This is a genomic window from Maribacter sp. 2-571 (genome assembly GCF_050589625.1).
In the GTDB taxonomy this organism is placed as follows: Bacteria; Bacteroidota; Bacteroidia; order Flavobacteriales; family Flavobacteriaceae; genus Pelagihabitans.
In genome coordinates this window covers 1-115,343 of sequence record NZ_JBNGOP010000012.1, presented here as the reverse complement: position 1 = coordinate 115,343, position 115,343 = coordinate 1, and the positions used below count along the sequence as shown (strand labels likewise).

The window sequence follows — 115,343 nt, the reverse complement described above, 5'->3', positions numbered from 1 at the left end:
CCCTATCGGGCTGCTCCATTGGCAACCATTCCTTACAAAATTGTAGGTCGGAAATAATGTTTGCATAAACCTCGTCCTCGGGCGTACGTTCCAATACATCCAAGGTTGTGGCATCCGATACAGCGTCCTCTAGATACGGCACATCACCAAACAATCGGACCAAGTGATAGTAGGCAAAGGCCCTTACGAAATATGCTTCCGCTATTATCGGATTGATCTCGGCTTCATCGACATCCAATCCATTGGCAATTCCTATCGCTTGGTTGGCCGCACCGATAACAATATAAGATCTTGGCCAAAACGCCTCTGTCATGCCATTATTGGCTAACATGTTAAAATTGTTGACATCCTGTCTTCTTCCTGCAGTACTGGGGTTTCCAATATCGCACATATCGCTACGCAATAATATGGAAAGGCTTATTTTCCTTCCCCAATAGTTTTCATGGGCCAAATTGGCATAAGCGCCGTTCACCGCAGCCTGAACATCGGCCACTGTTGAACTGAGCAGTTCCGGGGCCAATATTCCCTCTGGATTTTCTTCTAGGTCGGTGCACCCTATCAATAGGGCACTCAGTATGACTATTACATTAAACTTTTTCATAGTTTTTTAGAATTTTAAGTTTACACCTAATGTATATGACTTTACGTTGGGGTAAACCCCATAATCGAGTCCGAGATTGGTATTGCTTTGCGAACCACTGCCACTACTTCTATAGTTGGTTTCGGGATCGCCACCGGGATAATCGGTAAAGGTGAGCAAGTTCTGACCACTGATAAATACCCTAAGCTTTTGTAGGCCTACGTTCTCCAGCAGCCGCTCCGGGAAGGAATATCCCAAAGAAAGGTTTTTCAAACGCACATAACTTCCATCATAGACAAAGCGATTACTTACTTCCGCGGGTCGAAATGCCGCTGCCGGAATATCGGTATCGGTATTGGTAGGCGTCCAGGCATTCAGTAGATCGGTGGTACCGTTTGCCGATCCGGAAGCCAGTTCCATGAACGTATAATTTAGTATATCGCCGCCTACTGCAGCCTGAAAAAAGAAATTAAGGTCCAGTCCCTTGTACGTTATGCTGTTGTTGAGCCCCATTATGAAATCGGGGTTGGGGTCTCCGATTACGGTACGATCATCGGTATTCAATTGTCCGTCGGGCTGCCCGGTAAGGTCCCCGTTGTCGTCACGGCCATTGGTATCCCGGTACAGGATATCCCCTGCCTGCGGCCCGGCATCGCGATCCCTTGGAATTACGACGGATCCTTCGGGAACCGCACCGCCTTGGTACACCCCGTCGTATATAAAGCCCCAAAAAGAACCCACGGCCTCACCTTCCCTTAGCACCTGCGTTTGATCGATGAGCAGGTGTGCGGGAGCGGAACTATAAAACACGTCCTGTCCCTCGTTCAGGGAAACCACTTCGTTGATGTTCGTAGAGATGTTAAAATCGGTATTCCAGGTAAAATCGTCGGTGGCAATGTTCGTACTGTTCAAACTAAACTCGACCCCGGTGTTGTTCATTTCACCTATGTTCCGTGTTTGTGTACCCCCCTCGATACCTGCCAAGGGATTGATGGGCTGGTCGAAGATAAGGTCTTCCGTATCGATGTTATAATACTCCAGCGAAAGATTAATGCGATTGTCCAAGAGACCGACATCCATCCCCACATTCAGTTGATACGATGATTCCCACTTAAGGTCGTCGTTGGCGAGGTTGGCCGGGGCCACCGCGTTGGAAGTACTTGCCCCTATGGCATAATAGCGACCATCATAACGTGCCAACGTACCATAGGCCGGAGAGGTCGGATTTCCAAGTACCCCATAGCTCACCCGCCATTTCCAATTGGAGATGGTGTTGCTTTCCGATAAAAAATCTTCCTTGCCCATATTCCATGCCAATGCGGCAGATGGAAAAAAGGCCCATTTGTTGTTTCGACTAAAGTTAGAGGACCCGTCGTACCTGGCGGTCGCGGTAAACAAATACTTTTCGGAAAGATTTAATTGCAATCGCCCGTAGACCGACTCCCGTTCTATTTCGGTTATCGAGGACCGAGGTACCAACTGGGTATTTCCGGTTGACAAGTTCCGGAAAGAGACGCTCTCGGACACAAAATCCCTCGCGCCCGTAAAAAGGTTTTCGTTCACCTCATTTTGATAGGAAAAACCTGCTGTAAGCGTTAACGAGCTCAGTTCACCCAACGACGTATCGTAGGTAAAATAATTTTCGTTCAACAAGTTCGTATTTCTGGATGTTTCGATCCTTGCTTCCCCGCCAAAACCACTGGCGCCCACCAAGGTACTGGGGATAAAGATTCCCGTGCGTTGGTTAATCGTACGATAACCCAAGGTCGAACGAAAACGAAGTCCATCGAAAAACTGATATTCCCCAAATAAATTGGCCCGCATCAAATCGTTGATGGTCTCATTTACCCGTTCGGTAGCGATGGCGAAGGGGTTATCGATAGGGTCTCCAACGGTGTTTACCTGAAAACCGCCTTGCTCATTAAAGATGGATCGATCGGGAGCGAACCTGTGGGCAGAGGAAATTGCGTCCGCGCCACCAGCACCACCGGATCCGGTCTGCGTCGAAATACCGTTGGTACTGGAAAACCTTCCAAAAAGGTTCATACCTCCCTTAAACTTGTCGGATGCCTTGAAATTTACGCTGCTCAAAAAAGAAAAACGCTCGAAATCAGAGTTGATAACGGCCCCTTTCTGGTCCAAATACGTTCCTGAAATATAAAAGTCGATATTTTCGGACCCGCCGGAAACCGATGCCTGTTGATTGGAAAAAAATCCTGTTTGAAAAATAAGATCTTGCCAATCGGTATTTGCGGGACCTTGTTCGTACGGGGCATTGGTCAACTGGGATACATATTGCCCGAACTGATCGGCATTCATTAGATCCAATCGGTTGATGACTTCCTGTGCGGATAAGGAGGAGTTCACTTCAACGGTTATCTTGCCTTTTTTACCTTTTTTAGTGGTTACCAATACCACACCACTGGCTGCTCGAGATCCATAAATTGCCGCTGCCGAAGCATCTTTAAGGATGTCTATGGAAGCAATATCCTCCGGTGGCGGTATTACCCCATCGACAAAACCGTCCACTACGATTAAAGGGGAACTATTCGCATTGATCGAGGTAGCCCCACGTACGCGTATTTTTAGCTCCCCGCCCGGTTCTCCCCCGTTGTTGGCGGATATATTTACACCGGCAGCCCTCCCTTGCAGGGCCTGCTCGGCACTTTGAATCGGAAAAGCGGTAAGTTCCTCCGTCCTTACAGAGGCCACGGCACCGGTGACATCACTTTTCTTTTGTGTACCATATCCGATTACCACCACCTCATCGAGTTTTGAAACATCTTCCTGTAAAACGACATTGATTACAGATTGATTTCCTACGCTAACCTCGTTGGTAGTGTATCCGATATAACTGAAGACCAAAACTGCGTCCCCGTCGGGAACCATTATCTCAAAGTTCCCATCGAAATCGGCCACTACCCCTTTATCGGTTCCTTTGATCGAGACCGATACGCCGGGGAGTGCCACACCGTCATCGGCCACAACATTTCCGGTTACCATAGCTTGAACGTTACTGGTAAGGGCTGTGGCGGAAAATGCGTTGGCAACCGACATGCACATCCCAAAAAACAGCACCGTAAACGGCATGATCCATTTCTTACGTTTCATTCTTTCTTTCATGTTCCTGTGTTAAAAATTGGTTAATTATCGCTACAAGGATACGAAAGGATTTTTAAAAATACAATCGATTGTATTATTGTTTTATCAAAAAAATGATCTGAAATTTTCGATTATCATATTCAGGCGCTTTACTATCCGAAAAAATAAGCTATCCGAATACATTGGAAACCACCATACCGACGTTGAAGAACGTTTGCCGGTACGTGCAAGGCCAAGTAAGGCCGTCCGCACTATTGCGCTGCTTCTGAAGCGGAGTACTGGTTTTACCTCTTTGTTGAATCCCGTTCCAACAAGGTAGACTCCAAAATGATAGTCCTGCTGTTTGCGTCGGACGTCTTGTTTCCGATCTGTTCTATCAACAGACTACAGGCTATTTTACCGATTTCATAAGGAGATTGATCGATGGTCGTCAACGCAGGTTCTATTACTTCGGAAATTGGTTCGTTACTAAAACCGACCAAAGCGATGTCGTCGGGAATTTTTTTTCCAATGCTTTTCAAGTACTTCATGGCTCCAATGGCGGCAACGTCATTGGCCGAAAAAATACCATCGATTTCCGAATTCTTCTCCAATATCTTTTTTACGGACATGATTCCATCCTTTTCCGACAATCTAGAGCTGACCACCAAATCAGGGTCATAAGGAAGTTGGTATTTCCGTAGGCCGGACCGATAGCCTTTCAAACGGCTTTTGTAGATTTGAAGGGTACTCGGCCCGGTAAAGTGTGCTATTTTTTTGCAGCCAATTTCTATAAGATGGCCCGTGGCCTTTGCAGCTGCATCTTCGTCGTTGATGAGCACCTTGCCGCTTCCTTCAAGTTCCTTTAAATGTCTGTCAAAAAAGATTAGGGGGATACCACTATCGCGCAGTTGTTTTAAGTGCCTTCCATTCTTGGTTTCCATTGACACCGATATCAACACACCGTCAACTTGGTTCGCCATCAAATTACTGATAATGCCCTGCTCCCTTTCAAGCTCTTCAAGGGATTGGCAGATAATTACATTGTATCCGGCCGCAAAAGCCGCTTCATCTATTCCCGCGATGGTAGAGGAAAAAAAGTATCGTGATATTCTGGGGACTATTACACCAATGGTATTGGATTTTTTCTTTCTCAGGTTAGAGGCCATCAAGTTTCGTCGATAGCCCATTTCTTCGGCTTTTCTAGTTACCCTATCTATTGTCTTTTTTGTTACCCGATCACTATTGTTAAGTGCCCTGGAGACCGTAGAACTATCCAAGTTCAATTCTCTGGCTATTTCGTGAATGGTAGGTTTTCCGTTCTTCATTTTAGCGACTGGTATGGTAGCGTTTGGTTGTGCTCTAAGGTACTCATTACATTAAGAGAAAGGCTTTTGAAGCCCGACCGTTAGGGACCAAGTTATTTAAACTTTTTTGTTTAACCGTCATTTTTCATACAATCGTTACTTCATTGTCTTAAAAATGTCCTTGTTTTATCGTTTAACTTTTTCAAGTAATGTTAATTTCCTTCTTACCCTAGGCTGGGAGCCAAAACGGAACATGAAGGCGGCTGATGGAAAAAAGAGGCATTCCATTCGTTTTAAATTGTTCTTTTTCCTTAAAAAAAGCAACCGTGAAACGAGCCAAGAACAAACTAGACCAACCTGTCCTTTTTGAAGCATACGGCACATCAATTTTCAACATTAATACAATCGATTGTAATAAATCGTTATTTTTGCGTCCGTCAGTCCGTTCAATTAGAAGACGTCTTAATGTTTTGAAGCATACCAAATAAAATGTACCGTACCCTAGTATAGCGCCCTGGATTATGTATTTGAAAACATAATGGTAAACGATACTGGAAAAATGATCATACGCCATAACACTATGCCTTCCCTATCGGTGACCATCCTTTTTCTGAGCGGTCTTTTGTTCACCACGGCCTGTAAGGAGGTACCTCCGCCCCTTTTTGAGCGCATAGCCCCATCCGTATCTCAACTTACATTTGAAAACACCCTTTCGCCCAGTACCGAACTGAACGTATTGGAGTACCTGTATTTTTATAACGGTGCCGGTGTCGCCGCGGCCGATTTCAATATGGACGGATTGATCGATCTTTACTTTACCGCCAATCAAAAAGCCGATGCGCTCTACCTAAACAAAGGGAATTTCCGATTTGAAGAAGTGACCGAAATATCCGGTATTGCCAACGACAGTGGATGGACCACCGGTGTAACGCATGTCGACATTAATGCGGATGGACTTTTGGATCTTTACGTTTGTAAAGTGTCGCTTCCCGAATTGGGCCTTTCAGGAACCAATCTTCTCTATATAAATCAGGGTATCTCACCTTCGGGCATTCCAATATTCAAGGAAATGGCCGCCGCTTATGGCCTCGATTTTTCGGGTTTGGCAACACAGGCTTCGTTTTTTGATTATGATCGCGATGGCGATTTGGATGTTTACCTGCTCAACCATTCCACGCAACCCAATGATAGTTATGGCAACGGTGACCGAAGAAAGTTATATAACGCGTATTCGGGAGATCGCTTGTACGAAAACCAAAACGGCATTTTTGTAGATGTCAGCCTAAACGCCGGTATTTTTCAGGGAAAGATCGGTTATGGTCTGGGACTAGCGGTAAGCGATCTGAACGATGACGGATATCCGGACATTTATGTAGGCAATGATTTTTACGAAAACGACTACCTGTACGTCAATCAAAAGAACGGTACATTCTCCGATTTGATCACCCGAAACGAATTAAAACTGGGCCATACCTCGCATCTTTCCATGGGCAATGACATTGCCGACATTAACAATGATGGACGTATGGATATCGTTTCCTTGGATATGCTTCCCCAAAAACTCGAAACATACAAACGCTCCGGAGTGGAGTCGCCCTTCCCCGTATACCAAAACTACCTGAACAACTCCTATGCACCGCAATACATGCAAAATACCCTTCACCTAAATTTAGGCGGGCTCAACTTTAGCGAAATTGCCCATCTATCCGGTATCGAAGCGACCGATTGGTCGTGGAGCGCCCTAGTGGCCGATTATGATAATGATGGATATAAGGATATTTTTGTTTCCAACGGCATCATAAGGGCTACCAATGATCTTGACTTTATCAACTATTTATCCAACACGCTTCTCCAAAATTCGGACGCCACCGATTCCGGGGAAAGGAACCTCAAACTCATCGAGAACATTCCCCAAAACAAGCGTGCCAATGTTTTTTTCAAGAACAATGGCGACCTCACCTTTTCGGATACTTCTTCCGAATGGGACAACGGTGCCGAAACATTTAGCAACGGTTCGGTTTACGCCGACCTGGACAATGATGGCGATCTGGACCTGGTCGTCAACAACGCCAATGATACCGCCCATCTTTTACAGAATACGCTCTCCGATAGGTCGAACTACCTAAAACTATCTTTTGAAGGGAATACGAAAAATACCTTTGGCATCGGTACCAAGGTTACGGCGACTACCGATAACCATACCATTGTACAGGAACATTATGTATCGCGAGGGTATCTTTCGGCGGTTCCTCAGCAAATGCACCTCGGAATCGGGAAGGACAGCATCATACGAACGTTGGAAGTCGTCTGGCCCGATGGAAAACAACAAAGACTCCAAAACATCGCGGCACGCCAAACCCTTCGTCTGTATCAACATAAAGCTGTTACCCCTTCCAAAACCGAGATAAAAACAAAAGACTCCCTACTTATCGTCAATGACTCCATCGGATTGGCATACAAGCATACGGAAAAGCCGACCAACGCCTTTGATCGAAACCCCTTGCTCCCCTTTGCAAATACCAATAACGGGCCCGCGGTGGCCGTCGCGGATATTGACGGCAATGGTTCCGACGACCTTTTTTTATCGGGTGCACGGACCCAGCCTTCCCAATTGTTTTTACAGGATTCATCCGGCACCTTTACCATGGCCCAAAACGAAAGGTTCATCCAGGATGCCCCGAGCGAGGACGTTGCGCAGACTTTTTTTGATGCGGACGGGGATGGGGATCTGGATTTGGCGGTGGTTTCCGGAAGTAGCGAAACCCGTTTGGCCAAACGGCTGAAACCGCGTTTTTACAGAAATCATAAAGGGATTTTCACGAAGGATACGACCCAATTCGAGACCCTTGCCATTAATGCCACAAAAGTGATTGCTGCGGACATCGATTCGGATGGCGACCTTGACCTTACCGTTTGCTCCGATGAAGTGCCGTTGTCTTTTGGGGAAACGTCAAGGCAATATGTTTTTGAAAACGATGGCAGCGCAGGGTTTACCGATATTACGGACAGTTTCGCTCCCGATTTTAAGGATGTGGGTATCGTTAAGGATGCCCTTTGGGCGGACATGGACAACAATGGCTACCTGGATCTTATTACCGTAGGACATTGGATGCCCGTAACGATCTTTTTGAACGATGGCAAATTAGTTTCCATTCAAAAAGAAACCGGTCTGGGGAACACCCATGGCTGGTGGAACAGTGTGAAGGCATGTGATTTTGATAAAGATGGCGATTTGGACCTCATTGCCGGCAACTGGGGTAGCAACAGCAGAATAAGGGCCTCCATGAAAACACCCGTACATCTTTACCGGAGCGACTTTGACGGTAACGGTCACATGGAAACTGTGATTACCCATGTCCACGACGGTACGGAAACCCCTTTCTCCTCTAGGGATGCCCTAGTACAACAGATGCCGGTGCTAAAGAAAGGCTACTTAAGCTATAAAGCTTTTGCCGGGGCGCGCTTTGCAGAACTGTTTCCGAAACGGAATTTGGAAAGCGTTGTAAAAAAGTCGGTATTCGAACTACGGACGTTATATTTTGAAAATACGGGTAACGGACGTTTTCGTATCAAGACCTTACCGCTTTTGGTGAACGCTTCGGTCATAAAGGATATGTTGGTCGACGATGTGAACGGCGACGGTTGGGAAGATGTACTTTTGGTGGGTAACGACTATCAAATAAACACTCAATTGGGCCGTATGGACGCCTCACATGGCCAGTTGTTGCTCAATGATAAAAAAGGCGGGTTTTTCCTTTCCGATACCGCTTCCTTTGATGTTGCCGGACCGGCCCGTGATATTGGGAAAATAATCGTAAAGGGGCAAACCTACTATTTGATTACGATCAATGATTCGGCTCCCGTCATATTGAAGGCAGTACACCAGGTTTTGGCGAACGATCAAAACAAAACGAATTAAACCGTTCCCGTTATTTCAAAAGCTTATGTGGAAGATGGTGTTACACCTCCTTTCGGGCGACGGACGATACAAAGGTAAACCGTACGCTTGATCAATTAGTGGGTATATGATACCATTTCAAATGGTAAAATGCTAAAAGTAAAAGACCCGGCCAGGAGCCGGGTCTTTTACTTTTAGCATATATGAAGGATTACATTGCCCCCCACTCCTTTAAGGAGTCCTTGTTCATTTTAACATAATCACCGTTACCGGCAACTTCCGCAGCGGCCAACGATTTTTTTGCGGTTTCAATGGCCGCTTTTTTGTCTCCCGCCTTCGCATAGATCAACGATTGCTGTCGCATTTGCCAAAATGCCGGTTTTTCGGTCATTGCCATGGCCTTATCCATCCATTCTTTGGCTTTATTGATGTCCTTGTCCGCTTTCAAATAGTACACGGCAGCGGCATAATAATCCCCTGCATCGGGGCCTCCCATTACCTTATCGATATTAGCGGTAACCGCACTGTCGGTCGGTACTTCAAAAGGAATGGCCACTTTGGTATCGGCCCAAGAAATCACAAGATGTGCGCCGGTTTCGGATACGTGGTCTACGCTGATCGTGAACGATTCGGCCATGTCCGTGGTTTTGGTAGCATTCGCCCTAACTACGGCCGCTACTTTGGTAGCGTCCCAGTTACGTGGTGTTCCCCAGTTTTCGGTATCGGTATAAAAATTGACCTCCCAAACGGTTTCACCGGGTTTTGTAAAAATCGCGTACGAACCGGCTTTTAAAGCTTTGCCTGAAATTTTGACGTCTTCACTGAAGGTGATGATGCTATTTTTGTTGGCACCTGTTCTCCAAAGTTGATCAAAGGGAACCAAATCGCCAAAAATTGTTCTGCCGCGCATTGCCGGACGTGAATATTCCAAAGTAACATCGGTCAAACCTACTACCTGCGTTACCTTCGCCATGGGACTCGGCTGTGGTGTTTTTATCTGTGCTTCGGTCGCCAAGGAAACCATAGCGGCACAAAAAAAGAGAATCATTTTTTTCATTTTGTATTGGATTTAAGTTTTTGCAAAACTAGGTATAAAGGGATAGGGGCCTTGTTAAGAGAATCCTAAATGTCCAAGAGCTAGGCTTTGGGTTTTCGCTACCCTAATACAGTACGAATGCACGGGTCAATTTGAATTCCCCAAAATATAGGGTCAATACGTATGTTCCATTGGGCAGGTCCGCAGTAAAAATAGTGTCGGATAACAGCAGGTCCCCGGTTTGGTATCGGAGCAGTTGCCCCTCAAGGCTAAAAATCGCTCGCGCAACGGGTCGCGGATGCTCGTTGGGCAGAACATAGGACAATTGCGTACGGCCAACGGGTTGATATACTACAAGCTCCATCACATCGGGTTCCGGTTCTGTAATCGGTTCGGGGAGCTCTTGGGACACTTCCATATCCTCGGTGGTAAGGGAATACAAGGTTGGTGAAAACGTAATGGAAGGGCTTTGCCTTTCGAAAAACTCAGAGGAAAGCATATAGGTATTGGCATCCACGTCGGTAATTCCTTCAACCTGTGCGAAGCCGATATTTATGGGTAGTCTGGTAACGGCGCCTCCGAAAACGCTGTTTTCCAAAACACCTTCCACACGGTAGACAAAAGGGCTCAACTGTCGTGAATAGCCCGTAAAATAAAGTAATTGCGTGGCTTCATTATAGGTTGCTCCCGTAACCAGGCCTATGGAGGACAGGGAGTCCCATCTTTCTGCCGTGTAGCGTCCCGGAATTTTAGGTATCGTATAGGCAGTGGTACCATTTTGCCGCCATTGCTTGGTCAGTACTACCAACTTATCATGCAGTACGAACATGGCTTCCGCATCAAAATCACTATTTTCATCCGGTTCTGGTGCCGTTTGATCGGGATAGGAAAAGACAATGGTCTCCGCGTTAACGGTATCGGCATTGTCGAAATCGTTTTTGGCTATTCGGTACACCGTCAAATCGGTCCGCAATCCTGAAACATTACCTAAATCCCCGATATACATATAATCGTTGTCCTGGGCCATCGCTTCCCAATCGATATTTACGGCATTTTCTATTTGCACCACTCTTTCCACCCGTCGCGAAAGGGTATCGATCACGAACAACTGGGGCGCATTTCCTGAATCGTTGTGCGTAAGGAGCTTATCCTTGTAAAACAGCAGCCCCGATGTTTCCGAAACACCGTCGGAAAGACTCCCGAGCACGCGGATCGGCAGCTGCCCGTACAAGGGTACGAACACCAACAAACCTAATAAACAAAGTATCGCTCTGCGCATCGCTTACAAAAAGTAATCTGGCAAAGTACAAAATAGCTGGAACTTTACACGAATGGACCAAAATTAAGACCCATAAACTGTTGGATGCATCCCCTCAAGGGTCGCAAAAAAACGTTTTATTATTTGTTTAACTATATGTATTTTTCTTTAAACAGAAATTGAAGGTATCTTTGTGGAAAACCACGACATGCAACTGTATCAACTCCATGCCAAGCAAGCGGTCCCCATTGACCTTAAAACGGCATGGGATTTTTTGTCCAATCCCGAAAACCTAAAGGTGATTACACCCGAAAAAATGGGTTTTCAAATTCTGAATGGTGCCGACAGGCCCCTGTTCGAAGGGCAGATCATCCAGTATAAAGTAAGTCCTATCGCGGGCATTACCACTAAATGGGTCAGTGAAATAACGAACATCAAAGAGGGCAATTATTTTGTGGACCAGCAGCTGTTCGGCCCGTATGCGTTATGGCACCATAAACATTTTATTCATGAAACCGACGGGGGTGTTATCATGGAAGACCTGATCGATTATAAAATACCGTTCGGTGTGTTGGGCCGCCTTGCGCATCCTTTGATCGTAAAAAAACAATTGCAACAAATATTTGCTTTCAGGGAAGAAAAATTGCAACAACTTTTTGGAACGCTTCCCGGGCATTCACCCTTTTTAACCATAACATCCATTTAACCCTATTATATGAAAAACATACTTCTTATCGGCGGTAGCCACGGTATCGGTTTTGCTATGGCCAAAACCCTTGCAAAGGACCATAACGTTTTTATCGCATCGCGCACGGCGGATGCATTGGACGGACTTAACGTCACGCACATTCCATTCGATGTTACCACGGACACTTTGGACACCGGTCTATTGCCCGACGCACTTCATGGTTTTGCCTATTGCCCGGGCAGCATCAATTTAAAACCGTTTAAAATGATGGCCGCCAGTACCTTTGAAGAGGATATGCAGTTAAATTTCTTTGGCCTGGTGCGCGTGGTCAAAGAAATTATCGCGATTATGGCGGAGGGGTCCAGCATGGTTTTCTTTAGCACCGTCGCCGTAGGTACGGGAATGCCGTTCCATACCAGTGTGGCCGCGGCAAAGGGTGCCATAGAAGGTTTTGCCAAATCGTTGGCCGCGGAGTATGCCCCAAAACTTAGGGTGAACGTTGTCGCTCCTTCTTTGGTCGATACCCCCTTAGCGGGCCGTTTGCTCAATAACGATCGAAAAAGGGATATGATGGCGGAACGACATCCTTTAAAACGTGTGGGCGAAGCGGAGGACATTGCCCACATCGGGGTATTTTTATTGAGCGAACAAAGCAGTTGGATGACCGGACAAGTTGTTGGTGTCGATGGCGGAATGGGAAGTTTGAACATCAGCTAATACCACACAATCACTATTACAATCCGTTACATCATACCAATCCACAACATTTATGGAAAATAAAATTGCACTTTTTTGGTTTCGCAGGGACCTTAGACTAGATGACAACGCGGGTTTCTCCCACGCCCTAAAAGGCGATTGTCCCGTACTTCCCCTATTCATCTTTGACTCCGATATTTTAGAGGAACTTCCCCAGCACGATGCCCGGGTAACCTTTATTCACGAAACCCTCCAGCGCATGCGAGATCGGCTGCAGGACAAATTTGGTAGTTCCATAGCAATGTACCATGGCCGCCCGGAGGACATTTTTAAGGAACTCCTACAAAACTACGAAGTGCAACAAGTGTATACCAATCACGATTACGAACCCTACGCCAAGGAAAGGGACAAAAAAATAGCAGCACTCCTGCAAGAACGTTCCATACCGTTTACCTCCTTTAAGGATCAGGTAATCTTTGAAAAGGACGAAGTGGTGAAAGATGATGGCGACCCCTATGTGGTATACACCCCTTATAAAAACAAATGGAAAAGTCTTTTTGATAAAAAGGAGCACTTGGTATCCTATGATACGGAAGCCCATTTTGGTAATTTGGTAAAGCATTCCCGTTTGCCCAACCTTTCTTTATCGGATATAGGTTTCCGAACGGCAAGCATTAAAGTACCCGAGTTTACCGTTACACCGTCCCTTATCGAGAATTATGAGGCTACCCGTAATTTTCCCGCTAAAGAGAACGGGACGTCACGTTTGGGGCCGCATCTTCGTTTTGGAACGGTATCTATCCGAAAAATGATGAAAAAGGCGATTGCGGAAGACAACGAGGCTTTTTGGAGCGAGTTGATCTGGCGCGAATTTTTTATGCAGATTTTATGGCATTTTCCGCATACCGCCAAAAAGGCGTTCCGATCAAAATATGACCGTATCGAATGGCGGAATAACGAAAATGAATTCGAAAAATGGAAAAACGGTGAAACCGGTTATGCCTTGGTCGATGCTGGAATGCGCGAACTGAACCAGACCGGGTACATGCACAATAGGGTACGTATGTTGGTGGCCAGTTTTTTATGCAAACACCTGTTGATCGACTGGCGCTGGGGAGAGGCCTATTTTGCCGAAAAGTTACTGGATTACGACCAAAGTGCTAATGTCGGTAATTGGCAATGGGCCGCAGGTAGCGGTGTCGATGCCGCCCCTTACTTTCGGATCTTTAACCCGATGACGCAAATTGATAAGTTCGATAAACAAAAGGAGTACATTAGGCAATGGGTACCCGACTTGCAGGAACTTACATATCCCCAAAAAATGGTCGATCACAAAATGGCAAGGGAGCGTTGCTTAAAAACCTATAAGGAAGCGGTCTCCTAATGGTTGTAGTCTGGTTCAAAAGAGATTTACGGCTTACAGACCACGAGCCCTTGCATAACGCCATTGCTACGGGCGAGAAGGTATTGCTTCTTTTCAATTTTGAACCGCTTTGGACGAAAGATGCCCACTATAGCGATCGGCACATTGGTTTTATAAAACAAAGCCTGGCCGATATGCAACGGCAGATGGCCGGTTTTGATACCCAAATGCTCCTTACGGAAATGAAAATGGTCGCCCTATTTTCATATCTACACCAACTGCACCCCATTAGCGGGATATTTTCGCATCAAGAAACGGGAATGGACATCACCTACGACCGTGATAAGGCCGTAGCCAAATGGTGCAGGGACCATGGAACGTATTGGAAGGAGAGTGTTTGCAATGGTGTTTTTCGAGGTCGTAAAGACCGAAAAAAATGGAAGAACGATTGGGTCGATTTCATCAACCAAAAGATTCCCGTTACCCAATTGGACCCTAGCCATTTTTTTAATGTAAAGGTGCTTTCCGAGCAGTTTATGTCCAATTTGCCCAAAGTAGAATTGGATACGACCCCTGGTAAAAATGTTCAGAACGGAGGTACTTCACAAGGCATTAAATACCTTAAGAGCTTTGTTTTCGATCGGGTAAAGGGGTACAACCGTTGTTATTCGAGTCCGGAAAAATCGCGATTGCACAGCAGTCGGCTGTCTCCGTATTTGGCCTGGGGGAATTTGTCCACAAGACAGGTGTGTCAGTATGTGGCCTCCCATAAAAATACCATCGGAAGCAAAAGGGACCTTTCTTCCTTCTTATCGCGTATGCGCTGGCAGGCGCATTTCATCCAAAAGTTCGAAATGGAACCCGAAATGGAGTTCCGGAGCATCAACACCGGCTATCACGGGCTGCAGAAAGCCGTGCGGCCGAAATTGCAAAAGGCCTGGCGTGACGGGAATACCGGAGTGCCCATGGTGGATGCGGCCATGCGCTGTCTGGTAACTACCGGGTTCGTCAATTTTAGGCTACGGGCGCTATTGGCCTCTTTTTTCACTCATTTGTTATGGCAACCTTGGCAGGATTGTACGGAACATTTGGCACAGCATTTTTTGGATTTTGAGCCGGGAATACACTTTCCGCAACTGAACATGCAATCGGGAGAGACCGGAATACATACGATCCGCATTTACAATCCGGTCAAAAATGGAAAAGAGCACGATCCGGAGGGTCGATTTATCAAACAATGGATTCCCGAACTGTCGGTACTTCCCCTGAACTATCTGCACGAACCTTGGAAAATCCCCCCTATGGAACAACAGTTCCTAAATTTCGAACTGGGCAGGGACTATCCGTTTCCTATCGTAGATATCGTAAAGATGAGGCGTTTTGCAAGCTCCGTTCTCTACGACCTAAAAAATGCAAGCTCGGTGCGATCGGAAGGACAGCGTATTCTGGCAAAACATACCCTGCCCGGACGACCGGTATGGGACTCCATGGACGAGGACGTATGATCTTAGCGGGACGTTTGCTCCCTTAAGCGATCTTGTTGGACCATTCTATTTCTTAGGATATTGATGTATCCCAACGCATCGCGTAGGGCATAATCGGTATAGGCCCGGGATGCAAACTCCAACGCCTTGTCCAAATCGCCATTGATTTCATTACTGATGGCCATATTGTAGTTGGCGCGACCGGCTATTTTAGCATCGGGATGTTGCAATTCCAACGCCCAAAGTGCCGCTGCACCGTCCCAATCGCCTGCCTGTGCCCTTCTGTTCCCTATTTCAAAATTAGAGGTTCCCTTAATAAAGTAATTTCGGGATACCCTTCGTTTGAGCGGTCTACTTTTTAGCGCATATCCGCTGCCGACATCATGGCTCGTCTGTAAAACGGCTTCCTTTCTACCGACCACGGCCTCCACGGCCTTAAAAGGATTGATGCCCTCCCCTACCGATACCAATTGGTTGCGTGTACTGGCCTCGTCCAAAATCTGTTTGTTGTACGGGTCGTACACCCTCCAACCATTTTTAAGCTCGGTCCGTAAGGTCACCTTATGCCCCGGCACCTGTGTTTTTATACCCAACGGATTGGGAAGGTTCACCATTTGCTGCACATAATCAACGCTGGTATTCGTATCATAAAACTCCAAGGAGAACAACACGTCTACTTGATTCGCATTACAGATTTCCTCAATGGCGTCCCAACTCATTTGTGCGGGAAATACTCCCAACCCCTTTCGCTGCGACTCAATTTCGGTGATATTGACCACACTTTCATATCTGCCAGTGCGTTCCAACTCGGCCTTTAAGCCGTTCAGGGCCGACTCGGCACCTTCTTGGTCCAATTTTAACCCTTCCAACGAAAGGAGCTTATCAATTTTATCGAGCGACTCGTTACCTTCGGAGGGTACGCTCCTATTGATTAACCCTATCCGGGCCACATCGCCGGGAATATTGATATGGGCGGGTTCGGTTACTCCCATGGTCATACGGTTGGTGGCACTACAGCCTACCAAGGCCCATAGCATTACCGATACTCCTATTAGTTTTATTCGATTTTTCATAAAACTGGGTTTGTCGTTACTATTCTTCCACAAATGGTCCAAAAAAAAGCTGTTCCAAAGTTTGTTTACTAGTAACTGATAATCAACCCTATCTATTGCCCAATCCCTGTAAAAAACAGCATTCCCCTACTCCAAAATATCCTCAAAGCATGAAGGTTTCCCTACCGCAGGGACTATTTGAGCATGAAGTGTGCCGAGGATATTCTAGTTGTTTTGGAAGGTATCGGTGCACACGATCGGAACTATGGATAAATACCTTTTTTTGTGTTTATTTCTCCATAATTTTACATCTTGAGGCGGGCAAACGCCCACCCACCGAAACCCCACATACCAAACCCTTCTTTTAGAAAAGAGTACCGGCAGGTCATACAAGGGAACAGGTGTCGGTTTTTATTAATTGAAGTGGTTTAAACTTTTCCCATTCGTTAAAAAATTGCCCTTTTTGACCCAATTTTCGCCTTTTTTTCCTTCCGTAGCCCTGCTATGCAACTCAAAAAAACCTTCAACTGGGCAAAAAATTGCTAATTTTCACTTAAATGTGAAAAGTTTAAACCACTTCATTAAACGAAACTAGAGAACTATGAAAAAATTTATCCTGCTACTATTTCTTTGCGGACAGTGTCTTTCTTTGACCGCACAAGATTTTGACTTTCGGTACGATCACTATTCCTTTATTGTAAAAGATTTGGAAAAAGTCGGTGATTTTTATGCGCAGGTGCTCGGTTTAGAGGAGATTCCACATCCGGCCGGAAAATTAGGTTTTCGCTGGTTTCAGGTAAACGGGGCTTCCCAACTGCACTTGATCGGAAAAGATAGCGTTCCCATGCGGCATAGCAAAAGTGTACATCTGTGCTTGGCTACCAATAATTTGGAAGGTGTTGTAGCTCATTTAAAGAAAAACGAAGTTCCCTTTTGGGACTGGCCAGGAGAAGAAAGTGCGATAACCCTAAGGGCCGATGGGGTTCAACAGATCTATTTAAAGGATCCCGAAGAAAACTGGATCGAAGTCAATACCGCCAAACATGGGAACTAGGTCATTTAACCTCCCTTCATACCATTTTGCTTTGAAATCACCCCTATTGCAACGGAAAAACAGCTATTTTTAAGCTATGATGAACACTACCACACCCACCATATTTCCCTTGGGTTTTCCATGGAAAACACAGGATCCTTTTCTTTTTTGCGTATACCACTTGGACCATTATCCGGAGGGGAACGAGATTATGGGTCCTGCCGTTTCGTTGGAAGGCCGGAGCCTGGGCAATGATTTTTCGGAAGACAACCCTTGGCGAATGTACCACGGCCGTACCGTTCCGGGTTTTCCGGCGCATCCCCATCGCGGTTTTGAAACAATCACTATTGCGCAAAAAGGATATTGTGATCATACCGACTCCTTAGGGGCAGCTGGCCGTTTTGGTCAGGGCGACGTACAATGGATGACGGCGGGCAGCGGGGTACAGCATGCCGAAATGTTTCCGTTATTGGACATGGAACATGAAAATACGTTGGAACTGTTTCAAATATGGTTGAACCTTCCCAAAAAAAGTAAGTTTACGCCACCGCATTTTAAAATGTTGTGGCAGGAGAACATCCCCGTTATCGAAAAAGAAACGGCCAAAATAAAAATTATTACCGGTGCCTATGAAGGACATGCAGCACCGGAACCGACCCCCGGTTCCTGGGCAAACGACGAAAATAATGAGGTAGCCGTCTGGATGATCACGATTCGGCCCAATGGTAGCATCGTTCTGCCAAAGGTTAGCGCGGGCACCACACGGAACCTCTATTTCTACGAAGGCGAAAGCCTGACAATCGGGGAAACGGAATTGCGGAGCGGATTTGGTGCGGCGTTGAACGGACCTGAAGATACCTTGATCGAGGCGGGTACAAAAACGGTACGGCTGCTATTGCTCCAAGGAAAACCGATAGCGGAACCTGTGGCACAGTATGGCCCTTTTGTAATGAACAACGAAACGGAAATACAGGAGGCCATGGACGATTATCGTATGACGGCATTCGGCGGGTGGCCATGGAAGAAACATGACGTTGTCCATCCAAAGGAAAAGGGGCGGTTCGCCTTATATCCGGATGGAAGACTGGAAGAAAAATAGCTGTTATACTACCCTCCTTACTTTAAACGCGTAAAAATAAAAAAAGCCATTTATGAACTTGCACCGGACCACTTTACGCCTAGCGGCAGTATATAACGTACTTTGGGGAACTTGGGTGGTGCTGTTCCCGAACCATTTTTTTGAACTTGTGGGGATGGCCGCATTGAACCACCCCATGGTTTGGCAGGGTATGGGAATGGTCATCGGGGTATACGGCCTAGGGTATTGGTGGGCCTCCTACGATGCCATGCGGCATTGGCCCATAGTGGCCGTGGGGTTTTTAGGGAAAATTTTTGGGCCATTGGGCTTTGTTTTCAACTACCTACAAGATATTGTCCCGTTCGAATTCAGCTATACCCTTATCACCAATGATTTTATTTGGTGGATTCCGTTTTTTATGATTTTAAAACAGGTACATACGAAACAACGATGGCGCCTGACCGATACCCAAAAAAACTAAGTATACCATCTCCGGTATGAAACCATTGCAACTTGGATTTTTCCTCTTTTATGTCATTGCCGGTGCGAACCATTTTATCCATCCCGGTTTTTATGACGGTCTGATTCCCGACTGGCTGCCCTTTCCTGATGTTATAAACTATAGTAGTGGTTTTCTGGAAATTTCTTTTGGAACGATGGTCCTTTTCCCAAAGACCAGAAAATGGGGCAGCTATGGTATAATTGTACTTTTATTGTTGTTTATCCCCTCGCATATCTTTTTTATTCAACAAGGGTCATGCGTAACGGACGGGTTGTGTGTCGCGCCTTGGATCGCTTGGTTCCGTCTGTTGGCCATACATCCATTATTGCTGTTTTGGGCTTTTCGCACCGGGTTAAAATGAGCTATTCCAACTAAACATTTACGGTCCTTTTTTGTACACAAACTGGAAATCGACCGCTCCCGAAGATCAACTAAACTACCATGTGCGCGCTCCGAGTTGTTGAAGATGAACAGTTAAGCGCACTCGAAGGAATACATTTCATTATAGCGTATCCTTTAAACTAACGCTCGTGACCAAGAATACCGTTTTTGCTTTGAAATTACCCAAATAAAAAGCCGTCATTTTTTGTTTGGACGAAAAAGAAAAATCAAGCATAATACCATTTCTGATGTTAAATTACGCAAATAAAAACCAGGGATTTTTTGGGTAGGCGAAAAAGAAAATCCAAGCATAGTAGTAGCTATGGTTGGATTTTATTTTGAAGCATACACGTAAAAGAACAATTTTTAATGGGTGATTTAACATCAGAAATGGTATAACAGTAGCTACGATTGTTTTTTATTTTGAAGTATAAGCGGAAAAGGGCAATTTTTAATGGGTAATTTCAAGGTAGAAATGGTATAAAATGGTTATCCGACGGAAAAGCCCGGCGCCAACAATCCCTTGGCCATTTCAGGGTGTCTTTTAAGATAGGCCGCCACAAAAGGACAGAGCGGGGCCATTTTCAGGTTGCTGGCCGCCACATGCTCCAACACCTTTTGAACAAGAGCGCTCCCTACCCCCTTTCCTTCCAATCCTACGGGAACTTCGGTATGGGTAAGGTATATGATCTGTTGTTTGGAAATCATATAATCGACAAATGCGATTTTCCCTTCTATATCAAGTTCGAAACGTTTTTTTTCACCTTTGTCATTATCGACCAAAAGGAGCTGCTGCAAGTCTTGTTTGTCCATATTAAAAACGTAAAAAAGTTCGATGCTCGTAACACCAGGCCCAGTTTTCGTTCGGTTCCACCGAAATTACCGTTGGGTGGGCGTAGGTTCGGGCATGTGTGCTGGCATGTTTGTTGGTCGAGGAATCACAGCAAAGGGTGGTGCCGCATTGTTGACAGGTGCGCAAATGTACCCATTGGTCCCCCGTTTTTATACATTCTTCACATTCATATCCCTTGGGTGCCATTTTATGCTCCGGTTCAAATGTGTTCAGGTGTTCACAGGTCTTGTTTTTTAAAGCCATTAGATTTCCGCTAAATATTCATGTACAAATTTTATCGCCATAGAACCTTCCCCTACTGCCGATGCCACTCGGTTCATTGCCCCGGCCCGTACATCGCCAGAGGCAAAAATTCCGGGACTACAGGTCTCCAACAAAAAAGGCTCGCGCTTTTGTTTCCATATTTTGGTGAAATTGTTGTATTTCAACAAATCCCGACCGGTCTCTAAAAATCCCCTTTCATTTTTAAGGATGTCAAGGGTAATCCAGTCGGTATAGGGTCTTGAACCTATAAAAATAAAGAGCGCACGTGCGGGCACCGTGGTCACTTCCGCAGTTTTGGTATTTTCAAGCTGTAAATGGGAAAGGCGCTCACCGTCCCCTTTTACTTTGGTAATGGTAGTATTGGCAAGTAGCGTTATATTGTCTATGGCCTTTATCTGATCGATCAGGTACTGCGACATGCTACTGGAGAGATCATCCCTGCGAATGGTTATATAGACGTTCTTGGCAAAATTGGAAAGGTATACTGCGGATTGCCCTGCGGAGTTTCCGCCCCCCACGATATACACTTCTTGGTTTTGGCAGGCCTGCGCCTCGGTCATCGACGATCCGTAATAAATTCCCGCACCGGTATATTGTTCCACGCCTTCCGCCGGCAACTTGCGATAGTTGACCCCCGTGGCGACCACGATGCTTTTGGTACGTACTTCACTGCCATCGTCCAGGGCGATATGCTTGTAGTTGTCCTGTGTTTGAATGGACATCACCTCTTTGGGCGATAAAAACTCGATACCAAAACGTTTTGCCTGTGTAATGGCACGATGGGTCAGTTCCTGACCGCTCAGCCCGTTAGGAAAACCGAGGTAATTTTCGATACGCGAGCTGGTACCTGCCTGCCCTCCAGGGGCCTTGCGTTCGATAAGCAATGTTTTAAGCCCTTCGGACCCACCATATACGGCAGCGGCAAGTCCGGATGGACCGGCACCGATGATCACTACATCATATAGCGTTTCCTTTGCGGTCACATTAAGTCCGAGCCGTTCGGCCAATTCCGTGATCGAGGGATTCTTTAGGCACTCCCCGTTCGGAAAGGAGACCACCGGCATGTCCTTTGCCGAAACGTTGTGCAATGTGGCTATTTCCTTGGCGTCGTTACTGGTTTCGATATCCAACCATTGAAACGGGAACAGGTTGCTGGACAGAAAGTCCTTGATGTCATGGGTATGTGGGTTGTATTGATATCCCAATACCTTGAGCCCGTCAAATTCGGGGCTATAGTTCAATTGCCAAATGTCCAAAAGATCGTCAAGTACCGGGTACAGTTTTTCCTCTGGAGGGTTCCATGGCTTGGACAGGTAGTAGTCTAATTGCACGTCATTGATGGCCTTGATGGCCGCATCGGTATCCGAGTACGCGGTCAAGAGTACTTTTTTTGCATCGGGAAAGTGCTTTTTGGCTTCTTCCAAAAAAGCGACCCCCAACATTTCGGGCATCCGTTGGTCCACCAAAAAAAGCGCGATGGTCTCTCCTTTCTTTTTTAGCTCAACCAAAACTTCCAACCCTTCTTTGGGCGAACTTGTCCGGAGAATGCGGTACTCTTTCTGATATTTGGACTTTAAATCCCTTGTAACGGCACGCAGTACCTGAGGGTCATCGTCCAGAGCAAATAAAATTGGTTTTTTCATATTCGTTCACGTATAACGTCTGTTATTGCGATCGGCCGTTCGGCCGGTATTTTCCGAAGTCGGGAATTTCCATTTTTCATTCCCCCGTTTGCTTCCAAAGCGCTCAAAATCAACTTGTCGGCAGGCATATGGTGAAAACGGTCTCACCGGGTTCGGAGCTGACCTTGATCTCCCCACGATGTTGTTTTACGATACGTTGTACCACCTCAAGCCCCATTCCGGTGCCTTCCCCAACGGCTTTTGTCGTATAAAAAGGGTCAAATATGGTGGATAGGTTTGCTTCGGGAATCCCTTCACCATCATCGATGATTTCCGTTTTAACAAAAGCACCATCGTTTTGGACACGAATGGTCAATGTCCCTTTTTCATGCATGGCGTCAATGGCATTATCGATCAAATTGGTCCATACTTGGTTCATTTCGCTGACCATTATCGGGGCCATGGCCAAGTTTTCCCCAAAAAAGGTATCGACCGCGATATTTTTTTGTTTGAGCTTGTGGTTCATCATCGTCAGCGTGCTTTTGATGCCCGTTCGGATATCGGTGGGAATCCGTTCGGGAGCACTATCCATATGGGTGTAACTTTTTACCGAGCTCACCAATTTTGATATGCGTTCCGCTGCTTCCTGTATTTCGTCGACCATTTTTTCGGTGGTCAATACATTTTCAATCCATTCGATAGCGGTAGGAAAGTTGGTCGCTCCGATGGCATTGTATATTTTTTCCATGGCCGGAACGTCCATACAGAAATCGATAAAGGTCTCGGTAAGCTCGTAGGCATTGGTAACCTCATGTTCTTCCAACCACATTTCCAGATCTTCTTCCTTTTCGGTACGTTCCATGAGCCCCATACTGTTTTCGGGGCGCTCGCTCAATTTCTCGAAAAGAATGGTATTGATCATATCGATCTGTTCAGAACTTGCCCTGACCGAAATGATGCGTTTGAACTTTTCGGGAACATTGCCCAAGTGTTTTTTTAATTCGATGGCGCTACGTCCCATGGCCGAGGCCGGGTTATTGAGCTCATGGGCAAGCCCTGCCGATAGTTTTCCCAAGGCCATCATTTTTTCTTCTTGTACGTTGCGCTTGGCAAACTCCCTCGTACGGGAAGTCATGACATGTACCAAGGCTTCAGTCAGTTCAAAATGGTTTCGGGTCAGTTCCTTAAACTCGCTTTTTGGCAAAACCAATACCACGGCATCTTTTACGATCTCTCCAAAACCCAGGGCGGTGGTGGCGCGGGAGTACGGCAAAGCGCCGGATATCTCGTTTTCCATGATCTTGGCAACATGTTTATAGTTACCGTTTTGCTCCACTTTTATCTCCGCTTCCCCTTTTAGAACAATAAACAGCTGGTCTATGGCATCGCCCCGGGAAAAAAGATAATCACCGACCGCCAAAGTTACCGTTCGGGAACGGTCGATCAGCCATTGCAATTGGGCGTTCGGCACTTCCGATATCGCGGGTACATCCCTAAGGTGTTTTGGGGTAACTTCCATTGGTTAAAAATACACGAAACACTTGCGTATTGCAACACGCAAAATGTGAAGGAAATGTTATAAAAAATTTTCGAAACTGTCGTTTTCAAGCACACGAACGCACTTTTCAAGCCAGCTTATATCCGTTTATTCGCCCCAGGTATAGCTGAAACGGCTTTGACCGCAATTTCGACCATGGGAGCGGTTTAAAGAGAAAAATGAGCGCAGCCATATCTATTGAAACATACTGCTAAATAGGTAGGCTATCGGTCACCGGTTTAGATGGTAGCGAGCCGATTACAACCGCACTATTTTGGCACCGATCGCCCGCAATCGGTTATCGATGTCTTCATAGCCCCTATCGATCTGTTCGATATTGTGTATGGTAGAGGTGCCCTTTGCCGAAAGTGCGGCGATCAGCAGGGAAACTCCCGCCCTGATATCCGGGGAAACCATGGTAGTGGCCTTTAGGGTGGATTTAAAATCGTGTCCGATTACCGTGGCCCTGTGTGGATCGCAAAGAATGATCTTCGCCCCCATATCGATCAACTTGTCTACAAAAAACAAACGGCTTTCGAACATTTTTTGATGGATCAACACCTCCCCCTTTGCTTGGGTGGCCACGACCAATAAAATGCTCAAAAGGTCGGGTGTCATTCCTGGCCATGGGGCATCGGCAATGGTGAGTATGGAACCATCAATATAGTTTTGGATCTCATATCCGTTTTTATGCTCGGGAATAAAAATATCGTCGCCCTTGCGTTCGATCTGGATGCCAAGTTTTCCGAACACGTTGGGGATCTGCCCCAAATCGTTCCAGCTTACATTTTTTATGGTCAGCTCGCTTTTTGTCATCGCCGCCAAACCGATCCAGCTTCCGATCTCGATCATATCGGGAAGCATGCGATGGGTGGTTCCACCAAGGGTGGTCACCCCTTCTATTTCCAACAAATTGGAACCGACACCGCTGATTTTCGCCCCCATTCTGTTGAGCATTTTACAGAGTTGCTGTAAGTAAGGCTCACAGGCGGCATTATAAATGGTTGTTTTACCTTCGGCAAGTACGGCTGCCATTACAATATTGGCGGTTCCGGTCACGGAGGCTTCGTCCAAAAGCATATAGGTGCCTTTTAGGCGCTTGGCCTCCACACCATAAAAATGCTCTTCTTTATTGTAACGGAATTTTGCGCCCAGATTGATAAAACCTTCAAAATGGGTATCCAAACGTCTGCGACCGATTTTATCGCCACCCGGTTTTGGAATATATCCCTTGCCAAATCGCGCCAATAACGGACCTACCAGCATAATGGAACCGCGCAGTCCCCTTCCATCCTCTTTAAACTGATCGGACTGCAGGTAATCGATGTTGATATCGTCAGCCTTGAACGCGTAGGAACCTTTTCCTTTTTTCTGGATTTTGACCCCTAGGTCCTCCAATAGGGAAATAAGCTTGTTGACATCGACAATGTTCGGAATGTTATCGATCACTACTTCTTCGCCGGTGAGCAATACGGCACAAAGGATTTGGAGGGCTTCGTTTTTGGCACCTTGGGGCGTAATTTCCCCCGAAAGTCGGTGGCCGCCTTCAATTTTAAATGTTCCCATTGTAGGATGAGGCTATTAATACCGTTTTTTACCGCGGTTGTTGTTATTTCTTTGGGTCTTTTTGTTATTGTTGTTGCCGTAGCGCGGGGTTTTTGCTATCCTGTTCTTGAGGAACTGGCCGCTATCGGTAAGGTTTTCACCAGTGAGGTCGATCTGCCCGTCGCTGAGTTCCAAAAGATGTTGAAAGATTGCGGTATCGTCCACCGTGTCCTTGTTCCAGTTCAGGTAACACTTTTTCATGTGGTTGGCAATGGCGTATTCCAGCCCGTCGCGCATATCGCCCTTCTCCCATTTTACGGCCACATCGATCATTCTTTTAATATTGTTCCCATAAAACCGGTACTTCGGGTGGTTTTGCGGATAGGCCAACGGTTCGGGCCGTTTTTGTAATACCTCCTTACTGGTAATGGGAAACGGGGAGTCTACGTCCAGTTTAAAATCGGACATGATGAACAATTGGTCCCACAGCTTATGCTGAAAATCGGGAACATCGCGCAGATGGGGCTGTAAGTTGCCCATTACGCTTATGATGGACTTTGCCACTTTGTTCCGTTCTTCCCGGTCCTCGATGGATACGGCATGGTCGACCATTTTTTGAAAATGTCTGCCATACTCCGGAATGATCAAATGGGCACGTTCGGTATTATATTCTAGGTTTTCTACTAAATTCAAAAGGCTATGTTTTTTGAGTGGTACTTTCGGAAAGTGTCGTAGTTCTTACAACAACGTCGGCAAATTAACAAAATTATGCGATACAACCTATTTTATAGGGATATTACCCCTTTGATGGTGCCCACTTCCCGATACTTTTCGATTACCGCTTCGGGATTCTTTCGATTGACCGTTATGGAGATGCTGGTGTAGTTCCCTTTTTTGGATTGTTTCGATTCGATGACCGCTCCCGTATTATCGAAAATACGTTGGATCTGTTCTATTTTCCCTCCTTCGGTGGGAACGATAAATTTATAAAGGTAGTTCGAGGGCCAAACGGTACTGTCCGCAAGCTGCTGCTTAAGCCTGTTGTAGAATTCTTCCGATTTTTCGGTATCCATCCGTTTCTTTTTACAAAGATAACGCAAAACACCCGTTTTCTATGGTTCCCGTATTCATTACTTTTGTAGTCAAATCGGAATGTATTGGAACAAAAAAAAATCATCATCACCGGAGGGCCCAGTACGGGGAAAACTTCCTTGATCCACGCGCTGGAACGCCTAGGCTATCCCTGTTTTCATGAAGTGATCCGTTCGATGACCGACGCCGCCAAAAAAGATGGCAGTTTGACCGATATGGCCACCAATCCGATTGCAACGGTATCGGACCCCATGGCGTTCAACACTAAAATTTTGAATGCTAGGGAACAGCATTACATTGCAGCGCAAAAACGGCCGGAACCGCTAATCTTTTTTGACCGTGGAATGCCGGACGTTATCGCGTACATGGATTTTTTTGGACAATCCTACGGGAACGCGTTTACGAAACCCATGCGCGAACATCGCTACGACCGGGTATTCCTTTTGCCCATATGGGAAGCCATTTACGTGATGGACGGCGAACGTTTTGAGCCTATAGCGGACGCCAAGGCCATACACGACCACCTATACCGTACCTATACCGAATTTGGTTACGATGTGATATTGGTACCAAAAGACAGCATTGCCAACAGAACCGCTTTTGTTCTTGATACCTTGCATCCGTGAAAAATAACGATGCCATATCGCTCTTGCAGAAGTATTGGGGATATACAAGTTTCCGAGGCTCCCAAGAACGGATCATTAGCGCGTTGTTGGATGATCGGGACGTACTTGCCCTCTTGCCTACGGGCGGTGGAAAATCGTTGTGTTTTCAAATACCGGCCATGGCCAAAGCGGGCATTTGTATTGTGGTATCCCCATTGATCGCATTGATACAAGATCAGGTTGCCCGATTAAAGGAACTCGGTATAAAAGCGATCGCCCTTACAGGGGGCATTCCCCAAAACGAAGTGCTTCAATTGCTCGACAACTGCAGGTTCGGCAATTACAAGTTCTTATACCTATCGCCAGAACGTTTGCGGCAAGAAATGGTGCGGGAACGCTTAAAACAATTAGAGGTCAACCTTTGCGCCATTGACGAGGCCCACTGCATTTCGCAATGGGGACACGATTTTCGGCCTGCCTACTTGGAGTGCAACCAACTTCGAGCGCTTTTTCCAAAAGTGCCCATGATCGCCCTGACCGCCACGGCCACCAAATCGGTTTCAGAGGATATTGTATCGCTTCTGGAGCTCGACGGTCCTTTGATCGTAAAGGATTCGTTCGCCAGGGACAATATTGCCTTTGAGGTGGTGCATACCGAGGACAAGTCCTATCAGCTAAAGCAATTGCTCGCCAAAAACGACAAGAGCGCCATTGTTTATGTCCGTACCCGACGGGCTACCATAGCCCTTTCCGATTACCTAAAGGCCAAAGGATTTACGGCCACCTTTTTCCACGGCGGTATTTCGCAAACGGAAAAACAAAAACGGTTACGATCATGGCTTTCGAACGAACAACGTATTATGGTGGCCACCAATGCCTTTGGTATGGGCATCGACAAGCCCGATGTGGGCGTTGTGGTACATTACCAGATTCCCGACACCATCGAAAATTACTTTCAGGAGGCCGGTAGGGCCGGTAGGGACGGAAGCCCGTCCAAGGCGGTACTTTTGACCAACCCCTCCGATATGGAACAGGTATACGATCAGTTTGTTCGGGTACTGCCCGATATGGGTTTTGTGAAAACGCTCTATAGGCATTTGAACAACAGCTTTCAAATTGCTTATGGGGAAGGTAACGATACGGAACACCACTTGAACTTTAATGCCTTTTGCGATCGTTACGGACTGCCGCCACGACTCGCTTACAACGCATTGCGCATTTTGGACCAATATTCGGTCATTGCCCTGAACGAGGCGTTCAACCAAAAAACCTGGATCCAGATCATCGTCGGAAAACAGGCGCTTTTTGACTATATGGACTCCCAAAGAGAACTGGAACCGATACTAAAGACCGTACTTCGCACCTATGGCGGTGTTTTCGATTTTGAAACCAAGATCAACCCTTTTTTAATATCAAAAAAAGCCGGCATTTCGGAAAAGCGTCTTTTTGCCTTGTTAAAAAAGTTACAGACCGACGAAATTATCGCATACCAGGCCAGGGAAAACGACCTTTCCATTACTTTTTTGGTACCCCGTGAGGATGAACGCACGTTACACCTGTTCGGAAAGGAAGTGAACGAGCGCCGCCAGCTCAAAATTTCCAACTTAAGGGATATGCTGGCCTATGTCCGTACAGGCGACATCTGTAGAAAACGCCAGTTGCTCCGTTATTTTGGCGAGCGGGCAACGGAGGACTGCGGGCAATGTGACGTTTGCCTTGGAAGAAAACGGCCATCGGAAAACGCGGACATTCTAATAAAAAAGAAAATTGTGGCCTCGCTGGCGGAGCGCGAAAAGGATTCCCGAACGCTGCTATCGGAATTAAAGGTAGGGCAGGCACAACTGCTTCGCCTACTTCAAAGTTTATTGGAGGAACGTTCGATCGCCATTAACGCTATAAACGAATATCATTTGTTATGAAAAGATTAAAAGTAGTATTTATGGGCACCCCGGATTTTGCGGTCGCCAGTTTGCATGCCATTACCGAAGCCGGGCATACGGTAACCGGTGTGGTCACGGCACCGGACCGGCCTGCGGGAAGGGGCCGTAAGTTGCGGGCCTCGGCCGTTAAACAATACGCAATGGAGCATGCCATTCCGGTACTGCAGCCCACCAATCTAAAACGTCCGGAATTTATAGCGGCGCTCAAGGCCCTTGACGGGGACGTGCAGGTAGTGGTGGCTTTTCGAATGCTACCAAAGGTGGTATGGGACCTTCCGCCCTTGGGCACCTTTAATTTACATGCCTCCCTTTTGCCCGAATACCGCGGTGCCGCCCCGATCAATTGGGCCATTATGAACGGGGAAAAACGTACCGGGGCGACTACTTTTTTTATCGATGATAAAATTGACACGGGGGAGATCATCTTACAGGAACCGATAGCCATTGCCCCTACGGATACTGCCGGTACCCTTCACGACAAACTGATGCAATTGGGCGCAGGATTGGTCGTACGTACCTTGGCCCTTTTGGCGGAGGGAAAGGCCACAACACAAAAACAGGCTTCCGACGCAGGACTTAAAACGGCGCACAAACTTTTTAAGGATAGCTGTAAAATTGATTGGGACGCCCCTTTGGATATGATACAAAACCATGTTCGCGGGCTGAGCCCCTACCCTGTTGCCTGGTGCTATTTGGTAAACGGAAGCCAAAAATCGACCTTAAAAGTATACCGGAGTACTACGGAAATTGTACCTCACGATTATGATACCGGGTTTCTTATAGCAAATAAAACGGCCTTAAAAGTAGCGGTGAAGGAGGGTTATCTACACTTGAACGAAGTACAGTTGGAGGGCAGAAAACGCATGGCAACCAAAGATTTGTTGAACGGCCTTAGTTTGGAAAAAAATGCCCATGTTAGCTAAAGCCCCGTTTCTATTGGGCTGGGAGAAGGCCCGAAAACGTGCGACTTTATCAACAAAGGGCCTTAGTTATCAACAAAAAGGGCGATTTACCCCGGTTTTACTTGCGTTGACACCAAATCCGTATAAATTTGTCCAACGAGTAAAATATTTAACAACAATTAATTTAAGTACATTATGAACAAAACAGAATTAATCGATGCTATGGCTGCTGATGCTGGCATCACTAAGGCTGCGGCTAAGAAAGCATTGGAATCTTTTCTAGGAAACGTTGAAGGTTCTCTTAAGAAAGGAAATCGTGTCTCTTTGGTAGGTTTCGGTTCTTGGTCCGTATCCAAAAGAAATGCGCGAGAAGGAAGAAACCCATCTACTGGAAAAACTATCCAAATTGCTGCTAAAAATGTTGTAAAGTTTAAAGCAGGAGCCGATTTGGGCAGTGCAGTAAACTAAGATGTATTCGTTATATTGAAAAGCATCCCACGCTGTGGGGTGCTTTTTTTTTAATCGCCTTTGCCGTTTCTACTATTTGTCTTATTTTAGGTATAACAAGTATACTGACCATGACCCGACCGAAACCCCAAAAGGGAAAGTTATTGATTGCCGAGCCGAGCCTTACCGGCGACGTATCCTTCAACCGCTCGGTAGTACTTTTGGCGGAACATAATGACGAAGGGTCCATAGGGTTTATACTCAACAAGCCCCTGGAGTACAGTATCAATGATCTGGTAACGGAAATCGACATTCCTTTTCAAGTGTATAACGGAGGGCCGGTGGAGCAGGACAATCTTTATTTTATACATAAGGTCCCGCACCTGATCGACAATAGTATTGAAATATCCGACGGTATTTATTGGGGCGGCGATTTTGAAAAAACCATTGTATTGATCAACCAAAAATTGATATCGGAGGACGATATCCGTTTCTTTTTGGGATATACCGGCTGGTCCTCGTTACAATTGGATCAAGAACTTACCTCTAAATCCTGGATCTTGGTAAAAAACAGGTATGAAAGTGCCATAATCAAAAAAGCGGCTTCCGCCTTCTGGAAAGAAAAAATGATCGAATTGGGGGGAGACTATCTGATATGGTCCAATGCCCCTGAAAACCCCAGCCTTAACTAAACGGCCAATCGGGCCGCCGCATTGAGCTTACCCACTAGTTCTTGGGCCAAAACGTTGCCATATTCCCGTTTTCGGTACTTGGTCACCGGGCGAATGCCCATTATGGTATTGGTTACCCATAGCTCATCTGCCTTTTGCAGTTCGAACGGAGAAATAGAAGCCTCATTAAATTCGACCCCGTCCCATTTTTGAAGGATCGTTATCAGTTTTTCCCTGATAATGCCCTTTAGACAACCATCGGCCAAGGGCGGGGTAACCACCGTTTTTCCCTTTACCAAAAAAAGATTTCCGTTTAGCGCCTCCACCACCTTTTTGTCCGTGTTGAGCAACAAACAATTTTGATATCCGTTTTCCTTGGCAAAAATGCTGCCCACGACGTTCAGCATTTTATTGTTGGTCTTTAGGTTCGACAGCATATCGGGATTGACATAGTAATCCTTGAACAGCTCTATTTCGTAGGTCCCCGCCCCTAGTTGGTAGTAGGGAGCGTCTATTGCCGTGGCCTCGATGAGCAGTGAAACCGTATTGGTTTGCGGAAGGTATAGGCCGCCCTCGTTCCTAAAAACGGTCAATCGGATCCGCGCCGCCGACCCTTCCAATCCATTTTCTTGCAATACTGCCAACATTCGCGCCTCTAGGGCTTCCATGGTAAAATGCATCGGTATCTGCATACGGAGTATCCGCATCGATGCCATTAGCCGCAAGTAATGGTCCTCCCAAAAAAACAAGGTGCCGTTCACTACGCGCAAGGTTTCAAATACGGAATCCCCATAACGCAATCCACGGTTGGTATAGGTTACCAAAGGGGTATCGTAGGGGAGCAATTTTCCGTTAAAATCGATCATAGCTGTGCTTTGCTTAATATAGTCGGCAAAGATACGTCGTTGTGGGGATTAAAAGGTCCATGACAGGGTAAAAAGTAGTGTTACCGGAAACAGCGTACCGCTCCCGATATTGGGTTATGGGCCCTTCATAAGCGCGTAATATTGGCTTTGTGCCCCTACCGGATATGGTTTATTTAAAATTGGAAAATCGAAGTATTTCCCACTACCGTGAAAACTTCCTAACAGCCGTGGTAGCCTACCGCGATAAGAAAAGGTATGGGTAGTAAGCAACCGCCATTGGGCCCTATTTTGATCCCAATACCTGTTTTAGACTGGCTACCTGATTTTCCCAAAGCATTTTGGCTTCCTCAATTTCGTCATCCTCGGCAAAATCCGTAATGAACAACGAAACATCCGAAGTAATTTCGTCCACAATGATCTTCATCTCAAAAAACGATTCATCATCGTTTTCTTCCCAGGCAAACTTGACGAACTCGTCACTTTTCTTTTTAAGCAATTTGGCCTCCTCTTCCGACCCGTCCCAAATAAAACTAAACAACTCGCCCCTTGAATTTACGTTATCGGCAAACCACTCGGAAAGTCCCGATGGTGTGGAAAGGTATTGGTACAAAAGCTGTGGTGAGGATTGTATGACAAATTCTAATTCAAATTTTATTTTATCGTCCATTGCGAGGTGTTCAAGTTAGTATGGGCAATATATAGATTTCCAAAAGATAAAAAAATAAAACCCAAAGAATATTTTTAGCGTTCTTATGTTGATGGGGATGAAATTAAACTTTATATTTGCAGCCGTTTAAAAACCGATGGCGAGGTAGCTCAGCTGGTTAGAGCGTCGGATTCATAACCCGGAGGCCGAGGGTTCAAGTCCCTCTCTCGCTACTAGTAAATACAGGGACTTCAATTTTTGAGGTCCCTTTTTCTTTTCTCATATACAACATAGGTACAACATTTTGATTTTTTTCTGTCAAGAATATTATTTAAGCGCATTTAGACTCATATAGATGCAAATTTTTTAAAACTATTTGGCCATGTAATCTTCCCAGGTAACGAGAACATATTTATCCTTCCCATTTTCGCTCTTCTTTAGAAACCCAAATTCATAAACAAAGAGATATACATCTCCTCTTTTGTTCTTCCAGTAATGGGTGAAATGCTTTGGGTTAAATCCCTCTTCTATAAGTTTACTTTTCCTAATGATTGTATAACCTGATTTATTGTACTTTTTTAGAATCCTCCTATTTGTTTTCAATTGTCTATCAACCTTAAGGTAGAAGGCCTCGGTTTTCTGTCGACTTTCATATTGTTCTATAGATTTACATTTTTTAGAGCAGAATTTCTTATCAGACCTACCCTTCACAATAGTACCACATACTGGGCAAGTTTTTGAATTAATCATTTACAAACGCATATTATAGACTTAATATACCGTTTAATGTTTAAAACCTAGGTAAACTTGTCATATGAATTCAATGAAATCCATAACACTATACCATCTTATGATTAAGAATCAAAAGATGATAGGAATTAAGTTTTCTCCCGATAAGCTTATCCAGGGATTAATTAAAAGTCTTCCCAACCCTAAATGGAGTCAAGAATATAACATGGCCTACATTCCAAATACCAAAACCAACCTTGGTATTATTTTCACAACATTTAAAGGCCTGGTCTGGATAAACTATAATCGATTTTTGACCAATAGGCCTATCAATACCAGTAACGAGACTATCGATGTCGAGTGGTTCAGAAAAAGGAAGACGGTACCTGAGTACCGTCTATGTCCTGAAGAGTATTTACTAAAACTAGAATTAAAACGCTACGCCAATAGCACGGTTAAAACTTATGTCACTTTTTTCGAACTGTTCATCAATTACCATAAGGATAAAGAATAAAAAGAATTGGACGAACATGATATTAGAGCTTTTCTCCAAAGCCTTATTCAAAAAAAGCACTCAAACTCTTATATAAATCAAGCTATCAACGCTATAAAATTTTATTATGAGGTGGTTTTAGGTATGCCCAACCGTTTTTATGAGATTGAAAGGCCTCGAAAAGAATCTAAGCTTCCAAAGGTAATTTCGAAGGAAGAAGTCACGTCCATTATTGAAAACACCAATAATATCAAACATAGATGTATTGTACAGTTGCTATATAGTTCTGGCTTAAGGCGCAGTGAACTATTGAATTTAAAAATCAAGGATATTGACAGCGGACGAATGTTAGTTCGCGTTGAAGGTTCAAAAGGTAACAAGGATAGACTTACCTTATTATCTATAACTGCTCTAAAAGATTTAAGGAGGTACTATAAGAAATATGAGCCTACACTATATTTATTTGAAGGAAAGAAAGGAATTAAGTACAGTGGTGCCAGTGTTCTGAAAATTGTAAAAACAGCTGCTGAAAAGGCGCGAATACGAACAACCGTAACACCGCATGTATTGAGACATAGTTTTGCAACACATTTATTGGAATCAGGCACAGATTTAAGACAAATACAGGTTCTATTAGGCCATGGTTCGACCAAAACAACTGAAATATATACCCATGTTGCTACAAACACTTTCGAAACCATTAAAAATCCACTAGATTAGTGATGCCAAAAAAGAAATAAACGTACCAAGGTACGTTTAGTCAATTGTTACCACCAATTATGAGAAACTTTTTTCCATCAATAATATTTTTTCTTGGCATCAGCCTTACTTGGGCTCAGGGTAAGTCTACTAAAGAAATGGTAGAGGAATTGATGGACGAGAATATATTGATGGCAGAATTGACGGACTATGCTAAAAACAACATAAATAGTGACAAAGAAAGGGCACGATTTTTCTATTATTGGATTAGTGAAAATATCCAATATGATTATGAAATGTTAGAAAGACATAACAAAGACGGTTGGACAGAAGAAGATGTTAAATTGAATACAAGTCCTTTTCTAGTCTTTGAAAAAAGAAGTGCGGTGTGTGCTGGATTTTCGGTTTTGTATAAATGGTTTATGGACGAAATGGGAATTGAAAACGAAGTAATTGATGGACATATAAGGCATTTAACTAATCAAACTGTTGAACCAGAATTAGATACGGGATTTAGTCATGCTTGGAATGCTATAAGAATAAATAATACTTGGTTAATAGTTGATTCCACTTGGGCAAAACAATTTGAAACAAATGTCCCTGATTATTATTTTGACATTAGTCCTGAAAAATTAATTATTACGCACTTTCCATCCGAAAGTAAGTGGCAGTTACTAGAAAAACCCTTGTCTTTGGAAGAATTCAACGACTCGCAATATATAGACCCCCTCTATTATCTAGTTGGCTTTACCGAAGAACCAAGTTTAAAACAGGACACAGACTTTTACTATTTTGTATGGAAAGACAATCCAAATAGAAATTGGATGGTAAGATTAGGCTACGGAACAGATAGTATAAATTATGACCCCGTTCCTGGAATTGAAGTTATTAATCAAGACGGCTATACCTACTATAAGTTTAAAAAAGAGCATATTCCGCAAAAAGCAGCTTTCAAAGTCGACTTGAACAATTTCAATCAGGAAAAGCAAACTATGGTCTTATATGAAAATATTATTCTATTCCGCATATAAATAACTGGTGGTAACAAAACCTATAAACAATACGGGCTTCTCTCCTATTCCAATGGTTTGCGTATTTTTATGAAGTCCGCAAAATCTTTGGGATTTTGTTTTGGACAAAAAAGAAAAAACAAAACCAAAAGATTTCGCTATGTGCGTGGCGGAAAGCAAACGTTAGTTTGCTCCCGTACTGTTCATAGCTCAACCGTTGGCAAAAATAGCTCATTAAGTAATTTCACTATTTCCTAAAATCTCATGTTTACTCAAGTGGACTCTGAGAAAGTTCGCGCAGATGGACCTTACTCGAATCGGGTACAGAACGTTCCAATCTGCGGAATCGTTTTCCAATCGTTACGGAATCGAGGCGCAATCGATATGTAAACTGCGCAAAGAGCCTGTGCTCACTCTTGTGCATCGCAACTTTTGCCAACAAAGCCTATGAATTAATTGCTACGGATTTTCCTCACGGAAAATCTTCCCCAATTATCATTAACTTAGCTAGTACGCTGGAAATATCCTGCGGACATTTCCGCAACTAATCATAGCCCAGGCGTTAGCAACAAGCTGAAAAAATGAACCACAAAGAATACGAATTACTTATTGGAATAGTAAGCTTAATCGTTTCGGTTGCATGGGGATATAAGGAGATAAAGGAATATAACGATTTGGAAGATTACTGGTTAAAATCCTATAGTATTGAAATCATTGGTGGTTTGGTTTGTTTTTTCTTAATTGGTATAGCTGGAATTTATCGCTATTTCTCGTAAAAATAATAAATGACTTCACAAACCTTGATTACCATTTTATCTATATCTCTGCCGTTATTGGGAGCTGGAATTGGATATCTGATTAAAAGCAATATTGAAAAGAAAAAAGAGCTAACAAACGAAATCACAAAAGAAAGACGTGCGATTTATCAGCAGTATGTGAATTTAATGATTGGAATTTTTGCTAACACTAAAGCAAATAAGAAAAACAATCCTGATAAAATGCTGGCAGATTTATATGAATTCTACAAAAAATATGTTTTATACGCCTCGCCAAAAGTAATAATCGCGTTTTCCGACTATTTTCAATTTATGTATCATCAAAATGAAAATGAAGAAACTGATTCCCGACAGCACTTGCTATACATGACAAAAATTATGGCTGAAATGCGAAACGACCTTGGATTGAAAAACAAGGACTTGGGAAAAAATGGACAAAAATTAATGCGTGCCCTAATTAAAGACTACGATGTAATAATTGGGTAGAAAAAGCCAGTTGCTAACAATGGCTAAACGTAATGCGGACTTTAGGGCAAGACCGAAAGGTCTGTGTATATTTATGAAGTCGCTAAATCTTTGGGATTTAGCTTTGGACATGAAAAATAAAAACTAAACCAAAAGCTTTAGCTTCGTGCGCAAACGGAAACGAAAAGTTTCCTTATCTCCGCACTACGCTTAGCCGAACCGTTACCAACTATTTTGAAGCACCATCATAATTCAATTTAAAAATGAACGAAATATTAAGAATAATTGAGAAGAGGGATTTATATACTCATATAATTTTGTTTAAAATTTATATTGAAAATGAAGGTCGGACTGATAATTTTTACGGTGGGCAGTTGGACAAAGAAATACAATCTCTATTAGGAGAAAATTTCAATCGAAACGATTTAGGAACGGCCAAAGAATATTTAATGTCGCAAGGTTTAACAAAACTTAGTTGCAAACAATTAACAACCTATGGTCGAAGTTATATCGAAGATTGGGCAAGAAGTTTTGAAAATCTAAGCGAAAGTGATAAACAAGAACTACAGCAAGAATTACCAACTGAAGTTTTTGATTTTTTCAAGTTTGCCGAAAAAGCCAAAACAGTACTCAGTTTTATAACACAAATCCTAAAGTTAAAAGAAACTTTAGGTAATTAGAGCTTTGCAAAATTCTTTTGATTTCAAATTGCGACTCCAGATGGACTTTACTCAAACGCAACTGTTGCGCAGATGGACTTCTTACTCGAACGGAGTGCAAATGGCTTACTCGAACGAAAAAAAACAGTTGGTAACAATGCCTATAATTAATGCGGACTTATAGTATACACGCCAAGGTCTGTGTATATTTATAATGTCGCAAAATCTTTGGGATTTTGCTTTCGAACAAAAAAAGAAAAAACAAAACCAAAAGCTTTTGCTTAGCGCATAGCTGGAAATCCATCGGATTTCCGCGCCGCACTAATCATAGCCCAACCGTTGGCAAACATTACAACTATAATGACGAAATATTTTATTCCCATTTTATTTGTCTTTTTAAGTCTTTCTCTATCAGCTCAAACTGAATCGAAGAATAATAAATTATTGGTATCAAATGTGTTAAGAGTAAAGACTCTGGCATTTAATTTAAATTCCAATAACAAGGTAAGAGATATGATTCCATGGTACATTAAAAGAGATAAGGATAGCATATCTGAAAAATTAATTCTTTTCCAATCTGAAATTGAAAAATCCAAGGATTCCGTAAAATACTATATACAACCCTCATTAAATGAGGGAGGAAGACACGCAATACGCTTTATTTAAACTAATGAAACACCTCATTCTAGTATACATATTGTTTTTACTAAACAAGATACTTTGGCAAGAATTATTCAAATTGATGATTGGAAGTTAACCAAAGAAGTAGTTGAGGAATACAAATCCAAAAGCAAAGATATTTGGGATATTCCGCCTCCGCCTTCACCCCCACTTAAGCACAAGTAACAATTATTAGTATCGGGAATGAAAGTAGCACGGCGGACTTGCCACTCAGGCGTGAATAATAAAACGATTTGCCAACAATACCTATAATTCAGACTTTGCTAGTGAACCCAAAGAATATTTCCTACTTTTAGTACGCTCGATTTCTTAGCTCGAAAATCCTACCAGATTTCCCAGCCCGAAATCATAGCCGAACCGTTGTGCTTAAGTTGGAACGATTCTTGTTTCAATTGAACAATGCGAAAATCAATTACCATAATAGCCTTCTTTGTCGCCCTAGTTTCTTTCGGACAGGAAAACGAAATCAGCAAATCGGACTTGGTCGGATACTGGACTTTTGAGCGGATTGAAAGGAATCCTGATTTTGACATCATGATATATAAACGTTGTAATTTCAGCCAAAAAGGTACTGTTGTACGATTTAAATCAGACGGAAAATATAGCATAAATCACAATTGGGGACCAAGAAGATGTGGAAATGAAAGGCGGCCAAAAAATGTTAGTGGAATTTTTTCATTGGACTCTGAATTGAAAAAAGTAAAGTTAAATAGCTATCCTGCCAAATCTAGGACTAGCTGGAATCTAATCTGGATTGACGAAAACTCATTCGGAGTAAAAAAACCTAAGCACAACAATGGCTAAAATTCATTGCTTGCGGATTTCCTAAACGGAAATCACGTGTAAAAAGCTATCTTTAGGTTCGACTGGATTGTCCTTCGGACCAATCACAGCAACGAACCTTAGCCGAGACGTTAGCTGCAATATTGACAAATGATAAACAAAAAGAAACATACATTAATCCTCTTGCAAACAGTCGAAAGACTTTTTAAACGAATTCGGACATTTGTCGAAGTCAACAATGATATTTTGGAATTGACAAAAAATGAGCCTTTCGAATTAGAAATTGAGGACAAATCAAAATATTCGGACTTTAAATTTTCAGTATCAAACCCTACTCAAAATTCAAGTAATAAAATAATCTTTGAGGCGGAATTTAACCCTACAAACAGCGCATCACTTGCGTCAAGAAAAGTGCCGACAGAAGAAAATTCGATTGTTACTTTATTAGAACAATGGACTAACCTTATCAAAGCATATAATAAAACTGAATTATCCGCAGAGGAAAGTATCTTAAACGAATATGAGCAGGAATTTTATGCAAATTTTGAAATTCTTGACGAAGATGCGGACACAAAACCATATGAATTGGAGAAGCAAGTAATTATTCATAATTACTTCGTAAACGTTATTCATATCCTAAAACAAAACGAAGAGGAAAACGCGGACTTAATTAAAGAAGCGGAGGAAATAAAAAAAGAAATTCCTTCAATGACAAAACGAACTACTGTAAAGAGAATTAGCGGATTCTTCGCAAAAGTTCGGAAAAAGAGTTTGCCTTTACTAAAAGAGGTCTTGGAATTGGGACGAAAGGAAGTCTTCAAAAGAGGAATTAAATTCCTACTTGACAATTTTGGCGATTGGATTACTATGATTGGATAAAAAATACAGCAGCTAACAATGGCTAAACGTAATGCGGGCTTTAAGGCTAATCGAAAGGTCTGCGTATATTTATGAAGTCGCTAAATCTTTGGGATTTAGCTTTGGACAAGAAAAATAAAAACTAAACCAAAAGCTTTAGCTTCGTGCGCAGACGGAAACGAAAAGTTTCCTTTCTTCCGCACTACGCTTAGCCCAACCGTTGGCATTAATTATAGCAAATGAAACAAATTCTCATTTTAATCACCTTTGTCTTTCTATTTAGTTGTAACAATAACAACAATGTTGAAACTACTCGACTGGAAAAGAAAATAGATAGTCTAAAAGCTGAATTACAAAAAAATAAAACCCCACAACCGGAAGTTAAAATTGAAGAAAAAGTAACTCAGGAATATAACAATGAGAGTTTTAATAGCTTCTTTTATTCATTTATGACTGACTCTGTTTTTCAAAGGAATCGTATTAAATTTCCTTTAAAGTATCATACAACTGATATTGAGACAATGAAGGACACACTAATTATTATCCGCAAAAATGAATGGAAACATAATCCCTTCTATTTTAATACTGCTAGTGAACGGACTCAAATCTATGATAATTTTGAAATGAAGTTTCAACCGAGTAACGAAAGGATTTTACATTGGTATGGTATTGAAGCAGGTGGGAATTCTAAATATTATTTTACTGGATTTGACGGAAAATGGTTTTTGACTAAAGAGTGGGATTCAGGAATATAAAAAATAACTAATGCCAACAAAACCTATAAACAATACGGGCTTTGGGCTTAGTCGCAAGGTTTGCGTATTTTTATAAAGTCCGCAAAATCTTTGGGATTTTGCTTTTTATCGGGACAAATGAAAAAAGAAAACCAAAAGATTTCGCTATGTGCGTGGCGGAAAGCAAACGCTAGTTTACTCCCGTACTGTTCATAGCTGAACCGTTAGCAAACAGTATTAAGGGGTCTTATCACTCAAACGCAATTGACGCCCGGATCGACCTCTCACTCAGACGTAATTAGTCCGATGTCTGCTTTAGCCAACTTAAGGGCGTAAGCCCTCAACTTTTTTCACTTTTGCCTAACTAAACTCGATTAAAAAAACCGTTTGCTAACAAGACCTATAATTAATTGCTTAGGCTTGCCTTAGCCCGAAAATCCTCTCCCCTTCGCAAAGCTTCGGCGAGCGCAGACCGGATTTTCTTTGTATGTTTATACTTGTTAGAGTTAGCGCTTTAAACCGCAACTAACTATAGCTTAACCATTAGCAAACAGTGTGAAGGGGTCTTATCACTCAAACGCAATCGACGCCCAGACCGACCTCTCACTCGGACGCAATTAGTCCGATGTCTTCTTTAGCCAACTTAAGGGAGTAAGCCCTCAAATTTTTTCACTTTTGCCTAACCAAACTTGATTAAAAAAACCGTTTGCTAACAAGACCTATAATTAATTGCTTAGGCTTGCCGTAGCCCGAAAATCCTCTCCCCTTCGCAGAGCTTCGGCGAGCGTAGACCGGATTTTCTTCGTATGTTTATACTTGCTAGAGTTAGTGCTCAAAAACGCAACTAATTATAGCTTAAACGTTATCTGCAAGCTCAAAAAATGAAACAACTTAGTCTTTTAATAATCATTTTAATTGCTCAAACTGGATTTGCTCAAAATGTGGATTTTGATTTGATAAAGTATAATGGACTGGACTTTTTATCTTCCAGGTTAGAGATTACCAAAACATTGGGTAGTCCAAATAAAGAATATGCTCCAAATTACGATTGTGGATTCTTGTCAATTGATGAACAAGGAATTCCATTCATTACGCTGGACTTTAAAAAAATCAAGTTTACGGGAACGGACAAACAAAACTATTTGATTGAAGAAGTGATTTTTGAAAACGATAATAGCATAAATCTAAGTTACGGGGAATTCGTTATGAATTGCGAAACGGATTCGGCTGATTTAATTAAAATTTTTGGAGATAAAACGGCTGAACGGCTTACGGATAATTTTACGGGTGGAATCGTGATTTTTCATGCCAAAAATGATGACGGAATCAGATTGCAATTACGGAATGGAAAATTAATACGTTGGCAATATTATTCCCCCTGTTGAAAAAAGCCAGCAGATAACAAAACCTATAAACAATACGGGCTTGGCTGCTTAAGTTATAAACCCGGAATCTCAACCAGCGCCGCCAAATCTTTTGGATTTGGCATTAAATAAAAAAAGAAAAAGCAAAACAAAAAGGTTTGGCTAATTACGTGGCGGAAAGTAAACGCCAGTTTGCTCCCGTACTGTTCATAGCTAAACCGTTACCCAACATTTTGAAAAAAGGTAATCTCAAACAAAAAATTTCACAATCAACTTCCTCTCTAATTGATATGGCAAGCGATATTTGTTGGAATAAAATTTCGAGAAATTGCCAATATATTACATCTGAAATAAAAGAAAATATTGGAGTTAATTACCCTCAAATACCTCACTTAAGGAAAAAGGTTAACGAAAAAAAAGAACCAAAATCTTTGAATGAAGTTACTAAAGAATTACAATTAATTTATGAAAATCTATATGATATCAATTTACATATTTATAAATCTCAAAAAGAGAAAACTATAATAGAGATAAGATATTATTTAAAAACTTCACTTGAAAAAGAGTTCTATTCATCCATAAAGGAAAATGAACCTATGTTACATTGTAAAGTTGCTACTCCTCCCTACAGAGAGGAAAGTAAAAAGTTTGATGTGAATTGGGAATTGGGTGGATTACGTCACAAATTGAATATGTTTTGGTTGAAAACTAGTCGTAACTAGTTTACGCAGATGGACTTCACTCAAACGCAACTGTTGTGTTGATGGACTTACCAAAAATGCCGAAAAGCCAACTCGGACGAAAAAAACGTTGGGTAACAATGCCTAAACGCAATGCAGGCTTTAGGGCTAAATCGAATGGTCTGTGTATATTTATGAAGTCGCTAAATCTTATGGATTTAGCTTTGGACAAAAAAAAGAAAAAGCGAAACCAAAAGCTTTAGCTTCATGCGCAGGCGGAAACGAAAAGTTTCCTTGCCTCCGCACTACGCTTAGCCGAACCGTTACCATACATTAGTGAAATGCTAAACATATTTAAACAAAAGGACAATAGTATAGAAGGTCAGTTTAAAAGGATTTCTATCACAGGGCGTATGGCTTTTGCTATAAAGTGTTTGGAGCAATTTATTATAGAGAATAAACTTGAAAATCTATGGCTGGATAGATTGACGGAAGTGCTTTGGGAATTCACGTCAAGTGAAGATTTAGGAGAATGGGATAAAAAAATATCCGATTTAGACCCAAATAATGTAATGGACAAACACCCCGACAACAAGCCTTCAGATTATGACTCATTAACAGAAAAAGAGTTTTATGAGTTAAAAACATACTATTTCGGAATCGAAGACGACCTATTATTGTTGATTGATTTGACAATTGATATTGGGACTTCAAATTTATATGGCGCAACTGGAAAGTACAGCAAAAAAACTTTGGATTCTGTATTGAGAATTTACCATTTTGCTCAAGAAAACCTCAATGGAGTACCAGAAATTGAAAAATTTAGAATTAGTAAATATTCAGAAAAAGGAGGTTGGGGGAACAGAATGGATAAAGCAGAATTCGATTAATAACGTATGGTAACAATGGCTATAACAAATAGGGCATAAAGTGGTAAATTTAATGGCTTGGGCTTATTTATCAAGTCCGCCAAATCTTTTGGATTTGGCAATTTAAAAAAGAAAAATAATTACAAAACAAAAAGCTCTGGCTCGTAGACCAGACGGAAACGAAAAGTTTCCTTGCCTGCCCAACTTGCCATAGCCGAACCGTTGTGGTGCATTGCAAAAAATGGAAAACTTAATTGAAAAATCTGCTGAACAAGTAAAAGACCGAATTGAATTTTGGTTCTTTAAATATTTCAATAAATCAAAAACGGATTTTAACGGAAATGAGATCTTTACTTTGTTTGAACTTTTAAATGCGAAATTGCAAATTGAACTTAAAAAACGATTAAGTTTAGATGGAAATGAGATTCCTGTATTAGTCTTGAAAATTTCGGAATCGGAATTTGTAATTAACACAACTAAAAAGTTTGTCCGAATTGACTCTAACTCGAGTGAAATCATTTATTATTCTGAATTTGAATGGCATAATGGATATAAAAGTATTTCTATTATCAATACACCAACTGGTAAAGTTGCTAATATCAAAACAGAAGGTTTGATTTCGGATTTCGGATTAAGAAAAAGAAACGGAAAAATAATTTATTGGAAGATCCCATCTGGAAAGTCAGGTTTTGCTTTTTGGAATGTTACCAAGAAGTGTGAATTAATTGGGAGAAAATTTAAAATAACTGAATAAAAACGACACCACAACCAAGTGTATAGTGCATTTAAAATAAAATGCTAAGAAGATTATAATAGATGAGAACTTATCCAGAAAACACCGAAGAACTAGAAAAAAAACACAGTTTTAGTTTTCCTTTAGATAACAAAAAATTAGAGCTTATCCATAATAATGTTATTTTACGTAATGATATTGCATACGTATTTTTAAAATCCAGAATCTTAAATTCACTAAAAATGCAAAATCTATTTGAAAACGAATTATTCAGTGAGTCTTTTTTGGACAAAAAATTTAACCAAACGAATAGACTTAAAATTTATAAAGCAATAAAAAATCAGCTTCCTATGCCAGTTAGTGAGAGAAATAAATTGAGTTTATATTCTTTGTTTCAGTTAAATGAAAAACCAAAAGTCGATTCAAGAGTATTAACAATTAAAGACTTAATTTTTGATTTAATCAAGCAGCACAGATTGACTATTAAGGGAGATTTTGAAACATTTTTCAAACATGAACTTGACAACTTAAAATACTAAAACGACACCACAACAATATGTAAAATGCATTAAAACGCATTTTACATTAACCGTTGTAGCAAATTATAGAAAAATTATAAAATGATAAATAAAGTAAATATTGAAAACTTCAAGTGCTACGAGAAAATAGAATTTGACACTTCCAAAATAACTCTAATCACAGGAGCAAACAGTAGTGGGAAAAGTTCATTACTCTATAGCATTTTAGGTGCTATTCAATCAAGAGAATTCCCTTTTCAGTTTTCACCCAATGGCAAGTATATCAAGATGGGTGATTTTGAAGAAATTGTTCATAATCACGATAAATCCAAATTAATAAAACTAGAATTTCACGATGACGAGGGGGAAAAGGAAAAAATAACTACTTATTGGAGTAATGATAAAATTCGAAACCTTCCCGTTCTTGAAAAGTTATATGCTCATTCAGATGTATTCAATTTAGAAATTGAAAAAATAAGAAAATACAATCTCAAGTTTGAGTACTTTGTAGATAAAGACCCTAATCAAGTATCTAGGTCACCTGAAATGCTTAAGAAAATAATGGAAATTGTTCGAAGTTCCATTAAGGAAAATAATGAAGATGCTGAAGAACTCACAAAAAAGTTTAATAAGTTAAAAACCAAGATAGAGTTTAAATTTTCCGATTTCAATGAGCTTCAAGAACTGTTAAGAAATGACCAGTATTATTATCTAAGTTCATTTGTATCATCTCTTTCTGCAATGTTTAACAGATTTGATGACAAAATAAACTATATAAGCTCTTTTAGACTATATCCAGAAAGAACATATTATGAAACTTCTAAAAAGGACTTAAAAGTTGGAAAGTTCGGAGAAAACTATGAAGACCAAATAATTGCTTGGGAAACAAAAAAATCACCTGAGTATAAAGAATTAATATCTATTCTTAAAGAATTAGGTTTACTTCACGAAATAAAATCTAAAAGACTTGATGGAGGTAGGTTTGAAATTCTAATAAGAACAAAGGCTAATGGAGTTTGGTCTTCTTTAAGTGATGTTGGATTTGGAATTAGCCAATTTCTACCCATAATTGTGGCTGATTTACAATTAGGAAAAAAGTCTACATTGTTTATTGCTCAACCTGAAATTCATTTACATCCTAGAATCCAAGCACAATTTGGGGACTATTTAGTAAATAGAATTTCTAAAGAAAATAAAAGATACGTAATCGAAACTCATAGTGAATATCTAATAAATCGGTTAAGATTGGCAATTGCAAAAAAAGATATCTCAGAAGACGATGTTAAGACCTACTTCATAGATAATAATGGAATGAAAGCTAAGCATTATAATTTGTCTTTGTTAAAGAATGGACAGATTAAAAATGCACCAAAGAGTTTCTTTGAAACCTATATGCTTGATGTTATGAATATTGCAATTGAGGCTGAGTAATGAATGACATTTTTATCGATAATAACATTGCAAAAAATTTTGCTACGCCAATTGACCCTCATTACAAAGAGTTAATTCAGTGGATAAATGAATTTGACAAAGACCTTGTTGAAAAAGAACCTGAAAAGCTATTAGATTATGCCCATCTAGTGGTTTCACAGAAACTATTAGTAGAATATCTGAACTCATCAAGAGACTGTTCTAAACCTAATGCAATTCCATCTATAATTAGTAGATTACAAATTCAAGGGAGACTACAGAAAAAATCGAAAACCGAAATTGAGGATTTCAAAAATGAATTTTTTACAAAAAGGATTGAAAAAAGCTTGCTATCGAATCAGGAAGACCATCCTCACATTGTCTGTGTACTGATATCGAATAGGAAATTATGTTTGACTTATGACGATAATTTAACAGCTGATTTAAAAGATTTTCCTGGGTTTACTGTTCGAGTTGAGAAGAGGCCAGAAAGTTTAAACTATAAATAACTTGCTACAACAATGGCTATAAGTAATTGCTTGTTCTCGCCTACTTTGGAAATTCCTGCGGAATTTCCAACTTGGTGTGTACTTGCAAAGTTAGGTGCTAACCCACGCAACTACTCATAGCCGAGACCGTTACCCAACATTTTCAAAAAGCAATTTTGAGGAAATTAACATTTTGGACATATAGCGAAAAAGAGATTGATGATTTAATAGAACCTATCTCTAAATTATTCAATTCCAACGATTTTATTCGTGATTACGAAAACGTATGGGAATGGATTGTGGGAACTAGTTCTGAGTTTAAATCTAAAATCAATATTAGCAGAGAACATGATTGGGAAAAGGGAAAATATACAAAGCCATTAATTTTCACTTTTGACTACAAAGGGTTCAATAAAAGTAAAACGGTTAATACTATTGGAAACATTTTAGCAAAGGAGTTTAACGCTGAAGTAAATTATGGGGAACTACTCATATCCTCCAAAAGAGACTATGAACAAAAGACCAAGCTAACTTTCCGTCCTGATAATTGAGTATCAGGAATTGAATAAGTTTGTATAAATGGACTTCACTCAAACGCAACTGTTGTGTTGATGGACTTACCAATCTTACGGCTAACTCGAACGAAAAAACGTTGGGTAACAATGCCTAAACGTAATGCGGCTTTTGGGCTTAACCGAAAGGTCTGTGTATATTTAGAATGTCGCTAAATCTTATGGATTTAGCTTTGGAACAAAAAAGAAAAAGCAAAACAAAAAGGTTTGGCTAATTGAGTGGCGGAAAGCAAGTGCTAACTTGCTCCCGTACTGTTCATAGCCGAACCGTTAGGCACAAGCTGAAAAAAGCAAATACGAATGAACGATAATGAAATAGCGGAAATTATAGATTTGCAAGTAAGAGCAAAAATTGCAGACCTATCTGAATGGAAGCAAGTGAGATGGGAAGGTGGGCGTCTATATTTTGAAACTACTAAAATCGTCCATGAGCTTAAGGACTATTCTATTGAAAATCAAATTTTATATCTCGAAAAATTACTGAAATCTGAGTTTATAATACAAGACAATTTACCAAGTGAAGCTCCAGACATTACCCTGAATTTTAAGAACTGGTTGGTTAAGACTATTTCACAACTAAAAATTAAATCAATTCAGAATAGCAAAGAACTTAATCATCTAAATTCGACGGAAATACAAATGGATGGCCTAGGTTTCGACCAAATTATCGTCGAGACTTTAAGTACTCGGATTATCGAAATCAATAAAGGAATTAGAGCAGAAACACCGTTGTCAATTATCTTCTTATCAGGCAGTACTTTAGAAGGTATTCTTCTTGGAATGGCAAAAAAATATCCAAAACTATTCAATGAAACAAAATCCTCTCCAAAAGACGAAAATGGAAAGGTCAAAAAACTATCCCAATGGACTTTAAACAACTTGATTAATAGCTCGTTTGAAATCGGGCTGATAAAGGAAGACTTGAAGAAATTCAGCCATGTTTTGAGAGATTTTAGAAACTTTATTCACCCATTTGAACAAATTAATTCTGGACTCAATCCGACTATGGACACAGCAATGTTATGTTGGCAAGTTTTACAAATGGCAATAACGCAAATAAAGGAAAACCGAAGCATACTGGTGGAAAAAGCCTGTGCCTAACAAAACCTATACGTAATACGGACTTTTGGGTTTAAACGGAAAGGTCTGTGTATATTTATGAAGTCGCTAAATCTTTGGGATTTAGATTTGGACAAAAAAAGAAAAAGCAAAACCAAAAGCTTTAGCTTCGTACGTAGACGGAAACGAAAAGTTTCCTTGCCTCCGCACTACGCATAGCTCAACCGTTGTGTTTAATGCTGAAAAAGAAAAAATCTCATTCAAATAAGTGATAATTCGCCCACATAAAGTACTTCTGATAAAGAAAAACTTTTTTGAGTTTTCGTTTAACGATGATGTTGATGATGACGAAGAAACCGTTCCTGATTTTGAGAAGTTCAAATCTCTAAATGCTGCCGAACAGTATTATTTGGCAGACATCTACAATTGGGACGATGGACCAATTGTCCTGCAATGGATAATTGATAGCCCAAAATGCGATAAGGGAACCGCTTGCAAAATTTTCTGGAATGCTGAGCCAGACTACTATTATGATTTTACTGCTGGCTTGTTATGGGTTCAGTAGAAATAGCATCCGCTTGTATTGGAACTCCTCTCTATGGTCTTTCAACCGTTGTTCTTAATCAAGTTCTTGATGCACCAAAATTAAAAGATTTACCAAAAACAATCGAAGAGATAAAGGAAACTGAAAGAGAAAAAGAGAAAATAAAAAAATCACCTATTGGTCTAATGTTTAACTATAGGAAATAAATTACTATGCACAACAAAAGTAATTGTTGCACAAGCCTTGAATCCCAGAAAAAATGAAACGATTTAAGCACCTCTAAGGGGCTTTTTCTTTTTGAACCTAGGTCTGAACTTGCAAATATCCAGTTCTTGTCGACCTTCTAAATAGGTGTTGATGGATACTTCTTGCCAAGCTTGCAAAAGCTAGCTGGCCTGCCCCGCTTTTCGAACGTTTTCGTTCGAATTTCAGATACTTCCTCAGATTGTAGGCGATGGCCGAGAGTTGCATCACCTTGTTGGCCTGTTCGATCCCGATGGTGTTTATCTTGCGTAGCCCCATGAACTGGGTCAATGTACCGAACACGGGCTCGACCGTGCTCTGGCGCTTGCCCTTCATGTACCTCCCCTGTGGGCTGTTCACCCGTTCATTGTTGCGTTCGTATTCATCCCTGTAATAAGTGACGCTGAACTGTTTCTCGTTTACCTTGCCCAGACATGAAGGCCGTAACGGGCAGCCCTTGCAGATCTTGCTCGATGCACGATAGGACTTCTTCCTGGTCTTGGTACGGCTATCCAAAAAGACCTTCTTGAACGGGATCACCTTGCCTTGGGGACACAGGTAATGGTCGTGTTCCTTTACATAGAACATATCCGATGGGCCGCCCTTGTACGTGCCATGGGGCGGTATAAAACTTTTGAGGCCTTGTCTCTCTAAAAAAGCATAGTTCTCCCCGCTACTATAGCCCGTATCGGCAACACAGTTCTCCCAGACTAAACCTTGTTTCCATAATCGGCCCTGAAGTCGTTTCACGATATCCTGTAACTGTTGGTTGTCCTTACCATCGGCATGGTAGGCCCTGATATCGGTGATCACATGGTGTGCCGTGTCGACGCTCAGTTGGCTCAGGTAGTTCAGCTTTCTCGCCTTACCGGGTTTTACACTTATTCTAGCATCTGGGTCCGTGGGACTATAATGCGTCTTGTTGCTCGTGTATTTGCTCCCCTTGTTCCCTGCGCCCGGGCGATGGTCCTGGTCCTTGGCCCATTTCCTGTTCCTGCCCTTGATGGCTTTAAGTTCTTTCTCGTTAGCCGTTATGCGGCGCTGGCCTTCATCGGACTTGTCCCCTTTGCTTTGTCGGTGGGGAACTTCTTTATCCATTGAACTTAGCGCACGTACTTTCCGTAAATGTTCTTCCAGTTCTTCAACGGGTACTTTGAGCGCTAAAGTATCCATACTCGCATTGGCCTTGACAGGAGCCGAATCTATCGCCTGGGTATGACCGGAAACCATTCCTTTTTCTACACAAAGGCCAAGGACCCTTGTAAAGACCTGTTCGAATACCGACTCTGGAAACAGTTGCCGCGTTCTACTTATCGTGCTGTGCCAAGGTAGTTCTTCGTCTATATCATACCCTATGAAAAACAGAATATCAAGTCGCATAGAACAATGCGCGATAAGTTTGCGGTCGCTGATTAAGTTCTCTAAATAGCCCACCAAACAAAGCTTGAAGACCTTGCGCTGAGCGCAGCCGAAGCGACACCACGGGGTCGATGCTCTTTTGACCGCTATCGCCATAATAATCCTTGGTAAGTTTATACAGAAAATGCAGATTGAGAACCTCTCTTAAACGACGGTAGAAATTCGTCTTAGGTACACGATCACTTAATTGAAAATTACTGAAAAGCTTCTCTTGATAATCTTTTTTGCCCTGCATAACTAAAGTTAAGCATATTCCCTATTTTTAACAAAGGACTTGTGCAACAGGCACAACGTGTATAATTCATTGCTAAGCTGGTTAAGCAAAAGAAAAATCCTACTTTTAATAAAAATCAGAATTAGCAGAAAATAACGCACGTTCCTTTCCGCAACGAAATCATACACTAGACCGTTGTAGCCAATTTGACCAAACAATCGAAAAGTGGAATTTATTGAAAAAATAAAACTGTCGAAAACCGATAAAGAAGAGATTCTAAAACTTTGGAACAACGAATATCCAGAAAAACTGAATTATCGAACGCTTTCGGAATTTGAAAACTATCTCGAAAATTTGGCTGAACAATCGCACATTCTAATGAAAGGCGAAAATCAAAGTATTAAAGGCTGGTATTTTGACTTTATTCGTGAAAAAGAAAAGTGGTTTGCCATAATTTTAGATTCAAAGTTTCACGGAAAAGGACTCGGAACAAAAATTCTGAATCTTGCGAAAGAAAAAGAATCGGAATTAAACGGTTGGGTAATTGACCATAATAGAGATAAAAAGAAAAATGGCGAAGCTTATATTTCCCCTTTGGATTTTTATCTGAAAAACGGATTTGAACAACTGACTGAAAACCGATTAGAAATGGAAAAAATATCCGCAGTACAAATAAAATGGAAAAAGTAAAAACTGGCTACAACATTGGTAATTGTTGCACAAGCCTTGAATCCCAGAAAAAATGAAACGATTTAAGCACCTCTAAGGGGCTTTTTCTTTTTGAACCTAGGTCTGAACTTGCAAATATCCAGTTCTTGTCGACCTTCTAAATAGGTGTTGATGGATATGAAGGGCAATCGATTTCTATCAAGCAATTTTGGACATTACCATCGAAAAAATGGAGTTTCCGGAAATGCAAATGGGCATACTCCCTTATGAGGGACAAATGGTTACGGGCGTTATTATAAAAGCGGAAGGCTATAAACCCTCGGCTAATGGAGTGACCATTTACCTAAACGGTGGAGCAAACCTTCAAACGATCCTTGATAAAGTAGAAAAAAACGGCGGAGAAATACAGGTACCCAAATCACTTCACGCAGACGAAAGCGGATATTATGCAATATTTATTGACTCCGAAGGGAATAAAATTGGTCTGCATTCCCCAAATTAAACGCTGGAAAAGGAGGTGCACATTACTACGCTCATAGGTAATAAGTCCTCTAGCACTTACTAAGGGCCGTTATTAAATATTTCAAATCTTTTGGATTTACCCATGCGATTTCTATTCTCCCTACTCCATTCATGACGACGGCATAGAAAAAGAATTTGACCTGGACCATTTCCTCCTTTCTAAACCGCTTTTTCCGGGCAAAACATACCGTATCGCCAAGCAGCCATCCGTTCAATGGTAGCAATATCCTATAAAGTGAAACCGATCGCTTATTTTTAGTCTTTTTCCCTAGTACCTTTGAAATGGTAGTAATGGAGAATCTGCAAAGACCCCGGTCAGCGGCTATACGAAAAAAGAGCATGTTTAAAAATCCAGATGAGCACAAAAAAACGCTACTAACGAGAATCATTATTGCTTTTTCGGCACTTACGATCATCCTATGTATCGTCTTTATATCTCTTCTCGGCGCCGCGGATATTGACGATGAAATAAATCAGAACGGTAAAGCGCTGTTTGGGGGATTTACGGTATACCAAAACACGATATACGTTGTGGTTCCCGGTGATGGATATTTTCCCGTTCCGCAAGCGGATATAAAAAGTTTCCAACCCATTAGCCATGCATATGATGATCGACATATGGCCATTGACGATAAAAACGTGTACTGTGGCAATAGCATTATACCACAGCTAGATCCTAAAAAGGTAGCACCTATCGGAAACAACTACTACTCGGATGGAACAACAACCTGTTATTGCGATAAAGCGGTCCAACGAAACAAGGACCTGACCGTGCGTAAGGGATTACGAAATCAAATTAGCCATTATCTGTTCGGTAACGACAAACCCCAAAAGCCTCAAATGTATCGGTATGGCCTAAAAGTATTGCCAAAGAGTGATACACCCTATATTACCATGCTAAAAAACAGATCTATTACCTGTAATGGAAAACAGGTATTTTACAAGGGGGAAGTAATGCCTAATGCGAATAAAGATAGTTTAGCTGCAATACCCTTGTATAACCACACCGACACCACGCAAAGTTTTGTCTATTTTAGGGATGGCAAACATGTGTATCATCAAAATAAACTGTTACCCATAACCGACAACAAAGCGTTGTATGGCATTAACGTAAATCCTCGGGAAAATGGGACTTATTTGTATGATCCCTTAGATGGAACCGTTTATATCGATAGTATTTCTTTTGATAGAAAAAACGGGCCATATGAGGTAATGAGCAAATTTGGCTCTCATGTCAATCACACACTTTGGTACAGTATGAAGGGAGTTTACTACTATGATACGGTAAAAAAAGAAACACGCCGCGCCGGAGATAATCCTTTTTCAAACAAGAATTTCAAGGAAATTGCTCCACTCGTATTTTCGAACGGCATAGAAACCTTGTATATTGATGCTTTTGAAAGACGGCACAACAATAAAACGGACAAGAGTCTGGACAAGCGATACACGACCATTAATCGTTTAGTGGGTTTGGAAACCCAAGAAACGTGGAGTAAATTAGGGGATGTGTATACTTTTGGGTCGGTATGGAAACATGGTAAACAGTGGTATTATTTTGATGGTTTGGGCGAAAGCCAACTTGTTTTTAATACCATTTATAAAATTGATAATGAAGAAACGGTTAAAACATTATTGAATAGGGATGGTATTGGCAGCAGTAGAACGATCAGGCAGCTCATAAGGGAAGAAAAACTGACCGAACCCAAATACAAGGAACTACTAAAGGCAACAACGAAATATGATGTTTGATTCAAAATACATAAGATGGTTTTACGATACAGATGAAGTTGCCCGTTGCTAAAACAGGATATATGCGTTTAAATCAACCTTGTATGGCACCCAAAAAATCGAACTCGGGGAGAGCTCACAAAAGCGATGATTGATAACGACTATTTAAAAATTGTTTCGGTTTTTGAAAAAAACGAAAAATCCTTCAACGCAAGGAAAGAAAAAATGAATAGTACTTCATTTTCAAAAATAAACTGGAGCGATTCCTATTTAGACTTTACCCCTTACTATTCAATAACAAACCAGCTAGGAAAAACCACCATATTCGAGACGGAAAAGTTGGATTCCATTAAAAATCATTTTTTCGACAATACGTTGATTTATAGCTATAAAAATGCAAATGAAAATTGGGGAAGCGTTTTTATCGATTATCTAACCAACAGTAAAATGTGGTTTTTGTTTGTAGAAAATGATAGCGACGAAATGATGTTGCAACAAGTACGGGTCGTTTGTTTCGAAGACGATAAAATCACAAAACAACTATTCTATTTATTGGATAAGGATGCAGAAGAGGAAACTTTTATGAAAGACATATTCAATTATAATGAAGAAAGTGAACTACAATCTATAAACAGGAACGGTTTTTATGAAATGAAATCCACTATTTTACCTGAAACAAAATTTGCTTTTGAATACGACAACGATAACATGAAAGTTTATGCTTCGCAAGAAGTAACAGGCACTATCAAAAAACACCTAATTTACGATGGAAAACGATTGGGGCGATAACATGATAATCTGTTACAAAGAATTATCCGAAACGCCGATAGGTTCAAAGATGCGCGTTAAAAAAGAAAGGATACCATTTTTTGTACGACCTTAATACCTGATGTTTGATCATAAACTGATTTATTGGTATTTTAGGAATAGGTGTTTCTATTCCATTTTGTAGGGATTGGCATCGTTTCGCACTATGAACTTATAACAATAGAACCCCATGAAAAACGGTATCATAATCTTATTCTTATCAATGGGCGTTGGCGTGTTTTCCCAAAGCCCGTGGACGCAGGAGAAAAACAAATTTTACACCCAACTTTCATTCAACACTATCCCGAACTACAGTACCGTTTTTGGAAGTCCTGATTATGATGTTCCCGGGGAAATTTCAGATCAAACCATTCAATTGTATGGCGAATATGGATTTTCAGATCAAACCAGTATCGTCATAAATGCTCCTTTAAAGCTAATTTCGTTCAATGATTTTAGTACCACGGCGCTTGGTAATATTGCCGTAGGGGTAAAACAGCGATTTTATCAAAAGGATTGGATACTTTCCGGACAGTTCAATGTTGAAGCAAATACCAGCGTTTACGATTCCGATTCTGGAATCAGAACAGGTTATGATGCCTTTACGTTTACACCACTTTTTTTAATGGGAAGGAGCTTTGGAAAAACCTATGTACAAAGCTTTATCGGTGCCGATTTGAGAACCAATGACTACAGTTCAAATGTTAAAATTGGAGGGGAAATCGGGCATAAAATCACAAAACGGATTTGGTTGATCGGTTTTATCGATGTTGTAAAATCCTTGGAGAACGGAAACATTGTATTGCCATTGGAAAATACGGCCACGGGCCTCTACGTAAACGACCAGGAATATGGTGCCTTTGGCTTTAAGGGAATTGTGGAAATCACGGAGAAATTCGGCGCTACGGTTGGTTTTGGTGGAGCCTTTTTTGGAAATAATGTGCCAAAGCAGGCTTCCTTGAACATTGGCATTTACACTACCTTTTAGCGTTCCGCAACACCAAACAGGTACCGATCCGCTGCACGCTGACCCTAACAACTCCACCCGTTTTCTTGGGATAGAACCGTTGGAACAAAATGGTAAAATCCAACGCGACGGCAGCTGCTTAAAACCCGGCCCTAATTCTTTTGTTTCAAGTGCCGTTTCGGTAGTTTGGCACCCGTTTCAAAAACCTTGGTCAACAAAGTTGATTCCCCGTTACAGCCACCAATGCACAGCGCGCTACGGCAATGCTTAGCAGTTCAAAAAGACATCAGGGGAACTTGTTAAAAAACAGAAGACTGGAATGCCTCTACTATGATGCGCAAATAGCTACCAACGGAAAATTTCCTAATTTTAACTTACTATGGGTCGCATGCAAAAAAATGCAAAGAGTTCCCCTACCCCATGATATCAATTATGGTGAGCACTTAAAAAAACGAGAAAATGGACAAAGCGTTAAAAACAATGATCGATAACATGCCCGAAAAAACCGGGAAGTCATTGGAGGAATGGAAAACCATTTTAAGGGCAATGTCATTTTCCAAACATTCGGAGGGAGTACGGTATTTAAAAACGGAACATCACGTAACCCATGGTTTTGCCAATACTATTGTCAGCTTATCCAAAGAAGAGAACACAGATACCGAAGATTTGGTAAAAAGCCAATACGAAGGGAAAGCGCATTTGATACCAATTTATGATGCGTTATTGGAGTTTGTCCTCTCGTTAGGGCCCGATGTTAAGGTTACCCCCAAAAAAGGAAGTGTCAGTATCATCCGAAAATGGCAATTTGTTCTCATTAAACCCGCGACCAAAACAAGAATAGATCTAGGGTTAAAGTTAAAGGACACGCCTACCAGCGAAAGGCTGGAAAATTCAGGACCATTTGGAACCATGTGTACCCATCGGGTAAAATTGTCCGATGTGTCGGAGGTCGATGCACAACTTAAAGCCTGGATTGCCGAAGCATATGAAAAATCGGTATAAGTAAAGCAACAGCTTCCGAGATACGCCTGACCAATGCTTCGTTCTTACGCTTTTGCAACATCCTGAATACGGCTATAACTTCACCATGTAACACCGATACGCCGCCCATTACCCATGTATCTCTTCCAAGGTCTTTCCTTTTGTTTCCGTAAAACGCCGCTTGGTGTACGCGAAAAGAACCAAACAGAATAGACCAAAAAGAACAAAAATGAGTCCTTTTGCACTACCCTCAAAAAATTCGAGTAGGATAGGGAATGTAAACGTTACCACAAAGTTTCCGATCCATAGAAAAAAGGTAGCGACACCTATGGCCCTACTCCGGATCTCATTGGGTAGAATTTCACTGATCAACACCCAAGTGACCGGACCGGCCGACAACGAAAAAAAAGCAATAAAACATAAGATCAACAACAAAACAATTATCGGGGCCAAGTTGGCCATACTGAACACGAATCCCAAAAGCATAAGGGAAGTCGCCATTCCCATAGCACCAAAGAGCATCAACTTTTTTCTTCCTACCCGATCGATCAAAGACATGGCCAAAATGGTAAAAACCGACATGGTTATACCAACACTAATGGTCTGAAAAATGGCACTGGATTTTCCTAGCCCGATCTGCTCAAAAATATTTGGGGTATAGTACATCACCACGTTCACTCCCGTAACCTGTTGCAGTACGGCAAAAATAATGGCCATCGCGACCATTCCCCTGTATTTAGGGGTCCAAAGTTTTTGAAACGCTTGCACGTTCGTTTGTCCGTCCCCGGTTTTGGATGAGGCCTTTAAATCGGCAAGGATTCCTTTTTGAACGGGTACTATCTTTTCTGGTCCATATATTTTCGCCAAAACAGCATTGGCTTCTTCCATTCTTTGCTTGGAGTAAAGCCACCTCGGACTTTCGGGAACCAAAAACAACAGCGCGATAAACAAAAATGCGGGAACGGTCTCAATGCCCAACATCCATCTCCAACTGATCGTTTCCGGAAGGCCCGTAAAATAGTAGTTGGAAAAAAACGATATGGTAATGCCCAACACAATGGTCAATTGGTTCAACGATACCATTCTTCCGCGAATGGCGGCCGGACTCACCTCAGCGATGTACAAGGGGGAGAGCATGGAAGCGGCACCTACCCCGACACCTCCCACGATTCGATATAGGATAAAAGCGGTAACCGAAGTGGACAATGCGCTACCAAGGGCCGATATAAAAAAAAGAATACCCGTGACCAACAACATTTTTTTTCGCCCCCAGGAACCGGTCAATGGACCGAACAATACCCCACCCAAAGCACAACCGATCAACATACTGCTGACCACGAAACCGAATTGCACTTCATCCAGTTCAAAATAGGACTGAATATATAAATTGGCACCGGAAATGACCGCAGTATCAAAACCGAACAAGAAACCACCAAGGGCGGTTATCAAACTAACTTTAAGGACATAAGTGTGTTGCATTGAAATAATCTGAGGTTGGTATTTTGAAAATCAAATATAAAAAATTAAATTCGTACCAGTTCATACCAGTTGAATTTTGACCATTGTACAGAAAATAGTTTCCGATTTAGAGAAAGCGATCCAAAAAGGAAGTCTTTCGCAGGGCGATGCATTACCGTCTCTGGCAACATTACAAAACAACTATTCCGTTTCTAGGGATACCGGCATACGGGTCTACAAAAATTTAAAGGCCAGGGGAATTGCGGTACCGGTCCACGGGAAAGGCTATTTTCTACAAAACCGGAGCATTACCACCAAAATCAATCTGTTTCTTTTACTGGATTCCCTTTCCTCTTATAAAGATACGTTGGTGAAAAACGTATCGGAGGCAGTATCGGAAAAGGGAAAATATAGGATATACTTTCACCACCACAATGAAGAACTTTTTTACAGGTTGATCGAGGAGGCCAAAGGGAACTACACGCACTATGCCATAAGTCCGTACCCTGATTCGTCTTTAGTGCAAAAGGCACTGCAACTGTTGCCGAACAAAAAGGTAACGCTCCTCGATCGACGCGATGGCATCCCGGGCACCTTTAATTTTATAGGACAGGATTTTAAAAAAGATGTTTACGATGGATTGGTAAAACTCTCCCATAGAATACGATACTATTCTAAATTTATTTTTGTTTTTAGGAACCCCTCCCATCACCCCCAAGAATTAAAGATCGGGTTTCAAAAATTCTGTATTCAAACGGCCATCGATTACGAAATTGTATCGAAGGTCGCGCAAAAAAGCATACGGCCCGGAACCGCCTTTTTGGTCATTGACGACGAAGACCTGGCCGACGTGGTGACCACCACTACCCAAATGGACCACGAGCTGGGAAAAGACATCGGACTGGTCAGTTATAACGAAACTATTCTAAAGGAAATCGTAGGTAATGGAATTACCACCATATCGACAGATTTTGCTCAAATGGGAAAACTATTGGTTTCCAAACTGGGCAGTTCCAAACCCTATAACATCCACAACGGTTCCATGGTAAAAGAACGAAAATCGATCTAAATTGAACGTCTATGAAAAATTTCGAAATTCTCGATGGTATCACCGAAGCCAATATTACATTTTATAAAAAAAACGGGTTTCTAGTAGCTCCAAAATTAGTCTCGGAAACCCTTATCGAACAATTGCGGCAGGAAGCGACGCATATCGTTACCGGAAAGCGTGGCGATATCGAAGGGCTGCAAAACCATAGCGATAAAGACACGACGAAGACTATTTTAAAAAAATACGTCGCCATCCATTTTCCGCATAAAATTTCAGAATTCATCAAGTCCGTTGCAAAAGCTTCAAAAGTGGCCGACATCCTTCAGTATTTGATCGGAACGAACGTAAAATGCCTTCAGACCATGTTGTTCATAAAAGCTCCGGGCAAAAAGGGTCAAGCTTGGCATCAAGACGAATTTTTTATTCCTACTAGGGACCGTTCATTAACCGGGGTATGGCTTGCTATCGATGATGCCGATGTCAATAACGGCTGCCTTTGGGTAATTCCCGGATCACACAATGACGGTATCATTAGGAAAAGGGTCCCTAACAGCGATTCCAACTTTGCCGACACCGAAGTAGCCGATCTTACCCCTTACACAGAAAAGGACTTTGTTGCGGTTCCGGTAAAAAAGGGTGGGGTAATTTTCTTTAACGGGTACTTGCTCCATATGTCCCTAAAGAATAAAACTACGGACCGTTTCCGGCGCGCCCTCGTATCGCACTACTCTAGTGCCGAGAGCATGTTGCCCTGGGATATGGATGGGCGCGTGGCCGCAACAAATGATTTTCGCGATATTTTTATAGTGGCCGGAACCGACCCCTATGGATACAAGGGCACCGAAAACCTTGCAAAACCCTTCGTGCGTCCCGATACCGTTGACTTTGGCACTGAAGCATTTAGAAAAAGTCTGGATTACAAAACACCAAAGGCCTAGCAGCACACCACCACCAGTTATATAAGAAAGATTAGTTATTCGATGGCATTCTCCTGCTACTAAAGCAAAAGGTTCCCAACGCGATGGTATCGTATTTTTCATACCATCCAAAAAACTGTTATTTTTAAATCTTGACAACCACTGCAAGTCTCGTAAGCTGCCGTTTGCGGGCCGTGCAATACCGGTAATATTCAACCTATGCCAAGAGCCTTATTGTTTTTTGTTTTATTCTTTGGGCTTATCGCCTGCAAATCAACGGCACCGACCGTCGATTACCTTGGGCAGCAGCTCCCCGATTCGGTTCCCGTGGTGTTTGCCCCCGATATCGTCTCCAAAAAAGGAAGACTGGAACACGGCATTTCCGTTGCCCCGGACACTCGTGAGTTGGCATTTGGGGTATTGAACGAAAATGATTTTAAAGGCGAGATATGGTCGGCCCAAAAGCATGCTACAGGTTGGGACGAACCGAGCGTTTTTGAGCCCCTAAAGGGAACCAGCGCTTACCTGCCCCATTTTTCACCCGACGGAAAATCCCTTTTGTTCGCAAAAAGCAAACATGACACGCTAACCTATCTTACCGATATTTGGATCCTCCGGAAGAATAAGGGAAATTGGACCGGTCCCGAAAAACTAAACGACCCGATCAGTACATCCTCCAGGGAAGCAATGGCGGGCATGACATTGGAACGCAGCGTATACTTTTCTTCCAACAGCAAGGGAAACGGATTGGCCGACCTCTATTTTTCACCTTTTCAAAACGGTAGCTACCAACCAGCGATACCAATAGTCGCCGTCAACACCGAACAAGACGAGGAAAGTATTTTTATATCCCCGAACGCTAACTATATGATCTTTAGCAGCTACCTGTCCGATGAAAGCGGTCCGGACCTATTGATCAGCTACAAAAATTCCCAAGGAAACTGGACGATACCGAAAGTACTGGACCAAGGTATAAATACCGCTAATTGGGAACGTAGGCCCTTTGTTTCTATCGACCATCGATTGTTGTTCTTTACCCGAATGATTTTCAATTCGTCCGGCCTAGAAGAATCGGACATTTATTGGGTGAACACTCAAAAACTATTTAAGCCGTTTGTTTTTAATCCCATTCCCGAAACGGTCGTTCCTTTGGGTAAAACAGTGATAATTCAACTTCCATTGGATTATTTTAAAGATATTGATGACCGCGGACCATTAAAAATCGATCATGTAGGTCCTTTACTGGATTGGGTCAAATTTGATAGCAAAAAAATGACCTTTACCTTGGCGCCGGACAAAACCGGTACGTTCGAATTGGCCTTACAAGCAGAAGATTCATTTTCGAACACCACCGTCGCCACGGTAACCGTTGTTGTTAGTGACCCATAGTCCCGCTCATGACGTATTTATCCGTACCGCTAGGGTTTTCGGATAATCCCTATTGAATATCTTTTCATGCGGTAAGAAAGGTTTTGGTGCATACGCCCATATCCTAAAAATGCATGAAAGAATCCAATTTGGTCCGTACCTTTAAAGACAGATTCGGTCGTCCAGAAGGTGACATACCTAAAGGATGCAAATCAAGGCACAATACAGGAATATGTTTGAAGAGATATTAACACATGTAGAAGAGCTAATTACGCTTAACACATCGGAAAAAGAACGTTTTACCGCCGTTCTTATAAAAAAGAAATTACGAAAAAAACAGTTTCTTATACAGCAAGGAGATCCTGTCACCCACGAATACTTTGTTGCCAACGGGGGATTGAAAGCGTATGAAGTCGATGAAAACGGAGATGAGCATATCGTGCAATTTGCTATAGAAAACTGGTGGATCAGTGATTTTAAAGCCTTTTTTGAAGGAGGTAAAGCCACCCTAAATATTGACGCCATAGAAGATTCGGTTGTCTATGGAATATCGAAACAAGACCTTGAAGCGCTGTTTTTGGCCATTCCAAAATTCGACCGTTTTTTCAGGATCAAGCTTACCGCTGCCTTTGTCGCCCTTCAAAACAGGGTGCTTTCCGCTATGGACAAGTCGAGTGGTGAGCGGTATCAGGATTTTCTAAAAGCGTATCCCAATCTGGAGCAAAGGGTTCCCAATTATATGATCGCCAATTATTTAGGAATAAAACCGGAAAGCCTTTCCCGAATTAGGAAAAACTTGGTAAAAGCCTCTTCTTAACTTAGGTCAATTTTTTTTCATAACATAGGTCAACGGATCAAGCTAGCTATTGATCGCATCTTTGCCATGTAATTAATCTTAAAACATGCAACAGATGAAAAATTTGAACGTACTTATCGCAACTACTTCCCATGACCAATTGGGCAACACTGGTCAAAAAACCGGAGTCTGGCTTGAAGAAATAGCGGCCCCCTATTATCGGTACATCGCATCGGGAGCCACCGTAACGATCGCTTCCGTGAAAGGCGGAGCCATCCCATTAGATCCCAAAAGCGAATTGGAAGAATGGCAGACGGAATCCACCAAAAAGTTCGCAACAGACGAAAGTGCTTTATCGGCAATAAACAACACATTAAAAATATCCCAAATGGAGGCTTCCAAGTTCGACATCCTATTCTTTCCTGGCGGACATGGACCAATGTGGGACTTGGGCGACAACCAAGATGTTGCTCGATTGATCAACGCATTTGACAAGGAAGAAAAGCCTATCGGTCTGGTTTGTCATGGCGTTGCCGCCCTCAAAGGAGTCGAAAAAACGGATGGAAGCGCGTTTGTGAAGGGCAAACGTCTGACGTCTTTCACCAATACCGAGGAAGAGGCAGTTGGTTTAACGACCGTTGTACCATTTTTATTGGAGGATGCCCTGGTATCGGAAGGTGCACTTTTCACCAAATCGGAAGATTGGTCCGACTATATTGTAACGGACGGTAACTTGGTAACTGGGCAAAACCCACAATCCTCTGTTTCCGCAGCACAGCAAACGCTTGAATTGGCCCCCGCAAAATGAGTTCAATAAGATAAAACCATAAAAACAACATCGGATGAAAACAATAGCTGAAAAAAAAGAAATCGCCGCGAGCTTCTTCCGAGCCTATAGCAATCGGGAAATCGATAAAGCGGTATCCCTGGCCAGCGAAAAGGGTACGTTTCGTTACATTCCCTTGGGAGCAAATGGAAAAGGAAAGATAAAAGGGGAGGAAGGAACGACCTGGTTCGGAATAGCATCGGCGCTTATCGCCGCATTTCCCGACCTATCGAACAAGGTCAAAAACATAACTGTAGACAACGAAGGGAATGCCATCGTTCAGGTATTTATTGGCGGTACCCAAGAAAATGAAATTTTGGGAATCCCAAGTAAAGGAAAGTACTATAACGTGGAACACCTCTTTTTGCTGAACATCAACGATGATGGGTTCATTGAAAAAATAACCTGTTACTGGGACAATTGGGACTGGTTTCAACAAATTGGATATCGCCCGAATTAGCGTACAACGCAGCACAACTACAGAAAAAATGGCGATTGGGGTCGTACTTCCTTTCGCCTTTTTTTACCATACGCTAAAAAAAGGCGCTTCATTATTTGGTATCCACTGCCGACAGTTTCAGGAACGAACCATCCTACCCCACCCTGTTCTTCCTTTTCTACTTCCATAACTGCTATAAATACCGGAATGCTTCCCAATAAAAAGTTGCTATTATCGATCACACATGTTTCTATAATACGGATCTTAATAACGCAGGAATAGCGAACATTGCCTAACTTTACACATAGCAAACAGGGTCAAAGCTCCAATGAAGAAAATAGGATACTTCTGTTCCATAGTACTACTGTGCTCTTGCAAGCCAAACAAGGCCGTACTATCATTGTCGTTCGACGCTCAAACGCCGACGCCACAGGAAAAGGTGTTGCTGAACGATCCACGGATCGATCTGAGCCCCGCTTCGGGTACCATCCCTTCCAATTGCATTCAGGTGAACTATGTCGGAGACGGTTCCGGGAGCAAAAGAATCGTTCATAGCATGGATGTAAAGGAGCCTTTGATGGAGGCCACCTTGCGCTACCGTGTTAAATTTGATACCGGCTTCAAATTTGTACGGGGCGGTAAACTCCATGGCATGGGACCAAAAAACCGGGTTACCGGTGGCCATCCCATACGCCCCGGAGGATGGAGCGCAAGGATTATGTTCAAAGATTCCGGAAAAGTGGCCCCTTACCTCTATCATCAAAAAATGAAGGGAAAATACGGCGAGGGAAGCACCACTGAAAAACCGATGTTCACCCCGGGAATATGGCATCAAGTGGCGTTATACACCAAAGTAAATCGACCGGCAAATAAAGCAAATGGCGTTTTTGAAGTCTGGATAAACAATACCAGGATAAGCAAAACGGATTCCATACAATTTCGGGGAGTGGCCGGCGACAGTACGCTGATCAACCAACTGTTGTTTTCTACCTTTCACGGGGGAAACGATCCCAGTTGGGCCCCTAAGGACGCGTTCGGGTCTTATACGAATGAAAAAGCCTGGTTCGACGACATCGAACTCTACAAAGGAAGGTTTGTAACGTCAAAAAACTGACAGATGATAAAAACGACTATAGTACTCATAGCACTCATCAGCGGGATTTTCATTTCGTGTGGAGAACAGTTGCCCAAGGCACCCGTTAACGGTTTTGTACCCATTGCGGAAGTTCCTGAAATTGAGCTCGAAATTACCAAGGACATCTCCACATCGAAAAGTACTTTTTTGAACACGGTCACGGATAAAAATGCCTCCATTTTACATCATTTGGACGAAACCGGTTTTCACTTTTACAACGGTCTAAAATTCAAAACAGCGGATATGGGCGTATTGGTCGGCGGAACAGGTCTAAGGGCCAGACTTACCAAGGACAAAGGGGAGACGTGGACCCAATTTGGCTTTTCCAACTTTGCGAACGCCTTTCATTCGGCCGCATTTACCGATACCGACCTGTTTATCGTAGGGGAAAGCAAATACATTTTTAGAACTTCGGATTTCGGTGAAACTTGGACCGTATTGAATACGGAACCTTTTTACGAAAAGGCTGCCATTACCCAAATCCATTATTTTAAAATGGCTTTTTTAAGCCCGGACCTTGGTTACATTTCCGGACAGGAAAGTGGCCGTTCCGTCCTTTTAAAAACTACAAATGGTGGAACGGACTGGGAGGTTATCGACACCAAGGCTATCGATGGCGGCATCTTTGCCATAACCGATTTTACCATCCCCTCCAAACAAGAAATCAATATCGTAACCCAATCCGGAAAATGCTATGGCAGTAAAGACCAAGGCAAAACCTGGGACCTTCATTTCGACATCAAAAAGAAATACGGCAGTTTGAATGCCATTGCCTTTCGCAATAGCGCTGCCGGTTATATCGGTGGTCTTGACGGTAGTTTGTTCCGTACCGACGATGGCGGGAAAGAATGGACCGAAATAGCCCTTCCGGACGAAGCTTCAAAAAGTAATGTCAGTGCCATTACCTACGTGAACAATATGGCACTGGTTACAACATCGATTTCCTTTAACGATAAAGAGCGCCCAAGTTTCGTTTATTCCATAAAGGAAAAAGATGGTGTGGCAACACCATTTTTGACCAAAAAGGACAGTACCGTTTTTTTCGTGGGAGACTCCTATGGAATTGACACCTTGGACAACGCGGTGTATATTTTAGATCGAAACAATTTGTACCGTACCCCTATCGGCACGGACGATTAACGGACAAACGGTCGGCACGACCGTCCTTTAAAAAAGAAGATTCCGTAATTTAGAACGATATACCAACGCACGCCTCTCTTTATGCACTCCAATAAAAACACCATTTCCGAAAGAATAGCCGACTTTCTGGAGCGGTACCCTCCTTTTAACGAATTGCACCAAAGAGACTTGCTAGCACTATCGTCGGAGGTAATTATCCGATATCACGATAAGGATTCAATCGTTTTTAAAGCCAACGAATCGCCGCATCGTTACTTTTATATCGTACATAAGGGGGCGGTGCTTTTGGAAAAAGAAGATCAAAAGACCATCATCGACCTTTGCGATGAAGGGGATATTTTTGGATTGCGCCCATTAATGGCGAACGAAAACTATAAAATGGAGGCCAGGGCATATGAGGAAAGTATTCTTTACGCCCTGCCCATTGCGGTTTTTAAACCCTTTGCGCAATCCTATGAAGAAATCGGGGATTTCCTCATTGAAAGTTTTGCCTCGAATACCCGAAACCCCTACTCCAAGGACCATCGGGGTTCGTTATACGGGGAGAGTGAAACGGGCACGCCCGCATCTGCCCCATTATTGGCAGGGCTACAACCTACGGCCTACTCCAAAAAGATCATTTCTTGCACGCCCACGACGGACATCAAGGGAATTGCCAAAAAAATGACCAAAAAGAGGGTCGGTGCCATGCTGATAATGGAAAAGGAACTGCCCGTCGGCATCATCACCGATAAGGACATCCGTAACAAAATAGCCACCGGTATGTTCCCCATTTCGGCCAAGGCGTCGGATATCATGAGTACTCCCGTGATCACTTACCCGAAAACGATGACGGTCACCCAGGCGCAAATGGCCATGATGAAAAGCAACATCAGTCATTTATGCCTTACCGAGGACGGTACCCCCAATACCCCCGCCGTTGGTATTTTATCAAAACACGACCTGATGTTGGAACTGGGAAACAATCCCGCGGTTTTGATAAAGGCCATAAAGCGTACCCGAAAAATTAAAAAACTGAAAAGAATACGCTTGCGCATTACCCAGCTGTTAAAAGGATACTTGGACCAAAACATTCCATTGACCCTCACCTCCAAGATCATTACGGAACTGAACGATGCCTGTATCAAACAGGTACTACAGCTCAGCCTAAAAAAAATGAAGACCGCGCCCCCGGTAGCGTTTGCCTGGCTGTCCATGGGCAGTCAAGGACGTAGCGAACAACTTTTGCATACCGATCAGGACAATGCCATTATTTTTGAAGATGTAGCACCGGAGCGGTTAAAAAGCACCACCGATTATTTTTTGAACCTGGCCCGGGAAGTAACCCGAGGGCTGAACGAAATCGGATACGAATACTGTCCTGCGGAGATGATGGCCTCCAATCCCGATTGGTGCCGTTCCCTATCCGGTTGGAAATCGCAGGTATCCCATTGGATCGGAAACCCCGGACCTGACGAGGTTTTGCTGTCCTCTATATTTTTCGATTTTAACCGTGCCTATGGCGATGCACCATTGGTATCGGCACTCTCCGAGTATATTTTGGAACAAACGGCAAACAATACTTCCTTCTTTTTACATCTGGCCAAAGGAGCACTCCAGAATCCTTCCCCCACCGGTTTTTTTAGACAATTTTTAGTAGAAGCGGACGGTGCCCACAAGGACTTTTTTGATGTCAAAAGAAGGGCGTTAATGCCGTTGATCGATGCCGCTAGGGTACTTGTACTTTCCCATCAGATCAAAGCCATTAACAATACGGCCGAACGTTTTGAAAAACTGGCGGTTTTAGAGCCCAAACAACGCACATTGTACCTCTCTTGCTCCTATGCGGTGAAAGCACTTTTAAAGTTCCGCACAAAACAAGGGCTGTTGCATTCCGACTCCGGCAGGTTCATTGCCTTGGATACCTTGACCAAGGAAGAAAAAGTTAAGCTCAAAAGGACCTTTAAAACCATAAAAGAACTGCAGGAACTGGTACGGGTGCGGTTTCAGGTATCCAATCTCTTGGGCTAATGGGTATTTTCAAAAAAAAACACGTCAACCACCCGATCTTTTGGGAAAACTACGCCTCGGCTTTTGACAGGCCACTGTTGGAAGACCTTAAAAAGATACGCTTTGTGGTACTGGATACCGAAACAACCGGATTTGACTATGAAACGGACCGCATGCTCTCTATCGGGGCGTTGGCGGTAACCGATAATGCGATAGCCGCAGCTGAAAGCATGGAAGTTTTTTTGGATCAATACTATTACCATTCCAAAAACGTGGCCATACATGGTATTTTAAAAAAAGAGCAGCGTGAGGTAATTTCCGAACTAGAGGCCATACAACTACTATTGGCATTTCTTGGAAACAGTGTTCTGGTAGCGCACCATGCGGCCTTTGACCTACGAATGCTCAACGAAGCCCTAAAACGGCACGGCCTACCAAAACTAAAGAACAAGGTACTCGACACCGCAACACTCTATAAAAAAACACTGATACGTTCTCCCCTATTACAGCGAAAAGAGCATTATAGTCTGGACGATCTGGCAGATAAGTTCGATATTTCCAAAAAGGACCGTCATACGGCGTTGGGCGATGCCTACATCACCGCGCTTGCCTTTATAAAAATACTGTCACGGCTTCAAAAAAAGGGCGTTACCACCCGCAAGAAATTGTTCAAATAATACCATTATACCTTTGAAATAGCAGGTATAGAAATTGAATTCTAACGGTTCAAATAGGCCAGTACATTCTTCGATATCCGGGCTTGGATATCCGTAATGTCGGCCTTTACAAAGGATTCCCCCGTAATGTTCTCATATAGCTCTATATAGCGCTCCGAAACGGAATCGATATAGGCATCGCTCATTTCGGGAACGGTTTGTCCCTCCAATCCCTGAAATCCATTTTGGATCAGCCATTGGCGTACAAACTCTTTTGAAAGTTGTTTTTGCGGCCTGTCCTTATCCTGCCGTTCTTGATAGCCCTCCGCATAAAAGTAACGGGAAGAGTCCGGTGTATGGATCTCATCGATCAATACAATAGCGCCCTGCTTCGTTTTTCCGAATTCATACTTGGTGTCCACCAAAATCAATCCTCGATCGGCGGCTATTTCGGTTCCGCGCTGAAACAGTGCCCGTGTATAGCCTTCCAAAACGGTATAATCCGCTTCCGAGACAATACCCCGTTCCAGTATCGCTTCCCGGGAAATATCCTCATCATGCGCGCCCATTTCCGCTTTGGTCGCAGGGGTAATGATCGGCATGGGAAATGCATCGTTCTCCTTCATGCCCTCGGGCATCGGAACACCGCACAAGCTTCTTTTGCCCGCTTTATATTCCCTTGCCGCATGCCCCGAAAGGTAGCCCCGAATCACCATTTCCACCTTAAACGGCTCACAGGCATGGCCAATGGCCACATTGGGGTCCGGGGTGGCCACCAACCAATTCGGTACAATATCCTTGGTAGCCTCCATCATTTTGGTCGCTATCTGGTTCAATATCTGTCCTTTGTAGGGAATACCCTTTGGCATGACAACGTCAAAGGCCGACAACCTATCGGTAGCCACCATCAACAACAGCTCATTTTCCAACGTATATACCTCTCTCACCTTGCCCTTATAAATTCCTTTTTGACCGGGAAAATTAAAATTGGAATCGATGATCGTATTGCTCATTTGTACTTATTAAATCATTTGTTTATCAATGCGCTACGGCATCGCATCTTTATTTTTAGTTTCTAGTAACTTAAAAGATGTTCTTATCGTTTATAAAGGGTTCTAATTTTGATGTTCGATGCCCTTGTAAGCGTCGATGACCTTTTTCACCAACTTGTGACGGATTACATCCTTGTCGTCCAAATAGATCATACCGATGCCCTCCACATCTTTTAACACCAGTAACGCTTCTTTCAACCCTGAAATGACCCTTCGGGGCAGATCGATCTGCCCGGGATCCCCGGTAATGATAAATTTTGCACTTTTTCCCATACGGGTCAGGAACATTTTCATTTGTGCGTGGGTCGTATTTTGGGCTTCGTCCAAAATAACGAAGGCATGGTCCAATGTTCTTCCGCGCATAAAGGCAAGCGGCGCAATTTGTATGGTACCGTTCTCTATAAAATGGTTCAGCTTTTCACTGGGAATCATATCCCGTAAAGCATCGTATAGCGGCTGCATATAAGGATCTAACTTTTCCTTAAGATCGCCAGGTAAAAAACCAAGGTTCTCCCCCGCTTCGACCGCCGGCCGGGTCAAAATGATGCGTTTTACCTGTTTCTCCTTGAGTGCCTTTACGGCCAGGGCCACCCCAGTATAGGTCTTTCCCGTTCCCGCCGGACCAATGGCGAACACCATATCGTTCTTTTTGGCAGAATCCACCAATTTCCGTTGATTGACCGTCTGGGGTTTGATCAGCTTCCCGTTTACGCCATGCACAAGGGTCTCCCCGCTTTTTTCAGGTGCTTCGTAATCGGTGGAAACATTACTGGTCAGTACCCTTTCGATCGCGTTCTCGTCAAGCGTGTTGTATTTCACAAAATGTGCGGTAATCATATCGAACCGCCTTTCAAATTCCTCTAACAACTCCTGATCGCCGTATACTTTTATTTTACTGCCACGGGCAACAATCTTCAGTTTCGGGAAATATTTTTTAAGAAGGTCGATGTTTTCATTACGTTGTCCAAAAAAGTCCCTGGGACTGATTTCGGTCAACTCCAAGATAAGTTCGTTCAAAGAATATGATAGTTTTAGGGTTTCGGAAAAAGATAAATTTTTGAAGGCTGTTTTTTTATTCTAATTTTACCGCACAGCTTCTAAACAAACTTAAGTAAAAAAATAGTTTGGTAGTTTAAAAACATATCAACATTGCTGCATGGCAATCATTACCCTCACGACCGATTTCGGACTTAAAGACCACTTCGTCGGCGCTTTAAAAGGAAGTATCCATACCGAACTGTCCGATGCGCAGATCGTTGATATTTCCCATGGTATCAGTCCGTTCAACATACATGAATGTGCCTATATCGTAAAAAACGCCTACAAAAGTTTTCCGGAAGGTACCATCCATATTGTGGGGGTAGACGCGGAACCCACTCCTGAAAACCAACACATCGCCATGCTGGTGGACGGGCATTACTTCATAACGGCAAATACCGGCGTCATGGGGCTTATCGTTTCGGAGATTCGGCCCGAAAAGGTGGTTCAGGTCAACATTCCCAATCCGGAAGGGGGTTCTTTCCCCGTACTGGATGTTTTCGTAAAGGCGGCCTGTCATTTGGCCCGTGGCGGTACGCTAGAAGTGGTGGGTAAACCGTTCGACAGTTTAAAACAGCTTAAAGCCTTTGCCCCGACCGTTACCGATGGGGGCAACAAAATAGTGGGCAATGTCGTGTATATCGACAACTATGGAAACGTAGTCACCAATATCCATAAGAACTTTTTTGATGCCTATCGAAAGGGAAGGGATTTTGAATTGAATGCACGGACCACTAAAATAAAAAAGATACACCACCGCTACAGCGATATCATCAATTTTGATCTGGAAAAAAGCAATCGCAGGGGTGCAGGAGATCTGCTCGCACTGTTCAACTCCTCCCAATATATAGAACTCGCCATCTACAAAAGTGATCTGAATACCGTTGGTGGGGCCGCGACGCTGTTGGGGTTGGACTATAGGGACATGGTCACCATAAATTTCTATTAAATGCTGGTACGAATCGTAAAAATGACCTTCTTAAACGAAAATATTGCTAGTTTTGAGCAAATTTTTGAACAACATAAGCACCGGATACGCAGCAGTGAGGGATGTTCCCATTTAAGCCTGTACCAAGACAAAGCGGCCCCTGCCACCTTTTTCACCTATAGCCATTGGGAAGATGGTGAAGCTTTGGAAAACTACCGCAATTCCGATTTTTTTAAAAAGGTATGGGGCGAGACCAAGGCGCTTTTCGCCGACAGACCGGAGGCTTGGAGCCTTCAGCAAATAACAACCTTAAACTGAGTCCTTAAAATGCTCGCAATTTTCAAACGGGAAATACAGTCTTTTTTCACCTCCTCCATCGGATATCTGACCATTGGGCTGTTCCTCAGCTTAAATGGACTCTTCCTTTGGGTGTTTAAGGGACGTTTCAACATTTTTGAATACGGTTTTGCCGATTTGGGCAACTTCTTTTTATTGGCGCCTTGGGTATTTTTGTTTTTGATACCCGCAATAACCATGAAAAGCTTCTCGGAAGAAAAAAAGCTGGGTACTTTGGAGTTGCTGCTGATCAAACCCATTGGACTCCGGCATCTGGTACTGGGGAAATTCTTGGGGGCCTTTGCCTTGGTACTGATCGCCTTGTTACCCACCTCACTTTATGCATACACGGTGTCGCAACTGGGAACAACCGTGGGCAACTTGGACACCGGACTGGTCATAGGGTCCTATTTCGGCATGGTGTTTTTAGTGGCCTGCTATGTAGCGATCGGCCTGTTCGCCTCCACCCTATCCGAAAATCAGATCGTCGCTTTTATCGTGGCCGTACTGTTGTGTTTTTTCCTGTTTTATGGTTTTGAGGGCATTTCAACGCTCTTCCCCGAAGGCAATACCGCTATTGTGGTAAAGGATTTGGGCATGCAGGCACATTTTGACGGCATTGCCAGGGGCGTAGTCGATACCAGGGACCTGGTCTACTTTGTATCCGTAGCGGCATTTTTTCTCTTTTTGACCACACTTCAATTGAAATACAGCAACAACTAATGAAGTCAAAACTGTCCTACATCGTAAAAGCCCTGTTGGTACTCGTTTTGGTAAATGTGGCCGCCAACTTCCTCCATACCCGCTTCGATATGACGGAGGACCGCCGCTATACCCTATCCGAACCCGCGATCGAAGCCGCAGCTACTTTTAAGACACCAGTTATCATCGATATTTTGTTGGATGGCAATCTTCCCGCCGAATTTGTAAAGCTCCAAAAAGAGGTAGAACAGCTAGTAGCACAATTTTCCCAGGTGAACGCCGACATCAAGTATACCTTTGTAGATCCCTTGGAAGGCGTTGAAAACGTGGACGCTACCATTGCCGAACTGCAAGGTCTTGGCCTGACCCCTACCCGGGTAACGGTCAACGACAATAGCAAGGTATCCCAAGAGATCATTTTTCCTTGGGCCATGGTAAACTATAACAACAAAACGGTGAAGGTTCCCCTGCTAAAGACCAAACAGGGCGAAACCAATGTGGAACGGATCAATAACTCGGTACAGCAACTGGAGTATGTTTTCGCCGATGCTTTTCGAAAAATTTCGTTGGAAGAAAAAAAACGCATTGCTGTAATCAAGGGAAACGGAGAGTTGGACGACCGCTATATCGCCGATTTCCTTACCACGGTAAGGGACTACTATAATATCGGCGCAATTACCTTGGATTCGGTTGCCGTAGCCCCGCAAAAAACATTGGACCAACTGAACAACTACGATCTTGCCCTTTTGGCCAAACCGACGGAGCCTTTTACCGATGGGGAAAAATACCTTCTAGACCAGTTTATGGTAAACGGTGGCAAAACGGTATGGCTCATCGACCAGGTAAACATGGAAATCGACAGTCTGTTCAATGAAACGGGTACGGCGATGGCACTGCAACGTGACCTGAACCTTACCGATCTTTTTTTCAATTACGGTGTTCGTTTGAACAGCGATCTGGTGAACGACATGTATTTTACCCAAATCGTTCTTGCCACCGGCGAAGGGAATGCATCGCAATACGAGCCGGTACCATGGTTGTACAATCCGATGGTCCGCTCCCGGAACGACCACCCCATCAACAACAATCTGGAGGCGTTACGGTTCCAATTTGCAAGCTCGATCGACACCTTGCCCAATGGGTATAAAAAGATCGTTCTATTGCAGAGTTCGCCTTTGTCCAAAACGGATAAGGCGCCCCGCCAGATCAGTCTTTCGGCCATCAACCAACCGCCAAAAAAAGAACGGTATACCGATGGCAATAAGCCCTTGGCCGTATTGGTGGAGGGTGCGTTCCGGTCGGCGTTTGCCAATAGGGTAAAACCGTTGCGACTAAAAAACCCTTTGGAAAGCGGAACAAACGGACAGTTGGTACTCATATCGGACGGTGACCTGATCAAAAACCAACTGCGCAAAGGAATGCCATTGGAGCTTGGGTACGACAAATGGACAAGCAATTACTACGGAAACAAGGAATTTTTGGTGAATACCTTCAATTACCTTTTAAACGATACCGGACTTATAAACATTCGCAACAAAAAAGTACGCATCCCCCATTTGGACGGTACTAAAATTGAAGCACAAAAAACGAAGTGGCAACTACTAAACATCGCACTTCCAGTGCTGTTGACACTGCTTTTCGGGCTTGGCTTCAACTATCTCCGAAAACAAAAGTACGGTCGTTAGCTGTTGATAAGTTTGTTTCGGTAAAAAGACGAATTCAAATATCTTTGTTTGTCTTGTTTTTTTGAAGATTTCCCGCTGTATCGGGTCGATCGGAAAGGGCAACAACGACGGCAATGAGAAACAAATATACCAGCAAATGAAATTCATAGTATCCAGCACCTATCTTTTAAAACAGCTTCAGGTTTTGGGAGGTGTCATCAACAACAGCAATACCCTTCCGATTTTGGATAACTTTTTGTTCGATCTGAACAAAACAAAACTGACCGTTTCCGCTTCGGATCTTGAAACGACAATGAGTTCCGTTCTTAATGTAGATTCGGATAACGAAGGGGTCATCGCCGTACCGGCAAAGTTATTGTTGGAAACGCTCAAAACATTTCCCGAACAGCCGCTGACCTTTGTTATAGAGGACAACAATACGGTAGAAATCAGTTCGAACCACGGTAAATATGCCTTGGCATATGCCGACGGAGCGGAATTTCCAAAAGCCGTTGAACTGGCCAACCCCAGTGCAACGACCATTATGGGGGATATTTTGGCCACGGCGATCAACAAAACCATTTTTGCCGCAGGAAACGATGATCTGCGGCCCGTAATGAGCGGTGTATTTTTTCAGTTCTCTCCGGAAAACCTGACGTTTGTAGCTACCGATGCCCATAAATTGGTAAAGTACCAAAGGGCGGACGTCAGTGCCTCACAAGTAGCGGAATTTATCATGCCCAAAAAACCGTTGACCTTGCTCAAGGGCATTTTAGCGGGCAGTGAATCCGAAGTTACCATAGAGTATAACGATAGTAACGCCAAGTTTACTTTTGACGATACCGAGCTGATATGTAGGTTGATCGATGGGAAATATCCCAACTACGAAGCGGTAATTCCAAAGGAGAATCCGAACCAACTGTCCATTTCGCGAAATCAGTTTTTAAGTTCGGTGAAAAGGGTATCTATTTTTTCCAATAAAACGACACATCAAATACGTTTGAAAATCGCAGGTGCGGAACTCAATATTTCCGCCGAGGATATCGATTATAGCAATAAGGCGGAAGAACGGTTGACCTGTTCGTACCAAGGGGATGACATGCAAATCGGCTTTAACTCGCGTTTTTTGACCGAAATGCTGAACAACCTGAACGCCAATGAGGTTTCCTTGGAAATGAGTTTGCCCAACCGGGCCGGAATATTGACCCCTGTCGATGGGCTTGACGAAGGCGAACACGTGACCATGCTGGTTATGCCGGTGATGTTGAACAGCTAAACGAAAACGATTACCAACCTTTAAAAACCCGATGCTTGTAACGATCATCGGGTTTTTATGTGAATACCGCCACTAGTGGAATGACCCCAAAAGGAAACATTCTGAATTTTGAACAAATGAACGATCTATACCGGCACATCAACGTACCGGTATGGACCACAAACCCTGACCTCCACATTTATCGGTTTTCCGATTTTACCGAAGATACCCTGGCCTCCCTAGGGCCCCATACCAAAAATTTTCATCAGATATCCTTTATTCAAGGGTTCGGCACATCGGAATTGAACATCAACGACCAAAAGATCCGTACTGTAAACGGGGTCCTCTATTTTATTTCACCAAATCATATTTACTCTTGGGCACGGGACAAAAAAATCGATGGGTACATCTTAAACTTCAAACAGGACTACCTGCCCGTAAAACCATCCCAATTTCAGGAGCAATTTCACTTCTTCCATCTTGATAAGCTAAACGCATTTCCCATAGCGACCGAAGAAAATGACCGGGTAACCGAAATTTTCTCAGAGCTTTATGCCGCCTATTATAAAGAGGGTAACCCATTTTCGGAACAGATCCTAAAACATTATTTACAAGTGGTGCTGTACAAATGTTTGGACCTCTATCAAAAAAGGGTGAAAACCGTGGATAAACTCCCCGAAAACCAAGCGCTTTTTGTGAAGTATCAAAACTTGATCAACAACTATTACCTCTCCAAAAGAAGTATTAAGGAATATGCAGAGCTGCTGCATGTGACGCCCAATCACCTGAGCGAGACCATAAAAGCATCCACCGGAAAAAAAGCTTTGCACTACATCAACCAAAGGCTATTGCTCGAGGCCAAAAACCTATTAAAGTACGGTGAGGAAGATGTGAAGCAAATTGCATACATCCTAAACTTTGCTTCCCCCTCCCATTTTGGGAAATTCTTCAAGGCCAACACGCAACAAACCCCTGCCAACTATCGGAAAAGCCCCCATTCCGAGAAATAGGACATCGTTTCCATTTTTTGTTATATCGGAACGGAATTTCCGGGCATACTTTTACGGTATGAAAACAAACAAGATGAACTCGTCTTGAGTTTTTGTTTGGAACCGAGAACGAAGGCTTTTGTGTCATGATGAAGCCATTTTTCGATTGCATAGCCATAGCTACGGAAGCTAAAAATGTCGAAATTATGGCGCAAAATGCGAAGTTCATAGGTAAAAGAAAAACTCAAGACGAGTTCAATGAAAAAGGATATTATTTTAATCGCAACCCTATTATTATTTACGACTATGAAAGCACAGGAAACATTAAAATTCAATGTAAAGGGAGGATATCAATTCGCAGAAGGATATTCCATAACGAACAATGAACCATTTTTATTTGCCCAGGCCGGACAGCTCACCGGGTCTTGGCATTGGGAATTTGAAAACGGTAAAAAAGGCAATACCCATATTAATGGCGCCACGGCGAACCGCCTACTGTTCAATGGCAACCACGAGCTGTGTGGAACCATGAAGATCAATATGTTCGAATTTGAGGGTTCGGCACCCGAAACCGACCTCCTATTCCTAAGTTATCGATCGGAACAATTTGAGGTAAACGGCAGTCAGGTCACCATAAAGGTAAGCGGAACGTTTACCGGTGGAACGGGAAAATATGAGGGCGCAAGAGGATGGTTGACCGTAACATCGGTGAACGGTTTCTTTGAAGATGGAAAAGGGGAAGTGATCTTAGGTGAGGTTTCCGAAATTACGGATCAGCAAGTACTGGACTGGACAAACGCCTACTTTAAGGCCACCCAAAGTGGTGACGCCACAACTTGGGCAAATTCCTTTGCCGACAATGCGGTAATCAATGACCCCTATGGTAGTCCGGCTCCCAACGGCAGGGAGGAAATTATCGAAATTGGGGAGCAGTTTATGTCCGCCTTTACCTCAGCGGGGCTGTATCCCGAATATATTTATGTCAACGGACTTGTAGCCACTTCCAAATGGATGGGAAAAGCGATTACCAAAGAGGGAAAAGAAGCGACCTTCGAAGGCATCAATGTAACAACCTATAACGAGAACGGAAAAATCATAAGCCATATCGGTTATTGGAGTCCTGAAAAAATGGTGATCAAGTGAATACCGCGAAACGAAAATGATCACAATACCTTTTCTACCTTAAAATGGTATTATACGAGAAAACCCGATGTTCTTAACAAACATCGGGTTTCTATAGGTAATTCAACATGCTTCCTAATATACTTTGGCCTTTCCCTTAGGAGATAAACCGTATGGTCATAAAATAATTGGGGGCCTCTCCGTTGTTCGCCCGTATCGCATTTACTATCGGCATTATAAAACCAACGATACCGACAAAGATCAATCCTAAAATTCCAAGACCAAATAACAGAATGGCCGGAATACTGAGCACCGTAAACAACAATAGGCCCAGCTGAAAGTTGATGATCGCTTTTCCGTGTTCGTCCATTCCCAATACGGAATCCTTTGAGGTCAGCCAAATAAACAACGGCACGATAAGCCCTCCGAATCCGGTGACATACGTCAGTAATTGAGCTAAGTGCGCGAGAACCAATACTTGGTTGTCCTTTTTTAAAAGTACGCTTGATTTTTGATCGATGAGTTCCATTTTTTGATTGTTTTCGGGGTTACTATTGCCTATATGACGCATTTTGCCCAAAAACGTTACAAACAGGGGAACATCATTGCTTACGCTCCAGCTTGGCTAGTTTTTCCTGGTCCTTGGCAATACTTACCTTAAGCTTATTGATCTTGTTATTGATTTCCATCTCGTCCACAGGAGAAAGCTTCCCCCTGCTTTTCCCTTTGGCCAATTTGCTTTGTAGCTTTGTAATCTTTACCTCTGACTTATCGATGGCCTTCCGTCTTTTGCCGATCGCCTTGGTCAGGTTAGCGCTTTTTTTTGCGGCCTTGTCCGCCTTTTTTTGGGCTTTCTCGGCTTTTTTAAGTTCTTTTTCTTTCTTTTTCGCTTCTTTTTCTTGGGCCTTGGCCTCTTTTAACTCCTGTTCCTGCGCCAATTGAGCCTCCTTGGCCACAGCAATGGAATCCTGGGCCTGTTCAACTTCTTGGGCACGACCCAAAAAAACGGCTCCAAAACTGAATAGGGCCACTACGATAATTTTTCTCATGGTATTGATTTTAAACAAGTGGTTTCAAACCACTTCAATGGTTAATGGTATATCGAAGATACTACATTTTAAGAATGTTGAAAACTAAGGATCGACCAAGCTGTTGGAACGGTATGGATTTATCGGTCTTTCTCCTTTTTATATACCGAATTAGTTTTACTTTTACGCTCTAGTATTGCCTGCCCTATGCCATTAGATGACGCCATTATCGCCCTTGCCACGCCCTCCGGGGCAGGTGCCATCGCAGTTTTACGTATTTCCGGGAAAAATGCGATAACGCTTACCGTGCCGCTGTTCAAATCCATAAAGGACAAAGACCTTTCCCATCAAAAAAGCCATACCGTTCATTTGGGGCATATTGTGGACGGCAGCAAAACGTTGGACCAGGTGTTGGTTTCGGTTTTTAATGGTCCGCATTCCTATACTGGTGAAAATGTGGTGGAAATCTCTTGCCACGGTTCTCCCTTTATACAACAAAAAATACTGGAATTGTTCCTTCGAAACGGCTGTCGTATGGCGAACGCGGGGGAGTTTACCTTAAGGGCCTTTTTAAACGGAAAAATGGACCTCAGCCAAGCCGAGGCCGTCGCCGACCTGATCGCTTCGGACAATGAGGCCAGTCACCAAATTGCCATACAGCAGATGCGTGGTGGTTTTAGCAACAAAATTCAACAGTTGCGGCAAGAACTTCTGAATTTTGCCTCCCTGATCGAATTGGAACTTGACTTTGCAGAGGAAGACGTGGAGTTCGCCGACCGCGAACAGTTCAAAACATTGTTGTCCGAAATTCGGACGGTACTCAAAAGTCTGTTGGATTCCTTTGCTATTGGAAATGTTATAAAGAACGGTATTCCGGTCGCCATCGTCGGTGCCCCAAATGTAGGGAAGTCCACCCTATTGAATGCATTGCTCAACGAGGAACGCGCCTTGGTCTCCGATATTGCCGGTACCACAAGGGACACGATTGAGGATGAGATTACCATTGGCGGCATCGGATTTCGATTTATCGATACTGCCGGGATCCGTAATACCTCGGATGTCATCGAAAACATGGGGATACAACGTACCTATGAAAAAATTGAAAAGGCCCAAGTGGTCCTTTATTTAAAGGAGGCGACGGAAATCAAAAACAATGAAGATCAATTGAAGACCGAAACGGAGGCCTTAAAAGAGCGGTATCCCGAAAAGCCGGTGGTCATCGTTGCCAACAAGGCAGATCAGCTGACTTCTGGCGAAAAGGAAGCTTTGGCTTCCCGTTCAAAAGAGGTTCTTTTTATTGCGGCAAAAAAAGGTTCGGGAATAGATGCCCTAAAGGAGACCTTGCTAGGTTTCATCAATACCGGTAGGCTCAAGAACAACGATACCATCGTAACAAATTCCAGACATTACGATGCCCTGCTCAAAGCCTTGGAAGAGGTAGAAAAAGTACAGTTCGGTATGTCGGAAGGTCTTTCCGGCGATTTGTTGGCCATCGATATCCGGCAGGCCCTTCACCACTTTGGTGAAATTACAGGTGAAATAACCTCCGACGATTTGCTAGGAAACATTTTTGCTAATTTCTGTATTGGGAAATAATTGCCAATTTCATTTGGCGCTATTTGGTTTCATTTAACTGTAAATCAAATTGTTACGAAATATTTAGCACTCCTATTTTTTCCTTTTTCACCCTATTTTCATATATTTTTACACCTTATTTACACCTCAAACGGTTTTTTTAGCCCGAGGTGTAAAAATTTACACCTCGTAAGACATAATTATGAAAATAAAGCTACGGCAGAAAAAATTGAAAAATGGTAAATCTAGTTTATACCTAGAATTCTACAATGGATATAAGAAAGATGAAAATGGTGTCATAAGTCATCAAAGAACTTTTGAATATCTTCAGTTGTATTTATTTGAAATTCCTCAAAATGCAGATGAAAAAAGAAAGAATAAGGAAGCCATGCAGATGGCTAAAAATATTTTCACCATTCGCAAGGCGGATTATATAAAAGGGAAGTACAATATCAAAAATGAGAAGAAAGGTGAAATCACTTTCTTAGATTATTTTAGACGTTTAAAAGATGAACGTTATGAAAATCATTCCAATTATGGGAATTGGGATGCTGCCCTTAAACATATTGAGCGATTCTGTCCTGAACATATCGAGCTAAACGAAATTGATACCGATTTTATCAAGGACTTTAAAAAATATTTAGACACGAAGGCTAAAACGAAAAGTGGTACTCCCCTATCCCAAAACTCAAAGTATACCTATTTCAACAAATTTAGAGCCGCCCTTAGGGAAGCGTACAATGAAAGTTTTATCCAACAAGATGTAATTAAATCCGTGAAGACATCTGCGCAAGCTGAATCGCTAAGAGAATATCTTACGTATTCCGAACTACAATCACTATCCAATGCCTACTGCAAATACCCCGTTTTAAAGAATGCTTTCATTTTTAGTTGTCTAACGGGACTTCGGTGGAGGCGATATTGATAAAATGAAATGGTCGGAAGTACGCGATGAAGAAAATGGTGCTAGGGTGATATTCAGACAAAAGAAAACAGATAGTGCTGAATACCTCTATATTTCCGCGCAAGCAAGAAAACTCTTAGGCAGTCAACGAAGTCCAGATGAGAAGGTATTTAAAGGTTTGAGGTATGGCGCACATTTCAATGCGCAAATCCTAACATGGTGCATGCGCGCGGGAATTACAAAGCATATTACTTTTCATAGTGCACGACATACCAATGCGGTGCTATTGCTAGAAAATGGAGCCGATATTTATACCGTATCAAAACGCTTAGGACATCGAGAAATAAGAACCACACAGATATATGCTAAAATCATCGATGAAAAAATGAAGGCTGCGGCTAATATGATTCCTGAATTGGATATAAATTTTGGATAGCAATGAATCCTTTAATCACTACATATCTGCTCATATTCTGCTTTACATATGTATATGTTAGGTTGCTAATTGTATATATCAAGGTCTTTACCCAATTTATGTTCAATGAAGCTACTAAATGGGATAAGTACATTGAAAAACCCAGACTGGCTTTCCATATTCTTGGACTGGCATTAATGCATGTCAGCTATCCTGAGATACTGAAATATTTTAACTCCCCTTACCACATTTTTCATTTTCTTAATTGGTTTATCTTTTTAGGCGGAATGAGTATCTGTCATAATGGGCTTAGCGTTGTTTAATTAGCTGTTTTTTTGTTTTATTTTCCACTTCACTTGAAGCAACCTATCTGACAATTCTATAATCGTTGACAAAATGCTATGTCCTTTTGGTAATTCTCCATACACCAAAAACTTAAAATCATTCTGATAAGTGTCTTTTAGTTGATTCCAAGTTTCTTTAGGTTTTTTGAAAATCATAGCGTCTTTCGGATGATGTATTAACCATTCGTTATTGTTCTTAAAGCTTTGTACGTCATCGGCAGCTACTTTCAGCAGCATTGTATCGAAATCATCCGAATTAAAAAACGTTTGAACCGCTTCATCTTTCAATAGTTGATGAATATCATACACATGCCTGATTTTAGCGTTCAAATCTACTATAGGGGTTTCGGTATGTGAGAACCTTACCAAACTCATTATCTTTTCGCAAAGTGTTCTTATAGAATCTAATACTAGAGCTTCAAAGGGCAATAGGTCATACTCTTCAGCTAAGGCTGTTTGATTAGTGGCAACCATCATATCATAGATATAGGTGTTCAGTACTTTATTAGAATATGGCTCATAGTAACCTAGCTATGTTGCTTCTATGATAATGACATCTCGTACCTGTCCGTAATTTCCTTTAAAGGTTTTTGGGTAGTTATAGGCTATCTTTCGAATCATTCCCATTTTATTGGTAATGCCTTCCATAGCTACTTCGACAAATGGGGCTGTAATCGCTTTGGTTATTTTTTTAAGCTTGTTCTTTAGTTGATTACCCGTTTCTTCTTCTCTTCGCAAGACCACTAAATCAATATCTTCAGAAAAGCGGTCGATGTATTTATAGCACTTTGATAATGCCGTACCTCCTTTAAATATAGCTTCATGCTTGATATCGCTTTCATAAATGAGTTTTAAGGCATAGCAAACCCAGTAATCCTTTTCGATATAAATATCTAAAATATCCATACGTTCGGCGGTAGCTTTTACCGCCTGTTCAAAAAGTTCTTTGTTTTCGTGCAGCTTCATTTTATATTCCAGTATTTGGCATTTGACAATACATTTTCAGAAATATTGAGATTATAAACCGTTATGGGGTTTAAAGTATCTTGAAGGTCTCTTATTGCAGCTTCTTCTTTACAATCAATCTCTCTTAATAATGCACCCAATAATGCCCTAGTTGCAGGTGAATACTTGAAAGCTAATTTTATGAGTTGTTTTTGTTCATCAGATTTCAATTCACGCAATAATGTCATAAGACGGGTACAACTTTTATCTATAGTAGTATCTGGTATTTTCTTGATATAGCGTATAACATCTAGCAATCGCAGCAAAGGAATATTGTCTTTATTAATCGTATTCTTTTGTTTGATGAATGCAATTTTAAAACGACCTCTTTTAAATGATGGTCTTATTTCCCGTTTACCAATTTGTATTACGCTACTCACTTGAGTGGTAAGACCTAATGAATTATAAATACTGTAGCCCGTAATATAGCCAACAAGCTTTCCGTTTTCTTCTAACAGGTCTTTTACAATTTGACGTTGGTCTGGCAACAAAGTACCAAATACAGTTTCCTGTGGTTTGAAGTATTTACCTTTGGATAGCTTGTTTATCTTACCAGAAGTAGCCATTCTATTCAAATGTTTAATGACAGCTTCCCTCCTACTCACCTCATTCATAAAATCTATATAGGTGAACACATACCCTTTGGGCAATTTATTAATCTTATCTTCAATATATTCAGAGGTTTTCATTGGAAAATATTTATACAAAGGTATTTAAAATGTCCAGTTTATTTATTAAAAAACTGGACATTTTTTAATAAGTACTGATAACTTTAGTTGCATTGTGTATGTAACCCTTTTACCTTGCGGGCTTCTTAAATGCCCGCAAGGTAAAAGGGTTACAATATAGTATCGCCTAGTTTATTCACGAACTACCCATTCAATTCTTTCTTCCGAAACGGAACTAAAGGCCAACAGGTCAAGTTTTTTGTGTAAAAAACTTGACATTTAAAATGGAATTATAGTTTCTAATCTTATTTGACGACATTCCTGTTATTATTATTGACTACTCAATAAAGTCAACATATATCGGTACTAGCTTATTTGACTGTTATTTGATACTAACATTAAAATAGGCTATCGTCTCGCAAATCCATGTTCCTACGGAAGTTGAAAAACCTATGAGTTTTCCAACACCCTCGGCACCGCACGATTAGCCATACAACTACTTAAATTCTAACCGCCAATTTATCGCTATTTTTATTCCACTTAATGGTCAAAATAGCCTTTGAATTGGAAAGCAAAGAAGATATTCAATTATTTAAGTCCCTATTTAGAGGAAGGGACGATGTTTTTGCCATCAGATGGGAAAAAGGAGCCAAAAGCGGCTATATGCCCGCCTACTTTTATGATCCGTACCGATATAGACTGCATAAAATCAATGGGGGAACATTTAAGGACTTTACCGAAAAATCCTTTTTGTCCTTGAACGACAATCAGATTCTCAAACATTTGGAAGGCCAACAGCAAATAGGCCTTTACCCACTATTAAAAGACAATACTTCCATATTCATTGTAGCTGATTTTGATAAGCAAAACTGGATACAGGAATGCAGGGATTTTATTTCGCTTTGTGAGTCCAAAAATATTCCAGCATATTTGGAACGTTCCCGTTCCGGAAACGGTGGACACGTTTGGATATTTTTTGAAGCAGCTTACCCCGCCGCCAAAAGCAGGGCCATCTTTAAACAACTACTCGAAAAAAGTGGAACATTTTCCATATTCGATAAAACTTCAAGTTTTGACAGATTGTTCCCCAATCAAGATTTCCTTTCTGGAAAGGGTTTGGGTAACCTTATAGCCTTACCCCTACATCATCCAAATATTGAAAAGGGCAATAGCTGCTTTATCGACCCCAAATCTTTAGCTCCATATGAAAATCAATGGAATTTCTTAGAGCAAATCAAAAGACTAAAAATCAACGAACTTGATGTTTTATACAATGAGGTTGTTAAAAACGATGCTAACGGACTTGAGCCCTCTTTATCTGACAACATTCTTGTCATACGTTTGGACAACAAAATTCGAATCCAAAAGACGGGCTTGTCCACACCCTTGGTCAATTTTATAAAGGATACATTCAATGTAGTAAACCCGGACTATTTCATAAAGAAGAAAATAGGAAGAAACACTCGGGACACCGATAGGTATTTCAATCTTGTTTCGGAAGCAAAAAATGAGGTCGTTCTTCCGAGAGGAGCTATCGGACAACTATTTCGATTTTGTAAAAAACAAAAAATCGATTTTAATTTTCAGGACAAAAGAAAAAAAACGGAAGACATAACCTTTACTTTCAGCACTGAGTTGCTCAAACACCAGAAAACAGTACTACCAGCTATTTCTAAAAAAGACTTTGGAGTAATCGCAGCACCTCCCGGATCTGGAAAAACTATAATCGGACTAAAAATAATTGCAGACAAATGCCAACCAGCATTAATCATTGTTCACAGAAAACAGCTTTTGAACCAGTGGGTAGAACGTATCGAAGCTTTTCTGAGATTACCTAAAAATCAGATTGGTAAAATCGGACAGGGTAAAGTGAAAATAGGTAAGCAAGTTACCATAGCAATGATTCAAAGTCTGGGCAAAAAAATAGATAATCTTCAAATTTCAAAAATATTCAAGACCATTATTATTGACGAGTGTCATCACATTCCCGCCAAATCCTATGCGTCTATCATTTCCAAACTTTCCCCTTATTACCAATATGGACTTACCGCGACACCCTTTAGAAAAAATAGCGATGGCAAACTGATTTTTGCCCATTTGGGAGAATTGATAGCCAAAATCAAACCTCAGGATATTGAAACCTTTAAAAAAGCACGGGTTATCATCAGGAATACAAGTCTAGATGTTCCCTTTAATTCAAAAACAGATACTTTCGAAACCTTGTCCAAAGTGTTGGTACATGATTCGGAACGGAACAGAAACATCGTTGCCGATATAACCTCAGAAGTAAGTACTGGTAAACGTGCGGTAGTAATTACAGAACGAAAAGAACATATTGCAACATTATACCAGTTTTTAAAGCAAAAATTTGAGGTTATCGCATTAAGTGGGGACGATTCGGAAAGCGATAAAAGTTTAAAATGGAAAATCCTCAATTCAGGAAACTATCAAATCCTGATTACCACGGGTCAGCTCTTTGGAGAAGGCACCGATCTACAAAACGTGACTTGCCTGTTTCTGGTCTATCCTTTTCTTTCAAGGGAAAACTGATTCAATATATAGGAAGGGTACAGCGTTCCGAAATAGCCCCGTTGATCTATGATTACAGGGATTATAAGATTGAATACCTCAATCGGCTTTTTCTCAAAAAAAAAACCTACTACCGAAATCTGGATAGGCAAGCTACGCTTTTTGATGATGCCCTCACCCTAACTCCCGAAGTGCAAAATAGTAGTTCCATAAGCACAACTCTTAAAGTACCTATTGAACAGCTCGATTTTCGTTTCGGCACAATTGCATTTGTCCACATAAGTAGCATGTCTACCGACGGGTTGGAATTCGAAATCGAAAATGATTATATCCGTCCAGAGTTCGAGGTACTAAAACCCTATTTTGCCAAAGTGTTGGATTCCAAAACCGTTGAAATACAAATTTCTGCAGAATTTGACAACGGTATTTTAGTAGCCCAATTAGCAACTTCCAACGACTTGGAAAGGATAAAACGTGAAGTCTTGGAAAGTGTAAGGTTTAAGTTTGTGGAAAAGAGATTTTTTATTAAAAAAGCTAATACCGAAGATGAACCCAATACAATAAAAGAGGAAGATGAAGTTCAAAGGCTTTATCCGTCTGAACATGAATTATTGGAGGACATCCTCTCAAAGAAAGATGTAAGACATTTTCGGCAACTACGTTATTTGGCCGACAATCATGCCCGCTCAATTTTAAAACTTCGATTTGTACTTCATCCCTTTTCCTTTGTTTTCCTGCTGGTCGGAAATCACCAATTCCATGTGGTTCTGGAAACTCTAGATACCGAGGAAGCTACTTATATTTGGCATTTCGATAAAAATAGCTCGACCTTAAAAGAAAACCTATCTTCGGTCGATTTAGCATTGAATATAATTAGAAACCACGGCAGGCAGGCGTATCTTGAATCTCAACCCATAAACTTTAGCCGAATTATCCATGATTATTCTGATGATAAAAAGGGGTTTATCCAATGGAGGGATATACTTGAAGAGCAACTATATTAGAGGTCAAAAAAATATTCTATATCTTTGATATATGGCGAAAACACCAAATATAACCGTAGCGCAATTAGCCAAAGCGTTTGAAGAACTATCTCTAAAAGAGAAGACGCAATTATTCAATTTGCTTCCAGAAGATTGGTTTGGAATAAAGGATTATAAACTTACCGATGCCCAAAAACGAGTCCTAGATATTTCTACAGAGAAAGAAGTAAAGGGTGACGCTGTATTTCATTCATGGGAAAGCGTGAAGAAATTTGCAAAAAACAGAAATGGAACATAAATACAATGTCCTTTTTGAGAATGACGCTAAATTAGACATTGCAGATTCTTTTGATTATTACTCCAAAATTTCAAATCAACTAGCTAATACATTTTTGAATGATATTGAAAGGACAATGGAATATGTAGTAAATAATCCATCAATGTTTAAGGTTATCTACAAGGGATATAGACAAGTGCCTTCTAAGAAATTTCCTTACGTCATTCTCTATAAGTTTGAAAAAGAAGCCATAAATATATATCGTGTTTTTCCAACTAAGAAAAATCCTGTAACTAGGTTCAAATAACCATACTACAAATAGGGTTAACTTTTCTATACGTATTATACCTTCAAAAGGTATTCATTTAATGTAAAACAAAATATTTGAGTCAGAAATAAAACATACCTTAGTAAAAATGCGAGATAAGTAGTAAATTTTGATAATTATCTCGCATTTTTACTAAACCCTAATTCAACCTTCTTGGAATTTAAAAAGTAGAGACTAAGAATTTCTGAATTGTGAAAAACTCTAATTTTTCATCAAAATCGGACGAATTTCATACCTTTAAAGTGTTAAAGTTTTGCGCGGAAATATTTTCGCTATAACTACGGGAAAATGTTAAAATATTTTTACACCTTTTTTACACCTTGACCCTTTGAGACTATATACAGTAGGGGTTCGTTAGATACTGCATCGAAAAATAAACCAGTATTTCATTTAACGATTACATTTATTTTAGCTTTTTCTTTAAACATACCGGTAAAAAAAGCAATAATTAGTCGGTATACCCTTTGCCAAAACGGTAACTTAACAAAATTCCATGGGTGTTGCCGAACGGTGACGCTTTTGCAGCGATGTTAGCATAGTATAACAATCTAAAGTTTTTAATAAGATAAACTCCTGCTAAAAGGTTTATTGATGTATTAGATCGGTAACCTGCACCTAGTTCAAACCGGTTTTTATAACTAACGGATACATTGGTATCAATTTGTAGCGGAGCACCTTTCTCCGTTTTTATTAAGACACTCGGTTTTAGCATAAAATCTTCAAAACGATTGTTGTAGAAACGATATCCAAAATAGCCGTAAATTGGACTTTCCAATTCTAGGTTCTCATCCGAAGCGAATCGATCCCCCAATAAGTTCGGAGTTGAAATACCTGCGTAAAAACGTGCATGATTGAACAAAAAGCCTACGCCCACCATAGGGATTGTTGCGTTGATATTCCGACCAAATCTCAGGTCATCCGTAATACCCAGTTCCAGTAAATTATCCTGATATTGTTGTGCCCCTGCCGTAATACCAAAAGAAAGGGTGCCGGGTTGGTAAATTTGCCAATAAGGTCTGTCATCTTCGAAATCAAAAAATATTTTATACGAATAGGCCGCAAATACACTGGTAGCCGTCGTCACCCCTATTTCATCGCGTACCAAACCTGCGCCGAGTCCTACTTTACCGTCGTTCAAAGGCGTATGAAAACTTAGACTTAGATTTTTTGGACTACCCTCAAAAGAACTGAAGCCTGTATTGCTCACGGTCATTTCTGCATCAGGTAATAATCCCGCATAAGCGGAATTAATGATAAACGGATTAAAATTATATTCTGGATAAGTAGCGGTCTGTTGACCGAAAACAGAATGGTAAGACAGAAATAGCAGCAGAACACCTAGTACTCGTCTGCCAATTTTTCGATTTGGTTTCATTGGTTTATCGCTTAATGACCACGTACCCTTTTGTTTTCTTGGAAATCGTTTCTCCTTCAATTTGAATATCGAAGAAATAGGTGCCTGCAGGCAACCTACCAGCTCCCATTTTGGTTTTAAGGTTTGCATCTCCATTAAAGACGGAGCCAGCATTGTCATAATTGTCGATTCGGAATACGGCATCGCCCCATCGATTATAAATGGTAACAGTATTCGTCGGGTATTGTTCGATACCATCGATTTCCCAAAAATCGTTGATCCCGTCACCATCAGGTGAAAAGCCATATTTAGTTTTGTCTGTTTCAACAGGCTCTTCGGGCTCCGTCATTGTAGTAAAAGTTAGTTCAGGACACGAATCGTTGTTTCCTTCTGAATTGTAAGGGGTAATCGAAACAAGAATGGTAGTGGAAAAAGGCAACTCTTCAGATAGGGAATAGGTCGTTAAAATTCCTAAATCAGTTTCCGGAAGTAGTATTTCATTGGCAGCTGTCCTAATAGATAGCCAATATCCATCCGCATTGTCAATAGTATTCCAAGCGATATTTGTCGTAACGGGAATTTCAGAGGCATTATTTAGTTCCGCTATCAATTCCGTGCATGCAGGTATTACAGGTTCATCCGCTGTTTCAATAGTAAAGCTTTGGGGTGTAGCACAGCCTAAGGCATCACCGGTGGCATTGAACGGGACAATTGTCACCGATACGGTCTCACCGTTATTGAAATCGCCAGGTAATGTATAGGACGTTCCCGGAATATTCTGATCGGTGATGTCGTTCACATTACTGGTACTTCCGTTTATGGAAACCCTATACCCCGTTGCTCCACTAACGGCACTCCATGAGATACTTCCCACATCGGTAGCGACATCGATATCATTGGCCAAAGGGCCTGTCAGGTCCGAACAACTATCGGGAACTGTTGGTGTAGTAGTAACAATAGTGAAACTTTGGGGTGTAGCACAGCCTACGGCATCACCGGTGGTGTTGAACGGGACAATGGTCACCGATACGGTATCTCCGTTATTGAAATCGCCAGGTAATGTGTAGGACGTTCCCATAAAATTCTGATCGATGATGTCGTTCACATTACTGGTACTTCCGTTTATGGAAACCCTGTACCCCGTTGCTCCGCTAACGGCACTCCAAGAGATACTTCCCACATCCGTGGCGACATCGGTATCATTGGCCATTGGGCCTGTCAGGTCCGAACAGCTATCGGGAACTGTTGGGGTGTTAGTAACAATAGTGAAACTTTGGGGTGTAGCACAGCCTACGGCATCACCAGTGGTGTTGAACGGGACAATGGTCACCGATACGGTCTCACCGTTATTGAAATCGCCAGGTAATGTATAGGACGTTCCCATAATATTCTGATCGGTGATGTCGTTCACATTACTGGTACTTCCATTTATGGAAACCCTATACCCCGTTACTCCGCTAACCGCACTCCAAGAGATACCTCCCACATCCGTGGCGACATCGATGTCATTGGGCATTGGGCCTGTCAGGTCCGAACAGCTATCGGGAACTGTTGGGGTGGTAGTAACAATAGTGAAATTTTGGGGTGTAGCACAGCCTACGGCATCACCGGTAGTGTTGAACGGGACAATGGTCACCGACACGGTCTCTCCATTGTTAAAATCGCCAGGCAAGGTAAAAGACGTTCCCGTAACATTCTGATCGGTGATGTCGTTCACATTACTGGTACTTCCGTTTATCGAAACCCTGTACCCCGTTGCACCACTAACGGCACTCCAAGAGATACCTCCCACATCCGTGGCGACATCGGTTTCATTGGGCATTGGGCCTGTCAGGTCCGAACAGCTATCGGGAACGGGCGTCCCGGTATTATTGATAGTTAATTGAAAGGATTCTTCGCTTGAACAAGAGCCAGTGCCATCGTACATATATAGAGTAACGGGATAGCTTGGGAAGTCCGCAAAGTTAATTACCGCTCCTATATCGTATCTTGTACCACCCCCGTCGGTACCGGTATAATACGCTTCATTACCTGTTAGTTTTGTTCCTGTAATGGCAGGCAAGGTATAGGAATCTGTTTGCGTCTGGTCGGCCAAAACTGTTATGGTAGGACCGGCCAGTCCGTCATCTGTTATATCCCATCCATCAGAAGTTACCATATTGGCTCTAGCGGTCGCACCTTCACAGTATTGACTATTTCCACCACTAAATATAACATTGGGTTGTAGATCCAGTGCGTTCCAACCGATCAATAAAGCATCATAATTGGCCGTAGAAAGTGTTGCATTATCAAACATTCTGTCAGCATTGGTCAAGTTTTCTACATTCCAATTGTCAAGAGTCTGGTCAAAAATTACAGCTCCTTGAAACATAATAAACATATTGGTTACACTAGAAACATCCCAACTGTTTAGCGGTTGATTGAAGCTGGCATTGTTTTGGAACATAAATGCCATGTTGGTAACATTGCTCATGTCCCAATCATCTATATTGGAATTAAAAAGTCTACAGGTAGCGAACATTCCCGAGGTATTGGTAACATTGGACAAGTCAGGTTTATCGGAGAAATTCCCTGTCAAATTAATACAGCCGGTAAACGCTTTGAACATAGAAGTCCAAGGGTTGCCGCCCCATTTTTCGATAGTCAAGATTTTGGCAGAATTGTCCGTTGCCGTAGGATTTCCATTGGTATTGAAATAAATTCTAGGGAAATCCCCTGTGATACTAACAGTATAAGTATCTGGAATGGCGTAGGTATGTGTAGCATTACCTGTTTCACCGGTAGTAGTGTTACCATCACCCCAATCCACAGTGTAGTTATAACCACCTCCTGTGGTAGGAATTATAATTTCTTCATTGGTAGCGGTGGTTCGCCATGTTGTGATAAAAGCTCCAGAGTCAGGAGTACTCGTAATGTTCAACTCAAAGGATTCTTCACTTGAACAAGAGCCAGTGCCATCATAGATATATAGGGTAACGGGATAGCTAGGGAAGTCCGAAAAATTAATTACCGCTCCTATATCGTATCTTGTACCACCCCCGTCGGTTCCGGTATAATAAGCCTCATTACCTGTTAGCTGCGTTCCAGTAATAGCAGGTAAGGTATAGGAATCTGCTTGCGTCTGGTCGGCTAAATCAGTTACTGCTGGACCGCTAAGGCCGCCATCCGCTATTGCCCATCCGTCGGAGGCTATCATATTGGCCCTCGCCGCGGCACCTTCGCAATATTGACTTCCACCGCCGCTAAACTCTAAATCTGGTTGTAGGGTTTGTGTATTCCAACCGATTAAAAGGCCGTCGTAATTAATGGTTGAGAGGGTCACCCCGCTAAACATGTTTCTCATATCAATAACGTTCGAAACATTCCATCCGCCTAAATTTTGGTCAAAATTATTTGCTCCGGAGAACATCTGCCACATAGTTGTAGCACTTGAGGTATCCCATCCGCCGATATCTTGATCAAAAGCACTTGCAAGTGCAAACATTAAAGCAAAACTTTGTACACTACTAACATTCCATATACTCAAATCTTGATCGAATGCTGTTGCTCTATTCAACATTTGCGTCATTCCTATTACCTTACCCACATTCCAATTTCCGATGTCTTGATTGAAAGCATAGGCTCTCAGGAACATGGCATCCATTTCGGTGACATTCGCGGTATTCCAGTTGCCAATATCTTGATTGAATACCGTTGCCTCGTTAAACATAGTGCGCATTGTAGTTACGTTCACCGTATTCCAAGCATCACCCGTCGGTATGCCCATACCGGGCTTAAAACTAATATCTTGATTAAAAGTCGAGGCCAGGTAAAACATACCTGACATGTCCGTAACATTTAAAGTATTCCAATTTCCGATATCTTGATCAAAAGAAGTGGCTCGCGCAAACATTCCCTGCATTGATGTTACGTTGCTTACGTTCCAAGCGTCAATAGCCGAATCAAAAGAAGCCGCCGCCTGAAAAAGTTGTCTCATATCGGTAACGTTATCAACGTCCCAATTGTTCATGTCCGAATTGTATAAGGTACAACCGTCGAACATGCGTCGCATGCTGGTAACATTGGATAGGTCTGGAACATCCGTAAAATTTCCCGTAAGATTGCTACATCCTTTAAAAGCCTCCTCCATAGAAGCCCACTGATTGTTGCCCCATTGCTCGATGGTCAATAATTTTTCTTGATCATCGTCATTGCCAAATATAATTCTGGGAAATAATCCCGTTATACTTATGATGTATGTTCCTGGATCGGCATAGGTATGGGTGGCATCGCCCGTTTCCCCGATAGTGATATTCCCATCTCCCCAATCTACCGTATAATTGTAGGTGGAACTTGGAGCAGTTGCTATTCGTATTTGATTGTCGTTTGTATCTCCTGGATTGTCCGTTTTCCAAGTGGTTATAAAAGGAATGGTACCCATAGGGGCTTCACTTTTATTTTCAATCGGTGTGTTAAACCCTAGGGTAAATGGAACACTAAGAAATAGTATAATTTGAAAAAGTAACACCTTTATCGAGACAGCTTTGAACGTCATTAGTGCATGATTTTTTTGAGTGCTTAATATTGCTGTTGGGTTAAAATCACCAAACACCATTACCTGTATTACCAAGGTCAGTTGAAATTAGTTTTAGAACGTTTGGAAGGGAGTACGAATTGCCAAAAACAGGTATCATTCATGGGAATGTTACCTGTTTTTGGCCTTTTGTGAACAATCGCTGTGCAGATTGAAAAAATTTATGCCCGTCTAAATTCAATAGCATCGGCATCGGCATAGATCGCCGTTACATCCATCAGTTTGTTTTGCATAGTGCTTAGCTTGAGTAGTTTTTCATAATCTAAGCATTTTATGAGGCCATTTATTTCTTCTGAACTACCACTCCTACCGATACCTTTGACTTTGGTGATATAATCTGTTTGGTATGTATCTTAAATGAAGTTGAACAATGAACCCATTTCTTTAGAATCCCCTGGAATAGATAGTTCTTCTATCTATTGAATATCCCTGGTCGAAGCTGTTGGTGAAAATGTGTTGATGTGCTTCGCTATACTTTTGGTTTTACCGGAGTTTCATCATCCCCGTAAAACATTTCGCCGTCTCTTTGTGTAACTACGATTTTGATTTTTTCACTTCCAAAATCCCAAAATTTGCTGGCATTTAAGGTGGTTCTGCCAATCACCTTTTCCACGGCATACAGGGTGTAATACCATTTTAACTTTGAAATAGCACTAATAAATCGTTTCTTTTTCAACTGTTCTTCGTTAAAAGCCTGTCCCCAGCTTGACTGGGGATCTAACCGTAGCTAAGACTATGCTTCCATTTTTTGCCTCGAACAACTAAAAAATAATTCCATTTCTATACGCGCGATTTCAAAGTTAAAATGGTAGAAGAGTACAAAGGGAAAGCATATGACATTGCTGATAGCATCATTATTTTCATCACGAAAAAGTTATAATCAATGCTACATCATTATAATAAATTTAAAAAGCATCTTGATTAAAGTGTTTTCTTGTATTCCGATGGCGTAAGCCCTGTATGCTTTTTAAAGACTCGGTTGAAGGATGCTTTGTTCTTAAAGCCGGAATCAAACGCTATCGCTATCATTTTAACATCAGTATGTGCTGTTTGTTTAATTAAATTTTGTGCTTCTACTATACGATAAGCGTTTATAAAGTTGTAAAAATTTTGTTCAAAACCATAATGCAGTACCTCGGAAAAATGATAACTACTAATACCTATTTTAGAAGCAAAATTGGTTTGCGTTAAATCAGCATCCAAATAGGGTTTGTCATTTTCCATGCATGCTAAAATTTTATTCTTGTAGCGTGTTCTATCCGCCTCGGTGAGCGAAGAGTTTTCGTATGGCTTTTTAGTACTTGCGGCTTTTTTATCAGTTTCTATCGAAAGCGTACTCGACGTATTCCCAAGGTTCGATAAAGATGCCAATAGTGCTTTCTGTTGAGTACGTAACTTAGCGTGTTCTTTCTTGATTTTCCTTCTTCTGATCAGTAAAAAGAGTATAGTCAGCGTGGCAAGTACTAGCATAGTAACGCCCCAAAATTTTACTTGAGCACTATTTTCAGATAGGTCTATCAGCTCTTGCTCACTTGCTTCTATTTTTTTGTTTTGCGCTGCGATATTTGTATTTAAATCTTTTTTAGTAGCACTTTTCGTATCGTTTTCATGCCTTTCCTTTAATTGGGAATACTCTTTTTGCTCTGCATAAGAAGCTTCAAAATCTTTATTTTTCTCGTAAAGCATCGCCAAATATTTGTGGGCGTACATCTCTATTTCTACAATATTCTTTTTGCCAGAAAGCGCTTCGCAGGCCAACAAATCCTCCTTTGCGGCGGTTAAATTATTCAGGTGATAATTTGCAATACCCCTATTTAACAGTGCCCAGCCCCTACTCTTAACAGATTTTTTCAAAACGGATAGTTCCAATGCGGCCGTGGTGGCCTCAATTGCCTTCGTATACTGTTTCAGTTTAACATGGATATCGGCGATGTTGGTCAAAGATGTGGCAATAAAACTTTCGTTCTGTAATTTTTCGCCCAGAGCTTTTACTTGATAAGCATATTCCAAGGCAGGTTTTAAATCCCCTAACTTGTTATAACTATTTGATAATCCTATTAACGCCGCTGCTTTGATCTTATCGGGGTTTTTCAGTTTATCCGCAATGGACAACACCTCCTCCATTGTTTTTATGCACTTGTTCTGCGCATCGATATTCTGATAGGTATTTCCCATATTGACCAGAACAATTGCTTTGGGACGGTAATCGTTTGGAATAAGTTTACATTTCTCTAGCGCAAGATGATATCGTTCAATAGCCAATTGCTTCTCACTACGATTATTGTAGTACACCGCTTGGTTGTTCAAGGCCAAAATATACATTTTGGTCAGGCCGTATTTCTCGGAAACTAAAAGAAGGGAGTCGCTGTAGTTTTTATGCAATTGATAGTCGCCATTCGCATAATGCTGTTGAAGTACTTTTAGAAAGCTTTCCGCTTTTACTTTTCCAAGTTGGGTATCTTCTTTTATGGCTTTCTCCTGAGAAAAGTTCTTAACAAACCCGAACAGTAAAAAAAGTAAAACTAGTTTTGATTTGGTCATCATTCAAAGGGAAGATTAAATAGAAATTTGGTTTGTTTGTCCGAACCAAGTACATCGCTATTATTTTTAACAACGTATTTATCAAATTCGTTTAAACAAATCGATGTCCCTACTAGTGTCTAAGATATTGATTTATGACGAAATCGAAAGAGTAAAGTTTAGCAAGTATAATCCCCACGAAAATAGGACAGTGAGTTACGTTTTTAGAGTATCACATTCTACAGCGACAGACAAAGTATTCCTCAGTATGATAGTAAGGATAACCTTTTTAAGTGATAAAACGGTAACCTATTTGCAAACCGTTACAACTTTAAGGATTTTAATCCGGGAGAACTTGGCTTATTTATCTATACTTTTGAACATGTTCAACCCTTAAAACAATGTTTTTTGGGGCTATCTGACTCCAATTGTATGGAAATCAATAATCATTGAAAATAAAACTTTACATGAGAAAAATACTATTGACCATTAATACCATGGTTCTTTTAGGTATCGTTTGTTTCTTGGGTTATCAGCACGTAAAATCGCAGGAGATACCAAAAGAATTACAAGTGGAACGCTTGAGTATCGTCGGTCCTGATGGTAACCTATATGTTTCGATCAGCAATCCCGAACAGCAGGCACTGGCCACTACACATGGTGTACCGCATTATCCAGATTCCAAACGAGACCTACCTGGTCTTATTTTTTTCAATCGCGTAGGCGATGAAGTCGGCGGTATTTATTATGATGGCAATGACGAAGAAAGCTTTTCCGGCATCACTTTTGACCAGCAGAAAAATGACCAGATTTTGGCAATAACGAAAGATGAATACAGAGATGGTGATGAATGGAAACGCTGGTACGGTATGTTTTTAAGGGAACGTTCGGATTCTATTCGCGTTAAAACGCTATTTGAACAATTGAAAGAGGATATTAAAGACCTTGGTGAAGAAGAAAAACAAAAAGCATACTTAAAATTCAAAAAATACATCGACTCGGAAATCAATGTGTATCGTATGTTTTTGGGCAGGGAAGAAAATAAAAACGTAGGCCTGTTTCTCTATGATTCCAAAGGTAAGGAACGTATAAAAATATATGTGGATACCCTGGACGTACCGCGTATAACCATTATTGACACTTTAGGAAACGAAAAACGTATAGCGCATACCATATTGGAGTAAGAATCCGGCCCCAGACGTTTGTTTTTAGCTCTAGTCCGTACCCCAAATTACAGCTTTGGCTATCAAAAGTGAGCGTTGTATCGATTTTACCTATTTTTGGGTACAACAGCTGTTAAGCATTTTTCAAAAAATGAATTTTTCCAGTGAACTCCTTTTCTTTTTCAGCGCATTGGGTGTTTTTAACGCGCTGTTGATCAGTTTGTACTTTTTCTTTATCAAACGCCCCAGAACAATTTCCAACTTCTTTTTGGGTTTTCTGTTGCTCATGCTTGCCATTCGTGTTGGCAAATCGGTGTTTTATTATTTTAATGATGATTTGTCCATAATCTTTATCAAATTCGGTCTTACGGCATGCATACTGATCGGGCCTTCCCTTTATTTTTATATGAAGTCCGTTGTTTTACCCAATTCCAAGATCCACTTATGGAAAATCCATTTTTTGGTACTGTTATCACTAGCGATCTTCATCGGAATATTGTTCCCTGAAACTCACAATCCCTGCCTGGTAGGCAACATCCATTGGATGACCATTATCTATAGTATTTGGGCGGGATATATCATTGGAACCGCTTGGATAATACGGCCTCTGCTAAAGGACCTTATTAAGAAAAACAAAAAGATATCAAGTTTAGATTTTTGGTTGTTGAGCGTTTTTACAGGAAACCTTATCATCTGGGTGGCGTTCAGTACGGTCGCTTATACTTCCTACCTTGTAGGGGCCTTATCCTTCTCATTGATTTTTTATCTGTTTTTTCTATTACTTTATTTTCGAAGGACCAAAGGGGCCCTTTTTACGCAACCCCATAAATACGCAAATAAAAAAATTGCGCCCGTTGAAGCCGAAAAACTCGTAGCGGCACTCGACCGATTGATGAAGGACGAAAAAATGTATACCAATGCCAATCTTAGACTTCCCGACGTGGCAAAAAAAATGAATATTTTGCCCCACACCCTGTCCCAATTGATCAATGATAATATGGGTAAGAGCTTTACCTTTCTAATCAATGAATACCGTATTGAAAAGGCCAAAGAAATGATCCGCTGCAACACACAGATCAAATTGGAAGCGGTAGGTTATGATTGTGGATTCAATTCCAAATCGACCTTTTATTCCGCCTTTAAAAAAATTGCCAAGACCACTCCCGCAAAATTTAAGGAAAGTATTGCCTGAACCTACACTTTGTAAGGTTCTCGATTTATAGATCCGTACTCCAGATTTATAACTGGTGTCCCCGTTTGCTTCGTTTTACCATAGTATTGTAGGGTACTATAGTACTTGTTGTCCAAACCACTTTGCATGTAAACTGCAAAGGTTTAAAAGAAAAGAATGAAATTCCTTTTCAGCATTGTACCAAAGTAACCATAAACCGTTGGCGCTACGCTATTTTGTAATCCATAAAAATCGCTGACCGACAAGTGCGACTGCCAACTGGCCAAAAATTTATAGCTCCGAATACTCGGAGGAAAGGCTTGCGTTACAGCGCATCCTTTTAACTAACAACTATCACCGATGAAAAGGATACCCTTTGCCATTCTAGTATTTTTAAGTTTTCTCTTGGGCTGCAAGGAACGATCCAAAACTGCGTACGGTAAAGAAAGTGCTAAGGAAATAGGGGAAAAAATACTGTTCGTTGTCTCCAACGCCCATTTTTATGGTGACACTGATTTAAGTACCTCCAACCATTTTTCGGAAATCGTACACGCCTACGCCGTTTTTCAACAGGCCGGTTTTTCCATAGATTTTGTGAGTCCTAAAGGAGGGGCTATTCCTATTGGATACATCAACACCTCCGATTCCCTACAAAAGCAATTTTTGTACGACAACAATTTCATGGATGCCTTGGAGCATACCTACCCACCGGAAACCATAGATGCGCAACATTATAAAGCGGTATACTATGGTGGAGGCGGTGCCGCCATGTTCGGAGTGCCTGAAAATGGGGCCATACAAAAAATTGTAATTGAACTATATGAAGACCACGGGGGAATTGTATCGGCCATTTGCCATGGGACGGCCGGAATCGCCAATTTAAAAACCCGGAACGGGGACTATTTGGTTGAAGGAAAGAAGGTAAACGGTTTTCCGGATCTTTTTGAGAACGAAGAAGCTGCATATTACAAAACCTTTCCTTTCTCCATCCAACAGCTAATTTCCGAAAGAGGTGGCGATTTTCAATTTTCAACTACGGGTTGGGACGGTTTCCATAAGGTAGACGGTCGTTTGATAACCGGGCAAGACCCCACTTCAGCTGCGGTAGTAGCCGAAATGGTCGTCAAGGGTATAGCGGAGCTAAACATTCAATAATACAAAACATATGAAAAGCGTACTTACAGTATTGGTATTGGCAACCTTGGTCGGGACCTATGGTCAAAAGGCCCATAAAAAACAGATTACCCCTGCCCAAATAGATTCGGTTTTTGCGACATGGGCGAATACGGATACGCCCGGAATCGCAGTGGGTGTCCTAAACAATGGTGAAGTGGTCTATACCAAGGGATATGGACTGGCAAACTTGGAACACCAAATCCCGATACGCCCCGATACAAAATTTCACATCGGTGACATCGCAAAAGAATTTACCGTTTACGCCCTTTTATTGCTTGAGCAGCGCGGTCAAATTTCCCTACAGGACGATATTAGAAAACACATGCCGGAACTAGCGTCCTTTCCGCATGCCATAAGCATTGAACAACTGACACACCATACCAGCGGGCTGAACAACTTGGAGGTCTCCAAAACCCTTGCAGGGTGGAATATGCAAGAGGTATTCAGTAAAGAACAGGCCTATAAAATGATCGGATACCAATCGCAAAATGCTCCGGCCAGTGGAGAAACGCAACAGTTCACCGATGCCGGATTCATGGTCCTTGAAGATTTGATCGCCAAAATCGGAAAAACATCGTATTCCGAATTCGTGACCAAAGAAATTTTTGGGCCTTTGGGAATGACACATTCCGTATTTGACACCACAGGCGCTGTAATCCCCGCTATGGCCCAGGGATATGTTGCCCAAAAGGAAGGATATGCCGTCGCGGGAATCAATCACGAACACACCCTTTTGACCGACCTGTACAGCACCGTTGGCGATATGTGCCTTTGGGCCAAGGAGCTACAAAGCCCGACCTTGGGAACAAAACAGCTTGTTGCAAAATTTGACGGTCTTTCCATCGTCAACAATACTACGGTCAAGGAAACCAACTTGGCACTATATACCGGAGGACATCGCTTTTGGAATTTTCGAGGGGTCAAAAAACTATACCATATCGAAGTTGCCGGCGGTTATGCCAGCAAACTGATCCGATATCCCGAACACGACCTGGCCCTTGTGGTCATGGGCAACGATGGAGCATACAATGGCTATGCGGCAACCGGTGCCAGTGCCCTATATATTGAGAATTTTCTTGACCCAATGCCACAAGCACCACCAACGATCGCCGTTAAAAAATTGGCGGGACCACAACTAGCTAACTTTGAAGGGGATTATTGGGACACCGATAACCATACCATTCGCAAGATTCGCACGGTAAACGATACCCTGCGTTATGTTAGGGGGCCCGGTAATGAAAGTGCCCTTGTTCCATTGGGGAACACTTCCTTTAAAATGATCACACGGGGCGAGGTCATGGTACGTTTCGATACAAAGACGACGCCCAAAACCATGCAGGTCACCGTGGGAGACCAAACCTTCCGATCTCTCGCCTATAATCAGAACGCCAGTTGGAGCAAAGACCTTGAGGCGTTTACCGGCAACTATCACACACCGCTGTTTAAAACGCCCTATTCTATCGAGAACCATAACGGAGAACTTGTCATCGTACGCCCAAGAACGAAACCTGTTCAGCTTTCGCCTACCATACCTGATACGTTTATGGGAAACCAGGACCATTTCAGTTCGATTACCTTCCAGAGGGACCCTAAAGGGGAGGTCTCCGGGTTTCTACTGGCCACGCAAGGTGTTACCGATATCCTATTTCTAAAAGCGGCAAAGACCAATCAAAATTCAGCAAAAACCCGATAGCGGATTTTTGGACACAATAAGCAGTCATAATTATTTAAAAAAAAACACATGAGAATATACCACATCCTGATCACATTCATTTTTGTACTTGGAATGTCCGTTGCGAACGCGCAATCCGAATTGCATGCGATTACCGATACACTAATGGATTATATTGAAGGAACCGCCAATGGAGAACCGGAACGGGTAAAAAAAGCCTTTCATCCCGAATTGAACCTTTATAGCATCAACAAGGATAGCCTTAAAGTCTGGTATGGAAAAGCGTATATCGGAGGCATTTCAAAAGGAAAGAAAAGCAACAGGATCGGAAGAATTGTATCCATCGATTATGAGAACGATGCGGCCATGGCGAAAATTGAGATTCTAATGCCAAATGCCAAACGAATTTATACCGATTACCTGATGCTGTTAAAGTACCAGGGGAACTGGAAAATCATTCATAAATCGTACACTTATGTTTCCTATCCGGAGTAGCAATGCCGGAGATACGCCTTAACTAAAGTGAGTTCGACTTAAAAAACACCTATTTTGGTTAACGGATGTTTTTCCTTTTCGAAATAATGATAGCTATTAAGTTCCGAGATCCATACCGGAGGCCACGGAGTTTGCAAAACGGTTTTCGGTCGGAGACTGAAAAATCACTACGAAAAGTGTCTTTTCTTTGAATCGGTTGCTTTTGGACGAGCAAAAGAAATGAACGGAAGGTCAAATGAAAGGATAAAAAGCCGACCTAAAGCATTCAATTTATAAGCTGAATTCACGTTAAAGCGCTAAAAACCATAAATCTGGAACACCGGAAATCCCGGAACTTTCCATGCGGTCACTTTGGTCCATCTGGGTGCGCCCTTAAGACATAGCCACACAAGCAGGACCTTATCTTATCCATCGATATAACCCACTTCTTTAAACCAAGAGATCGTTTTCTGTATCATTTCGTCGATACCGACTTGGGGTTTATAGCCCAACTCTTTTTTAGCCTTGGAACCGTCTAAAAATTGACCTGCCGACATTACGGCAATGGCCGTATCGTCCAATAAGGGGAGCTCACCACCAAACCATTTATAGCGGGTCATTTTTACCTTTGACAGCAGTTTTGCCAAGGATAAGGGCACCTTTTTGGGCATATCGGTAACCCCGCCGATAATCCCAATTTTCTCAATAAGTGCAGTCATGTTTATGTTGACCCCGGTAATAAGGTACCGTTCACCCGGCCGGCCATTCATACACGCCAACAACATTCCCCTACCGGCGTCACCGGCATACACAACATTTCGATCTCCGCCTACATAGCCGGGAAGGGTTCTGTTCAAGGCATGTACGATCAAACGCCCGGTTGTTGGGCCATAGTCATACTCCCCAAAGGTCATGGGAGGTATCCCGATGACTATCGGAATTCCTTTTGCGCCCGCTTCCCGTACCTTTTTATCCATTAAGACCTTTACTTGTGCGTAGGCCGACGCGTTGGAGGGCAATGACTGATAGACCAAAGACTCGTGCCCAGGTCCGCTCGTTGCTTTGGGAATGGCAATAGCGCCTCCCAAATACAGTCCTTTTTTGATTTTACAGTGGGCTACGGCCTCAATAAAGTTCGAAATCTGCTTGTCCGCTATTGCCAGTTCTTCCTGCAAGGGTTTGGGAACCGTAGGATAATACGCCCCACAATTGAGCACATGGTCCAGCCCGTCAAAAGCTTTAAAAAGACTGGACCTATCGGTAAGATCTCCTACCCTACTTTCGAAATCGAGGTCCTTGATATGCTCCAAATTGGACGTTGCCCGGTGTATCACCGTTAGCTGATGTGTCCCGGTAGCCAAAACGGCCTTTGCCGTGTGGTGGCCTAGCATACCCGTAGCACCGATAATCCCTATTTTTCCCATCTTTAAAAAGCTAATTTTTTAAATATAACCACATTTATTTCCCTTTGGAGAAAATAATGCCCGATAAAGGGAGAGAAATCCCTTTAACAAAGGTTATCAAAACTGTTTTGCCATAACGAGAAATTCGAAGGTTTCTTTACCAATGACAAATTGATGCGCTCCAACATGATTAAATTCATTTTTTTGGTAAAACCTTATCGCTCTTGCATTGCTCTTTAAAACAGATAACCAAACAGCGTTCGATCCTGATAGGGAAGCCGCTTCCACCAAAATATCTTGCAGTCGTTTTCCGATTTTCATGGATAAAAATTCGTGAAGTACATATATTTTTTGCAGTTGACCGACCTCGGTCGATACCATGAAAGGTGTTGGAGAGCGTAACTTTAACTTTGCATAACCTACCGGAAGCGCGTCCACAAAAGCCAGCCAGAAGGCATTATTGGCTTTATCCAAACTCCGTTCTATTTTTTTAACGGAAAAGGTGTCGTTCAAATATGCCCTTAAATCACCTTGGTCCCGAAATAGGGACCCAAAGGTTTCTTGAAACGTCGTTCGCCCCAAAAGAGCAATAACAGGAGCATCAACTATCGTAGCAGGTCGTATATGAATCATCTCGTAGTGTTCATTTTATATTGGCGACAAGAAACTATAAAACCGGGGCCGAATCACTCAAATTCCAAAGGATTTAAGCGATACCAAAGCATAATTTACCCAACGGCACTACCAAAAGTCAAGTCAATGGAACTATTCCAAAAAGGAGGTTTCAAACCGTTCGAAATGGCAGGTATACCCGTTCGGATTACGTACCAAATAATCTTGATGTTCCGGTTCTGCGGGCCAAAAGGTGGTGTACGGCTCTAAGGTAGTCACCACTTTTCCTTCCCATCGATTCGAATCCTCTACCAAAGCGATCATTTCGGTAGCAATCGCCTTTTCTTCCTCATCCTGGTAAAAAATCGCCGATCGGTAACTGGAACCCATATCGTTGCCCTGCTGATTTAAGGTCGTAGGGTTGTGGATGCGAAAGAAATAATCCAAAATCGCTTTAAATGAAGTAATCGCATCATCATACTCCAATAAAATACCCTCCGCATGACCGGGATGGTTCCTATAGGTCGGGTGCTCGTTTTTTCCCCCGATATAGCCGACCTCGGTATCCAAAATACCCGGACGAACGCGAAACAGCTCCTCCATTCCCCAAAAACATCCTCCTGCGATATATGCTTTTTTTATGCTCATTTCCCTTTATTATGTTATCATTACGTTTTTTAAAAAGGCAACCACTTTTGATTCCTCCATTTCACAAGGCTTTAAAAGTCCACCGGAACGTGTATGGTAATAGTTAAGGCTGATAAAATCGGAGCTTCCAAGGGCTTTTCCAAAAACCTTACAGGACTTTCCCTTGTTAAAAGACTGCTTGGTAATGCCATATTTCCGTTTTTCATACATCCCCTCTATGTATCCCTCTGGGATTCTTTGTATTGCCTCGAATACCGTCATTTTCCTATAATAGTCTGTTTTTCTTCTTGTACATTACATCCGACCTATATGCAGTTTCACGAACTACAGGACAACATGGAGCAACCCACCTTATTTCTGGCCCATTCCGGTCTTTTGGCAAACCATTTTTGAAAGGAGGGTTGCTCGTCATAAGGTTTTTTAAGCATCGTAAACAACTCTTTCATCACATCGTAATCGCCTTCTTCCGCAGCATCAATGGCCATCTGCGCCATATAGTTCCGGAGTACGTACTTTGGGTTCACGGCATTCATGTGCTCGGTACGTTTTTCCTTGGTGGCAAGTTCTTTTCGCAAACGCTGCGCGTACAGGGCAAACCAGGAATTCCAAGTGTCCGCTACGGCGCCCTTCACTTCCCCTGGACTATAAAACGCTTCCCCTACGAGCGCGATGCCCATCTCCGGAGAATCGGGATCGAACTGCGATAGGGTGCGATAAAAAAGCGTCATATCGGTCTCTGTCGCCTGCAATGCGGTTTCTAAAGTGGTCACCAGTTCTTCGTCTTCCGGTTTCGCTTCAAAAAGCCCTAGTTTAGATCGCATCATATCCAATTGGGCTACCCCTACCTGCTTTCGATATTCATCTAAAATATCCTGTAGGGGCTCCACTGCTTCGATTAAGGGATATAGGGCATTTGCCAGTTGTACCAGATTCCATAGCACAAGTTCCGGTTGTGTGCCATACCGATAGCGTTTATGGGCACTATCCGTAGTATTCGGGGTCCATTCGGGATCATATCCCTCTAGCCAACCGTACGGTCCATAGTCGATGGTCAGCCCTAAAATGGACATGTTATCCGTATTCATCACGCCATGCACAAAACCAACGCGTTGCCAGTGGACCACCATTTCCATACTCCGAAGCGATACTTCTTTAAAAAAAGCCAAGTAAGCCGCCTTATTGGGTGCTACCAAGTGGGAAAAATGATGGCGAATGGTATAATCGACCAAGGCCCTTAAGGTGGTAATATCCTTTTGTGCGGCCAAAATTTCAAAATTTCCAAAGCGTATGAACGAGGGCGCTACCCTGCAAACGATGGCCCCCTTTTCATACGCGGGATTCCCATTATAAAGAATATCCCGTAGTACGGAATCGCCACTGAGCATTAAGGACAGTGCCCTTGTTGTGGGCACGCCAAGGTGATGCATGGCCTCACTACACAAATATTCACGAACGGAAGAACGTAAAACGGCCAAACCATCCGCGTTTCGCGAATAGGGCGTTTCACCGGCACCCTTAAGTTGCAAGGTCCATGGCCCACCAACTCCTTCTACTTTCCCCAAGTTGATCGCCCGACCATCGCCTAATTGTCCTGCCCAATTTCCGAACTGATGTCCGCCATAACACATGGCGTACGGCTTTGAACCTTCGGGGGTTACGGCACCTGAAAAGATATCCGAAAACCGTTTTTCGTCATGCAGGTTCGATATTCCCAACAACTGCATCATTTCGGGGGAAGCATGTATCAAAGACGGATTGGCAGGGGTTTTTGGTTCAACATATGAAAAGCAGGCATTACGTACCTGTCGCCTTTCGTTTACCAACTCCTTGTCCGCCGGAAGTTCCGATGTAAAAGGCTCAAAAAAATCTAATGGATGTGATTTCAAAACGATGCGCTTCTTTTTTATACAAAGATACTTCACTGGCCGGGTATTTCAACATACCGACAGGTTTTGAAAAAAAACACTCTCAAGTAATACATTTCAAAGTTAAAATGGTGTTACTTCTCCATACCCCTATTTAGAACTATTATGGCACGATATTTTCTTTGAAACCTGTAGAAAGCGGTCAAAGCGTTTTCAATACAAAACACTAGCAAGAATAGTGGTATTTTTGCACCGGATAACCGACCAGTATGTTTCATTTCTTTAGTAAAAAAAGATTTCTTGTAGACCTTTTAGAGGGCTTTGTCGATATGCACAACCATCTCTTACCGGGAATCGATGATGGTTCCAAAAACGTTACCGAGTCGATTTCCCTCATCAAAGGCTTTCAAGAGTTCGGGGTAAAACACTTTATAGCAACGCCCCACATCATGCACAACTATTACCCGAACACTCCCGCCACCATTGGAGATGCCTTAACGGAGCTAAAAAACGAACTACTATCCGAAAACCTAATGGATGTCGCCATTACCGCCGCGGCGGAACATATGGTAGATGCCAACTTTGAAACCTTGCTCGAGGAGAACGGTGTTATGCCAATTAAAAAAAATTACATTTTAATTGAAATGTCGTATCTACAGCCTTCGATCAACTTCGATGTGGCCGTACAAAAAATAGCTTCCAAACGGCTTTTTCCAATTCTTGCCCACCCGGAACGGTACGTATATCTAAAAATGGGTTCGTCCAAATTTAAGCGGTACAAACAACAGGGACTGCTCTTCCAACTGAACCTGCTCTCCCTAGGCGAACACTATGGGAAGGACGTTCAGAAAAAAGCCTTTAAACTTGTTGAGGAAGGATTGATCGATTTTGTGGCTTCCGATGTGCACCATATGGGACACTTGGATAGCCTTAAGGAAATAAAGGTGACGTATAAAATGGCAGAAAATTTACTTCCGCTCATAGAAAAGACCATTTACAACTTTTATTGAATACCGGAAGTAGGTGATACTTTTTGAAGCTACGACTACGACCACGACTACGATCGACTCTGCCTATTCTATAAAAAAGCAGTTTTTAACCCTTAAAATTTCCACCACTTTTTAGTGGTTTTACCGTATCCATAGCCGTACTTGCCACCATATCCCAAGTTGGCTTCTTTCACATCGTTTACCACGAATGACAGCCCTTTGAGCTTGCCTTCGCTTTTCAATTTCAACGGGAATTCGAGCACACGGGTCTCGGTAACCCCTGCACGGGTCACGTAAATGATATGATCGGCGTATTCACTGATGAGCAGCGTATCGGTAACCACCATCAAAGGAGCGGTATCCACCACAACATAGTCATAACGTGCCGACATTTCTTCAATCAGTTCCTTCATACGGTCACTCATAAGCAACTCAGCAGGGTTGGGAGGTATTTTTCCCGAATAAATGACATCAATGGTATTGGTATGGGCCAACATCGAATTGATAATATCCTTGGAAGTCAACGAATTGTCGTATAAAAACTCGGTAAGTCCCGCATCTTTATTTCTACTGGGCTTGCCCAATTTGTCCACATCCTTGCTACTGAAGAACGTATACAGCTTCGGATTTCTAATATCCGCACCGATCAATAGTACCTTTTTATCGGTATTGGCAAAGATCATGGACAGGTTGGAGGATAAAAATGTTTTTCCTTCTCCCGGTACACTGGAAGTAACGTAAATGACATTGTTTTTTCCGGTAGACTTGGATTTTATCAGATAATCCAGGTTCGTTCGCAAAATACGGAGCGATTCCCCAAGCACCGAACGGTCGTTCTTGCGCACCAGCGTTTCGTCCTTTTTACCCAATCGCGGCAATTCCGCCAATACGGGCACATCTTTCACCCTTTTTTCAAGACTATTTTTGTTATGTATCTTATTATCTAAAAGATCAACACCATAAATGATACCGAATGGCACCAATAGGCCCAACACCATGCAGGCCAAATAAATGATTTTCTTTCTGGGCTTTACGGGTGATTTCCCCACGGCATAGGCATCATCGATCACTTTTGATTTTGGCGCACTGGAAGCGAATGTTATCTGTGCTTCCTCACGCTTTTGTAACAAATACAAATACAGGGATTCCGTGGTCTGTTGCTGCCTTGTAATGTTCCGTAACTCCGCCTGGTTTTTTGGTGCCGACGAAATCGTTCCGTAGTAGGCTCCCGTTTGCTTTTGTAGGGCGTCCACATTCATGGTCATGCTCCGCTCCATTTGTCCAAGACTAGAGGTAATGGAACTCTTAAGGTCGGACAATTGCTGATCCAAGTTTTTGATGATCGGACTCTTTTCTGTAGAGCTTTCCAACAACCGTTTTCGCTGTGCTGCCAATTCGTTGAACTTGCTTGTGGCCTGGGAAACGTTTGCATCGCTCAAAGGTATTGCCGGAAGCACGTCATAACCACCTTCCGATTGCAGGTATTGTTTATACTGCCCCACTGTACTCAACTCATTCCGGGCCTCTTCCAAAGCCCTTCGGCTCTGGGTGCTCATTTGTACGGCCGTACCTACCTCTACCCCACTACCGGTCATCCGTTTTTCCGTCATCAGTTCCTGCGCATCCTTGTCCACCGAGGTCAAGGTCCCGGAGATTAAATCGATACGATCATTAATAAAACTAGAGGTCTTGTCGGCAATGGTCTTTTTATCCTCAACGGCATTCGTGTTGTAGGTATAGATCAAAGCGTTAATAATATCCACGGCCTTGGAACGAACGGCATCGTTCAAAGAAATGTTTAGAATATTACTATACTCCTCGGCAAGGCTCACACCTAATTTGGACTGGTATTCCTCCGCAATATCCATTACCGGACTTACGGAAACCTTTATTTTCTTATCCTTAAAGCTCTTAAAAAACGGATAGTTTGGTGTAATTACGATATCCCCAATGGCGGTAGGCACCTTTTTTCCATATGAGTATTCCTTTAAAGGGCTGTCCTGCTCCAAACTATACCCAAAAGTTGTTTCGGACCCGATCTGAATAAAAAATTCAAATTTGGAAGCGTTTATTATGGAATCGTTTGCTATAAAATTGAGAATAAAAGGCCGATTTTTATATACCTCGGAGTCCTTTACATTACCTAAAGAGGTCACCTTAATATTCAACCCCAACTCCTTGACAACATCGATAAAATTGGCCCTTGAGTTCAATATTTCTATTTCGTCCTCCACATTGCTTTTGGACCCGCCCAAAAAGTCCAAATCTTTGAAAACGGAGAGCTCCGAAGAAGATCCTTTTTCGTCTAAAATTTGAATCTTTCCCTTTGCGGCATATTCAGGGGTGGCGTACCTAATATAAACGTAGGCCAGGGTCAACGCTAAGAGAACGGATAGTACGAACCATTTCCAGTGCTTGGTATACGCGCTGATAACGTCTTTCAGCTCGCCCGAATTGGACGAAAAATCATGGGATTCTGTGTTCATTATGCAATTTTATAAAGCTTGAACGGTACTAGTAAAAGTCGTTAGTTTCTGGTAATGATCAATACCGTGGAAGTGATAAGGACAGAGGCTATGGATACCCAAATGGAGGCCCTGTTATCCAAAGCGGAAGAGGTTACAGCAGACTTATTGGGTTCTACGTAAACTACATCGTTCTGGGTCAGGTAGTATACAGGAGAATTCAACGATTCTTTGGTCGTGAGATCGACCCTGTTATACACCTTGGTACCATTAAAATCGCGGATGACCATAACATTGTCGCGTCTTCCCTTTATCGTAAGGTCGTTGGCAAGCCCCAGGGCTTCCAAAACCGTTATTTGTTCTCCTACCACCGCATAGGTTCCCGGTCGGTTTACCTCTCCGAGTACGGTAACGGTGAAGTTTTTCAAACGGATGTTAACGATAGGATCTTTCAAATAAGTCGATAGTTTTTCTTTCAATAACACTTTGGCTTCTTCTGGAGATAATCCTGCAATTTTGATGGAACCTACCACCGGAAACTCGATTTCCCCACTCTTATCAACAATATAATCCACCTGCTCGGCCCGAACGCCTCCTTCTTCTGCTCCTTTATAAAGGTTAAAGGGAAGGCTTGCCTGGGGATCCAAGGTAGAGACATGGATGCTCAATACGTCATCGATCTTGAACTTGTTCGTTTGTGAGTTACTACTTCTTATGGTTTCATAATCACTAGCGTTCTGAAAATAAACGATATCCTTTCTGGAAGCGCAAGAAGTAAAAATAAAACTGGCGATTACCGCTAAAACAGGTATATGTCTAAAAGTACTTTTGATCGATATCATCATGTAAAATTAAAAGGTTCGCGTTGCAAGATTACTGAAAATTTATGATTGAACTACCTTTAAGGTCGGTTTACCACCTTTTTCCGTCGCATCTTTTTCGTCCAACGCGCAAAATTCAGAATTTCGGGAAACGTACTCGGGAACAATGGTTTTCATCAACTTCACGGTATCGCCACTGAAGAACATATTGGTAACACATAGTTCGTCTATTTTAGAACGGACCGTTGCGTACTCCAAATCGCGTACCTTACTGATTTTAATTTTTTTATGGTAGGTCGGCAGCGTATTTTCACCGTTTGCCAACAGTTCCTCATAGAGCTTTTCGCCCGGACGCAGTCCCGTAATCTTAATATCGATTTCTTCAGGATACCGAAGCCCCGACAGCTTGATCATGTTTTTTGCCAAATCGAATATTTTCACGGACTCTCCCATGTCAAAGATGAAAATTTCACCTCCATCACCCATGGCACCAGCCTCCAAAACCAATTGTGAAGCTTCGGGTATGGTCATAAAATACCGCGTCACATCCTTATGGGTAAGTGTCAAAGGACCTCCCTTTTCGATCTGCTTTCGAAAGAGTGGAATAACCGAGCCGTTGGAACCTAAAACATTACCAAAACGTGTGGTAATAAACTTGGTTTTCTTTTCTTGCTGCATACAGCTGATGTACATCTCGGCAATACGTTTGGTCGCACCCATTACATTGGTGGGGTTGACCGCTTTGTCCGTAGAAACAAAAACAAACTTGTCCACATTGTGGGTCACGGCCAGATCGGCCACCGTTTTTGTTCCGGCAATATTGATCTTTATGGCCTCGTATGCATTATACTCCATTAAAGGAACGTGCTTGTAGGCCGCGGCATGGAATACCATATCGGGCTCGTGCTCCTGAAAAATGGCGTTCAACCGATTCTTGTCACGAATATCACCGACAATCGGAATAAAATTATGGTATCCGTTCAATTTAAGTTCTTGCTGCAGGTCATAAAGCGCCGATTCCGCCTGATCGATCATGATCAGCGATTTATACTGGTAACTGCATATTTGACGTACAATTTCGCTACCGATGGATCCCGCGGCACCGGTAACCAGCACCACTTTATTCTGCAGCTCTTTTTCTATCTTCTGGTTCTTGATATTAATGGGAGCGCGATCTAAAAGATCTTCGATCTGAACCTGTTTGATCTGTGATGCCTTTAGTTCGCCATTTATCCAGTCTTCTACCGGCGGTACAATTTTCACCTGAACCGGGTAATCGACGAGACCTTCTACCAGTTCCCTCAGTTTTTTAGGATCGATATTTTGAATCGAAAAAATAACCTCGGATATATTCTGGTTCCGAATGAATTCTTCCGTAAGTACATTTTTATGAAAAACCTTTACCCCGTTGATCTGCTTTCCGGTTTTTTTATTGTCCCGATCCACATATCCCACGACCCTGGACCGGCTCTTGGAATGGTTGGTAATCGCGTTATGGGTAAGAATACCGGACTCCCCCGCTCCATAGATCAATACATTTTTACTGATTTTCAGGTCGCCAAGTACGTAATTATGGTAAAGCGATTTAAAAATATAACGAGATGCGGTCAGCGAGATAAAACCAAGTAAACTGTGAATAACAATAATACCCAAGGGAATGGTAAAGTTTTCGATAAATACGAACTCCTTGTTCATTAATACCATGGTGATCATGATGATACTGGACAAACAAATGGCATTGAACAAATTATAAACATCCCGAACTCCGGTATGACGCACCACTCCTTTATACGAGCCCACGACCATAAAGGATATGATCGAAATAAAAGCGACCAACGGTAGCTGTATGAGCAACCAATTGATCTCAAAATCGAAACTCAGGTTGAAACGGATACAATACGATAGACAGAACGAGACACTTACCGTAAGGACATCGATACCAAGTACCAACCACTTGGACGCGAATCTGTTCACATTTTGGGTAATGTAATTTTGTATCATTTTAAAATATTTTCTATTGCGGTGGTAATTCTAGAAAGATCGGCCTCCGTGAGATTGGATCCACTGGGCAAACACAACCCTTTATCAAAAAGCGTTTCGCTTACGCCGTTCACGAAATGTTTACTATCCTTGAAAACGGGCTGTAAGTGCATCGGCTTCCAAAGTGGTCTGGATTCTATATTCTCGGCCAAAAGACCCATTCTTATCTTTTCACGAATTTCAAAAGATGGCGTAAGGACACAAGTCAACCAACGGTTCGAAAAATATCCTTCCCCTTCCTCTAAAAAGGTGATTTCTTCTTTCGCCTCCAAGCGCTTTCTATAGTATTCATGATTGAACCTTCTTGCATTTACCCTATCGTCCAACACCATCATCTGCCCTCTTCCGATACCGGCCAAAACATTGCTCATTCGGTAGTTATAACCGATAGCCGAATGCTGGTAATGGGGGGCATCGTCCCTAGCCTGGGTCGCCAAATGTACTGCTCGGTCCTTGATTTCCTTATTTTTAGCTACTAAAGCACCTCCTCCGGAAGTGGTTATAATCTTGTTTCCATTGAACGATAATACGCCTATGGTTCCAAAAGTACCGCAGTTCCGATCTTCAAAACGACTGCCCAATGCTTCTGCGCTGTCCTCTAATATGGGAACATCATATTTTTCGGAAATCGCGTGCAAGGCTTTTACCTTATAAGGCATGCCATACAAGTGCACCGCAACGATCGCTTTAGGCTTTTTGTTTTTTGCGATTCCCTCGGTTATCGCTTGTTCCAACAATATTGGACACATGTTCCAGGTATCCGTTTCGCTGTCTATAAAAACCGGATTGGCACCGAGATAACAGATGGGATTGGCGGAAGCGGAAAAAGTAAAGCTTTGACAGAGCACATCATCGTTTTTACCTACTCCCAACAATTGAAGTCCCAGATGAATTGCCGCAGTACCGGAACTTAGCGCCGCAACATTGGAGGAATTGCCCAAATAGCTGGAAATCGCGTCTTCAAAACCATTTACGTTCGGCCCCAAAGGAGCTATCCAGTTCGTGGCAAACGCTTCGTCCACAAATTGCTGTTCCATATCACCCATATGGGGCGAGGACAACCATATTTTGGGTTTTTCGATAGTAGTGATGCTCAAAAGTGATTATTTAGGGTTGCATATAGCAATAGTAAAAATACAAATACCGAATCAGTTAAAAACAAGAAAACCGTGTATTTCGTTTAAACTAATAATTACTCGTTTAAATACGTGATATATCGGGCTTAAAGATTATTTTCCCATTTAATTTTTAGAAAAAGTCTTTATTTGATAGGATTTTGATAAGTATCCAGCGGTCCAAAAAAACGATAGTAAAAATGATTTTTTTCTCCCTGTATGGCGTCTTCTCAAGAAATAAGATCATTTATCAGAATCGTCTTTTTTAACTTTCAATAGCAATGCTACTGATTTCCATGTCTTACCCGTGAACCAAACACCCTAAAAACACGTATTACAAAAGGATAAAACATTTTATATTTTTTCATTCAAAAAAACGGAGTATTGAATTAGAGCGTATTTTTGCAAAAAATAGTAGGGAAATCAATATAAAGATTGTTACTATCAACGAGTAATCTTTCTGTTGGTCGTTTTATTGCATTAGCCTGAAAAACATACTCGTACCTTTAATTGGAAAAAGTTAATTAGCGCAGCATCACTATGAAAAGTAAATGGTTTGTTATCTGTATTTCCGTACTTTTTTTCGGAACATACTTCGCAGAACTGAACGCACAAAATCAAGATACGGAAGGGGAATGGAGCGACCCCATACCTTTTGGAATCGTGCCCGTTGCTGTGGCCAACCTCCCCGATGGTCGGTTGATCGCCTGGTCTTCCCAATTTCGCGATGACTTCAACGAAACGGGTGACGGAATGACGTTTACCCAAATTTTCGATCCCTCGACCAATAGCACACTTCAGGAAACGGTTACCGATACCAACCACGACATGTTCTGTCCGGGAATCAATAACCTGCCAGACGGCCGTATTCTGGCTGCCGGAGGTACCTCTAGTGAACGAACGAGCATCTACGACCCTGTCACCGACAAATGGAGCAGGGCTGCGGACATGAACATCAACAGGGGGTATCAAGGAAACGTCACCCTTTCGGACGGTTCCGTTTTTACCTTGGGAGGATCTTGGAGCGAGGGTGTAGCGATAAACGGCGGAAAAGATGCAGAGCTATACAGTCCGCAATCCGGATGGGTAAATCTACCCAATATACAGGGAGAGGACCTTTACACCGCTAATGACCTTGGTTTTGAACAACAGGGACTTTACCGCGTCGATAACCATGCTTGGTTATGGGCGGCTCCCGATGGTCGTATTTTTCATGCGGGTCCCGGTGAAATGATGCACTGGATCGAACCGGACCTCGCTACGGGGGGATCGGTTACGGAGGCCGGGCTTCGAGGAACCGATACCTATTCCATGAAGGGTACCACGGTCATGTTCGATGTTGGAAGGATTTTAAAGGTAGGCGGTGCGGAAGGATATGGAACCGAAGCCAGTGCCGGTATTCCCGCGAAGGACAATTCGTTGATCATCGACATCAACAATCCCAATAATGTTACGGTAACCCCTACTGCCAATACCTTGAGTCTTGCAAGAACGATGCACAACAGTACCGTTTTGCCCAATGGACAAGTGCTGGTAACCGGGGGATTGAGTGAGGCAGAAGTGTTTACCGATGCCGGTGCCCGACTTGAAGCAGAATTGTACGACCCCGTGACCAACGCCTGGACGACCGTTGCCGGCATGCAGGTGCCACGCACCTACCATAGTGTAGCCATATTGATGACCGACGGCCGTGTGTTCGTAGGCGGTGGCGGATTGTGTAACCTTACATATGGAGGAGAATGCGTCAACCATACCGATGCCGAGATCTACAGTCCCCCCTATCTGTTCACTGACGGCGGGGCGTTAGCGGCAAGGCCGAGCATTTCCGCTCCCGACGAGGCCGATTACAACAGTACCATTACGGTGACCGGCAGCCCCGGAATCACCGAATTTTCGCTGATCCGTTTTTCATCGGCCACCCACAGTACCAACAACGAACAGCGCCGTATACCGGTAACCTTTACCGGTGGCGGCGGAAACTATAATGTATCGGTCCCGGACCGCAACCTCCTGCCCCCGGGCTACTACATGCTCTTCGCCCTCGACGGCGACGGGGTGCCCTCGGTGGCCGAGACCATCATGGTGGGCGATGCCCTGCCCCTTGCCACCAACCCCAACCTGGTGCTGCACCTGGAGTTCGAGGACGCCGAGGGCTCCAGTACCCTTTTGGACAGCTCCGGCAACGGCAACGACGGGCTCCTCTACGATGTGGACGACAACGGGGCCACAAAAGTGCCCAGTACCGACAACATCCCCGCCACCGA

The 115,343-nt window shown here is 42.3% G+C and carries 103 protein-coding genes, 1 tRNA gene and 3 pseudogenes (1 of these 107 running past the window's edge); 70 read left to right on the top strand and 37 right to left on the bottom strand.

Going from position 1 to position 115,343, the window contains the following annotated elements; translation table 11 throughout:
- The 3 genes from ACRD7P_RS10635 to ACRD7P_RS10625 all read right to left on the bottom strand — a co-directional run.
- A protein-coding gene (locus ACRD7P_RS10635) for a RagB/SusD family nutrient uptake outer membrane protein (RefSeq protein ID WP_430907550.1) crosses the window boundary here: on the bottom strand, positions 1-601 show its 5' end (the start). Its footprint begins 932 nt before the window's first position; 601 of the gene's 1,533 nt are visible here — the first part of the coding sequence; it begins with the start codon at positions 599-601; its stop codon lies beyond the left edge, outside the window.
- A gap of 6 nt (positions 602-607) precedes the next feature.
- Entirely contained in the window at positions 608-3,703 is a 3,096-nt protein-coding gene (locus tag ACRD7P_RS10630) for a SusC/RagA family TonB-linked outer membrane protein (RefSeq protein WP_430907549.1), read from the bottom strand.
- Positions 3,704-3,966: 263 nt separating this feature from the next.
- Positions 3,967-4,989 carry a LacI family DNA-binding transcriptional regulator gene (locus ACRD7P_RS10625; protein ID WP_430907548.1) on the bottom strand — a complete coding sequence of 341 codons (1,023 nt, stop codon included), beginning with the start codon at positions 4,987-4,989 and terminating at the stop codon, positions 3,967-3,969.
- Positions 4,990-5,506: 517 nt separating this feature from the next.
- Here ACRD7P_RS10625 and ACRD7P_RS10620 point away from each other — a divergent pair.
- On the top strand, positions 5,507-8,887 hold the full coding sequence (locus tag ACRD7P_RS10620) for a VCBS repeat-containing protein (protein WP_430907546.1): 3,381 nt from the start codon (positions 5,507-5,509) through the stop codon (positions 8,885-8,887).
- A gap of 190 nt (positions 8,888-9,077) precedes the next feature.
- On the opposite strand, the gene ACRD7P_RS10615 is transcribed toward ACRD7P_RS10620, so the two are convergent.
- Together ACRD7P_RS10615 and ACRD7P_RS10610 are read right to left on the bottom strand one after the other, a co-directional pair.
- On the bottom strand, positions 9,078-9,923 hold the full coding sequence (locus ACRD7P_RS10615; protein WP_430907545.1) for a DUF2911 domain-containing protein: 846 nt from the start codon (positions 9,921-9,923) through the stop codon (positions 9,078-9,080).
- Between the two features lie 103 nt (positions 9,924-10,026).
- Positions 10,027-11,181 (bottom strand): hypothetical protein, encoded by a 1,155-nt coding sequence (locus ACRD7P_RS10610; protein ID WP_430907544.1) that lies wholly within the window; start codon positions 11,179-11,181, stop codon positions 10,027-10,029.
- Between the two features lie 187 nt (positions 11,182-11,368).
- Here ACRD7P_RS10610 and ACRD7P_RS10605 point away from each other — a divergent pair, with 187 nt between their 5' ends.
- From ACRD7P_RS10605 to ACRD7P_RS10590, 4 genes are read left to right on the top strand one after another with little or no spacing between them, the layout of a single operon-like run.
- On the top strand, positions 11,369-11,866 hold the full coding sequence (locus tag ACRD7P_RS10605) for an SRPBCC family protein (protein WP_430907543.1): 498 nt from the start codon (positions 11,369-11,371) through the stop codon (positions 11,864-11,866).
- A gap of 9 nt (positions 11,867-11,875) precedes the next feature.
- Positions 11,876-12,565, top strand: a complete 690-nt coding sequence (locus tag ACRD7P_RS10600; RefSeq protein ID WP_430907542.1) for an SDR family NAD(P)-dependent oxidoreductase — start codon at positions 11,876-11,878, stop codon at positions 12,563-12,565.
- A 52-nt stretch (positions 12,566-12,617) separates the two neighbouring features.
- Entirely contained in the window at positions 12,618-13,928 is a 1,311-nt protein-coding gene (locus ACRD7P_RS10595) for a cryptochrome/photolyase family protein (protein WP_430907541.1), read from the top strand.
- Positions 13,928-15,412 (top strand): deoxyribodipyrimidine photo-lyase/cryptochrome family protein, encoded by a 1,485-nt coding sequence (locus tag ACRD7P_RS10590; protein WP_430907539.1) that lies wholly within the window; start codon positions 13,928-13,930, stop codon positions 15,410-15,412. The genes ACRD7P_RS10595 and ACRD7P_RS10590 overlap by 1 nt, the downstream gene beginning before the upstream one ends.
- A gap of 2 nt (positions 15,413-15,414) precedes the next feature.
- Here the strand turns inward: ACRD7P_RS10590 and ACRD7P_RS10585 are convergent, their stop codons facing one another.
- Positions 15,415-16,464, bottom strand: coding sequence for a DUF6340 family protein (locus tag ACRD7P_RS10585; protein ID WP_430907537.1), 1,050 nt, complete (start codon positions 16,462-16,464; stop codon positions 15,415-15,417).
- A gap of 580 nt (positions 16,465-17,044) precedes the next feature.
- Here ACRD7P_RS10585 and ACRD7P_RS10580 point away from each other — a divergent pair.
- The 4 genes from ACRD7P_RS10580 (at position 17,045) to ACRD7P_RS10565 (ending at position 19,417) form a co-directional block, all read left to right on the top strand.
- Positions 17,045-17,497 carry a VOC family protein gene (locus ACRD7P_RS10580; RefSeq protein WP_430907535.1) on the top strand — a complete coding sequence of 151 codons (453 nt, stop codon included), beginning with the start codon at positions 17,045-17,047 and terminating at the stop codon, positions 17,495-17,497.
- A gap of 76 nt (positions 17,498-17,573) precedes the next feature.
- Positions 17,574-18,575 (top strand): pirin family protein, encoded by a 1,002-nt coding sequence (locus ACRD7P_RS10575; protein ID WP_430907534.1) that lies wholly within the window; start codon positions 17,574-17,576, stop codon positions 18,573-18,575.
- 52 nt (positions 18,576-18,627) lie between these two features.
- The gene (locus ACRD7P_RS10570) at positions 18,628-19,035 is read left to right on the top strand and encodes an alkyl hydroperoxide reductase (protein ID WP_430907532.1); all 408 of its coding nucleotides are present in this window, start codon (positions 18,628-18,630) and stop codon (positions 19,033-19,035) included.
- 16 nt (positions 19,036-19,051) lie between these two features.
- The gene (locus ACRD7P_RS10565) at positions 19,052-19,417 is read left to right on the top strand and encodes a DoxX family protein (protein ID WP_430907531.1); all 366 of its coding nucleotides are present in this window, start codon (positions 19,052-19,054) and stop codon (positions 19,415-19,417) included.
- A 509-nt stretch (positions 19,418-19,926) separates the two neighbouring features.
- Here the strand turns inward: ACRD7P_RS10565 and ACRD7P_RS10560 are convergent.
- The 7 genes from ACRD7P_RS10560 to ACRD7P_RS10530 all read right to left on the bottom strand — a co-directional run bounded on the left by ACRD7P_RS10560 (position 19,927) and on the right by ACRD7P_RS10530 (position 26,331).
- Complete coding sequence (locus ACRD7P_RS10560) at positions 19,927-20,250, bottom strand: GNAT family N-acetyltransferase (protein WP_430907530.1); 324 nt, start codon at positions 20,248-20,250, stop codon at positions 19,927-19,929.
- Position 20,251: 1 nt separating this feature from the next.
- Complete coding sequence (locus ACRD7P_RS10555; RefSeq protein ID WP_430907529.1) at positions 20,252-20,533, bottom strand: UBP-type zinc finger domain-containing protein; 282 nt, start codon at positions 20,531-20,533, stop codon at positions 20,252-20,254.
- Positions 20,533-22,197 (bottom strand): FAD-dependent oxidoreductase, encoded by a 1,665-nt coding sequence (locus ACRD7P_RS10550; RefSeq protein WP_430907528.1) that lies wholly within the window; start codon positions 22,195-22,197, stop codon positions 20,533-20,535. The genes ACRD7P_RS10555 and ACRD7P_RS10550 overlap by 1 nt, the downstream gene beginning before the upstream one ends.
- A gap of 109 nt (positions 22,198-22,306) precedes the next feature.
- Positions 22,307-23,695 carry a sensor histidine kinase gene (locus ACRD7P_RS10545; RefSeq protein WP_430907527.1) on the bottom strand — a complete coding sequence of 463 codons (1,389 nt, stop codon included), beginning with the start codon at positions 23,693-23,695 and terminating at the stop codon, positions 22,307-22,309.
- 276 nt (positions 23,696-23,971) lie between these two features.
- On the bottom strand, positions 23,972-25,279 hold the full coding sequence (murA, locus tag ACRD7P_RS10540) for a UDP-N-acetylglucosamine 1-carboxyvinyltransferase (protein WP_430907526.1): 1,308 nt from the start codon (positions 25,277-25,279) through the stop codon (positions 23,972-23,974).
- Positions 25,280-25,294: 15 nt separating this feature from the next.
- On the bottom strand, positions 25,295-25,951 hold the full coding sequence (locus ACRD7P_RS10535) for a DUF4290 domain-containing protein (RefSeq protein ID WP_430907525.1): 657 nt from the start codon (positions 25,949-25,951) through the stop codon (positions 25,295-25,297).
- A gap of 92 nt (positions 25,952-26,043) precedes the next feature.
- Positions 26,044-26,331, bottom strand: coding sequence for a DUF493 family protein (locus ACRD7P_RS10530; protein WP_430907524.1), 288 nt, complete (start codon positions 26,329-26,331; stop codon positions 26,044-26,046).
- A gap of 84 nt (positions 26,332-26,415) precedes the next feature.
- Here ACRD7P_RS10530 and ACRD7P_RS10525 point away from each other — a divergent pair, with 84 nt between their 5' ends.
- From ACRD7P_RS10525 to ACRD7P_RS10505, 5 genes are all read left to right on the top strand, one after another.
- Complete coding sequence (locus tag ACRD7P_RS10525) at positions 26,416-26,976, top strand: AAA family ATPase (protein ID WP_430907523.1); 561 nt, start codon at positions 26,416-26,418, stop codon at positions 26,974-26,976.
- Complete coding sequence (locus tag ACRD7P_RS10520; protein ID WP_430907522.1) at positions 26,973-28,874, top strand: RecQ family ATP-dependent DNA helicase; 1,902 nt, start codon at positions 26,973-26,975, stop codon at positions 28,872-28,874. The genes ACRD7P_RS10525 and ACRD7P_RS10520 overlap by 4 nt, the downstream gene beginning before the upstream one ends.
- A complete protein-coding gene (fmt, locus tag ACRD7P_RS10515; protein WP_430907521.1) occupies positions 28,871-29,818 on the top strand; it encodes a methionyl-tRNA formyltransferase in 948 nt (315 codons plus the stop codon). Before ACRD7P_RS10520 ends, fmt begins: the two co-directional genes overlap by 4 nt.
- Positions 29,819-29,992: 174 nt before the next feature.
- Positions 29,993-30,265, top strand: a complete 273-nt coding sequence (locus ACRD7P_RS10510; protein ID WP_430907520.1) for an HU family DNA-binding protein — start codon at positions 29,993-29,995, stop codon at positions 30,263-30,265.
- Between the two features lie 110 nt (positions 30,266-30,375).
- Positions 30,376-30,936 carry a YqgE/AlgH family protein gene (locus ACRD7P_RS10505; protein WP_430907519.1) on the top strand — a complete coding sequence of 187 codons (561 nt, stop codon included), beginning with the start codon at positions 30,376-30,378 and terminating at the stop codon, positions 30,934-30,936.
- Here the strand turns inward: ACRD7P_RS10505 and ACRD7P_RS10500 are convergent.
- Together ACRD7P_RS10500 and ACRD7P_RS10495 are read right to left on the bottom strand one after the other, a co-directional pair.
- The gene (locus ACRD7P_RS10500; RefSeq protein WP_430907518.1) at positions 30,933-31,781 is read right to left on the bottom strand and encodes an aminotransferase class IV; all 849 of its coding nucleotides are present in this window, start codon (positions 31,779-31,781) and stop codon (positions 30,933-30,935) included. The genes ACRD7P_RS10505 and ACRD7P_RS10500 overlap by 4 nt on opposite strands.
- 283 nt (positions 31,782-32,064) lie before the next feature.
- Positions 32,065-32,448 (bottom strand): START-like domain-containing protein, encoded by a 384-nt coding sequence (locus ACRD7P_RS10495; protein ID WP_430907517.1) that lies wholly within the window; start codon positions 32,446-32,448, stop codon positions 32,065-32,067.
- A 138-nt stretch (positions 32,449-32,586) separates the two neighbouring features.
- On the opposite strand from ACRD7P_RS10495, the gene ACRD7P_RS10490 reads away from it, so the two are divergent.
- Positions 32,587-32,660 (top strand) — tRNA-Met (locus ACRD7P_RS10490).
- A gap of 139 nt (positions 32,661-32,799) precedes the next feature.
- On the opposite strand, the gene ACRD7P_RS10485 is transcribed toward ACRD7P_RS10490, so the two are convergent.
- A complete protein-coding gene (locus tag ACRD7P_RS10485) occupies positions 32,800-33,177 on the bottom strand; it encodes a hypothetical protein (RefSeq protein ID WP_430907516.1) in 378 nt (125 codons plus the stop codon).
- A gap of 64 nt (positions 33,178-33,241) precedes the next feature.
- Here ACRD7P_RS10485 and xerA point away from each other — a divergent pair.
- The 18 genes and pseudogenes from xerA (at position 33,242) to ACRD7P_RS10395 (ending at position 48,757) form a co-directional block, all read left to right on the top strand.
- Positions 33,242-34,369 (top strand): annotated as a pseudogene (gene xerA / locus ACRD7P_RS10480) (site-specific tyrosine recombinase/integron integrase).
- A gap of 59 nt (positions 34,370-34,428) precedes the next feature.
- The gene (locus tag ACRD7P_RS10475) at positions 34,429-35,379 is read left to right on the top strand and encodes a transglutaminase domain-containing protein (protein WP_430907515.1); all 951 of its coding nucleotides are present in this window, start codon (positions 34,429-34,431) and stop codon (positions 35,377-35,379) included.
- 560 nt (positions 35,380-35,939) lie between these two features.
- Entirely contained in the window at positions 35,940-36,134 is a 195-nt protein-coding gene (locus tag ACRD7P_RS10470; protein ID WP_430907514.1) for a hypothetical protein, read from the top strand.
- Between the two features lie 9 nt (positions 36,135-36,143).
- Entirely contained in the window at positions 36,144-36,620 is a 477-nt protein-coding gene (locus tag ACRD7P_RS10465) for a hypothetical protein (RefSeq protein ID WP_430907513.1), read from the top strand.
- 242 nt (positions 36,621-36,862) lie between these two features.
- The gene (locus ACRD7P_RS10460; protein ID WP_430907512.1) at positions 36,863-37,279 is read left to right on the top strand and encodes a hypothetical protein; all 417 of its coding nucleotides are present in this window, start codon (positions 36,863-36,865) and stop codon (positions 37,277-37,279) included.
- A gap of 1,689 nt (positions 37,280-38,968) precedes the next feature.
- Positions 38,969-39,601, top strand: coding sequence for a hypothetical protein (locus tag ACRD7P_RS10455; RefSeq protein WP_430907511.1), 633 nt, complete (start codon positions 38,969-38,971; stop codon positions 39,599-39,601).
- A 218-nt stretch (positions 39,602-39,819) separates the two neighbouring features.
- Entirely contained in the window at positions 39,820-40,335 is a 516-nt protein-coding gene (locus tag ACRD7P_RS10450; protein ID WP_430907510.1) for a DUF4348 domain-containing protein, read from the top strand.
- 860 nt (positions 40,336-41,195) lie between these two features.
- Positions 41,196-41,699 (top strand): hypothetical protein, encoded by a 504-nt coding sequence (locus tag ACRD7P_RS10445; protein WP_430907509.1) that lies wholly within the window; start codon positions 41,196-41,198, stop codon positions 41,697-41,699.
- Between the two features lie 137 nt (positions 41,700-41,836).
- The gene (locus tag ACRD7P_RS10440; RefSeq protein WP_430907508.1) at positions 41,837-42,400 is read left to right on the top strand and encodes a hypothetical protein; all 564 of its coding nucleotides are present in this window, start codon (positions 41,837-41,839) and stop codon (positions 42,398-42,400) included.
- Positions 42,401-42,699: 299 nt separating this feature from the next.
- Positions 42,700-43,248, top strand: coding sequence for a hypothetical protein (locus ACRD7P_RS10435; protein WP_430907507.1), 549 nt, complete (start codon positions 42,700-42,702; stop codon positions 43,246-43,248).
- Between the two features lie 220 nt (positions 43,249-43,468).
- Positions 43,469-43,981, top strand: a complete 513-nt coding sequence (locus ACRD7P_RS10430; protein ID WP_430907506.1) for a hypothetical protein — start codon at positions 43,469-43,471, stop codon at positions 43,979-43,981.
- Positions 43,982-44,043: 62 nt separating this feature from the next.
- Positions 44,044-44,499 (top strand): hypothetical protein, encoded by a 456-nt coding sequence (locus tag ACRD7P_RS10425; protein WP_430907505.1) that lies wholly within the window; start codon positions 44,044-44,046, stop codon positions 44,497-44,499.
- An 81-nt stretch (positions 44,500-44,580) separates the two neighbouring features.
- On the top strand, positions 44,581-45,909 hold the full coding sequence (locus tag ACRD7P_RS10420) for a DUF3696 domain-containing protein (protein ID WP_430907504.1): 1,329 nt from the start codon (positions 44,581-44,583) through the stop codon (positions 45,907-45,909).
- On the top strand, positions 45,909-46,397 hold the full coding sequence (locus ACRD7P_RS10415; protein WP_430907503.1) for a hypothetical protein: 489 nt from the start codon (positions 45,909-45,911) through the stop codon (positions 46,395-46,397). Before ACRD7P_RS10420 ends, ACRD7P_RS10415 begins: the two co-directional genes overlap by 1 nt.
- A 155-nt stretch (positions 46,398-46,552) precedes the next feature.
- On the top strand, positions 46,553-46,927 hold the full coding sequence (locus ACRD7P_RS10410) for a hypothetical protein (protein ID WP_430907502.1): 375 nt from the start codon (positions 46,553-46,555) through the stop codon (positions 46,925-46,927).
- Positions 46,928-47,248: 321 nt separating this feature from the next.
- Positions 47,249-48,049, top strand: coding sequence for a hypothetical protein (locus tag ACRD7P_RS10405; protein WP_430907501.1), 801 nt, complete (start codon positions 47,249-47,251; stop codon positions 48,047-48,049).
- Positions 48,050-48,275: 226 nt separating this feature from the next.
- Positions 48,276-48,572 carry a DUF4274 domain-containing protein gene (locus tag ACRD7P_RS10400; protein ID WP_430907500.1) on the top strand — a complete coding sequence of 99 codons (297 nt, stop codon included), beginning with the start codon at positions 48,276-48,278 and terminating at the stop codon, positions 48,570-48,572.
- The gene (locus ACRD7P_RS10395; protein ID WP_430907499.1) at positions 48,560-48,757 is read left to right on the top strand and encodes a hypothetical protein; all 198 of its coding nucleotides are present in this window, start codon (positions 48,560-48,562) and stop codon (positions 48,755-48,757) included. The genes ACRD7P_RS10400 and ACRD7P_RS10395 overlap by 13 nt, the downstream gene beginning before the upstream one ends.
- A gap of 97 nt (positions 48,758-48,854) precedes the next feature.
- On the opposite strand, the pseudogene ACRD7P_RS10390 reads toward ACRD7P_RS10395, so the two are convergent.
- Positions 48,855-50,448 (bottom strand): annotated as a pseudogene (locus ACRD7P_RS10390) (IS1182 family transposase).
- 204 nt (positions 50,449-50,652) lie between these two features.
- Between ACRD7P_RS10390 and ACRD7P_RS10385 the strand changes: the two are divergent.
- The 6 genes from ACRD7P_RS10385 (at position 50,653) to ACRD7P_RS10360 (ending at position 56,122) form a co-directional block, all read left to right on the top strand.
- Positions 50,653-51,117: a GNAT family N-acetyltransferase gene (locus ACRD7P_RS10385; RefSeq protein ID WP_430907498.1), complete on the top strand. Its 465-nt coding sequence runs from the start codon at positions 50,653-50,655 to the stop codon at positions 51,115-51,117.
- Positions 51,118-51,304: 187 nt separating this feature from the next.
- Entirely contained in the window at positions 51,305-51,598 is a 294-nt protein-coding gene (locus ACRD7P_RS10380; protein WP_430907497.1) for a VOC family protein, read from the top strand.
- Between the two features lie 359 nt (positions 51,599-51,957).
- A complete protein-coding gene (locus ACRD7P_RS10375; RefSeq protein ID WP_430907496.1) occupies positions 51,958-53,367 on the top strand; it encodes a DKNYY domain-containing protein in 1,410 nt (469 codons plus the stop codon).
- A 126-nt stretch (positions 53,368-53,493) separates the two neighbouring features.
- Complete coding sequence (locus ACRD7P_RS10370; protein WP_430907495.1) at positions 53,494-54,135, top strand: hypothetical protein; 642 nt, start codon at positions 53,494-53,496, stop codon at positions 54,133-54,135.
- Between the two features lie 208 nt (positions 54,136-54,343).
- Positions 54,344-55,141 carry a hypothetical protein gene (locus tag ACRD7P_RS10365; RefSeq protein ID WP_430907494.1) on the top strand — a complete coding sequence of 266 codons (798 nt, stop codon included), beginning with the start codon at positions 54,344-54,346 and terminating at the stop codon, positions 55,139-55,141.
- Positions 55,142-55,579: 438 nt separating this feature from the next.
- On the top strand, positions 55,580-56,122 hold the full coding sequence (locus tag ACRD7P_RS10360) for a DUF5655 domain-containing protein (protein ID WP_430907493.1): 543 nt from the start codon (positions 55,580-55,582) through the stop codon (positions 56,120-56,122).
- 108 nt (positions 56,123-56,230) lie between these two features.
- Here ACRD7P_RS10360 and ACRD7P_RS10355 read toward each other — a convergent pair whose 3' ends face one another.
- On the bottom strand, positions 56,231-57,580 hold the full coding sequence (locus ACRD7P_RS10355) for a sugar porter family MFS transporter (RefSeq protein WP_430907492.1): 1,350 nt from the start codon (positions 57,578-57,580) through the stop codon (positions 56,231-56,233).
- A gap of 76 nt (positions 57,581-57,656) precedes the next feature.
- Between ACRD7P_RS10355 and ACRD7P_RS10350 the strand changes: the two genes are divergently transcribed.
- From ACRD7P_RS10350 to ACRD7P_RS10305, 10 genes are all read left to right on the top strand, one after another.
- Positions 57,657-58,628 carry a GntR family transcriptional regulator gene (locus tag ACRD7P_RS10350; protein ID WP_430907491.1) on the top strand — a complete coding sequence of 324 codons (972 nt, stop codon included), beginning with the start codon at positions 57,657-57,659 and terminating at the stop codon, positions 58,626-58,628.
- Between the two features lie 11 nt (positions 58,629-58,639).
- Entirely contained in the window at positions 58,640-59,548 is a 909-nt protein-coding gene (locus tag ACRD7P_RS10345) for a phytanoyl-CoA dioxygenase family protein (RefSeq protein ID WP_430907490.1), read from the top strand.
- 198 nt (positions 59,549-59,746) lie between these two features.
- The gene (locus tag ACRD7P_RS10340) at positions 59,747-60,916 is read left to right on the top strand and encodes a hypothetical protein (RefSeq protein ID WP_430907489.1); all 1,170 of its coding nucleotides are present in this window, start codon (positions 59,747-59,749) and stop codon (positions 60,914-60,916) included.
- A gap of 211 nt (positions 60,917-61,127) precedes the next feature.
- Complete coding sequence (locus ACRD7P_RS10335) at positions 61,128-61,712, top strand: Crp/Fnr family transcriptional regulator (RefSeq protein WP_430907488.1); 585 nt, start codon at positions 61,128-61,130, stop codon at positions 61,710-61,712.
- A gap of 94 nt (positions 61,713-61,806) precedes the next feature.
- Entirely contained in the window at positions 61,807-62,499 is a 693-nt protein-coding gene (locus ACRD7P_RS10330) for a type 1 glutamine amidotransferase domain-containing protein (protein ID WP_430907487.1), read from the top strand.
- Between the two features lie 34 nt (positions 62,500-62,533).
- Positions 62,534-62,977 carry a nuclear transport factor 2 family protein gene (locus ACRD7P_RS10325; protein ID WP_430907486.1) on the top strand — a complete coding sequence of 148 codons (444 nt, stop codon included), beginning with the start codon at positions 62,534-62,536 and terminating at the stop codon, positions 62,975-62,977.
- A gap of 307 nt (positions 62,978-63,284) precedes the next feature.
- On the top strand, positions 63,285-64,070 hold the full coding sequence (locus tag ACRD7P_RS10320) for a polysaccharide lyase (RefSeq protein WP_430907485.1): 786 nt from the start codon (positions 63,285-63,287) through the stop codon (positions 64,068-64,070).
- A 3-nt stretch (positions 64,071-64,073) separates the two neighbouring features.
- The gene (locus ACRD7P_RS10315) at positions 64,074-65,231 is read left to right on the top strand and encodes a YCF48-related protein (protein ID WP_430907484.1); all 1,158 of its coding nucleotides are present in this window, start codon (positions 64,074-64,076) and stop codon (positions 65,229-65,231) included.
- An 81-nt stretch (positions 65,232-65,312) separates the two neighbouring features.
- A complete protein-coding gene (locus ACRD7P_RS10310; RefSeq protein ID WP_430907483.1) occupies positions 65,313-67,241 on the top strand; it encodes a DUF294 nucleotidyltransferase-like domain-containing protein in 1,929 nt (642 codons plus the stop codon).
- Positions 67,241-67,897, top strand: a complete 657-nt coding sequence (locus ACRD7P_RS10305; protein WP_430907482.1) for a 3'-5' exonuclease — start codon at positions 67,241-67,243, stop codon at positions 67,895-67,897. Before ACRD7P_RS10310 ends, ACRD7P_RS10305 begins: the two co-directional genes overlap by 1 nt.
- 41 nt (positions 67,898-67,938) lie before the next feature.
- Here ACRD7P_RS10305 and ACRD7P_RS10300 read toward each other — a convergent pair whose 3' ends face one another.
- Complete coding sequence (locus ACRD7P_RS10300) at positions 67,939-68,889, bottom strand: phosphoribosylaminoimidazolesuccinocarboxamide synthase (protein ID WP_430907481.1); 951 nt, start codon at positions 68,887-68,889, stop codon at positions 67,939-67,941.
- 102 nt (positions 68,890-68,991) lie between these two features.
- Positions 68,992-69,945: a PhoH family protein gene (locus ACRD7P_RS10295; RefSeq protein WP_430907480.1), complete on the bottom strand. Its 954-nt coding sequence runs from the start codon at positions 69,943-69,945 to the stop codon at positions 68,992-68,994.
- A gap of 139 nt (positions 69,946-70,084) precedes the next feature.
- Between ACRD7P_RS10295 and ACRD7P_RS10290 the strand changes: the two genes are divergently transcribed.
- The 7 genes from ACRD7P_RS10290 to ACRD7P_RS10260 all read left to right on the top strand — a co-directional run bounded on the left by ACRD7P_RS10290 (position 70,085) and on the right by ACRD7P_RS10260 (position 76,983).
- Complete coding sequence (locus ACRD7P_RS10290) at positions 70,085-70,915, top strand: SAM hydrolase/SAM-dependent halogenase family protein (RefSeq protein ID WP_430907479.1); 831 nt, start codon at positions 70,085-70,087, stop codon at positions 70,913-70,915.
- Positions 70,916-71,212: a putative quinol monooxygenase gene (locus ACRD7P_RS10285; protein ID WP_430907478.1), complete on the top strand. Its 297-nt coding sequence runs from the start codon at positions 70,916-70,918 to the stop codon at positions 71,210-71,212.
- 9 nt (positions 71,213-71,221) lie between these two features.
- Positions 71,222-71,953: a gliding motility-associated ABC transporter permease subunit GldF gene (gene gldF / locus ACRD7P_RS10280; protein ID WP_430907477.1), complete on the top strand. Its 732-nt coding sequence runs from the start codon at positions 71,222-71,224 to the stop codon at positions 71,951-71,953.
- A complete protein-coding gene (gene gldG, locus ACRD7P_RS10275; RefSeq protein ID WP_430907476.1) occupies positions 71,953-73,617 on the top strand; it encodes a gliding motility-associated ABC transporter substrate-binding protein GldG in 1,665 nt (554 codons plus the stop codon). The genes gldF and gldG overlap by 1 nt, the downstream gene beginning before the upstream one ends.
- Before the next feature lie 136 nt (positions 73,618-73,753).
- Positions 73,754-74,872 (top strand): DNA polymerase III subunit beta, encoded by a 1,119-nt coding sequence (gene dnaN, locus ACRD7P_RS10270; RefSeq protein WP_430907475.1) that lies wholly within the window; start codon positions 73,754-73,756, stop codon positions 74,870-74,872.
- A gap of 80 nt (positions 74,873-74,952) precedes the next feature.
- Positions 74,953-75,861 (top strand): helix-turn-helix domain-containing protein, encoded by a 909-nt coding sequence (locus tag ACRD7P_RS10265; protein WP_430907474.1) that lies wholly within the window; start codon positions 74,953-74,955, stop codon positions 75,859-75,861.
- Positions 75,862-76,098: 237 nt separating this feature from the next.
- A complete protein-coding gene (locus ACRD7P_RS10260) occupies positions 76,099-76,983 on the top strand; it encodes a nuclear transport factor 2 family protein (protein ID WP_430907473.1) in 885 nt (294 codons plus the stop codon).
- 136 nt (positions 76,984-77,119) lie between these two features.
- Here the strand turns inward: ACRD7P_RS10260 and ACRD7P_RS10255 are convergent, their stop codons facing one another.
- The gene (locus ACRD7P_RS10255; protein ID WP_430907472.1) at positions 77,120-77,491 is read right to left on the bottom strand and encodes a DUF4870 domain-containing protein; all 372 of its coding nucleotides are present in this window, start codon (positions 77,489-77,491) and stop codon (positions 77,120-77,122) included.
- Positions 77,492-77,564: 73 nt separating this feature from the next.
- A complete protein-coding gene (locus ACRD7P_RS10250; protein ID WP_430907471.1) occupies positions 77,565-78,011 on the bottom strand; it encodes a hypothetical protein in 447 nt (148 codons plus the stop codon).
- Between the two features lie 186 nt (positions 78,012-78,197).
- Between ACRD7P_RS10250 and mnmE the strand changes: the two genes are divergently transcribed.
- The 3 genes from mnmE to ACRD7P_RS10235 all read left to right on the top strand — a co-directional run bounded on the left by mnmE (position 78,198) and on the right by ACRD7P_RS10235 (position 80,905).
- Positions 78,198-79,586: a tRNA uridine-5-carboxymethylaminomethyl(34) synthesis GTPase MnmE gene (gene mnmE, locus ACRD7P_RS10245; RefSeq protein WP_430907470.1), complete on the top strand. Its 1,389-nt coding sequence runs from the start codon at positions 78,198-78,200 to the stop codon at positions 79,584-79,586.
- A 181-nt stretch (positions 79,587-79,767) separates the two neighbouring features.
- Positions 79,768-80,490, top strand: coding sequence for a phage integrase SAM-like domain-containing protein (locus ACRD7P_RS10240; RefSeq protein WP_430907469.1), 723 nt, complete (start codon positions 79,768-79,770; stop codon positions 80,488-80,490).
- A 4-nt stretch (positions 80,491-80,494) separates the two neighbouring features.
- The gene (locus ACRD7P_RS10235) at positions 80,495-80,905 is read left to right on the top strand and encodes a site-specific integrase (RefSeq protein ID WP_430907468.1); all 411 of its coding nucleotides are present in this window, start codon (positions 80,495-80,497) and stop codon (positions 80,903-80,905) included.
- A gap of 302 nt (positions 80,906-81,207) precedes the next feature.
- Here the strand turns inward: ACRD7P_RS10235 and ACRD7P_RS10230 are convergent.
- Both ACRD7P_RS10230 and ACRD7P_RS10225 read right to left on the bottom strand, forming a co-directional pair.
- Positions 81,208-82,134 (bottom strand): annotated as a pseudogene (locus ACRD7P_RS10230) (nucleotidyl transferase AbiEii/AbiGii toxin family protein).
- Positions 82,135-82,190: 56 nt separating this feature from the next.
- Positions 82,191-82,922 carry a DUF6088 family protein gene (locus ACRD7P_RS10225; protein ID WP_430907467.1) on the bottom strand — a complete coding sequence of 244 codons (732 nt, stop codon included), beginning with the start codon at positions 82,920-82,922 and terminating at the stop codon, positions 82,191-82,193.
- Between the two features lie 543 nt (positions 82,923-83,465).
- Here ACRD7P_RS10225 and ACRD7P_RS10220 point away from each other — a divergent pair.
- Genes ACRD7P_RS10220 through ACRD7P_RS10205 form a run of 4 tightly spaced genes read left to right on the top strand, consistent with a single transcriptional unit; the run spans position 83,466 to position 86,997 of the window.
- Entirely contained in the window at positions 83,466-85,451 is a 1,986-nt protein-coding gene (locus ACRD7P_RS10220; RefSeq protein ID WP_430907466.1) for a TOTE conflict system archaeo-eukaryotic primase domain-containing protein, read from the top strand.
- Positions 85,452-85,492: 41 nt separating this feature from the next.
- Positions 85,493-86,434: a hypothetical protein gene (locus tag ACRD7P_RS10215; RefSeq protein ID WP_430907465.1), complete on the top strand. Its 942-nt coding sequence runs from the start codon at positions 85,493-85,495 to the stop codon at positions 86,432-86,434.
- Positions 86,435-86,465: 31 nt separating this feature from the next.
- Entirely contained in the window at positions 86,466-86,711 is a 246-nt protein-coding gene (locus ACRD7P_RS10210) for a hypothetical protein (RefSeq protein ID WP_430907464.1), read from the top strand.
- Positions 86,701-86,997: a type II toxin-antitoxin system RelE/ParE family toxin gene (locus ACRD7P_RS10205; RefSeq protein WP_430907463.1), complete on the top strand. Its 297-nt coding sequence runs from the start codon at positions 86,701-86,703 to the stop codon at positions 86,995-86,997. The genes ACRD7P_RS10210 and ACRD7P_RS10205 overlap by 11 nt, the downstream gene beginning before the upstream one ends.
- Before the next feature lie 469 nt (positions 86,998-87,466).
- On the opposite strand, the gene ACRD7P_RS10200 is transcribed toward ACRD7P_RS10205, so the two are convergent.
- The 4 genes from ACRD7P_RS10200 to ACRD7P_RS10185 all read right to left on the bottom strand — a co-directional run bounded on the left by ACRD7P_RS10200 (position 87,467) and on the right by ACRD7P_RS10185 (position 95,489).
- On the bottom strand, positions 87,467-88,393 hold the full coding sequence (locus tag ACRD7P_RS10200; protein WP_430907462.1) for a PorP/SprF family type IX secretion system membrane protein: 927 nt from the start codon (positions 88,391-88,393) through the stop codon (positions 87,467-87,469).
- Between the two features lie 4 nt (positions 88,394-88,397).
- Complete coding sequence (locus ACRD7P_RS10195; protein WP_430907461.1) at positions 88,398-92,906, bottom strand: BspA family leucine-rich repeat surface protein; 4,509 nt, start codon at positions 92,904-92,906, stop codon at positions 88,398-88,400.
- A gap of 508 nt (positions 92,907-93,414) precedes the next feature.
- Positions 93,415-93,621 carry a hypothetical protein gene (locus ACRD7P_RS10190; RefSeq protein WP_430907460.1) on the bottom strand — a complete coding sequence of 69 codons (207 nt, stop codon included), beginning with the start codon at positions 93,619-93,621 and terminating at the stop codon, positions 93,415-93,417.
- Between the two features lie 245 nt (positions 93,622-93,866).
- Complete coding sequence (locus ACRD7P_RS10185) at positions 93,867-95,489, bottom strand: helix-turn-helix domain-containing protein (RefSeq protein ID WP_430907459.1); 1,623 nt, start codon at positions 95,487-95,489, stop codon at positions 93,867-93,869.
- Between the two features lie 443 nt (positions 95,490-95,932).
- Here ACRD7P_RS10185 and ACRD7P_RS10180 point away from each other — a divergent pair, with 443 nt between their 5' ends.
- The 5 genes from ACRD7P_RS10180 (at position 95,933) to ACRD7P_RS10160 (ending at position 101,142) form a co-directional block, all read left to right on the top strand.
- Complete coding sequence (locus ACRD7P_RS10180; protein WP_430907458.1) at positions 95,933-96,649, top strand: hypothetical protein; 717 nt, start codon at positions 95,933-95,935, stop codon at positions 96,647-96,649.
- Between the two features lie 55 nt (positions 96,650-96,704).
- A complete protein-coding gene (locus ACRD7P_RS10175) occupies positions 96,705-97,820 on the top strand; it encodes a helix-turn-helix domain-containing protein (protein WP_430907457.1) in 1,116 nt (371 codons plus the stop codon).
- A 339-nt stretch (positions 97,821-98,159) separates the two neighbouring features.
- The gene (locus ACRD7P_RS10170) at positions 98,160-98,954 is read left to right on the top strand and encodes a type 1 glutamine amidotransferase domain-containing protein (protein WP_430907456.1); all 795 of its coding nucleotides are present in this window, start codon (positions 98,160-98,162) and stop codon (positions 98,952-98,954) included.
- A 10-nt stretch (positions 98,955-98,964) separates the two neighbouring features.
- Positions 98,965-100,668 carry a serine hydrolase domain-containing protein gene (locus ACRD7P_RS10165; RefSeq protein ID WP_430907455.1) on the top strand — a complete coding sequence of 568 codons (1,704 nt, stop codon included), beginning with the start codon at positions 98,965-98,967 and terminating at the stop codon, positions 100,666-100,668.
- 48 nt (positions 100,669-100,716) lie between these two features.
- On the top strand, positions 100,717-101,142 hold the full coding sequence (locus ACRD7P_RS10160; RefSeq protein WP_430907454.1) for a nuclear transport factor 2 family protein: 426 nt from the start codon (positions 100,717-100,719) through the stop codon (positions 101,140-101,142).
- Between the two features lie 404 nt (positions 101,143-101,546).
- On the opposite strand, the gene ACRD7P_RS10155 is transcribed toward ACRD7P_RS10160, so the two are convergent.
- The 5 genes from ACRD7P_RS10155 to ACRD7P_RS10135 form a co-directional block, all read right to left on the bottom strand.
- Positions 101,547-102,545 (bottom strand): NAD-dependent epimerase/dehydratase family protein, encoded by a 999-nt coding sequence (locus ACRD7P_RS10155; RefSeq protein WP_430907453.1) that lies wholly within the window; start codon positions 102,543-102,545, stop codon positions 101,547-101,549.
- A 96-nt stretch (positions 102,546-102,641) separates the two neighbouring features.
- Entirely contained in the window at positions 102,642-103,157 is a 516-nt protein-coding gene (locus ACRD7P_RS10150) for a GNAT family N-acetyltransferase (RefSeq protein ID WP_430907452.1), read from the bottom strand.
- A 132-nt stretch (positions 103,158-103,289) separates the two neighbouring features.
- Positions 103,290-103,784 carry a peptide-methionine (S)-S-oxide reductase MsrA gene (gene msrA, locus ACRD7P_RS10145; protein ID WP_430907451.1) on the bottom strand — a complete coding sequence of 165 codons (495 nt, stop codon included), beginning with the start codon at positions 103,782-103,784 and terminating at the stop codon, positions 103,290-103,292.
- 9 nt (positions 103,785-103,793) lie between these two features.
- Positions 103,794-104,045 (bottom strand): peptide methionine sulfoxide reductase, encoded by a 252-nt coding sequence (locus ACRD7P_RS10140; RefSeq protein ID WP_430907450.1) that lies wholly within the window; start codon positions 104,043-104,045, stop codon positions 103,794-103,796.
- A gap of 56 nt (positions 104,046-104,101) precedes the next feature.
- The gene (locus ACRD7P_RS10135; RefSeq protein WP_430907449.1) at positions 104,102-105,670 is read right to left on the bottom strand and encodes a protein adenylyltransferase SelO; all 1,569 of its coding nucleotides are present in this window, start codon (positions 105,668-105,670) and stop codon (positions 104,102-104,104) included.
- Positions 105,671-105,918: 248 nt separating this feature from the next.
- Between ACRD7P_RS10135 and ACRD7P_RS10130 the strand changes: the two genes are divergently transcribed.
- Positions 105,919-106,659, top strand: a complete 741-nt coding sequence (locus ACRD7P_RS10130) for a tyrosine-protein phosphatase (protein WP_430907448.1) — start codon at positions 105,919-105,921, stop codon at positions 106,657-106,659.
- Positions 106,660-106,751: 92 nt separating this feature from the next.
- Here the strand turns inward: ACRD7P_RS10130 and ACRD7P_RS10125 are convergent, their stop codons facing one another.
- Genes ACRD7P_RS10125 through ACRD7P_RS10110 form a run of 4 tightly spaced genes read right to left on the bottom strand, consistent with a single transcriptional unit; the run spans position 106,752 to position 113,010 of the window.
- Positions 106,752-109,124 carry a GumC family protein gene (locus tag ACRD7P_RS10125; protein WP_430907447.1) on the bottom strand — a complete coding sequence of 791 codons (2,373 nt, stop codon included), beginning with the start codon at positions 109,122-109,124 and terminating at the stop codon, positions 106,752-106,754.
- A 41-nt stretch (positions 109,125-109,165) separates the two neighbouring features.
- Positions 109,166-109,945, bottom strand: a complete 780-nt coding sequence (locus tag ACRD7P_RS10120; protein ID WP_430907446.1) for a polysaccharide biosynthesis/export family protein — start codon at positions 109,943-109,945, stop codon at positions 109,166-109,168.
- Between the two features lie 42 nt (positions 109,946-109,987).
- On the bottom strand, positions 109,988-111,925 hold the full coding sequence (locus ACRD7P_RS10115; protein ID WP_430907445.1) for a polysaccharide biosynthesis protein: 1,938 nt from the start codon (positions 111,923-111,925) through the stop codon (positions 109,988-109,990).
- Positions 111,922-113,010, bottom strand: coding sequence for a DegT/DnrJ/EryC1/StrS family aminotransferase (locus ACRD7P_RS10110; protein WP_430907585.1), 1,089 nt, complete (start codon positions 113,008-113,010; stop codon positions 111,922-111,924). Before ACRD7P_RS10110 ends, ACRD7P_RS10115 begins: the two co-directional genes overlap by 4 nt.
- Positions 113,011-113,619: 609 nt before the next feature.
- Between ACRD7P_RS10110 and ACRD7P_RS10105 the strand changes: the two genes are divergently transcribed.
- On the top strand, positions 113,620-115,343 hold a 1,724-nt coding region (locus ACRD7P_RS10105; protein ID WP_430907444.1), incomplete at its 3' end, for a galactose oxidase-like domain-containing protein.

Coding starts and splice junctions, on each gene's coding strand:
- ACRD7P_RS10630 (WP_430907549.1), bottom strand. CDS start 3,703: ATGAAAGAAAGAATGAAACGTAAGAAATGGATCATGCCGTTTACGGTG.
- ACRD7P_RS10625 (WP_430907548.1), bottom strand. CDS start 4,989: ATGAAGAACGGAAAACCTACCATTCACGAAATAGCCAGAGAATTGAAC.
- ACRD7P_RS10620 (WP_430907546.1), top strand. CDS start 5,507: ATGGTAAACGATACTGGAAAAATGATCATACGCCATAACACTATGCCT.
- ACRD7P_RS10615 (WP_430907545.1), bottom strand. CDS start 9,923: ATGAAAAAAATGATTCTCTTTTTTTGTGCCGCTATGGTTTCCTTGGCG.
- ACRD7P_RS10610 (WP_430907544.1), bottom strand. CDS start 11,181: ATGCGCAGAGCGATACTTTGTTTATTAGGTTTGTTGGTGTTCGTACCC.
- ACRD7P_RS10605 (WP_430907543.1), top strand. CDS start 11,369: ATGCAACTGTATCAACTCCATGCCAAGCAAGCGGTCCCCATTGACCTT.
- ACRD7P_RS10600 (WP_430907542.1), top strand. CDS start 11,876: ATGAAAAACATACTTCTTATCGGCGGTAGCCACGGTATCGGTTTTGCT.
- ACRD7P_RS10595 (WP_430907541.1), top strand. CDS start 12,618: ATGGAAAATAAAATTGCACTTTTTTGGTTTCGCAGGGACCTTAGACTA.
- ACRD7P_RS10590 (WP_430907539.1), top strand. CDS start 13,928: ATGGTTGTAGTCTGGTTCAAAAGAGATTTACGGCTTACAGACCACGAG.
- ACRD7P_RS10585 (WP_430907537.1), bottom strand. CDS start 16,464: ATGAAAAATCGAATAAAACTAATAGGAGTATCGGTAATGCTATGGGCC.
- ACRD7P_RS10580 (WP_430907535.1), top strand. CDS start 17,045: ATGAAAAAATTTATCCTGCTACTATTTCTTTGCGGACAGTGTCTTTCT.
- ACRD7P_RS10575 (WP_430907534.1), top strand. CDS start 17,574: ATGATGAACACTACCACACCCACCATATTTCCCTTGGGTTTTCCATGG.
- ACRD7P_RS10570 (WP_430907532.1), top strand. CDS start 18,628: ATGAACTTGCACCGGACCACTTTACGCCTAGCGGCAGTATATAACGTA.
- ACRD7P_RS10565 (WP_430907531.1), top strand. CDS start 19,052: ATGAAACCATTGCAACTTGGATTTTTCCTCTTTTATGTCATTGCCGGT.
- ACRD7P_RS10560 (WP_430907530.1), bottom strand. CDS start 20,250: ATGGACAAACAAGACTTGCAGCAGCTCCTTTTGGTCGATAATGACAAA.
- ACRD7P_RS10555 (WP_430907529.1), bottom strand. CDS start 20,533: ATGGCTTTAAAAAACAAGACCTGTGAACACCTGAACACATTTGAACCG.
- ACRD7P_RS10550 (WP_430907528.1), bottom strand. CDS start 22,197: ATGAAAAAACCAATTTTATTTGCTCTGGACGATGACCCTCAGGTACTG.
- ACRD7P_RS10545 (WP_430907527.1), bottom strand. CDS start 23,695: ATGGAAGTTACCCCAAAACACCTTAGGGATGTACCCGCGATATCGGAA.
- murA (WP_430907526.1), bottom strand. CDS start 25,279: ATGGGAACATTTAAAATTGAAGGCGGCCACCGACTTTCGGGGGAAATT.
- ACRD7P_RS10530 (WP_430907524.1), bottom strand. CDS start 26,331: ATGGATACCGAAAAATCGGAAGAATTCTACAACAGGCTTAAGCAGCAG.
- fmt (WP_430907521.1), top strand. CDS start 28,871: ATGAAAAGATTAAAAGTAGTATTTATGGGCACCCCGGATTTTGCGGTC.
- ACRD7P_RS10510 (WP_430907520.1), top strand. CDS start 29,993: ATGAACAAAACAGAATTAATCGATGCTATGGCTGCTGATGCTGGCATC.
- ACRD7P_RS10505 (WP_430907519.1), top strand. CDS start 30,376: ATGACCCGACCGAAACCCCAAAAGGGAAAGTTATTGATTGCCGAGCCG.
- ACRD7P_RS10500 (WP_430907518.1), bottom strand. CDS start 31,781: ATGATCGATTTTAACGGAAAATTGCTCCCCTACGATACCCCTTTGGTA.
- ACRD7P_RS10495 (WP_430907517.1), bottom strand. CDS start 32,448: ATGGACGATAAAATAAAATTTGAATTAGAATTTGTCATACAATCCTCA.
- ACRD7P_RS10485 (WP_430907516.1), bottom strand. CDS start 33,177: ATGATTAATTCAAAAACTTGCCCAGTATGTGGTACTATTGTGAAGGGT.
- ACRD7P_RS10475 (WP_430907515.1), top strand. CDS start 34,429: ATGAGAAACTTTTTTCCATCAATAATATTTTTTCTTGGCATCAGCCTT.
- ACRD7P_RS10470 (WP_430907514.1), top strand. CDS start 35,940: ATGAACCACAAAGAATACGAATTACTTATTGGAATAGTAAGCTTAATC.
- ACRD7P_RS10465 (WP_430907513.1), top strand. CDS start 36,144: ATGACTTCACAAACCTTGATTACCATTTTATCTATATCTCTGCCGTTA.
- ACRD7P_RS10460 (WP_430907512.1), top strand. CDS start 36,863: ATGAACGAAATATTAAGAATAATTGAGAAGAGGGATTTATATACTCAT.
- ACRD7P_RS10450 (WP_430907510.1), top strand. CDS start 39,820: ATGAAACAAATTCTCATTTTAATCACCTTTGTCTTTCTATTTAGTTGT.
- ACRD7P_RS10445 (WP_430907509.1), top strand. CDS start 41,196: ATGAAACAACTTAGTCTTTTAATAATCATTTTAATTGCTCAAACTGGA.
- ACRD7P_RS10435 (WP_430907507.1), top strand. CDS start 42,700: ATGCTAAACATATTTAAACAAAAGGACAATAGTATAGAAGGTCAGTTT.
- ACRD7P_RS10430 (WP_430907506.1), top strand. CDS start 43,469: ATGGAAAACTTAATTGAAAAATCTGCTGAACAAGTAAAAGACCGAATT.
- ACRD7P_RS10425 (WP_430907505.1), top strand. CDS start 44,044: ATGAGAACTTATCCAGAAAACACCGAAGAACTAGAAAAAAAACACAGT.
- ACRD7P_RS10420 (WP_430907504.1), top strand. CDS start 44,581: ATGATAAATAAAGTAAATATTGAAAACTTCAAGTGCTACGAGAAAATA.
- ACRD7P_RS10415 (WP_430907503.1), top strand. CDS start 45,909: ATGAATGACATTTTTATCGATAATAACATTGCAAAAAATTTTGCTACG.
- ACRD7P_RS10405 (WP_430907501.1), top strand. CDS start 47,249: ATGAACGATAATGAAATAGCGGAAATTATAGATTTGCAAGTAAGAGCA.
- ACRD7P_RS10395 (WP_430907499.1), top strand. CDS start 48,560: ATGGGTTCAGTAGAAATAGCATCCGCTTGTATTGGAACTCCTCTCTAT.
- ACRD7P_RS10375 (WP_430907496.1), top strand. CDS start 51,958: ATGTTTAAAAATCCAGATGAGCACAAAAAAACGCTACTAACGAGAATC.
- ACRD7P_RS10370 (WP_430907495.1), top strand. CDS start 53,494: ATGATTGATAACGACTATTTAAAAATTGTTTCGGTTTTTGAAAAAAAC.
- ACRD7P_RS10365 (WP_430907494.1), top strand. CDS start 54,344: ATGAAAAACGGTATCATAATCTTATTCTTATCAATGGGCGTTGGCGTG.
- ACRD7P_RS10360 (WP_430907493.1), top strand. CDS start 55,580: ATGGACAAAGCGTTAAAAACAATGATCGATAACATGCCCGAAAAAACC.
- ACRD7P_RS10355 (WP_430907492.1), bottom strand. CDS start 57,580: ATGCAACACACTTATGTCCTTAAAGTTAGTTTGATAACCGCCCTTGGT.
- ACRD7P_RS10345 (WP_430907490.1), top strand. CDS start 58,640: ATGAAAAATTTCGAAATTCTCGATGGTATCACCGAAGCCAATATTACA.
- ACRD7P_RS10340 (WP_430907489.1), top strand. CDS start 59,747: ATGCCAAGAGCCTTATTGTTTTTTGTTTTATTCTTTGGGCTTATCGCC.
- ACRD7P_RS10335 (WP_430907488.1), top strand. CDS start 61,128: ATGTTTGAAGAGATATTAACACATGTAGAAGAGCTAATTACGCTTAAC.
- ACRD7P_RS10330 (WP_430907487.1), top strand. CDS start 61,807: ATGAAAAATTTGAACGTACTTATCGCAACTACTTCCCATGACCAATTG.
- ACRD7P_RS10325 (WP_430907486.1), top strand. CDS start 62,534: ATGAAAACAATAGCTGAAAAAAAAGAAATCGCCGCGAGCTTCTTCCGA.
- ACRD7P_RS10320 (WP_430907485.1), top strand. CDS start 63,285: ATGAAGAAAATAGGATACTTCTGTTCCATAGTACTACTGTGCTCTTGC.
- ACRD7P_RS10315 (WP_430907484.1), top strand. CDS start 64,074: ATGATAAAAACGACTATAGTACTCATAGCACTCATCAGCGGGATTTTC.
- ACRD7P_RS10310 (WP_430907483.1), top strand. CDS start 65,313: ATGCACTCCAATAAAAACACCATTTCCGAAAGAATAGCCGACTTTCTG.
- ACRD7P_RS10305 (WP_430907482.1), top strand. CDS start 67,241: ATGGGTATTTTCAAAAAAAAACACGTCAACCACCCGATCTTTTGGGAA.
- ACRD7P_RS10300 (WP_430907481.1), bottom strand. CDS start 68,889: ATGAGCAATACGATCATCGATTCCAATTTTAATTTTCCCGGTCAAAAA.
- ACRD7P_RS10290 (WP_430907479.1), top strand. CDS start 70,085: ATGGCAATCATTACCCTCACGACCGATTTCGGACTTAAAGACCACTTC.
- ACRD7P_RS10285 (WP_430907478.1), top strand. CDS start 70,916: ATGCTGGTACGAATCGTAAAAATGACCTTCTTAAACGAAAATATTGCT.
- gldF (WP_430907477.1), top strand. CDS start 71,222: ATGCTCGCAATTTTCAAACGGGAAATACAGTCTTTTTTCACCTCCTCC.
- gldG (WP_430907476.1), top strand. CDS start 71,953: ATGAAGTCAAAACTGTCCTACATCGTAAAAGCCCTGTTGGTACTCGTT.
- dnaN (WP_430907475.1), top strand. CDS start 73,754: ATGAAATTCATAGTATCCAGCACCTATCTTTTAAAACAGCTTCAGGTT.
- ACRD7P_RS10265 (WP_430907474.1), top strand. CDS start 74,953: ATGACCCCAAAAGGAAACATTCTGAATTTTGAACAAATGAACGATCTA.
- ACRD7P_RS10260 (WP_430907473.1), top strand. CDS start 76,099: ATGAAAAAGGATATTATTTTAATCGCAACCCTATTATTATTTACGACT.
- ACRD7P_RS10255 (WP_430907472.1), bottom strand. CDS start 77,491: ATGGAACTCATCGATCAAAAATCAAGCGTACTTTTAAAAAAGGACAAC.
- ACRD7P_RS10250 (WP_430907471.1), bottom strand. CDS start 78,011: ATGAGAAAAATTATCGTAGTGGCCCTATTCAGTTTTGGAGCCGTTTTT.
- mnmE (WP_430907470.1), top strand. CDS start 78,198: ATGCCATTAGATGACGCCATTATCGCCCTTGCCACGCCCTCCGGGGCA.
- ACRD7P_RS10240 (WP_430907469.1), top strand. CDS start 79,768: ATGAAAATAAAGCTACGGCAGAAAAAATTGAAAAATGGTAAATCTAGT.
- ACRD7P_RS10235 (WP_430907468.1), top strand. CDS start 80,495: ATGAAATGGTCGGAAGTACGCGATGAAGAAAATGGTGCTAGGGTGATA.
- ACRD7P_RS10225 (WP_430907467.1), bottom strand. CDS start 82,922: ATGAAAACCTCTGAATATATTGAAGATAAGATTAATAAATTGCCCAAA.
- ACRD7P_RS10210 (WP_430907464.1), top strand. CDS start 86,466: ATGGCGAAAACACCAAATATAACCGTAGCGCAATTAGCCAAAGCGTTT.
- ACRD7P_RS10205 (WP_430907463.1), top strand. CDS start 86,701: ATGGAACATAAATACAATGTCCTTTTTGAGAATGACGCTAAATTAGAC.
- ACRD7P_RS10200 (WP_430907462.1), bottom strand. CDS start 88,393: ATGAAACCAAATCGAAAAATTGGCAGACGAGTACTAGGTGTTCTGCTG.
- ACRD7P_RS10195 (WP_430907461.1), bottom strand. CDS start 92,906: ATGACGTTCAAAGCTGTCTCGATAAAGGTGTTACTTTTTCAAATTATA.
- ACRD7P_RS10185 (WP_430907459.1), bottom strand. CDS start 95,489: ATGATGACCAAATCAAAACTAGTTTTACTTTTTTTACTGTTCGGGTTT.
- ACRD7P_RS10180 (WP_430907458.1), top strand. CDS start 95,933: ATGAGAAAAATACTATTGACCATTAATACCATGGTTCTTTTAGGTATC.
- ACRD7P_RS10170 (WP_430907456.1), top strand. CDS start 98,160: ATGAAAAGGATACCCTTTGCCATTCTAGTATTTTTAAGTTTTCTCTTG.
- ACRD7P_RS10165 (WP_430907455.1), top strand. CDS start 98,965: ATGAAAAGCGTACTTACAGTATTGGTATTGGCAACCTTGGTCGGGACC.
- ACRD7P_RS10160 (WP_430907454.1), top strand. CDS start 100,717: ATGAGAATATACCACATCCTGATCACATTCATTTTTGTACTTGGAATG.
- ACRD7P_RS10155 (WP_430907453.1), bottom strand. CDS start 102,545: ATGGGAAAAATAGGGATTATCGGTGCTACGGGTATGCTAGGCCACCAC.
- ACRD7P_RS10150 (WP_430907452.1), bottom strand. CDS start 103,157: ATGATTCATATACGACCTGCTACGATAGTTGATGCTCCTGTTATTGCT.
- msrA (WP_430907451.1), bottom strand. CDS start 103,784: ATGAGCATAAAAAAAGCATATATCGCAGGAGGATGTTTTTGGGGAATG.
- ACRD7P_RS10140 (WP_430907450.1), bottom strand. CDS start 104,045: ATGACGGTATTCGAGGCAATACAAAGAATCCCAGAGGGATACATAGAG.
- ACRD7P_RS10130 (WP_430907448.1), top strand. CDS start 105,919: ATGTTTCATTTCTTTAGTAAAAAAAGATTTCTTGTAGACCTTTTAGAG.
- ACRD7P_RS10125 (WP_430907447.1), bottom strand. CDS start 109,124: ATGAACACAGAATCCCATGATTTTTCGTCCAATTCGGGCGAGCTGAAA.
- ACRD7P_RS10120 (WP_430907446.1), bottom strand. CDS start 109,945: ATGATATCGATCAAAAGTACTTTTAGACATATACCTGTTTTAGCGGTA.
- ACRD7P_RS10115 (WP_430907445.1), bottom strand. CDS start 111,925: ATGATACAAAATTACATTACCCAAAATGTGAACAGATTCGCGTCCAAG.
- ACRD7P_RS10110 (WP_430907585.1), bottom strand. CDS start 113,010: ATGGGTGATATGGAACAGCAATTTGTGGACGAAGCGTTTGCCACGAAC.